Annotated in this window: 76 protein-coding genes, 1 tRNA gene and 3 pseudogenes; 32 read left to right on the forward strand and 48 right to left on the reverse strand. The window is 45.5% G+C overall.

Annotation, left to right across the window (positions count from 1 at the left end; translation table 11 throughout):
• Positions 1-163 precede the first annotated feature (163 nt).
• Complete coding sequence (locus HMPREF3034_RS10815) at positions 164-1,573, reverse strand: C1 family peptidase (protein ID WP_062435524.1); 1,410 nt, start codon at positions 1,571-1,573, stop codon at positions 164-166.
• A gap of 139 nt (positions 1,574-1,712) precedes the next feature.
• Between HMPREF3034_RS10815 and dxs the strand changes: the two genes are divergently transcribed.
• Genes dxs through HMPREF3034_RS10835 form a run of 4 tightly spaced genes read left to right on the forward strand, consistent with a single transcriptional unit; the run spans position 1,713 to position 7,442 of the window.
• On the forward strand, positions 1,713-3,635 hold the full coding sequence (dxs, locus tag HMPREF3034_RS10820; protein ID WP_062435530.1) for a 1-deoxy-D-xylulose-5-phosphate synthase: 1,923 nt from the start codon (positions 1,713-1,715) through the stop codon (positions 3,633-3,635).
• A 4-nt stretch (positions 3,636-3,639) separates the two neighbouring features.
• On the forward strand, positions 3,640-4,983 hold the full coding sequence (gene trkA / locus HMPREF3034_RS10825) for a Trk system potassium transporter TrkA (protein ID WP_062435534.1): 1,344 nt from the start codon (positions 3,640-3,642) through the stop codon (positions 4,981-4,983).
• Entirely contained in the window at positions 4,983-6,440 is a 1,458-nt protein-coding gene (locus HMPREF3034_RS10830; protein WP_036897430.1) for a TrkH family potassium uptake protein, read from the forward strand. Before trkA ends, HMPREF3034_RS10830 begins: the two co-directional genes overlap by 1 nt.
• A gap of 36 nt (positions 6,441-6,476) precedes the next feature.
• On the forward strand, positions 6,477-7,442 hold the full coding sequence (locus HMPREF3034_RS10835) for a type I phosphomannose isomerase catalytic subunit (protein WP_036897434.1): 966 nt from the start codon (positions 6,477-6,479) through the stop codon (positions 7,440-7,442).
• Positions 7,443-7,558: 116 nt separating this feature from the next.
• Here HMPREF3034_RS10835 and HMPREF3034_RS10840 read toward each other — a convergent pair whose 3' ends face one another.
• The gene (locus tag HMPREF3034_RS10840; protein WP_036897437.1) at positions 7,559-8,656 is read right to left on the reverse strand and encodes a phosphotransferase enzyme family protein; all 1,098 of its coding nucleotides are present in this window, start codon (positions 8,654-8,656) and stop codon (positions 7,559-7,561) included.
• A 162-nt stretch (positions 8,657-8,818) separates the two neighbouring features.
• Between HMPREF3034_RS10840 and HMPREF3034_RS10845 the strand changes: the two genes are divergently transcribed.
• On the forward strand, positions 8,819-9,223 hold the full coding sequence (locus tag HMPREF3034_RS10845) for a hypothetical protein (protein WP_036897440.1): 405 nt from the start codon (positions 8,819-8,821) through the stop codon (positions 9,221-9,223).
• Positions 9,224-9,243: 20 nt separating this feature from the next.
• Here the strand turns inward: HMPREF3034_RS10845 and HMPREF3034_RS10850 are convergent, their stop codons facing one another.
• From HMPREF3034_RS10850 to porQ, 5 genes are all read right to left on the reverse strand, one after another.
• On the reverse strand, positions 9,244-10,413 hold the full coding sequence (locus HMPREF3034_RS10850; RefSeq protein ID WP_062435537.1) for a mechanosensitive ion channel family protein: 1,170 nt from the start codon (positions 10,411-10,413) through the stop codon (positions 9,244-9,246).
• 15 nt (positions 10,414-10,428) lie between these two features.
• Positions 10,429-11,712 (reverse strand): D-alanyl-D-alanine carboxypeptidase/D-alanyl-D-alanine endopeptidase, encoded by a 1,284-nt coding sequence (gene dacB / locus HMPREF3034_RS10855; RefSeq protein ID WP_062435540.1) that lies wholly within the window; start codon positions 11,710-11,712, stop codon positions 10,429-10,431.
• Positions 11,696-12,103 carry a PH domain-containing protein gene (locus HMPREF3034_RS10860; protein ID WP_036897449.1) on the reverse strand — a complete coding sequence of 136 codons (408 nt, stop codon included), beginning with the start codon at positions 12,101-12,103 and terminating at the stop codon, positions 11,696-11,698. Before HMPREF3034_RS10860 ends, dacB begins: the two co-directional genes overlap by 17 nt.
• 305 nt (positions 12,104-12,408) lie before the next feature.
• Positions 12,409-13,095, reverse strand: a complete 687-nt coding sequence (cmk, locus tag HMPREF3034_RS10865; RefSeq protein WP_062435543.1) for a (d)CMP kinase — start codon at positions 13,093-13,095, stop codon at positions 12,409-12,411.
• A 47-nt stretch (positions 13,096-13,142) separates the two neighbouring features.
• On the reverse strand, positions 13,143-14,090 hold the full coding sequence (gene porQ, locus HMPREF3034_RS10870) for a type IX secretion system protein PorQ (RefSeq protein ID WP_062435546.1): 948 nt from the start codon (positions 14,088-14,090) through the stop codon (positions 13,143-13,145).
• Between the two features lie 189 nt (positions 14,091-14,279).
• Between porQ and HMPREF3034_RS10875 the strand changes: the two genes are divergently transcribed.
• From HMPREF3034_RS10875 to nhaD, 5 genes are all read left to right on the forward strand, one after another.
• Entirely contained in the window at positions 14,280-15,002 is a 723-nt protein-coding gene (locus tag HMPREF3034_RS10875; RefSeq protein WP_062435550.1) for an energy transducer TonB, read from the forward strand.
• 45 nt (positions 15,003-15,047) lie between these two features.
• A complete protein-coding gene (locus HMPREF3034_RS10880) occupies positions 15,048-16,022 on the forward strand; it encodes a polyprenyl synthetase family protein (RefSeq protein ID WP_197421768.1) in 975 nt (324 codons plus the stop codon).
• Positions 16,023-16,037: 15 nt separating this feature from the next.
• Complete coding sequence (locus tag HMPREF3034_RS10885; protein ID WP_062435554.1) at positions 16,038-16,736, forward strand: hypothetical protein; 699 nt, start codon at positions 16,038-16,040, stop codon at positions 16,734-16,736.
• A 3-nt stretch (positions 16,737-16,739) separates the two neighbouring features.
• The gene (locus HMPREF3034_RS10890) at positions 16,740-17,525 is read left to right on the forward strand and encodes a TatD family hydrolase (RefSeq protein WP_036897462.1); all 786 of its coding nucleotides are present in this window, start codon (positions 16,740-16,742) and stop codon (positions 17,523-17,525) included.
• Positions 17,526-17,616: 91 nt separating this feature from the next.
• Positions 17,617-18,969 carry a sodium:proton antiporter NhaD gene (nhaD, locus tag HMPREF3034_RS10895; protein ID WP_062435557.1) on the forward strand — a complete coding sequence of 451 codons (1,353 nt, stop codon included), beginning with the start codon at positions 17,617-17,619 and terminating at the stop codon, positions 18,967-18,969.
• Between the two features lie 16 nt (positions 18,970-18,985).
• On the opposite strand, the gene HMPREF3034_RS10900 is transcribed toward nhaD, so the two are convergent.
• The 10 genes and pseudogenes from HMPREF3034_RS10900 to HMPREF3034_RS10945 all read right to left on the reverse strand — a co-directional run bounded on the left by HMPREF3034_RS10900 (position 18,986) and on the right by HMPREF3034_RS10945 (position 33,149).
• Positions 18,986-19,570: a GNAT family N-acetyltransferase gene (locus tag HMPREF3034_RS10900; protein WP_062435560.1), complete on the reverse strand. Its 585-nt coding sequence runs from the start codon at positions 19,568-19,570 to the stop codon at positions 18,986-18,988.
• A 117-nt stretch (positions 19,571-19,687) separates the two neighbouring features.
• The gene (gene cysK / locus HMPREF3034_RS10905) at positions 19,688-20,635 is read right to left on the reverse strand and encodes a cysteine synthase A (protein ID WP_036897471.1); all 948 of its coding nucleotides are present in this window, start codon (positions 20,633-20,635) and stop codon (positions 19,688-19,690) included.
• Positions 20,636-20,753: 118 nt separating this feature from the next.
• Positions 20,754-22,049, reverse strand: coding sequence for an O-acetylhomoserine aminocarboxypropyltransferase/cysteine synthase family protein (locus HMPREF3034_RS10910; RefSeq protein ID WP_062435562.1), 1,296 nt, complete (start codon positions 22,047-22,049; stop codon positions 20,754-20,756).
• A 121-nt stretch (positions 22,050-22,170) separates the two neighbouring features.
• Positions 22,171-23,103 (reverse strand): PorV/PorQ family protein, encoded by a 933-nt coding sequence (locus HMPREF3034_RS10915; protein WP_156431122.1) that lies wholly within the window; start codon positions 23,101-23,103, stop codon positions 22,171-22,173.
• Positions 23,104-23,107: 4 nt separating this feature from the next.
• Positions 23,108-25,972, reverse strand: coding sequence for a S8 family serine peptidase (locus tag HMPREF3034_RS10920; protein WP_062435567.1), 2,865 nt, complete (start codon positions 25,970-25,972; stop codon positions 23,108-23,110).
• Positions 25,973-25,988: 16 nt separating this feature from the next.
• Complete coding sequence (locus HMPREF3034_RS10925; protein WP_062435569.1) at positions 25,989-27,605, reverse strand: DUF6850 family outer membrane beta-barrel protein; 1,617 nt, start codon at positions 27,603-27,605, stop codon at positions 25,989-25,991.
• A gap of 5 nt (positions 27,606-27,610) precedes the next feature.
• A complete protein-coding gene (locus HMPREF3034_RS10930; RefSeq protein ID WP_062435570.1) occupies positions 27,611-30,337 on the reverse strand; it encodes a TonB-dependent receptor in 2,727 nt (908 codons plus the stop codon).
• Between the two features lie 106 nt (positions 30,338-30,443).
• Complete coding sequence (locus HMPREF3034_RS10935) at positions 30,444-31,631, reverse strand: DUF4876 domain-containing protein (protein WP_062435572.1); 1,188 nt, start codon at positions 31,629-31,631, stop codon at positions 30,444-30,446.
• A 189-nt stretch (positions 31,632-31,820) separates the two neighbouring features.
• A pseudogene (locus tag HMPREF3034_RS10940) lies at positions 31,821-32,213 on the reverse strand (transposase); the annotation flags it as partial.
• Between the two features lie 15 nt (positions 32,214-32,228).
• Positions 32,229-33,149, reverse strand: a complete 921-nt coding sequence (locus HMPREF3034_RS10945; RefSeq protein ID WP_036897489.1) for a DMT family transporter — start codon at positions 33,147-33,149, stop codon at positions 32,229-32,231.
• A gap of 111 nt (positions 33,150-33,260) precedes the next feature.
• Here HMPREF3034_RS10945 and HMPREF3034_RS10950 point away from each other — a divergent pair, with 111 nt between their 5' ends.
• Both HMPREF3034_RS10950 and HMPREF3034_RS10955 read left to right on the forward strand, forming a co-directional pair.
• Positions 33,261-34,076 carry an AAA family ATPase gene (locus HMPREF3034_RS10950; protein WP_062435576.1) on the forward strand — a complete coding sequence of 272 codons (816 nt, stop codon included), beginning with the start codon at positions 33,261-33,263 and terminating at the stop codon, positions 34,074-34,076.
• A gap of 4 nt (positions 34,077-34,080) precedes the next feature.
• The gene (locus tag HMPREF3034_RS10955; RefSeq protein WP_036897493.1) at positions 34,081-35,088 is read left to right on the forward strand and encodes a DUF4435 domain-containing protein; all 1,008 of its coding nucleotides are present in this window, start codon (positions 34,081-34,083) and stop codon (positions 35,086-35,088) included.
• A gap of 110 nt (positions 35,089-35,198) precedes the next feature.
• Here HMPREF3034_RS10955 and HMPREF3034_RS10960 read toward each other — a convergent pair whose 3' ends face one another.
• Positions 35,199-36,782, reverse strand: a complete 1,584-nt coding sequence (locus tag HMPREF3034_RS10960; RefSeq protein WP_062435578.1) for a sulfatase family protein — start codon at positions 36,780-36,782, stop codon at positions 35,199-35,201.
• Between the two features lie 156 nt (positions 36,783-36,938).
• On the opposite strand from HMPREF3034_RS10960, the gene HMPREF3034_RS10965 reads away from it, so the two are divergent.
• The gene (locus HMPREF3034_RS10965) at positions 36,939-37,688 is read left to right on the forward strand and encodes a sigma-70 family RNA polymerase sigma factor (protein ID WP_036897498.1); all 750 of its coding nucleotides are present in this window, start codon (positions 36,939-36,941) and stop codon (positions 37,686-37,688) included.
• On the opposite strand, the gene HMPREF3034_RS10970 is transcribed toward HMPREF3034_RS10965, so the two are convergent.
• The 5 genes and pseudogenes from HMPREF3034_RS10970 to HMPREF3034_RS10990 all read right to left on the reverse strand — a co-directional run bounded on the left by HMPREF3034_RS10970 (position 37,676) and on the right by HMPREF3034_RS10990 (position 41,533).
• A complete protein-coding gene (locus tag HMPREF3034_RS10970; RefSeq protein WP_062435582.1) occupies positions 37,676-38,176 on the reverse strand; it encodes a GNAT family acetyltransferase in 501 nt (166 codons plus the stop codon). The two genes, HMPREF3034_RS10965 and HMPREF3034_RS10970, sit on opposite strands and share 13 nt — an antisense overlap.
• Positions 38,173-39,021 (reverse strand): patatin-like phospholipase family protein, encoded by an 849-nt coding sequence (locus HMPREF3034_RS10975; RefSeq protein WP_062435584.1) that lies wholly within the window; start codon positions 39,019-39,021, stop codon positions 38,173-38,175. Before HMPREF3034_RS10975 ends, HMPREF3034_RS10970 begins: the two co-directional genes overlap by 4 nt.
• Positions 39,022-39,136: 115 nt before the next feature.
• Entirely contained in the window at positions 39,137-39,682 is a 546-nt protein-coding gene (locus HMPREF3034_RS10980; RefSeq protein WP_036897506.1) for a glutathione peroxidase, read from the reverse strand.
• A 169-nt stretch (positions 39,683-39,851) separates the two neighbouring features.
• Positions 39,852-40,454 (reverse strand): annotated as a pseudogene (locus HMPREF3034_RS10985) (nitroreductase family protein).
• Positions 40,455-40,597: 143 nt separating this feature from the next.
• Complete coding sequence (locus HMPREF3034_RS10990) at positions 40,598-41,533, reverse strand: DMT family transporter (RefSeq protein ID WP_036897520.1); 936 nt, start codon at positions 41,531-41,533, stop codon at positions 40,598-40,600.
• 287 nt (positions 41,534-41,820) lie between these two features.
• Between HMPREF3034_RS10990 and HMPREF3034_RS13055 the strand changes: the two are divergent.
• The 4 genes and pseudogenes from HMPREF3034_RS13055 to HMPREF3034_RS11005 form a co-directional block, all read left to right on the forward strand.
• A pseudogene (locus HMPREF3034_RS13055) lies at positions 41,821-41,937 on the forward strand (DUF5009 domain-containing protein); the annotation flags it as partial.
• Positions 41,938-41,939: 2 nt separating this feature from the next.
• Positions 41,940-42,182, forward strand: a complete 243-nt coding sequence (locus HMPREF3034_RS12710; protein WP_062435588.1) for a hypothetical protein — start codon at positions 41,940-41,942, stop codon at positions 42,180-42,182.
• Between the two features lie 396 nt (positions 42,183-42,578).
• Positions 42,579-42,896 carry a type II toxin-antitoxin system RelE/ParE family toxin gene (locus HMPREF3034_RS11000; protein WP_036896895.1) on the forward strand — a complete coding sequence of 106 codons (318 nt, stop codon included), beginning with the start codon at positions 42,579-42,581 and terminating at the stop codon, positions 42,894-42,896.
• A 7-nt stretch (positions 42,897-42,903) separates the two neighbouring features.
• Positions 42,904-43,248, forward strand: a complete 345-nt coding sequence (locus HMPREF3034_RS11005) for a HigA family addiction module antitoxin (protein ID WP_036896897.1) — start codon at positions 42,904-42,906, stop codon at positions 43,246-43,248.
• 19 nt (positions 43,249-43,267) lie between these two features.
• On the opposite strand, the gene aroB is transcribed toward HMPREF3034_RS11005, so the two are convergent.
• Positions 43,268-44,332, reverse strand: a complete 1,065-nt coding sequence (gene aroB, locus HMPREF3034_RS11010; RefSeq protein ID WP_062435591.1) for a 3-dehydroquinate synthase — start codon at positions 44,330-44,332, stop codon at positions 43,268-43,270.
• Positions 44,333-44,494: 162 nt separating this feature from the next.
• Between aroB and HMPREF3034_RS11015 the strand changes: the two genes are divergently transcribed.
• Positions 44,495-47,464, forward strand: a complete 2,970-nt coding sequence (locus HMPREF3034_RS11015; protein ID WP_062435594.1) for a TonB-dependent receptor — start codon at positions 44,495-44,497, stop codon at positions 47,462-47,464.
• 54 nt (positions 47,465-47,518) lie between these two features.
• Here the strand turns inward: HMPREF3034_RS11015 and HMPREF3034_RS11020 are convergent, their stop codons facing one another.
• The 4 genes from HMPREF3034_RS11020 to HMPREF3034_RS11035 are packed head-to-tail and all read right to left on the reverse strand — an operon-like array spanning position 47,519 to position 49,752.
• On the reverse strand, positions 47,519-48,097 hold the full coding sequence (locus HMPREF3034_RS11020) for a phosphoribosylglycinamide formyltransferase (protein WP_036896904.1): 579 nt from the start codon (positions 48,095-48,097) through the stop codon (positions 47,519-47,521).
• A gap of 36 nt (positions 48,098-48,133) precedes the next feature.
• Entirely contained in the window at positions 48,134-48,556 is a 423-nt protein-coding gene (locus tag HMPREF3034_RS11025; protein WP_036896906.1) for an RNA-binding S4 domain-containing protein, read from the reverse strand.
• A gap of 2 nt (positions 48,557-48,558) precedes the next feature.
• On the reverse strand, positions 48,559-49,131 hold the full coding sequence (pth, locus tag HMPREF3034_RS11030; protein WP_036896909.1) for an aminoacyl-tRNA hydrolase: 573 nt from the start codon (positions 49,129-49,131) through the stop codon (positions 48,559-48,561).
• A 3-nt stretch (positions 49,132-49,134) separates the two neighbouring features.
• Entirely contained in the window at positions 49,135-49,752 is a 618-nt protein-coding gene (locus HMPREF3034_RS11035; protein WP_036896912.1) for a 50S ribosomal protein L25/general stress protein Ctc, read from the reverse strand.
• Positions 49,753-49,981: 229 nt separating this feature from the next.
• Here HMPREF3034_RS11035 and nusB point away from each other — a divergent pair, with 229 nt between their 5' ends.
• The 6 genes from nusB to HMPREF3034_RS11065 all read left to right on the forward strand — a co-directional run bounded on the left by nusB (position 49,982) and on the right by HMPREF3034_RS11065 (position 54,382).
• Positions 49,982-51,001 (forward strand): transcription antitermination factor NusB, encoded by a 1,020-nt coding sequence (gene nusB / locus HMPREF3034_RS11040; RefSeq protein WP_036896914.1) that lies wholly within the window; start codon positions 49,982-49,984, stop codon positions 50,999-51,001.
• Positions 51,002-51,030: 29 nt separating this feature from the next.
• Complete coding sequence (gene yajC / locus HMPREF3034_RS11045; RefSeq protein ID WP_036896917.1) at positions 51,031-51,351, forward strand: preprotein translocase subunit YajC; 321 nt, start codon at positions 51,031-51,033, stop codon at positions 51,349-51,351.
• 134 nt (positions 51,352-51,485) lie between these two features.
• On the forward strand, positions 51,486-52,343 hold the full coding sequence (locus tag HMPREF3034_RS11050; RefSeq protein WP_369796379.1) for a YbbR-like domain-containing protein: 858 nt from the start codon (positions 51,486-51,488) through the stop codon (positions 52,341-52,343).
• A 10-nt stretch (positions 52,344-52,353) separates the two neighbouring features.
• Positions 52,354-52,923, forward strand: a complete 570-nt coding sequence (gene coaE / locus HMPREF3034_RS11055; protein WP_062435600.1) for a dephospho-CoA kinase — start codon at positions 52,354-52,356, stop codon at positions 52,921-52,923.
• Positions 52,924-52,935: 12 nt separating this feature from the next.
• The gene (locus tag HMPREF3034_RS11060; RefSeq protein ID WP_036896926.1) at positions 52,936-53,388 is read left to right on the forward strand and encodes a DUF5606 family protein; all 453 of its coding nucleotides are present in this window, start codon (positions 52,936-52,938) and stop codon (positions 53,386-53,388) included.
• A gap of 121 nt (positions 53,389-53,509) precedes the next feature.
• Positions 53,510-54,382, forward strand: coding sequence for a DMT family transporter (locus HMPREF3034_RS11065; protein ID WP_062435603.1), 873 nt, complete (start codon positions 53,510-53,512; stop codon positions 54,380-54,382).
• Positions 54,383-54,595: 213 nt separating this feature from the next.
• On the opposite strand, the gene HMPREF3034_RS11070 is transcribed toward HMPREF3034_RS11065, so the two are convergent.
• A complete protein-coding gene (locus HMPREF3034_RS11070; RefSeq protein WP_036896932.1) occupies positions 54,596-55,810 on the reverse strand; it encodes a BaiN/RdsA family NAD(P)/FAD-dependent oxidoreductase in 1,215 nt (404 codons plus the stop codon).
• A gap of 122 nt (positions 55,811-55,932) precedes the next feature.
• On the opposite strand from HMPREF3034_RS11070, the gene serB reads away from it, so the two are divergent.
• From serB to pdxT, 4 genes are all read left to right on the forward strand, one after another.
• Positions 55,933-57,171 (forward strand): phosphoserine phosphatase SerB, encoded by a 1,239-nt coding sequence (gene serB, locus HMPREF3034_RS11075; RefSeq protein WP_036896935.1) that lies wholly within the window; start codon positions 55,933-55,935, stop codon positions 57,169-57,171.
• Between the two features lie 170 nt (positions 57,172-57,341).
• On the forward strand, positions 57,342-58,349 hold the full coding sequence (locus HMPREF3034_RS11080) for a hydroxymethylpyrimidine/phosphomethylpyrimidine kinase (protein ID WP_062435606.1): 1,008 nt from the start codon (positions 57,342-57,344) through the stop codon (positions 58,347-58,349).
• Positions 58,350-58,385: 36 nt separating this feature from the next.
• Positions 58,386-59,258 (forward strand): pyridoxal 5'-phosphate synthase lyase subunit PdxS, encoded by an 873-nt coding sequence (gene pdxS / locus HMPREF3034_RS11085; RefSeq protein ID WP_036896941.1) that lies wholly within the window; start codon positions 58,386-58,388, stop codon positions 59,256-59,258.
• Positions 59,258-59,830 carry a pyridoxal 5'-phosphate synthase glutaminase subunit PdxT gene (pdxT, locus tag HMPREF3034_RS11090; RefSeq protein WP_036896944.1) on the forward strand — a complete coding sequence of 191 codons (573 nt, stop codon included), beginning with the start codon at positions 59,258-59,260 and terminating at the stop codon, positions 59,828-59,830. The genes pdxS and pdxT overlap by 1 nt, the downstream gene beginning before the upstream one ends.
• Here pdxT and HMPREF3034_RS11095 read toward each other — a convergent pair.
• From HMPREF3034_RS11095 to lysS, 5 genes are all read right to left on the reverse strand, one after another.
• A complete protein-coding gene (locus tag HMPREF3034_RS11095) occupies positions 59,814-60,512 on the reverse strand; it encodes an ankyrin repeat domain-containing protein (RefSeq protein ID WP_062435609.1) in 699 nt (232 codons plus the stop codon). The two genes, pdxT and HMPREF3034_RS11095, sit on opposite strands and share 17 nt — an antisense overlap.
• 103 nt (positions 60,513-60,615) lie before the next feature.
• Entirely contained in the window at positions 60,616-61,329 is a 714-nt protein-coding gene (locus HMPREF3034_RS11100) for an HAD family hydrolase (RefSeq protein WP_036896948.1), read from the reverse strand.
• A gap of 69 nt (positions 61,330-61,398) precedes the next feature.
• On the reverse strand, positions 61,399-62,754 hold the full coding sequence (locus HMPREF3034_RS11105; RefSeq protein WP_036896949.1) for a glucose-6-phosphate isomerase: 1,356 nt from the start codon (positions 62,752-62,754) through the stop codon (positions 61,399-61,401).
• Between the two features lie 28 nt (positions 62,755-62,782).
• A complete protein-coding gene (locus HMPREF3034_RS11110) occupies positions 62,783-63,778 on the reverse strand; it encodes an NAD(P)H-dependent glycerol-3-phosphate dehydrogenase (RefSeq protein ID WP_036896951.1) in 996 nt (331 codons plus the stop codon).
• A 94-nt stretch (positions 63,779-63,872) separates the two neighbouring features.
• Positions 63,873-65,600 carry a lysine--tRNA ligase gene (lysS, locus tag HMPREF3034_RS11115; RefSeq protein WP_036896953.1) on the reverse strand — a complete coding sequence of 576 codons (1,728 nt, stop codon included), beginning with the start codon at positions 65,598-65,600 and terminating at the stop codon, positions 63,873-63,875.
• A 589-nt stretch (positions 65,601-66,189) separates the two neighbouring features.
• Between lysS and HMPREF3034_RS11120 the strand changes: the two genes are divergently transcribed.
• The gene (locus HMPREF3034_RS11120; RefSeq protein WP_156431123.1) at positions 66,190-67,089 is read left to right on the forward strand and encodes a hypothetical protein; all 900 of its coding nucleotides are present in this window, start codon (positions 66,190-66,192) and stop codon (positions 67,087-67,089) included.
• Positions 67,090-67,104: 15 nt separating this feature from the next.
• Positions 67,105-67,431, forward strand: a complete 327-nt coding sequence (locus HMPREF3034_RS11125) for a nucleoside triphosphate pyrophosphohydrolase family protein (protein WP_036896957.1) — start codon at positions 67,105-67,107, stop codon at positions 67,429-67,431.
• A 35-nt stretch (positions 67,432-67,466) separates the two neighbouring features.
• Here HMPREF3034_RS11125 and HMPREF3034_RS11130 read toward each other — a convergent pair whose 3' ends face one another.
• Genes HMPREF3034_RS11130 through HMPREF3034_RS11165 form a run of 8 tightly spaced genes read right to left on the reverse strand, consistent with a single transcriptional unit; the run spans position 67,467 to position 76,112 of the window.
• Positions 67,467-68,435 (reverse strand): AMP-binding protein, encoded by a 969-nt coding sequence (locus HMPREF3034_RS11130; RefSeq protein WP_062435616.1) that lies wholly within the window; start codon positions 68,433-68,435, stop codon positions 67,467-67,469.
• On the reverse strand, positions 68,414-69,439 hold the full coding sequence (gene menC / locus HMPREF3034_RS11135; RefSeq protein WP_036896962.1) for an o-succinylbenzoate synthase: 1,026 nt from the start codon (positions 69,437-69,439) through the stop codon (positions 68,414-68,416). Before menC ends, HMPREF3034_RS11130 begins: the two co-directional genes overlap by 22 nt.
• Positions 69,440-69,489: 50 nt before the next feature.
• Complete coding sequence (menB, locus tag HMPREF3034_RS11140) at positions 69,490-70,317, reverse strand: 1,4-dihydroxy-2-naphthoyl-CoA synthase (protein WP_062435619.1); 828 nt, start codon at positions 70,315-70,317, stop codon at positions 69,490-69,492.
• Between the two features lie 6 nt (positions 70,318-70,323).
• The gene (locus tag HMPREF3034_RS11145; RefSeq protein WP_062435620.1) at positions 70,324-72,015 is read right to left on the reverse strand and encodes a DUF4153 domain-containing protein; all 1,692 of its coding nucleotides are present in this window, start codon (positions 72,013-72,015) and stop codon (positions 70,324-70,326) included.
• Positions 72,016-72,035: 20 nt separating this feature from the next.
• Positions 72,036-73,697 carry a 2-succinyl-5-enolpyruvyl-6-hydroxy-3-cyclohexene-1-carboxylic-acid synthase gene (menD, locus tag HMPREF3034_RS11150; protein WP_062435623.1) on the reverse strand — a complete coding sequence of 554 codons (1,662 nt, stop codon included), beginning with the start codon at positions 73,695-73,697 and terminating at the stop codon, positions 72,036-72,038.
• A complete protein-coding gene (locus HMPREF3034_RS11155; protein WP_036896971.1) occupies positions 73,690-74,643 on the reverse strand; it encodes an NAD(P)H-dependent flavin oxidoreductase in 954 nt (317 codons plus the stop codon). Before HMPREF3034_RS11155 ends, menD begins: the two co-directional genes overlap by 8 nt.
• On the reverse strand, positions 74,624-75,700 hold the full coding sequence (locus HMPREF3034_RS11160; RefSeq protein ID WP_062435626.1) for an isochorismate synthase: 1,077 nt from the start codon (positions 75,698-75,700) through the stop codon (positions 74,624-74,626). Before HMPREF3034_RS11160 ends, HMPREF3034_RS11155 begins: the two co-directional genes overlap by 20 nt.
• The gene (locus HMPREF3034_RS11165; protein WP_036896975.1) at positions 75,693-76,112 is read right to left on the reverse strand and encodes a PaaI family thioesterase; all 420 of its coding nucleotides are present in this window, start codon (positions 76,110-76,112) and stop codon (positions 75,693-75,695) included. The genes HMPREF3034_RS11160 and HMPREF3034_RS11165 overlap by 8 nt, the downstream gene beginning before the upstream one ends.
• A 525-nt stretch (positions 76,113-76,637) precedes the next feature.
• Here HMPREF3034_RS11165 and HMPREF3034_RS11170 point away from each other — a divergent pair.
• Complete coding sequence (locus HMPREF3034_RS11170) at positions 76,638-77,045, forward strand: Hsp20/alpha crystallin family protein (RefSeq protein WP_036896980.1); 408 nt, start codon at positions 76,638-76,640, stop codon at positions 77,043-77,045.
• A gap of 427 nt (positions 77,046-77,472) precedes the next feature.
• Here HMPREF3034_RS11170 and HMPREF3034_RS11175 read toward each other — a convergent pair.
• A tRNA-Arg gene (locus tag HMPREF3034_RS11175) sits at positions 77,473-77,546 on the reverse strand.
• Between the two features lie 276 nt (positions 77,547-77,822).
• Here HMPREF3034_RS11175 and asnA point away from each other — a divergent pair.
• Positions 77,823-78,860: an aspartate--ammonia ligase gene (gene asnA, locus HMPREF3034_RS11180; RefSeq protein WP_062435629.1), complete on the forward strand. Its 1,038-nt coding sequence runs from the start codon at positions 77,823-77,825 to the stop codon at positions 78,858-78,860.
• Between the two features lie 73 nt (positions 78,861-78,933).
• Here the strand turns inward: asnA and HMPREF3034_RS11185 are convergent, their stop codons facing one another.
• The 5 genes from HMPREF3034_RS11185 to HMPREF3034_RS11205 form a co-directional block, all read right to left on the reverse strand.
• Positions 78,934-80,727: a DNA polymerase III subunit gamma/tau gene (locus HMPREF3034_RS11185; protein ID WP_036896984.1), complete on the reverse strand. Its 1,794-nt coding sequence runs from the start codon at positions 80,725-80,727 to the stop codon at positions 78,934-78,936.
• A gap of 115 nt (positions 80,728-80,842) precedes the next feature.
• Positions 80,843-83,062 (reverse strand): patatin-like phospholipase family protein, encoded by a 2,220-nt coding sequence (locus HMPREF3034_RS11190; RefSeq protein ID WP_062435631.1) that lies wholly within the window; start codon positions 83,060-83,062, stop codon positions 80,843-80,845.
• 22 nt (positions 83,063-83,084) lie between these two features.
• Entirely contained in the window at positions 83,085-83,567 is a 483-nt protein-coding gene (queF, locus tag HMPREF3034_RS11195; RefSeq protein ID WP_036896988.1) for a preQ(1) synthase, read from the reverse strand.
• A 17-nt stretch (positions 83,568-83,584) separates the two neighbouring features.
• The gene (locus HMPREF3034_RS11200; protein WP_036897051.1) at positions 83,585-84,307 is read right to left on the reverse strand and encodes a queuosine precursor transporter; all 723 of its coding nucleotides are present in this window, start codon (positions 84,305-84,307) and stop codon (positions 83,585-83,587) included.
• A gap of 118 nt (positions 84,308-84,425) precedes the next feature.
• Complete coding sequence (locus tag HMPREF3034_RS11205) at positions 84,426-85,361, reverse strand: calcium/sodium antiporter (protein ID WP_062435633.1); 936 nt, start codon at positions 85,359-85,361, stop codon at positions 84,426-84,428.
• Between the last annotated feature and the right edge of the window lie 148 nt (positions 85,362-85,509).

Consider the following 85,509-nt stretch of genomic DNA (forward strand, 5'->3'; position numbering starts at 1 on the left):
AAGAGAGTATATCAATTTTGACACACCCTCTAGCAGTAATCTCATTCCGGTTCTCTTCCAAGGAGAGGGAGAATATATAGAGTTGCCAGATAGCCGAGATGTTCGTTTAAAAGTATTCGTCTTGCGAGGGCAACTCTATGCTATGTCGTCAAAATAGGGCTGTTTAGTCGTTGTCGTCGGCAAACAATGGGTCTTCAGGAACAACCATGATTGGTTTTTGCTGTTCCAATTTCAAGATGTTTTCAGGGACATATTTCTTGTCGACGACAAGGCGAAACATGTACTCATTAAACCACCGGTTGGTCATGATGTAATACCCTTGTTGACCACTATCGGTTCCCCAACTGTTTTCAACCTTCCATTTCAATGGGTTACCCTGTGCATCGAGGTCTACGGCTGTGAGCGTCATGGCATGGGTACTACCGCTATCGAAGGTGCTTATACGGTCGGCCTTGTTCATTCCAAACGTCGTACCAAGCAAGCTAGCATAGTCAAAATTCTCGGTATCGAGGAATCCGCGCTTACGGTCGAGTTGCTTTCCTACATCGTAAGAAGAGTACATCTTGCGGCCATCTTTGAGCGAGGCGATAGCCATTTTGGCTATATCTTCTACCGGAAGGTTGATATATTTCCAGTTATGTCCGTCGTAAGTGTGGCGGTCTAGTTCCACTTCGTAAGTCTTATAATAGGGACGTCGCGGGTCGTTCATGGCCATGATGAACGTTCCGTTGATGGGGCTGCCTATCGTTTCTTTGTAGAATGAAAGCGGTGTATAGGTCTTGTTTTCGCCTACGGCCTTTCCATCCTTGTCGCGGAATGTGTATGTGAACTCCTTCACGGGTTCGCCCAAGGTGAGTGTCAGGATATGATATACGGTACCAAGCATCTCGGTCTTGCGAGCCTTGATGGCCGATGCCGACTTCTTCTGAGACACCATGGTGCGTAGTTCAAGGCCGAATTCGCGCAGTTTGCTGGACAGTAGCTTGCCCATACTACGTGTATTTTCGCTGGAGAATGTTTCGGGTTGTGCGCTCATCGGTACGAGTCCGTACTTCTCTACTAAGTCGGCCACACCGCAGAATGTACCACCATCGCCGATGGGTTGCTTGAAGAAGAATTGTACGCGTGGGTCGTCGATGGGCTTGTTGGCGCAGTCTATGACCCCTTGCAACATGAGATTGGATTTCTCTAATTGATCCCAGAAGAAGAGATAGTCGTGTGAAAATTCCACGATACGCTTTTGCTCATCGCGCAAAGCGAACATGCTACGCAACGTGTTTAGTCCGGAAAACATCCAACAACGGCCCGAACTCTTTTGATTGTGAATGCTCTGTTTAGGCGTCTCAACGCTAAAATGCGTATCAAACTCGCCTAAATTGGCATGGTTCTTGGCGATGTCTTCGATGTTATTAGAGGCTATCGCATTGAAGATAGCTTTGTTGATTGCAGCCGCCGGCTGCGATTTTTGAATTTGTTGCAGCATCTGTGATGAGATACCTCCATCTTTGGTTTGTGCCCCAACGGCTAGAGATGCTGCTATACACATACTCATGAGTACAGTTCTTTTGTTCATAATAGATAATGATTAATACTACAAAGTTAAATATTAAAAATGAAAATAAGGAGCAAAACAGCTAAAATGGTAGAAATAAGGCGTTGAGCTTACGAAAGTTTTTAGTATCTTTGCATAGTTAATCATACTATAAGTATTGATGGATAAAAGCAAATTCGGCCTGTTAGGCAACATTAAATATCCGCAAGATTTACGCAAGTTGACCGTAGACCAACTATCGGAGGTGTGCAAAGAACTTCGTGAAGACATAATCGAAGAGGTGAGTGTAAACCCCGGCCACTTCGCATCGAGTCTCGGTGTGGTAGAGTTGACGGTGGCTTTACACTATGTTTTTAATACGCCGGAAGACCGTATTGTGTGGGACGTAGGCCATCAAGCCTATGGACATAAGATACTGACGGGACGTAGAGATGTGTTTTGTACCAATCGAAAGTTGCATGGTGTTCGTCCGTTCCCGTCGCCACTGGAGAGCGAGTACGATACTTTCACGTGTGGACACGCCAGTAATAGCATCTCTGCAGCATTAGGTATGGCTGTGGCTGCGAAGAAAATGGGGATAGATAATCGCCATGTGGTGGCCGTGATAGGCGATGGTGCTATGAGTGGTGGACTGGCTTTCGAAGGCTTGAACAACGTCTCATCTACACCTAACGATCTCTTGATCATCCTTAATGATAACGACATGTCGATTGATCGTGCCGTGGGTGGTATGGAGAAGTATCTTTTGAATCTCGATACCAATGCAACTTATAACAAGTTACGCTTTAAGGCTAGCCAGTGGTTGAACCGCAAAGGGTATCTGAACGAGGAACGCCGAAAGGGTATTATTCGTTTGAATAATGCGCTGAAGAGTGCCCTTAGTCATCAGCAGAATATATTTGAAGGACTCAATATTCGTTATTTCGGCCCGTTCGATGGGAATGATATTCAAGAAGTAGTGCGACTATTGAGACAGTTGAAAGACATGCGAGGTCCGAAACTATTGCACTTGCATACGGTCAAAGGCAAAGGATATGAGCCAGCGGAGAAGTCGGCTACGGTGTGGCATGCCCCCGGTAAGTTCGATCCGGAGACGGGCGAACGCCTTATTAGCGACTGTGCCGACGAGCCAATGAAATATCAGGATGTCTTCGGTGAGACGCTGTTGGAGCTTGCTCGCAAGAATAATAAGGTATATGGAGTAACTCCTGCTATGCCTTCGGGATGTTCTATGAATATCCTTTCAAAAGAGATGCCCGACCGAATGTTTGACGTAGGTATAGCCGAAGGGCATGCCGTGACGTTCTCAGGAGGTATGGCGAAAGACGGATTGATACCGTTCTGCAACATTTATAGTTCGTTTGCGCAGCGTGCTTATGATAACATCATCCACGATTTGGCAATCTTGAATCTGCCGGTGGTGCTATGTTTAGACCGCGCCGGACTCGTGGGAGAAGACGGACCGACGCATCATGGTGTGTTTGATATGGCAGCTTTGCGCCCCATACCGAATTTGACCATTGCCTCACCGATGAATGAACATGAATTACGTAAGCTCATGTTTACGGCTCAGTTGCCCGATAAGGGACTGTTTGTGATACGTTATCCTAGAGGGAAAGGTGTGTTGAAAGACTGGAAATGCGAATTGGAGGAGATGCCGGTGGGTAAAGGCCGTAAACTACGCAATGGTCATCAAGTAGCCGTATTGACCATCGGTCCGATGGGAAATGATGCTGTGGAGGCTATCAATCGAGTGATGGCAGCGTATCCTAATGCCAGTATTGCCCACTACGATATGCGTTTCTTGAAACCTCTAGACGAGGATTTATTGCAAGAAGTGGCCGAACTGAAGTGCCCGATTGTGACTGTTGAAGACGGAATACGAACCGGAGGAATGGGCAGTGCAGTGATGGAATGGATGGCAGACCATGGATATACGCCTCGTATTGTGCGTCTAGGAGTTCCCGATAGCTTTGTGGAACACGGAAAAGTGGATGAATTAAAGGCATTATGCGGACTTGATATAGGCAGCATCGTAGCCGAAATTAGTGGTTTGTTGCAGCAAGAAGAAACAATAAACTAAGCGTATGAAGATAATCATTGCCGGTGCTTGTACCATTGGAACTTATTTGGCTAAGTTTCTTTCGCGTAACAATCAAGATATTATCTTGATGGATGAGGATCAGGAAAAGCTGGAGAATATCAGCTCGGATTATGATTTGATGACTTTGAACGAGTCGTGTACAAGCATCAAAGCACTCAAAGAAGCCGGTGTAAGTAGTGCTGACCTCTTTATAGCTGTGACCGATGACGAGAGTCGAAATGTGACGAGTTGTACGTTGGCCAAGGCTTTAGGCACGAAGAAAACAGTAGCAAAAGTTGATAACTACGAATATGTAGACCCTGAATTGCAAGGCTTCTTCAATGGACTTGGTATCAGTTCGATTATCTATCCCGAAATGCTGGCAGCGCAAGATATTAACAATGGGTTGAAAATGTCGTGGGTCAGACAGCGTTGGGATGTACATGGAGGTGCGCTCGTGATGCTCGGTATCAAGCTACGTGAGACATGTGAGGTGCTCAATCAGCCTTTAAAGGATATTTGTGGACCCGATGATCCATATCATGTGGTGGCTATTAAACGCGATGACGAGACGATTATTCCTAGCGGTAACGACGTGTTGAAGCTCTACGATATGGCATATTTCATGACAACCAAGCAATATATACCCTATGTGCGCAAGGTTGTGGGCAAGGAACATTACGTAGATGTGCGAGATGTAATGATTATGGGAGGCGGTCGTACGGCTGTACGTGCGGTGAAAACCATGCCCGAATACATGAACACCAAGATAATCGAGATAGACGAAGCACGCTGTGAACAATTGAACAACCTGCTTGATAACGACAGTACACTGGTGATTAATGGCGATGGAAGAGACATTCCGCTGCTACAAGATGAAGGTATCAGGAGCACACAAGCATTTGTTGCGTTGACTGGTAATGCTGAAACTAATATATTAGCTTGTCTTACTGCCAAACGAATGGGAGTACGTAAGACGGTGGCCATGGTCGAAAACATCGACTATGTACGTATGGCTGAGAGCTTGGATATAGGTACTATCATCAATAAACAGGCCATTGCGGCCAGCCACATCTACCAAATGATGCTCGATGCCAATGTGCATAATGTGCGGTTTTTGATGACTGCGAATGCCGATGTGGCCGAGTTTATCCCACAAGAGGGGGCGAAGGTGACTCGCAAACCTGTGAAAGACCTTGGCTTACCCAATGGTGTTACCATCGGAGGACTGGTTAGAAAAGGTGTAGGATTCCTTGTTTCGGGTAATACAATGATTGAGGCTGGCGACTCAGTGATGGTGTTCTGCCATAATGTAAACATGAAAAAGATAGAGAATCTATTCAATTAATGATTGATTGGAAGACTATATATAAGGTATTAGGATCGCTACTTTTCATTGAAGTAGCACTTATGCTGTGTTGCATGGGAGTGGCTTTTGGCTATCATGAAGACGACTCCATGGCCTTTTTGGTAAGTATTATTATCACCTCGTTAGCTGGTTTGATACTGAAATTCTTTGGTCGTAAATCAGACAATTCATTGTCTCGGCGAGATGCTTACCTTGTGGTGACACTGTCGTGGGTAGTCTTTAGCTTTTTCGGTACGACTCCGTTTCTGATTAGTGGATACCTTACAAGCTTTACTGATGCTTATTTTGAGTGTATGTCGGGGTTCACAACGACCGGTGCTACCATCATAGACGATGTAGAAGCACTGCCACATGGACTCCTCTTTTGGCGTTCGTTGACTCAGTGGATAGGCGGTTTGGGCATTGTTTTCTTTACAATAGCCCTCTTACCGTCGCTTGTTGGCGGGTCGGTTAAGGTTTTTGCGGCCGAAGCTACGGGGCCTATCAAGTCTAAACTTCATCCTCGTCTCTCCACCAGTGCAAAGTGGATATGGGTTATTTACCTGATTATTACAGCCGGATGTATAGCTTCTTATTATGCTTGTGGTATGGGATGGTTCGACAGTATTAACTATTCGATGACTACGACGGCTACAGGTGGCTTCGCTACACACAATGAGAGTATTGGTTTTTTCCACTCTCCGAGTTTGGAATATAGTTGTACGCTCTTTACATTCTTGTCTGGAGTGAACTTTACATTGCTCTATGCTGCCATCATGAAGTTTAAGGTTAAGCAGTTGTTTAAGAGCAGTGAGTTCCGCTTTTACCTCTTTATTGTATTGGCATTTGCAGGTTTTATCATGTTTGAATTGATGCTACACAATCATTATGATGTAGAACATGCGTTCCGGAGTGGTATCTTTCAAGTGGTGTCTTTCATTACTACGACCGGTCTTTTCAATGATGATGCAAGCAAATGGCCGCATGTTACGTGGGTGATATTGGCTGTTTGCATGTCTTTGGGAGCCTGTTCGGGGTCGACAAGTGGTGGTTTGAAGTGTATCAGAGGAACGATGTTGCTCAAGATAGTGCGCAATGAATTCCGCCAAATATTGCATCCCAATGCCGTGTTACCGATGAAAGTGGACGGTGTGAATGTACCTTTACAACCGCGAGTGACGTTACTTTCGTTTCTCACCGTGTACCTTTTGCTGTGCATCTTCATTTCGTTTTCGATGATAGTGATGGGCATTGACAATACCAATGCTATCACTATAACCCTGAGTAGTATCGGTAATGTGGGACCAACATTGGGTACCGAGATTGGTCCGACGATGTCTTGGAGCATGTTACCCGACTTGGCAAAGTGGGAGTGTTCGCTCATGATGCTTATCGGTCGATTGGAAATATTCACTGTCCTCGTCATTTTTACACCCGAATTTTGGCGTAGGAACTAATGTTTAAAGTAACTATTATATATAAGGAGTAAACATATGAAACCATTAAAGTTTAACGCATTACTGAAAACAACACTATGGGGTGGTGATAAAATCATCCCATTCAAACATCTCAACGAACATCTCGACAACGTAGGTGAGAGTTGGGAGATATCCGGAGTCAAGGATAATGAGACCATTGTAAGCGACGGTGAGTTTGCAGGAAAAAGCTTGAATGCCGTCGTTGAGACGCTGAAAGGCGAGTTGGTGGGCGAGGATAACTATCGCCGTTTTGGCAATGAGTTCCCACTCTTGATTAAATTCATAGATGCACGCGACCAATTGTCTATCCAAGTGCATCCCACTGATGAGATAGCACAGCGCCAAGGACGTGGCAATCGTGGCAAAACCGAGATGTGGTACATTATGGATAGTGCGCCCGATGCAAAGCTTCGCAGTGGTCTTAGCAAGGAGATTACCCCTGAAGAATACAAAGAAATGGTGGCTAACGATACCATCACAGATGCCCTGTGTGAGTATAATGTGAAGGAAGGGGATTGCTTCTTCTTGCCAGCTGGTCGTATCCATAGTATCGGTACAGGTTGTTTCTTAGCCGAAATTCAGCAAACTAGCGATGTAACCTATCGTATCTACGACTTCAAACGTAAGGATAAGAATGGCAATGAGCGCCAGTTACACACCAAGGAAGCGGCTGAAAGCATCGACTACCATGTAGAGCCTGATTATCGTACAGCCTATACTCCGATGAAGAATCAAGGGGTAAGTCTTGTTCATTGTCCCTATTTCAATACGGCAGTGTACGACTTGAACGAGCCCATGACATTAGATTATAGCGAGTTGGACAGCTTTGTTATTCTGATAGGAATCAAAGGTGAGGGTACTATTAAAGATGATGAAGGCAACGAACTCAGCTTTACAGAGGGCGAAAGCATCCTCGTTCCGGCTACAACGAAGACTGTCAAAGTGAGCGGAACTATCAAGTTCTTGGAGACATACGTATAATCTGTATTCTTCCGACATACATTAAAAGGAACAATCCTGCTTCTGTCGATACCGACTAGAGGCAGGATTGTTTATTTAGAGGGCATTGCGGATACCCTCATGATAGCTGAATCAACTTATTTAGTTGTCAAACCGGCAATGAAATTCTTCATCATCGGAGTCTTTTCAACTACACAATGATAGAGTTTCAATTGGTTTCGAGTGCGGTCAAGATTATGTGTCGGATACTTAATCTTGTAATAAGTATCGCCGTTGATGTAGTCGGCTAAGAAGCGAACGCACTGCATATAGGGGAAGAGAGCCACAGCATAAGGCAATAACTCGATTTCCAACGGTGTCAAGAATACGCTGGCCGATTCCAAATAACCACGTGTGAAAGCCTTGAACACTTCCTCGTCGAACGCCACGTTTTCCAAGTTTGGATCGTCCTCGGCGGTCTTGTTGGCACTTGTACGTAGGAAGTCACCGTAGTCGGAGAATACAAAACTAGGCATTACAGTGTCGAGGTCGATGACACAGAGTACGCGTCCTTCTTCGTCGAACATCATGTTGTTGACCTTTGTATCGCAGTGACAAATGCGTTTAGGCAACTTCCCTTCGCGATAAAGACGCTCTGCCTGACACATGGTATCGGCGTTAGCTTCAAGCTCGTCTACTATCTCTTGTACCTCTGCCAGTCTTCCTGCCGGGTTGGCAGCGACTGCTTCGCGCAACTGACGAATACGTAATTCCATGTTATGGAAGTCGGGTATGGTCTCACCGAGTTGTTCGGGGAGGTCGGTCAGCATACTCTCGAACTCTCCGAAAGCCTTACCAGCAAAGTAAGCATAGTCGGGTGTCACGGCTTCGAAAGTCTTTGCGCGAGGTATAAACACCATCACGCGCCAATAACGACCCTCTTCATCCTGTGTATAAGTATTGCCGTTGTCGGCTTTTACGAATGTCAATACCTTACGATCAATATCGTCTGCACCTGTTTTTTCGAGTTTTGCACGGATATGACCGGTCACCGTTTCTATGTTGTGTTGCAACAGTTCCACGTCTTGGAACACGGCATTATTGATATGCTGTAACACATAATCGGGACAATCTGCCTCCTCTGTCGTCACCTTATAGGTGTCGTTGATGAGTCCGTTGCCTAACGGAGCAATCTTTTCGACCGTTCCTTTGAGCTCAAAATGAGAAATAATCTGGTTAAGAGTTTCTTCTTTCATGATATAATATAGTTGTTTGGTTCTGTCTGTAAAGGTAGTAAGAAACTACCAAACGAGCGTCGCCATTCGCTTTCTTTTTAGTTATTTTCAGATTTTATGGACAATGTCTGAAGAGTAATTTTCTTTTTTCGTACTTTTGTAGATACGAAACCAAATACAGATATGAGAAAATACACTTTCGCACTATTAAGCTTTTTCATGGCAGCCACGGTTCTTACGACTTCTTGTAGACAGTTGCATCGAGAGGAAAATATGGGTGATACGGTAGCGGCCAGTCTGTTTGAGCCGGCCGATACGAGCATCGCTCAAGCCAAGACGGCCAAGAAGAAGGTGGTTGTCAGGGATAGTGTAGGCCTCTATTATATCGGTTTCGGTTCTACTCATGAGCTACTCCAGCTCGTCAGTTATCCTTCTCGTCGTGATACATTGGTTTTCAGTAAGGCTCGCCATTTGCGAGTTAACGGTAATGCAGACTACGACCACATTGTTCATCCCACGTTCTTTGTCCTGAAGACCGGCGATAGTATCGTCTCTCGATTGGACGAATGGAAGCCCATCCAACCCTAACCTATATATAATAGGTGTAACTATTGCATGGGATATTGCTGATAAACCTTGAGCCCAAATTCCGGTACGAGGGCATAAATGCGTTCCATAAGGTCGGCTTGGGCATGCTCGAAATCGGTCCAAACCGTCGTAGCGATAAAGAAATAAAACTCTATGGGCAAGCCCGATACTGTTGGTTCCAGTTGCCTAACCATCAATGTCATGTCCGCGTTTACCTCTTTTGATTCGCTTAACATCTTTTCCATGTATGCTCGGAAAAGTGTCAAGTTCACCACATTTTCGTCTTTCAACTGTTCTTCGGTAACTAAATGGTGCTGTCGAAGATGCTCTTTCAGCGTTTCATCTGCTATCTTGATACTGCGAAAATCGAAGAAGAGCTTGCGCTTCACACGTCTCCCGGCTCCTTCTTGCATGGTTTTCCAGTTCTGAAACGACCCATTGACAAGTGTCAATGGCGACACGGTGGTGATGCTATTGTCGAAGTTTCTCACTTTGACAGTGGTCAATGTCATTTCGTCCACCGTTCCGTCGGCACCTGCCGAAGCCACTGTAATCCATTCACCTTTATGCAACATCTCGTTGCTTGTGAGCCGAATACCGGCTACAAGTCCCTCTATCGTATCTTTAAACACCAGCATCAGGATGGCCGAAGTGGCTCCCAAACCGGCAAACAAAGTGCTCGGATTCTTGTCGAGGATAATTGCTGCCACGATAATCACGGCAATGAAGATGACAATAATCTTCAGTACGCCACAGAATGATTGCAAGTATTGGTGAGCACTACTACTATGTGCTGTGTTCAACTGTTGTACACTGGTGAGTAAAGCCGTTACCATGCGCACCGACATAATCGTGATATAGATGTCGGTGAGACGTTCCAAGATGTCTCGTACGATGGGGAATTGGTAGAAAACCATGGGCAACAGCCATCTGATGACCAATGCCGGGATGATACGACAGGCCGAACGAAGTACTCGATCATTGAATATTTGGTCGTCCCATTGTGCTGCTGTATGAGCTGTTATCTTATGAATTAGGGGGATAAGGAGGCGTCGCCCCAAATAACCGCTGCTCCATGCAAGCAAGACAGCTACGATAACGAGGGCTATGTGGCGCACGATGGGTACGGCACTGCCCGTTAGTCCAGTTAGTTGGATGAGTGACTCTACGAAGATACGAATTGTTTCCATAAGGTGGCAGGGTTTTTAATTGGGGTTACAAAGTATCGAACAAATGCGGTCTTGGAACGCTCTAGCCTTGCGATGACTTAATATTCCTTGATTCAAGATAGCGAAACAAAGCCGATGCCCATTGTAAGCTGTGCAGTAACCGGCTAAACTACTGACGCCTTTCACGGTGCCGGTCTTGGCCATGACGTTCTCTTTGGTGTACGTACCTTTCATGCGTGAGCGCAGCGTACCGTCGAGCCCGGCTATAGGTAGTGCCTTGTTCAGGTGGATAAAGATATTGTTATTTTGGAAAGCATAGCGCAACAACATCGTCTCCAGTTCGGCCGATACATAGTTATAGAGTGATAGTCCCGAACCGTCGGCAAAGTAATAGTCGGCTGGGTTGAGCCCAATCTTCGACACCAATCGCCTGATGACGTTGCGCGAACCTTTGGCTGTGGCCGGTTGTTCGCCCATGAATGCCGACAATTGGTAGAACATTGATTCGGCATAGAGGTTGTCACTCTCTTTGAGCATGCGCATCAATATCTGGTCGATAGTGTGGAATCGCGTGCAGATACAGTAGGCTCCTGCTGGTCGTTTGGCTGTTGCCACGAATGCATCTACCACAATACTGTCGGCACGTAGTTCTCTTACAAACCTGTCCATGAACTGGTCTTTGCGCGAAAGGAGCAGGGGAGTGAGGTTGGGGTTATCATCGTCCCAGCACCAACCCTCCCCGTAGATGTCTCGTGTCTTCATAGACTGGTCGGCATAGAGGTGTCCTCGGATAGTGTCTACACCCATCTTGCGCAGGCTTTCCACAAATGCTTTCAGGTCATCGGTACCGAATCGCGGGTCCAAACCGCCCACACAGTAAACGTCTCCGGTCAATGTGCGGTTCTCTATGTTGCCTGTATAGCACAGTTCGGTGCGAAAACGGTAGTCTCCACCGAGCTTGTCGATGGCCGTAATGGCCGTGATGACCTTCATTGTGCTGGCTGGCCGCATGGTTTGGCGCTCGTTATAGCGGTAGAGTACGGAGTCGGCTGTAAGGTCATATACCATCAATCCTAGTTGCGAAGTCTTCAGCATGTCGCTTTGTAGCAGTATGTCTAGATGGTGTTGTACGTATTGTGGCCACGGCAATGCTATAGAGTCTTTGTCCAAACTCGCAAAAGCAGTGGAGTCGGTGGCGCTGGATAGTTCGTCGTTTTCGGTGTTGTGGTCATCTGTCTGTGCCTGTAGGGGCAGGCAAGCAGCAAATGTTATGAAAAGCAGAAATAACTTTCCGACAGCTTTTCTATTGAATTTCGTCATGTTGTTTTAGTCTCTTGTTCAGTTCGTTTCGGAAAGTTTCCTCGTTGTCGGGTTGTAAACTGGTCAGGTGACCGTTCCCATATTCTAGCAATAAGTAGTGTGATAAGCCAAAAGCTGAAGTCATTTGTGTGACACGCACGACTTCACTCACCCTTATGGTGATGGTTTTTGAAAAACGCCCATGATTTATTTGCAACACGTCATCGACTCCCTGCATGTCGAAAATGTAGACAGTGTGGAGCAAACGTTCGGTCATCAGCACGATGGCAATGGCTGTAAGAAATCCCGGAATGGGCATTTTGAGCCAGAAAAAATAAAAAGCCAACAATGCAAAGATGATGATGGAACAGACTGAGATAGGCGTGAGACGCTGATGGAACACTCTCCTCATAATCCTCTTTGATAATGATTGTCTGCAAATTTACGAAAAAGACGGAACATATCAAAGACTTACAGACAATTTAGCACAATGCTCCTTGTACGGTATTTAGACGTAAATGCAGAAGTAATCTTGTCTACTTGTCAACTCGTAAACTTGTAAACCAGCTGTCTGCAAGGCCACAGCAATCTTGCTGTCTCGGCTAGACAGCGATGCTGAAAAGGCTAGGCAGTAATGCTGTCTCGACCTTGCAGCAGCCTCATCCCGATTTCCTTTAAAGGGGGAAGTCGGAATTTTAGAGTGAAGAATGATATTTTTTACACCTTCGATTGGTATGCTTTGAGCAGCCATGCCTGTTGTTCGGCTATGGTCATGTGGCTGTTGTCCAGTTCTATAGCGTCGTCGGCCTTGCGCAGCGGACTTACTTCGCGGTGCGAATCAATGTAGTCGCGCTCCTGAACATTACGGAGTATCTCATCGAAATCGGCAGGCATACCTTTTTGTTTCAACTCGTCGAAGCGACGTTGGGCACGTACTTTGGCCGAAGCTGTGACGAAAATCTTGAGTTCTGCATCCGGAAATACGGTGGTACCGATGTCGCGTCCGTCCATCACGATGCCTTTCTCCTGTCCCATTTTCTGCTGTTGAGCCACGAGAGCTTGGCGCACGAAGGGAATAGCTGCGATGGGACTGACGTGGCTACTCACCTCAATGGTGCGGATGTCGCGCTCTACCAGTTCACCGTTGAGATATGTATCAGGTGCACCGGTGGCTTGATTGAATTTAAAAGAGATGTTGATTTGAGGCATCAATTGTTCCAAACGTGCCGTATCGATGCTTCCGTCGGTTGCAAAAAGGTCATTGCGAAGGGCAAAAAGCGTGACGGCTCGGTACATAGCACCCGTATCTACATAGATATAACCTATCTCTTTGGCCAGATTCTTAGCCATGGTACTTTTGCCGCAAGATGAAAAACCGTCAATGGCGATGGTGATTTTATTCATTGTTTTTTATTTTATTCGATAGTTCGAGTAATTGATTGCTTGATGATTTATAAGCTGTAAGCCACGTTTATCGTGATAGAATTGCTGCTCACATGATATTTGCCATAGGCCAAATTGAGCTTGAAGCGTTCCAAATTAAGACCTGCGCCTAGACTCCAACCGGCTCCATGACTGCTTTCCTCGCGTTTGGTGTTGATGATTTTCATCTCGTTGGCACGTCTGAAATTGTAGCCGGCGCCCACCCAAATATTGTCACTGAGAAGCAATTCGGCACCCATCACGGCATGATAAAGGAGTTTGTAGTCCCAATGGTTCAGGTCTACGAGTGTGGCAGAGAGACGCAGTGGTGCGTTGAGGAATCGCTTGCTTACGCCCAATTGCACGTCGATGGGCATGTGTTCGTAGATGTTATCGTAGGCTTTCAGCTGTCCGCCAAGGTTTTTTACCACGAATGATGCCGACCAGTCGCGGTCGCTATCGTAGTAGTTGAGGCCCAAGTCTACACCCATGGCTATCGAGTTGTAGTCGCCGATGTGCGATGTAATGAACTTGGCAGCGATGCCACCAGCTATCCGATCGGTCAACATATAAGAGAAATATCCGGTCATGGCGATGTCTCGTGCGCCGAATTCACCAGTCTGGATGTTGTTCTCGTCTACCTGTTTCATCTTCCCGTAGTCGATATATTGCCCTGAAACGGCCCATGAGGCACGCTCGCCAATATTGCGATTGAAGGCAGCCGAGGACGTATTGACGCCCGACATGTAACTCATAAAATTGAAGTTGATGGTCTTATCGGTGACCGATGAAAGTAAAGCGGGATTGCTGAAAATGAACGATTCGTCGTCTTCGATGATGGAGATGTTGTCTCCACCGAGGGCAGCAGCATGTGCGCCGACGGGCAATCGGAGGAAGTTGTACCCCGTCAAGCTCTCTTGTGCAAAGGTTTGAAAGGCTGCGATGCTGAGTAAAAAAGCGAAAGCGACTCTTTTCATTGAATTTTTTCCTAATTATTTGGCAAAGGTACTGCTTTTCCAAATATAAGAAGTAACTTTGCGTTGTTTAATCAGTATTGTAACGTTGAAAGGTGGATATTATTGCCATACTGCTTAGCAAGACTACCAATAGGAAACCTAACAGCATGCGAAGTACCTCGCCCCACAGCGTTATGACGACTAGTCGCTTTGGAAGAAAAGAAATCATATAAGGCCAATTTGGAGGACAAACGTCTTACAATGTTCCTCATCGGACTCGTATTGGTGCTGTCTGTGTGCTTCGTAGCATTGGAATATACTGCCACGACAAACACGGATAGTGCCAAGAGTTTGATAGATGATGATGCCCAAGACGACTTGGAGTTGATGTCGGGCATAGACCGTCAAGATATGATTTCGGCTGTTCCGACACAGGTTTCACGTAGTGTGACCAATCGGGTGAAGCCTGTTGAACATGTGACGGAGGTTCCCGATAGGCTCAATCCTAATACGGGTGAGGCCGAACAAGATGCCAATGCAGCCGGAGCACAGGTAAAAAGCGACGAGATAGAGACTCAAACACCGCCCACGGTAGTGGCTTTGAGCCAGAACGATGAGCCAGTGAGCTTTCGAATCGTACAGCAATTGCCTGAATATCCGGGTGGCATGGTGGAGTTTATGAAGTGGTTGACGCGGAATTTGAAATATCCTGTGTCGGCTCAACAGGCTAGAATACAAGGTAAGGTGGTCGTTTCGTTCATCATCAACAAGGATGGTTCGATTGCTGATGCGCATATAGACAAATCTGTACATCCCTTGCTTGACCGCGAAGCACTGCGTGTGGTGGGAATGATGCCGAAGTGGAAGCCCGGTATTATGTATAATAAACCTTGTCGAACCATGTTTGCCATACCCATCAACTTTAACCTATAGAAATAAAAGAATACTATTCACATGAACCAAACAACTCAAGATATGATATTAACAGCAGACGAGATATTGGCAAAAGTCAATACCTATTTAGACCAATTGCCGTATGATAGAAAGCCCACAGTGCTCTACGACCCCGTGAAATATGTTCTTTCCATTGGTGGAAAGCGTATCCGTCCCACGCTCATGCTGTTGGCTTACAATCTTTATAAAGACCATCCGGAAGACATACTTTCCTCGGCTTGTGCACTGGAAACATACCATAACTATACGTTATTGCATGATGATTTGATGGATGAGGCCGAAGTTCGTCGTGGCAAAGAGACTGTTCATAAGCGTTGGAGTGCGAATGCTGCCATCCTTTCGGGCGACTCTATGCTTGTCTTGGCTTATGAACACATGCTTCAATGTGGCGAGAAGCATTTGAAAGAAGTACTTGACCTGTTCACCGAAACGGCTTTGGAGATAGGCGAGGGACAGCAGTACGATATGGATTTTGAGACTCGTAACGACGTCACAGAAGCCGAATATATTGAAATGATACGCTTGAAGACGAGCGTATTGTTGGCTTGTGCGATGAAGATAGGAGCTATTTTGGCAGATGCTTCGGCCGAAGATGCCGACAATCTATATCGCTTCGGTGAGCAAATAGGGTTGGCATTCCAGTTGCAAGACGACTTCTTGGATGTGTACGGAGACCCTGAAGTGTTCGGTAAAGCGATTGGTGGAGACATTATAAGCAATAAGAAAACTTATATGTTGATTAATGCTTTCAACAAAGCGGATGCTCGCCAGCATGCCGAACTCACTAAATGGGTGAAAGCAAAAGAGTTTGATAAGAAGGAGAAAGTGGCTGCCGTGACCCAACTCTATAATGAAATGGGTATCGATAAGTTGGCACTTGAGAAGATAGAATATTATTTTTCACAGAGCGAGAAATACTTGGAAGCCGTGAAAGTACCGGCTGAACGCAAGGCAGAATTGGCGGCTTACGCTCGTAGAATGATGAAGCGTCAAAGTTAAAACAGAGTTTGTGATATGCCCTACAGACGTTTGCCGAAAACCGATACAGCCCGCCTAAAAGCATTGAAGACCTTGTTGGACTGCAATGATATATACACTGTGCGCAATCGCTTCGTTGATTGGAAGACCATCAATGATTCACAGACGATGTACGAACTGTTGTTGACGGCCAACTCACAGTATCAGCTGTGCTTCCAAGCGCAAACTCGTCAGACGGCAAAAGTGGATAAGGTGCAACGCAAGGCTTTCATGTATCTGAGTCATTTTGTACAGGTATTGCTTATGTCAGTGGAACGTGGAGAAATAAAACGGCAACGATTGCTACTCTATGGACTGTCTGTAGATACGTCATCTCTGCCCGATATGAAGACTGGTGATAATCTTATCACATGGGGAAGTAAGGTGATTGAAGGCGAAAAAGCGCGTATCAAGGCTGGTGGACGGCCTATCTATAATCCAACGATAGGCATGGTGGCCACGCATTATGATATTTATCGTGATGTCTATGAGCGTCAACAGCAAGCTCAAGCTCGCACGCAAGAGGCACGAGAACGCTTGAAAGAGCTTCGTCCGAAGGTGGATGAAGTGCTTCTAGACTTATGGAATCAGATAGAGAAGCATTATGAGAACGAGCCACCAGAAGTGAGATATGTCGCGTGTAGGAAGTTAGGAGTAGTGTATTATTATCGTCGTCACGAGGAACATCTTTATTAATTTATGGCTTATACATTTATAGATACCCATACACATTTGGATGGTGAGGAGTTCAAAGAAGATCTTTCGGCTGTGATGCAACGTGCTCAAGCGACTGGAGTATCCAAAGTTTTCATTCCCGCAATAGACTTAAAGTCGGTCGATACGGTGTTGGCGGTGTGCCAATCGTATCCCGGTTTCGCTTATCCTATGATAGGATTGCATCCCGAAGAAGTGAAGACCGACTGGCGAGAGGTGCTCAGCGAGATGAAGAAACGCCTTTCCCAACCCCATCCTTTCATTGCTGTTGGCGAGGTGGGATTGGATTATTATTGGACTCGCGATTATGAAATGGAGCAGTTGGAATGCTTCGAAGAGCAGGTGAAATGGTCGATAGAATATCGCTTACCATTGATGATTCATTGTCGAAAGGCACAAAACGAGATGGTGAATCTGTTGAAGAAATACGACAAAGAACTGCCTGGTGGCGTGTTCCATTGCTTCACCGGCAACGCCAAAGAGGCTGAACAACTGTTACAGTTCGATAAATTCGTGCTTGGAATTGGTGGTGTGCTGACCTTTAAAAGTAGTCATCTGCGCGAAGATTTGCCTGCAATGGTGCCTTTGGATAGAATCGTTTTAGAAACCGACAGCCCTTATATGGCACCCGTTCCGCATCGTGGAGAGCGCAATGAAAGTGCTTTTGTGAAGCTTGTATTGCAACAATTGGCTATTAGTTATGGTGTTTCCGAGGAGCAGGTTGCCATCCAAACCAATGCCAATGTGAAGCGCATATTCGGCATCGAATAATCTTTTATCTATTTTTGAAGTAAAAATAAGGTTTTATTTTCTTATTTCCATGTTATTTATTAAGTTTGCAATCGAATTTTAAACAGATATCATGACAACATTAACCATTGCAATTGTCATTACGTTCGTTATAGGTTATTTCTTCATAGCCATTGAAAGCGTAGCAAAAGTAAATAAGGCTGCCATCGCATTATTGATGTTTGTAGCTTGTTGGACACTCTTTATGCTCGATCCGGGAAGTTACATTACCGGTCTTAGTGGGCAAGCATTGATAGACGCTGTAGGCACTGCTATCGAGCATCATCTAGGTAGTACGTCCACAACTCTCTTCTTTTTGATGGGTGCCATGACCATTGTAGAGATTGTAGATCAAAACGGTGGTTTTAATTTTGTGCGCGATAAACTACGCTCAAAGACCAAACGTGGGTTGCTATGGAAGATCGTTGTGATGACATTTTTCCTTTCCGCAATCCTCGATAACCTCACGACGAGCATCGTTATGATTATGATTTTGCGCAAGTTAGTGCATAACAAGAAAGACAGAATGATATATGCTTCGTTGGTTATCATCGCTGCTAACTCTGGTGGAGCGTTCTCTCCAATAGGCGATGTCACTACGATTATGCTGTGGAACAAGGGAGTTATCACTGCATTAGGGGTTATCTCGGAGGTTTTCATACCGTCCGTTGTGTCAGTGATAGTTCCTGCTTTGTTGTTACAAATTATGTTGAAAGGGCAGTTGGAAGACACTGATGTCAAGGTGAAGTCTGATTATGAGGTACTCGACTTCAATAGCTCGCAGCGCAAGATGATTTTCATCATCGGTGTAGGTGGCTTGGTATTTGTTCCCATCTTCCGTTATCTGACAGATCTCCCTCCCTTTGTGGGCATCTTGTTGGTACTCGGTGTGCTGTGGACAACAACCGAAGTATTTTATCGTAAGCTGGGTTCCGGACATGAAGGAATGCAAAAACGTGTCACCAATTTGTTGAGTCGTATTGATATGTCGACCATTTTGTTCTTCTTAGGTATCCTCATGGCCGTTGCATGTTTGGAAGAAATAGGCGTTCTAACGGCTTTGGGAAAAGGTTTGAATGTGGCATTCGATGGCAACCATTACGCTGTAACGGGTATTATAGGTGTGCTTTCAAGTATCGTAGACAATGTGCCTTTAGTGGCAGGATGTATGGGTATGTACCCTGTAACACCTACAGGTGATATGGCTATTGATGGTATCTTCTGGCAGTTGTTGGCTTACTGTGCTGGTGTTGGAGGCTCAATGCTCATCATTGGAAGTGCAGCCGGGGTCGTTGTCATGGGGTTAGAGAAAATTACTTTTGGCTGGTATATGAAGCATATCTCATGGATTGCATTCGCAGGATATATTGCTGGAATCTTCTCTTATTGGTTGCTTCGCACCTTTATTCTTGTAACTCCTATCTAAAGAATATCGCTCCGAGTTATCCTTTCGGGGATACTCGGAAAGTCAGATGTCTCATCTGATGACCTCCCCATGCTGAATCGTTAGCGTATTGGAATCCCACTCGCTTGTAAAGATGTTCTGCATGGGGATTTCCTTTGTCTACCAATAGTCCCACCAAAGGTATCTCCAAACTCTTGGCTCGGTCGATAGCGGCCTTTAATAGTAGGGTGGCTATACCTTGACCGCGATATTCTTGTCGCACACAGAGGCTGTCAATATAGAGCTCGCCAGATTCTGTCTCATCGTCCATATTACTGAAATCGCGACCAAAAGCATCTTTCGCCGCTTGTATAAAAGCCTTTCTTAACGAGTGGAGTTGTCCACCATCGTATGTAATACAAACTCCAATGATTTCCTCTTGAGCTGTAACAGCCACCAGCGCGTTGCGATAACTGTATTGACTATCGTCTCGTCGGATGAGCGAAATCATCATTTCTCTGAAATCATCGAGTGTATGTTCCGGTCCCGCAAAGTATTGACAACATTCAGTATTCATTGCTTCCATGATGAGTGGAGCTATCTGTGGTGCCATATCGGGGCTTGCTTGGTGTATCTGTATCATATTATAATAGGTGTATCAAAGTTATATCCATTTTTAGGATAAGCAAAGATACGAAAAAAAAGCGAGCCCTGTCAATAGGTACTCGCTTTTATTATAAAAGTCTCTGAATGTTTTTTCTTATAGAGGATATTCCTCGAAAGCGTAGAGAACGGTCGATAAATAGCGCTCTCCCGTGTCTGGTAACAGGGCTACGATGGTCTTACCTGCATTCTCTGGACGCTTGGCTATTTGTGCGGCAGCATAGGCAGCGGCTCCCGAAGAGATTCCTACGAGCAGACCGTCTTGCTGTGCTAGCTGTCTTCCGGTGCGGATAGCGTTGTCGTTTTCCACTTGGAACACCTCGTCAATGACTGCGGCGTTGTAGGTATCTGGGATGAAACCGGCACCTATACCTTGAATCTTATGAGGGCCGGGAGCACCTCCGCTCAGTACCGGAGAGTCTGTTGGTTCTACGGCTATCACCTTGACGTTGGGATTATGTTCCTTCAATCGCTTGCCAATACCCGATATAGTACCGCCTGTTCCCACGCCGGCTACGAATATATCCACCTTTCCGTCGGTCTGATTCCAAATCTCTTCACCCGTCGTCTCATAATGTTTCTGTGGGTTGGCAGGATTGATGAACTGGCCAAGAATTACAGCTCCCTCTATTGAATCGCGCAGTTCCTCGGCTCTCTTGATAGCTCCTTTCATACCATCCTTGCCACTGGTGAGTTCTACTTTGGCGCCGTAAGCCTTCACGAGGTTGCGACGTTCCACACTCATCGTTTCGGGCATGGTGAGGATAAGTTTGTATCCTTTCACGGCAGATACCAATGCCAAGCCCACACCGGTGTTTCCACTGGTTGGTTCGATGATGGTTGCACCGGGTTTCAAGATACCTTTCTTCTCGGCATCTTCAATCATGGCGAAGGCTATACGGTCTTTTACACTGCCGCCGGGATTGAAAGATTCTACCTTGGCAATGATGGGATTGCCGAGTCCGTTGGCTGTTGAAAACTTGTTAAGTTGTACAAGTGGAGTCTGACCGATAAGGTCAGTTATTTGTTTTACGATGTTTGACATAATGCTGTATTTTAATTGTTGTGATATTCTTATAACGTTATTTTGTCGTATTATTGTATTTTGCAGAGAGTCATTTGGAGTTTCTTTATTCGACTCTCTAGCGATTTCTTGTCTTATTTTATGCTACGTAGTCGAACGCTTCGTCCAGTGCATCAATGAGATCTTCCACATGTTCGGTACCGATACTGAGTCGGATGGTCGATGGATAGATGTGCTGTTCGTTCAATTCCTGTTCCGATAGTTGTGAATGGGTGGTTGTTGCTGGGTGGATTACGAGCGATTTCACGTCAGCCACATTGGCCAGTAGCGAGAAAATACGCAGATGGTCAATAAAAGCCCAAGCCGCTTCTTGTCCGCCCTTTATCTCGAATGTGAAGATAGAACCGCCTCCATAGGGGAATAACTTTGTATAAAGTGCGTGGTCGGGATGGCTTTCCAGCGCTGGATGGTTGACGCGTTCTACCTTCGGATGAGTTGCCAAATACTCCACAATCTTCTTTGTATTGTAGGTGTGGCGCTCCACACGAAGACTCAATGTCTCCAATCCTTGCAATAGAAGCCATGCGTTGAATGGCGAGATGGCTGCTCCGGTGTCGCGTAAGAGCACTGCCCGGATGCGAGTAACAAAAGCTGCTGCACCGGCTACGTCGGCAAATACGGCTCCATGATAGCTGGGATCAGGCTTGCCCAGTGATGGGTATTTGTCGGCATTGCTTTTCCAGTCGAATCTTCCACCGTCTACAATGACACCTCCAAGCGAACTTCCATGTCCACCGATAAATTTCGTTGCTGAGTGCACCACGATGTCGGCACCGTGCTCAAGCGGACGAATTAAGTAGGGCGTTCCGAACGTATTGTCTACGATAACCACTGTGTTATGCTTGTGAGCTATTTCGCTGATGCGGTCGATGTCGGTGACGCTGGCATTTGGATTGCCGAAAGTTTCGAGGATTATGGCTTTGGTATTCTCCCTGAAAGCGGCATCTATCTCTTCTAAGTTCGATGGGTCGACCACTGTAGCCGATACACCTTGAGTGCTCAGCGTGTGCTGAATCAAGTTGAATGTTCCGCCGTAGAGGTTGTTGGCTGCTATGATATGGTCGCCATTACGAGCTATATTTTGCAGTGAGTAAGCGATGGCTGCTGCTCCCGATGCTACTGCCAATCCTGCCACACCACCTTCGAGTGCTGCCACACGAGCCTCGAAAACTCCTTGGGTAGAATTGGTGAGACGACCATAGATGTTTCCGGCATCGCGCAAACCGAAACGGTCGGCTGCATGCTGTGCATCGTGGAACACGTAAGAAGTTGTCTGGTAGATTGGCACAGCGCGTGAGTCGGTCACGGGGTCGGCCTGTTCTTGGCCTACATGCAGTTGCAATGTCTCAAAGTGTAGTCTCTTCTCGTTGCTCATAATAGCTTCCTTTCTTTTGTTAGTTACTTTTGTATTTATCCAACACCAGGAGCTCGACTTCGGCACAAACTCCTCAAGACATGAAATACGGTGGTATAGAGAGTTTAAGAAGCGGATATTGTCAAATATTCACTCCAATCCCAACCATGTACATCTTGCCAACATTGGCCGTGATCGGTGTCTTTATGGCAGTCTCGATCGTTATCTTTCCCAATCTCGTACCTAATCCGTATGCCATATAGTTATCTTCGTCTCCCCAATGGGTACCCATTCTTAAGCTAAGATAACGGCATACGCTGTAGGCTGCGCCCATCGAGAAGGTGTAGCTGCTTTTGACGCGTCCATTGCCCACATAGGCTCCAGATTCTACAGCGACAGTAAGTTTTTGGTTGCCCCATGTTGGTAAAGAGATGTTTCCGCCTATATATACGAGTGGGGTAAGCATTTTGGTGGTGTTCTGATAGCTGTAAAAGCCAACGTCTCGGATTCCCAAGGCGGCGGTATATGCCATGTTGTGCCAATGTGAGGAGTAGGCTGCACCTGTGCTCAGCGCACAGCCATTCGTAGTCAACAATGTCCTCTCGCTCATCAGTGCCGCCGTGGCATATACGGACAGGCTGCTGTTTAGTTGCAAGGCGTATCCCATGTCGAATGAGAAGCTACGCATGCATTTCCCGTTTCCAGGCACCTGGTTCATGTCTTTATCCACGTTTTGTTCCAGCTTGCCCATGTCAAGGTATCGCATTCCTACGCATATAGCCTGTTTTTCACGTCGCCAAGTCATGGTGAGCGTGTGCCATGTGTAGTTGTTGACGTGCTCGGCATTGTCAATGTAACCAAATTGATAGTCAGCTCTCATAGACGTATCTTCCGTCATGAAAATATTGGATGGCTGTGTGTAGACGTAGCAACCGCCATCTCGCAAAGTTGTAGTCTCGCCCATACTAAGGGAGTGGGGTGATGAGGGTAGGTCTGTGATGGGAAAAGGTCGGCCTTGCGCCATCGCGTGGCATGAGACGAGGCATCCGACTACGATGAGGAGATATTTATTCATGGAGTTAGTTTTTAACGAACATTTCTTGGTAGGTCTTGCCTTGGCAGGTTATGTAGAGCGTGTATTGCCCCACCGTGAGGCTTGACACATCCATTGAATAAGTGCGCTTGTCGGCATCTAATGAAGAAGTGTCAAAAGCGTTAGCTTTAACCAGTTTACCCGCCACATTCCTTATTTCCCACTTTACATGGCCATCAATGGTATCTCCCACCTTGAGATATAACGTTCCAGTGGTCATCGTGGGAAACAAACTGTATATACCTTCGTTCCGATATACAAACACGTCGAAGGTCATCGTGCAGCTCTGTCCGTGCTTGTCAGTGGCTTTTATGTGTATTTGTCGCTGTCCCCACGTGGAGCCCATCACGTTCATACGACCATCTTTGACGGAGATATCTGTTCCCTGGTCTTCACTGTTCATTAGTTCGTATCGAACTGAGTTCACGTCTTCGTCGTCCGTTATTTCGCGTAAATCAATTTGTGTGCACTCACCCAACCGCAGTCGTATTTTCTGCGCCTGACTCTTCATCGAGGGGACTTTATCTGCCACCACCTCTATGATGAATTGATAGGAACTCTTGGCGCCAAGCTCGTCTCTTGCGCTAACAATGACTGGATAAACGCCCGGCATGTAATGTTTGGCCTCTATGCGTATATTTACCCCGGATTTAGTATGGACGATGCGCAATCTATCAACAGTACTGAAGGCCACAGTCCATTTATGGTTCTCAGGGTCTTCGATGCGCAGCGTGATGTCTTTGGTGTCATTGCCGGCTAACGTTATGCGCTCGCTTTCAATGTCTGGCGTGATTTGTGGTGGTGTATTGTTGAGCGTTGCAATGCTGTTTGGCAACACAGTCAAAGTCGATTGGTGTCCATTCCTCGCCTCTGCCAATATGCCAAAATAATATTTTGTGTTGTTATCCAAATGCGTGATGGCATATTGAAACACTTGGTTGTCTGTGGCAAATTGGGCAGGAATGTTGTACGCTTGGACATCCTTGTTGGTGTAATTGACTGTTGTAATGGGATTTTTGGAACAGTAGAGCACATATTTTTGTAATGAGCCATCAGCCCCATTGTTTTTTGATGTCCACGCCAGCCTTATTTTACCATAATCGGGTGTAGCCTGATTGACAAGGAAAAAGGGTGTTGCGGGAGTTGTGTCGTGGTCGTAATCGGTCAGTGCCACGAGTGCGTCGGCATAGCCACTGCCCATGGAGTTGCGATATGTCTCGGTTAAATACTTGTTGTAATCTATTGGGCGAACACCTGTCAATAGTCTTTCCCTAAGTTGTTTGGCGGTGAAATGCCCGTTGCCGTATTTAGAAACGATAAGTGCCGCAATGGCCGACACGTGTGGTGTGGCCATTGACGTGCCTTGCATATAGGCATAGCCTCCATTGGGATGAGCTGTGGTGGCAGGCACGGTGCTCAATATGGCAGACGTGGGCTGGCCGTCCTGCAACGGATAAAGCCCATTTACTGGTTTTGAACCACCTGGTGCCGAGATGTCGGTCCACGAACCATAGTTGGTGTACCAAGATGCACTAAAATCGGGGTTGAAAGATGATACCGACACCACGGACGATTCCGCCGAAGGCATGCTGGGGGCGGATGTGGCATCGTTACCGGCAGCAAATACCACCAATCCACCTTGCATCAATGGTTTGTCGGTCTTGTCGCCACCTGCGTAGGTGTTAAAATAATGGATGGCATCTTTAATAACTTGTGGCGTTTGTTTCATAATGCGATCGTATCCCCATGAGTTTTGGCTGATTATCGCTCCGTTATTGGCACCATATACTATTGCCGCCGCTTCGCGGTTGCGGTCTCCCGTGCCGATGGTTTCCGAGGAGTGTTTGTCAGATGGGTCGTAATTGGGATTGTTTCTGAATATCTGACAGCATATCAGTCTGACCCCCGTGTCGGGATTACCATTGCCTCCTGCTATGCCGCTGATGCCCTTTGCGTTGTTGTTGCGAGCGGCGATAATCCCCGCGACATGCGTAGCGTGTCGCGTGGGAGTAATGAGCGCAGTGTCTTCCGTAAAGTTATAACCGTACACATCGTCTATATATCCATTATTATCGTCGTCAATGCCATTGCCTGGTATTTCATTTTTGTTAATCCAAATGCTTCCTTGCAAATCTTCATGATGAATGTCTATGCCACCATCCACAACGGCAACGACCACTGACGGGTCGCCGGTTGTTTGCCGCCAAGCCGCTTCGGCATTGATGTCGGCATGTGCAATACTACTTGTGATGCGCTTTCCCGTACCGTCGGTATAATTCCCTATATTGCCATTGTTATGTAGATTCCACTGTTTGTCGTACAAGGGGTCGTTAAAATATGTGCTCTCGTTTGCTTGTGTCTGAGAGTTGTCATCGCTTGGTATGTATTCAGAGTTTTCCAAAACAGCATGGTAAGCAGGCTCGGTATAGTCTGCGATAGATTCTAATTGATTTTGGGTAGCAGCCCTTGTTCCACACGTTTTGGTGCTGTCCATGGCGACGGAGTACCATGTGTTGAGCGCGGCGGCTCGTTGCCTAGGCTCATCCTTTCCGACAAAGGGAAAGATACGATCTATCTTATTGGCTCCGACATCATGCAAATATTTATCCAGCAAGTCACTTCCTGTTGGTGTGGACAGCGTGTTTTTTGAGTTATCTATTTGCTGTATGATACATGCTTTTAGCTTGATATTAAGCCTATTAGGTATTATAGAGACATTACGCGATTCCGTTTGACTTGTCAGATCGGTGTTAGTTATCGTGTCGGTGCATGCCGTAAAGGCGACAATGGCTGTTGCTGCCAATAACTGTTGGGCAATATGAAAGCTGTATGTTATGCTGTTTGAGAACATGATACAAGTATAAGAATTAGAAGAAGTAGAACAAACTACAGTGCATTGCTGTTATTTTTCGATAGTCAGAGCGCATGTAGGACAAGGTTGTTTTGATGCCGAACCATTGCCTTCCTTTTAGGTTTCGGGCATAGCCCATACGCATCGAAAAACGTTGTGCGTTCTCTCCACGCAGCAAATAGGGTGTGTAGGCATGGGCATCGACAAACTTGTCGAAAGGAATGGGCACCGAATAATAATTTTTTATTCCCTGCCGCATGTCGAGAAGAAAGTCTGCCACAAGACTGTTTCTAGTGTTGCTCATAGCATAGCCGGTGCCAAGCGATGGAGAAAATGAGTGATTGGTTATCTTCATTCGTGGCGAAACATAACTCTCTTGGTAACCATAATAGTTAGCTGCCGCCATCATGTATACCTGATGCTTTATGGACAAAGGCAGAATGTACTTGGCACGTAGGTCTACAGACTGGCTCCGAGCTTTATATAGCTGTCCGCTTCCCACTTTTTTCGCATCATAAATGTATTGCTCTTTATTTTGTATTTGGTTTTCGTAGATATTTTCCACACCTTTTTTGATATTTTCGTTGCCCATCAATTGTATGTGCAAGGATGAGCTTTCGAACCGTCTGTCCAGTACTACTTGTTGGCTGAACCTGTGGGTGTGAAGTTCGAATAGGTTTTTGAACGAAGTCTCCTCAGTGCAGGCGTGGCGGTAATTGTATGACAGATGGGTGGCAACGGCCCATTCGTCTTCAGTTTTCCCGTCTCTTTGCCAGAGCATTTCGGTCGTAACCCCTTCTGTTTTTTGTGTCCTTCCGTATGCCAACGTGCCTTTGCTCTCCTGACGATGCCATTGCCCAAATCCATAAAACTGGAAAAAACGTATGCCATCTGACACTGTGTTGGCCGATATGGACTGCCTGTTTAGCTCGGGCGTTACTTTGATGGCGTAAAGATTTTGGCGGTGAACGTATGCCATGTTTAGTCCCAATGTTAACCAATAAGAGTAATTTGACTGCTTGGGGTTGTCCGGACGTGACTGCGCAATGCCTTCATATAGGGCATCGATGCCATAGTAGAGCCTGCCCAATCGGAAGCCGTAGCCACCTTTAAGATAATAAACTTCTTGGCGCAGCCATCCCTTGGACAGAGTGTCACCTACAAAATAGGGTTTGTAAAGTTCTGGTTGGGTGGCATAATTATATGTCACACCGTCTTTGCCACGGTATATGTAAGTCGCGTTTCCGAATATGGTACCATAATTGGTGCGGTATGTTCCTGATGCAGCAATGTCTCCATCAAAGAGTTTGCATCCATTGTACGACAGGTATTTACCCGATGTATTGACATGGTTAATGCTTGATTTGAGTATATTGACATTATTGCGACGGCAGCTTTTAAAGTAAGTGCTGCTATCGTTGAGCGATTGCATAAATTGAAAGAGCGCGGCATTCTCACGCATAAGATATACAGCGCTGTTCTCAATATCAGTATTATGAAATGGCATTGGCTCAACATAGGGGGAACTGGCCAACCTGTCTCCACTCAACAGATAGGTTAAGTTGTTCTGCGCGAAAATATTTTGAACGCTAATAGATAGCAACAAGCCGATAATGTAAATAGGTATTCTCATATTGCTTAAAAAAAGTTGACCGTGAGTTCTGCGCCAAAGAATGGTTTGTGCCAGCTTCTCGTCGTTTGATAATATGCATTTACATATTTAGGATTAATCTGTATAATATTGTTGGCGAAGAACGAAAGTTTGAACGAGCGCCCCATCTCCTTTGTCAATTTTATATTCCATAGAAGCGAGACGGGAGCCTTGTTTACGTTGTACCGAGCACCTGTAAATTCGCGTTTGAGCGATTGGAGTATTGGATTTCGTTCCAATTCTTCATAGCGAAAACGATGAATGACACCATCACAATCGAGGTAATTTGCCGGATATATATCGACATCCTTACCTAATCTGCTTTTAGTGAACCATACGGTCTGTATAAAATTGGTAAAGATGAGTTTCCATTGGGGTAGCCTTGTGTTAATCCACATGTTGGTATTGAGGCTTGATGCATATTTTTTCTCAAATCCATCGTACAGTCCCACGTAGGGATAAGGCTTGTCGTCCTGGATAGTGCCTGGCCAATACATGACAGGAACACCATCGGTATAGATGGTATGATAGTAAGCGCCATTGACCTCTATGTCTGACTTTATTGCAGTTAGGGTGGGAATGTGTATTCGGTATTCCAATCCTTTTTTGATTACTTTCGCGCTGTTTTTGGGCATTCGATTAGATAAAAAAGAGTGCATGGTCCGAGAGAGGAAGTCTTGGCGCGAGGGTTTTGTGCTAACAGGATGTTTCAATTGATAATAATAGGTATATGTCACTGGCTCGTATTGCGTGAAGTATTCGATGCCATCGCTTATCTCTTCATGAAACGCCGACAGGTTTATTTTCCATCCATGACAAGAAAAGTCGTAGCCTATTTCCCACTTTTTGTTTTTGTTTTCATGCAGATGCGGATTGGAGGGGTCGGCCATATGCGTGTCAAGTATGAGACGTCGCTTGCTCTCGTCATTGAAGTAGGCGTTCATAACCATCAAATCATGGTATACCTTATCAGGGTACAGATAGTCGGCAGAGGGCAGCTTGTTTTCAACTCCATATCCTATGCGAAACGTGTTTTGCGTATGATGAGACCCTGCTATGGTATAAGCCAATTGTATGCGAGGCTCTAACAACGGTTTGCCGTGCAGGTCATAATATTGTGGAAGATTGAGCATCATGGCCTCTCTAACGCCTATGCGCATGTTAACCTCGTTGCGTCGTGCCTGAAAACGCAATGTCATCTCTGCAAACGCAGCCTGATTGACCAATGCGGGGATGTCGCTGTTCTTGCGCGGACGTATGAAACTGCTTGTTGGAAATAGAGGACGTTGAGGGTTCATAATCGTTCCGTCTCCTAAGTTTTTGGTATAATTCAGAGAGGACCCGAGTAACAGGTTGTAGTTTAGGTGTTTGCTCCACTTACCAAATTTTTGTCCACAAAGTTGTGCGAATGTATTGATAGGACGATTGATAATTTCATAATATGTGTCGTAGGTAGATGGCAGGAAGATTCCGTCGTGCTCACCTTCGCCATAAGACTGTGGCATGGGAGTGACAGAGTGGTTGACAACATGCTTGTGATGTTCCAATTTGTTGTTGGTATAGTCTGTCGACGTCACCAATTCTATATAGTCAATCCATGGTAGTTCGAGAGCCATCTTCAGTTTGGCAGAGAAGTCAAGGCGTTGGTATAAAGTGTTATATTTCTCCTGATAAGCCTTAATCAATGCATCTGTCTTGTCGTTGTTGAATGATGTCACACAGCTTCCGCGCATGTTTAAGTCTATGGTTTTGCCCCACCACTGACGTTTGTTGTTATAATTGAGTTGTGTTGTGACGCGGTTGTACGCTCCGCGCGTGTCGGCAATATCTGCGGCAGACTGCACAATATCTGCGCCAATATATAGCGTTCCCAACTGTTCCGACAACAAAAAGCCCTTGCCAACATATGCCAATTTGTTTAAAGGGTCAAACTTAGCTCTTATCCTTAATGGGCTTTTGCCTTGCTTCAAATCTATTTTGATAGCTCCAGAGCTAAGGTTGCCTTCTTTGGCCGACGATATTCCTCGTGTTACCGTGATGCGTTCGATATGGTCTGTGGATATGGTTCGCAGGTCTATCCCGGTGTTGGCAGTCACATTGCCGTTAGGGTCAGCCATGGAAGATCCTGTCAGTCCGCTCAGCTGTATACGCATGCCATCATTTTGTATGGGCACTCCATTGATAGAAACGCCCATTCCAAAGGCCGTGGCAAGGTCTGTTCCTACCTGCCGAGAGCTGATAAGTGTGTTGTTTTGAATGTTATTGCTGCCCATCTTTCCACCTGGCAACAATACAAAAATATCATTCAAAGACGTGGGTTGTATGTATTCTAAGGCTTCTTGGTTGATTGTGGCCTCACTTCCAATTTTGCTATTATATTTGGCGGTGACAGTAAAGTCGCGTAGCGTGACACTCTGTTCGACCATCGCAACATTCAGAGACGCGGTGCCTGCCTTGACGCTTATCTCTTGTGTGGCGTAGCCCATGCATGAAATTCTGAGTCGGTAATCACCACTAAAGGCATGGTGAAAGACATACTTCCCCTGTACATCAGCCATAACGCCCTTGTCAATTTCTATAGCGTAGACGCTGGCAAAACTCACGGGTTGCATGGTCTTGGTATCGTATATTTTGCCTTGTAGGATGTTTTGTGCTAGTGAAACAGACGCGATACTTAACTGAAGCACAAGGGAAAGAAGCAATTTGTAACGCATAAAGATTAGAAACAATATATGTAAACGACACTAAGACGCATGCGTAATGCACCTTAGTGTCGTCGTTTAGTGCAGCTGATAAAGGGTTGCACGCTCTATCAGATGTCTATTTTTTGATATAGTTTTTCTGCCCATTGGCTATAACAACAAAGTCGTCAGAGCTGTTGTTGGTATCTTGCAGATAACCTTTTTCGGCCGTTTTACGTTGTACGAACAGACCTTTGAAACCGCCCATCATGCCCGGTGTGTCGTCAATCAATACGGCACCGCGATCAATGTTATTTGGCAGAGCCTTGTGAACGAGCGACTCCTTGGCACCAATCTCAACACCATCGATGATAGTATTGGTAGGAAGAATAACATAATCTTGCTTTTTGTTCGTATAAGCATTGGGGTTGTTCATTGCCACCTTGTTCTCATTGCAATATTGAGTAGCGTCTTCTTTTGTTTTTACAAGCATAATAGAGATACCTCCTCCATATCCCCATTGAAAGGCTTGAAACGTAGAAAAGTTTACAATCATATTGTCTACTTCTGGATTATCAACTGTCATGGCATATTGATGGGGAACAAAAAGCTCGAAGTTGGCTCCTGTTAAATTACGCGCTTTTGCTTTCTTTCCACCTTCGCTATGGTCTACGGCCGAGTGCGCAATGACTATACTTTGGCCGGGCTGCACGAGGTGTTCACGCCCTTTGCCGGGAATAGTGTAAAGCTGGCTGATGACAATTTTGTCCTTTTTAAGGTATTCGGCCATTTCTCCTGCTTCTGAATCATTAGGATCCGCGGCAATCGCAACACTTAGACCGTCTGCGTATAATGGTTGGTTGCTGATATTTTTAATGGTGAGATATTCTTCATAATAGTTTCGGTCGTATGCTCCATCGTTTGAGGAACAGTTGAAAAACAGTTCGTCCAAGACAAAGGTCTTAGCCAAAGTCTCAAAAATTGGTTTAACGGCAAGTTTCAGCTCTGCGTTCTTTTGGCTAAGCGTATAGTTGTCTACTGCACCATACATGGTACAGGCACCATTCTCCGCATCTTCGACTACCACTTTGTATGTACCCTGTGGCAGTGTTGTCGTGGCAATCCCTTTGTCGTTGACGGTAGCCGTAGTCATTGCTCCCGATTTTTGTTCGGTTAGTTTAACCTGAAACTTAGCGTACATGGAAGCGTCATTTACGCCTTCAATTTGTATGGATAGCGCACACAACTGATCTTGCTCATCTTCCGAACATGAATATAGCGTAATAAAGGAAAGTATGGCAATGAACATCCATAATAGCTTTTTCATTCTTAAATAATTTTAAAGGTTTGAATATGTATGACAAAATATTGCTTACAAAGATATAAGTAATAACTCTCTACTACAATACCTAATAATAGGTATTTACTAATATTACTGTCCGCTAAACATAAAAATCCTCATCCCAACTCATTGATACATAGGAGTTAGGATGCTTTCAAGTTATTGACAAGCCCCCTATTCGTTTTCTGTTACCCCTGGCGGTGATTCAGCCGCTGCTTCAAGCATTAGTTTCATGTCCGCATCCGGCATATTGAAGAAATTATTCAAGTTGAGGTATTCCATAAGTACAATGCGCACCATAGTTGCCAGCCCGGAGAAACTCCACCGCCTCTGTAATGAGCTTTGCAGAAGTGACAGTAATAGATTGGCAATGAGTGTGACCCATACTTGAATCTTTATGGCGTTGGCACTCTCCCCATAGAAGTTTCTAAGCGGGAAATCTTGCTTTATCTGTTTGAAGAGAGACTCTATCTGCCACCTCCTGCGGTATATGGCTACGATAGTCTCCATGGGCATGTCGAAGTCGTTGGTTAGCAAAGACACCAGTTTCGGTATCTTTCCCTTCTTGATGTCTGTTAATTCTTATTTTTCCTCTGTCACCGTGGCGTCTCGCTTGGATTTCGATTTCGTAACGAGCCAGACGCCAGTGAAGACGAGGATAACGGCTAAGCCTTGTGACCATTTAAATACGGCGATACCGGCCAAAACACTCACCGAAACCGATACTAACGGTTGCACATAGTTGTAGATACTCACCACCGTAGGGCGCAAAATGCGTTGTCCAATCATCGTTAGTATATAGCTAAAATACGTTCCGAAGAATACCACGAAGCCCACTTCCAACCATGTTTTTGTTGCTATGGCGTTCCAATCGGTTTGCATCACGTGATGACCGGAAAAAGGTAGAATCATGATAGCGGCCCATAAAAACATCCATTTGTTGATGGTGAATACTGAATATCGCTTGATAAGTGGGTTGAACAGGCTCAGATAGAGGGCAAAAGACAACTGTGCCCCCATACAAAGCAGGTCACCTCGGATGTCACCAACCTTGGAACTGGCTGCCGTCATGCTCGTTAAGATTAATATCAGAGCACCAATACACCCCAGTAACACACCTCCCACCTTTTTAGGAGTGATAGGCTCGTGCAGGATAACGAATGAGAGTATCATGGCAAAGATGGGCATTGAGGTGGTCATGATGCTGGCATTGCTGGGCGAAGTGATGCTTAATCCGATGGTGTAGCAGCATTGATTGCACACCAAACCGAACAATCCGGCACCTGCAAACCGCAGGATGTCGCGCAAGGGCACGTGTTCGTATGTCGTAAACAAGGATGTTATCCAAAACAAGATGGCTCCGCCCAATACACGGAAAGATACCAAATCTATTCCATCTATCCCATGTAGCATGGCATCTTTGCCTATCGGGGCCATCAATCCCCAAAATGTGCATGCGCCAAGCATGCTCAGATGGGCAATAAGTGGTTTGTTGTTTGTCATCGCTATAACTATATATTAAAAAGCGTTGCAAAAGTACGAATTTATTAGGAGCCTCTGTCGCGTGATGGAATATTTTTGCTAAATTTGTAGTAAACCAATTATGAGACTGTTATGTCTAAATACGCAGACTACATAGAGCAAATAGAAATCGAGTCATTGTGGAGTGGTGTGAAGCACGTTGTGTGGAATTTGGATCGTCGGGTGAACATCCTTAGTGGTGTGAACGGAGTGGGTAAGAGCACCATCTTGAACAAAGTGCTGAAAGGATTGAGCAGTGGAGGCGAGTTTCCCAGCCATATGCTCAAGGGCGTCAGGCTGAAAGTATCGCCCGTAGATGCCCGTTGGATACGTTATGATGCCATCCGTTCGTTCGATAGACCGCTGTTGAATCTAGACAGTGTGGCCAAGATGGAGGTGTCGCTTGCTACCGAACTCGACTGGCAACTGTTCCAATTGCAGCGTAAGTATCTCGATTATCAAGTGAACATAGGCAATCGTATCATCCAAACCTTGCAGAGCTGTGAACCCAATAGCGCTGAACAGGCGCAAGCATTCTCGGCTCCCAAAAAGCTGTTTCAAGACATGATAGACAGTCTGTATGCCGAAACGGGCAAGACCATCGTGCGTACCGAGAACGAGATACGGTTCTCACAATTGGGTGAAACACTCGTGCCTTACCAACTATCCAGTGGTGAGAAGCAGATATTGTGTATCTTGTTGACTGTCTTAGTGGAAGATAATCAGCCCTATGTACTCTTCATGGACGAGCCGGAAGTGAGTCTCCATTTCGAGTGGCAGAAGCAGTTGATAGACCTAATCCTAAAATTAAACCCCAATATACAGATTATCATGACCACTCATAGTCCTGCCGTCATCATGAACGGATGGATGGAACATGTGACCGAAGTGACCGATATAACCTTGTAAGCCTATGCCTAACCGTCTCAGTGCGAACATTAATTCGCAGTATTTTCGTGCGGCCAACCAGCTTACAGCCAAGCATGCACGCCGCAAGATTGCCGTTTATGTGGAGAGCTACGACGACATTTACTTTTGGCGCACGGTGCTTGGTGACTTCGAAGACGACACACGCTACTTTGAAATTATGCTTCCCTCGCGCGGTAGGCATTTGGAACGCGGCAAGAAGGCGGCCATCTCGAAGTTGCTAGAGGGAGTAGGGAGCGACATGATAGCGTGTGTGGACGCCGATTACGACTATCTGATGCAAGGGGCATCTCCGGCTTCTCAGCAAATGATGGAGAATCCTTACATCTTCCATACCTATGCTTATGCCATCGAAAACCTACAGTGCTATGCGCCATCGCTTCATAATGTGTGTGTGGCGGCAGTACTTAACGACCGGATGCTCTTCGATTTTGAGGCCTATTTAGCTACATATTCAGAGATTATATTCCCTCTCTTTGTTTGGAATATATGGTTTTATCGTAGTACACATTACCACGATTTCACCCTAACTGACCTCAATGCAATTATTGATATTGGTGATTTTCGCCTGCGGAATGTAGAGAGAGGATTGGACAACTTGCGGAAAAAGGTGGGGCGTAAGGCCGAAACTTTCCGCCATGCTTTCCCTGATGCCAAGGAAAGTTACCTACAGGTGAAGAACGACTTGAAGGCTTTGGGTGTCACACCACAGACCACCTATCTTTATATACAGGGGCATCACCTCTTCGATAGAGTTGTGGTTCCAATGCTCAACTCCGTTTGTCATCAGCTTTACAAGGAACGTGAAGACGAGATACGTAGGGAGGCTATCCACAACACACAGTATCGTACGGAGATAGCAGCATACGATGGGAGCACCGGAAACATAGCTGATTTATTGAAGAAGAATACGGGTTACAGGCAGTCGGAGCCTTTCAAGCGTATTCAAAGAGATATAGATGCCTATTTGGAAGGGCTTGTTTCTCACCCATAGCGTTTTACTTGGATTTACTGAAAAGCCCTCGCAGCAATGCTGCGAGGGCTTTTCAGTATTGTTGCCGAGGCTCAACAACGATGTTGCCAAGCCTCGGCAGCAATTTCATATTACTGTACTTGCTTCGGAAGAGCTACTCCTTGGTAAGCTTTGTTGCGCTCTTTACGAAGAATAGTCTGCATATCGAAGAGTGTTTCTGGGTTCTTGTTTGCCAGATTTTGTTGTTCTGATACATCGCTATGTATATTGTATAGCTGTGGCGTAGCAAGGTAACCGCTCTCAGCATCGCCTGCCCATTTGATGATAGGTTGGCCATCGCTCGCTTCGATATACTTCCAATTGTGAGTTCTGATAGACAGTGCGTGGTTGGAAGCTTGCTCTACTACCCAAGGACGACCGACGGTGTCGTCGCCTAAGAAAGTAGACATATAGTTGTGACTATCGGGAGCACTGCCTTGCGGAAGAGTTGCATTGACGAGCGATGCAAGCGAGCCCATCAAGTCGATGTGCGATAATAGTGCTGTAGAAGTCTGATTTCCTTTGATTTTTCCTTGCCAGCTGACGATGAACGGAACGGCTGTTCCACCTTCGAATGTGCTGTACTTGTTACCACGCCAAGGACCTGCTGGACGGTGACCGTTGAGCAATTCCTTCGCTTGGTCTACATATCCGTCGTCAAGAATAGGACCGTTGTCGCTTGTAAGGATGACAATGGTGTTGTCGGTAAGCCCAAGTTTGTCGAGTGTTTGCATGATTTGACCCACCGACCAGTCGAATTCTACGATGGCATCACCGCGTAATCCCATGCCACTCTTGCCGCGGAAACGGGCATTCGGGAACCGAGGAACATGCACGTCGTTGGTTGCAAAGTACATGAAGAAGGGTTCTTTCTGGTGGTTTTGAATGAAATTGATAGCGTGAGAGGTAATAGAGTCGGCAATATTTTCGTCTTTCCAAAGTGCCTTACCACCACCTTTCATATAGCCGATACGGCCGATACCATTCACGATAGACATGTCGTGACCCATGCTAGACTTCAAGTTGTAGAGCAATTCGGGATTGTCTTTGCCTGTGGGTTCGCCCGGAAAGTTTTCCTTATAACTTACGAAAATAGGTGCCGAAGGGTCGTGGTTGACCACCTTTCCGTCCTCGATGAATACGCAGGGAACGCGGTCGGCCGTGGCAGCCATGATGTAGTGATAGTCGAATCCAAGGTCGCCCAGACTCTGGGGAAGCGGCGCATTCCAGTCTTGTGTGCCTGCTTGGTCGCCCAAACCTAGGTGCCATTTGCCGATGGCAGCAGTGCTATAGCCACGGCTTTTGAACATGTCGGCAAGTGTAAATTGGCTAGGATGGATTATCATTCCGGCATTGCCGGCAGCAATATCGGTGTCGGGACGGCGCCAAGCGTATTCGCCTGTCAGCAACGAATAGCGTGAGGGAGTACTGGTAGAAGCGATAGCATGACCGTCGGTGAATCTGATTCCGCAGCCGGCGAGGCGATTGACATTAGGTGTCTTTACGTTTTTGGCACCGTAACATTCCAAGTCTCCGTAGCCCAAATCGTCGGCTACAATGAGTATAACGTTTGGACGTTGAGGGTCTACAGTTTTCTTTCCCCGGTTGTTGGCTGCATTAGCGACTTGCGCTGAAGACGCCAACAACAAGGCACATGATAAATAAGTCCTATTCATTTTTGCTGTTTAGATTATTTGGATTATTGGGTATCTGGGTACAAAGTTAATTAATAAAGTTGATAATGGAATTCTATTGGCGTGAAAAAGATTTTTGATTATATGTTTTTATTTGTGTTTGGATTCTGCTATCTTTGTAGAAAAGAACGATAGGATATGAGAAAGATAAAAACAGGCAAGCCCTTATCGGAACGTGAGGGAGAATCTTTGAACCTATATCTAGACGAGATAGGGAAAGAAAATCTACTGACTGTAGAAGAAGAACAAGAACTTTCTGAGGCTGTAAAAAGCGGTAATCGTCGGGCGCTGGATAAGTTGACGACAGCCAATCTGCGCTTTGTGGTGTCGGTGGCTAAGTATTATCAAGACCAAGGAGTGGGTATAACCGATCTTATCAGCGAAGGAAATCTGGGGCTTATTAAGGCTGCTCAGAACTTCGATGCGTCGCATGGGGTACGCTTTGTGAAGTTTGCTGAACCCTATGTGAGGCGTTCTATTGAGCGGGCTGTAAAGGAACAGTCGGGTATCTATCGTTTACCGGCAGGCGAAAATAGTCCGCAAGATGAGGCCAACAGTCATCCGTTTTCGGTTGATGCACCGCTGGTTGAAGGCAAGCAGATGAGTCTTTTGAGCGTATTGAAGGATGAATCGGCTCCTGAAGCAGACGAACATGTACTCACAGAGTCGCTACGCGAGGCGTTGGTAGAGGCTATGTCGGTGCTCGATGAGCGTGAACGTGTGGTGGTGGAAGCTTGTTTCGGTATTAATAGTACGCATCTGACGATGGCCGAAATTGGTCGTGAGATGGGGTTGAAGCGCGAACGTGTGCGCCAAATTCGCGATAAAGCAGTGCGTAAGATGCTCCGAAATTCTAGTAATAGTCAGTTGAAAAGCTATCTCAAATAACGTTTCAACTGGTAGGCCAAGCGTGGTTCTCCGTTCTCAAGATAGATGATTCCGCAATAGCTGAAACCGTATTTGAGAATGCAACGTTGCATGATGACATTATCGCGGTGGGTATCTATGCGAACGCTATCGGTCTGCGTGAAGCAGTAATCCATGATGGTGCGGAAGACACCATGTACCTGTGGCAGGCTCGCCACGCGGTGTACGACGTGATAATCGGCCGTGTTGTCGAGCCACTTTCCATCTTCTATATAAGTATAGGTGGGGTCGGGGCCGGGAATAAAAGCGAATGTTGCCACGCCAAGTTCCTTTTCGTCTTCCATGATATAGCTGTGATGATGGGTTATATCATGGATGATTTGTTCACGCGAAGGGTGGTTATCGTCCCATTGATGAAGATTTCCGCTGCTTCGCATGATCTTTCTTCCTTCATCAATCAGCGACATTATCGTTTCGAGGTCTTCTTGTTGGGCTTGTCGAATTTTCATTGTCTCCAGAAATTTTTGATTTCGTTGAGATGGGAGAGTGCTATCTCGCGTCCGTGTTCATACACCTGTTGCATCTCGTCGGGATTGTGCGAGATGTGCTCAATGGATAGTTTGGCCGTCGGACGAATCACCAATGCGTGTCCGGATTGCTCTTCACTGGCTACGTATTCCAGCTCCTGATTATACATGAGATGGCGATTGGCACATGCTTCTACGAACTTTGGATAGCGTCGATATTTCCATTTAATGAGCAGCATGAGTTTGTTGGGAGTCTTGATATAGCCTTTGGGTTGCGTTAAAACAACGATATTGCGGTCGTACCCCTTGCTTTGAAAGAATTGCAAAGGGATGGAGTCGGCTAGTCCGCCATCCAGCATTTTGCGGCCATTGAGGCTTACTATGCGTGATACCAAGGGCATGGAAGCCGACGCGCGTATCCATTCGTAGCACTCATAGCCATGTTCTTGCAGCTTACGATACTCTGCTTGGCCGGTCTCAACATCTGTACAAACAGCGTAAAAATCCATCGGGTTGGTATCGAAAGTGTGGGTATCAAAGAGGTCAAGTTGCGTTGGTAATGTGTGATAACAGAATTCTCCGCCGAAAAGATCGCCTGTTTTGAGAAATGAAGTCAAACTGCAATAGCGCTTGTCGTGGGCAAATTGCTTGTTATAACGTATACACCGACCGGGTTGTCTAGACTTGTAATTACAGCCAAAAGCTGCTCCTGCCGACACACCTACAAGTCCGTCGGGCTCTAATCCTTGTTCCATCATCACATCGATGACACCTGCCGAGAACAGTCCTCTCAAAGCACCGCCCTCTAATACCAGTCCCTTTTTCATAGAAGCAAAAGTAGTGAAAATCGCAGAATCATAAAAAATGTAAGCTGAAAAATAAAAAAGTCCCCATTCAAATGACTTTTATCACTGAATGGGGACTTGTATATGATATGCTGATTTACAGCAATTCTTCGATAGCTTTCTCTACATCTGCCATGCTATGTGTCGGTTCAAAGCGTGCAACAACTTCACCCTCTTTGTTCACGAGGAACTTGGTGAAGTTCCATTTGATGTCGCTCTTCTTGTCCCAATCAGCATCAGCTTTAGACAAAATATCCTCCAGAATGGTCTTCAACTCATGTTCATCGAAGCCTGCAAAGCCTTTCTGACTCTTCAACCATGTGTAGAGAGGAGCCTCATTGGCACCATTTACCTCAATCTTTTTGAACTGTGGGAACTTTGTACCAAAGTTTAATTGGCAGAATTGATGGATGTCTTCGTCGCTTCCGGGGGCCTGTTCGCCGAACTGATTGCATGGGAAATTCAAGATTTCCAAGCCTTTACTCTGAAGTTTAGCGTATGTTTTTTCGAGGTCTTCAAGTTGAGGTGTGAAGCCACAAGCGGTTGCTGTGTTCACTACCAACAATACTTTGCCTTTATAATCAGCCAAACTTACTTCGTTACCTTTTCTATCCAATACTTTGAAGTCGTAGATTGTAGCCATCTTTAAAATCTCCTTTATTTTATATGTTTGTGTATAATATGTAATCGTTTATTATCTTTTACGATGCAAATATACGCCGAATAAATCGTTATCGCAAACTTTTTGAGAAGATACTTCTATTGATTAACTCTAATTAACAGTTATCGTTGACGATATAAAAAGCTATTGTTTACTTCAAGACTCTTACTCTTTGCTCAATAGGAAGGAATGTTTTCTCGCCCGGTTCGCCTACTGCTGTGCCGAAAGGTATCTGTGCTCGGAGCGTCCAATTGGCTGGAATGTCGAACTCTTTGGCCACGGCTTCGTCAATCAGCGGATTATAATGCTGCACCGAAGCACCTAGACCGGCATCCTCTAAAGCTGTCCAGATGGTTAATTGGTGCATGGCATTGGTGTGTTCAGACCATATGGGGAAGTTTGGAGCGTATGCTGGGAACTGCTCTTGCAATGCTTTGACTGGCTCTTGGTCTTCATAGAACAAGACCGTGCCGTATCCGCTTTCAAATGAACCATTGATTTTTGCTTCGGTTCCTGCAAATGCTTCGGCCGGTACAATGGCACGTAGGGCGTCTTTGGTAATCTCTCAAAGGCGACGATGCTTATTGCCTAAGAGTGCGACAACGCGTGTTGTCTGGCTGTTGAAAGACGAAGGAACGTGTAAAACCGCGCGTTCGATAAGCTTCTGTATTTCTTCGTCGGAGATGGGAGACTCGTTTTTGAGGGCGTAATAGCTGCGACGACGCTCGATGGCATCCATGAAATTTCTATTCATATTCTTGTTGTTTGTGTTGAATTATATTTGATGCGATAAATATAGGGAATGTATTTTGAAGCATCACAACGATTCTATAGTATTTTTAGATTTTCGGTCTAAAAATACCATAAACATGGCATGAAGGAACAAGAAAAATGAGTTTAGATGAAGAAGAGAGACACACCGACGACTGAGATAACTGCTCCAATGACTCCACGTAGTGTGATGGGCTGATGGAACATATAATAGGTGGGCAGTAATATCATGATAGGTGTGATAGCCATGAGAGTACTAGCGATGCCGGCTGCGGTGTATTGTACCGCCAAGAGAGAAAATCCTACACCGATGAATGGTCCGGATAGTACGGCAATGAGCATCGCAACCATGCCTTTACCATTGTGCATGCTCTGTTTGAACCGTCCACCTTCGCCACGAATCAACAGCCAAATAGAGAATAGGGTGAGTCCGGCGATGCAGCGAATCATATTGGCGCTGAAAGGCAAAAAGACTTCTATGTGTGGCAAAACGTTTATCGGGACGTTGGCTGTGTAATGGTCTAGCCCAATCTTACTGAGTACTAATCCCACGCCTTGTCCTAATCCTGCGCCGATACCATATAGGATTCCTTTGGTAGGAAGAGCGATGGAGAGTCCACGTTTGTTCTGACTTCGACCAAGAATGGAGATAGCTATGCCTGCAAGGGTGACCGTCATAGCGAGCAAAGTACCCCAACTCAGCACCTGCCCTAGTGCCACCCATGCGGCAAGGGCTGTAAACATGGGGGCTAAGGTCATGAATAATTGGCCATAACGTGAGCCTATCGTGAGATAACTATTGTATAAGCACCAGTCTCCAAAGAAATATCCCACGGCTCCGGAGAGCAGCAACCATCCCCAAGTTTGGGCATTGGCGTAAATCGGGAATGGCGTTCCAAGCAGTAGCCAACATAAAAATATGGAGAAGAGGAGTGCCAATGACATACGCCAAACGTTCATGACAAAAATGCCTAATCGCTTGCTTCCTACTTCACTGGATAGGGCTGCGATGGTCCAAGAGAACGCTACTCCAATGGAAATGATTTCACCTAAATATTTCATCATGCGTCTGCAAAATTACATCTTTTATAGCTTATGATGAGAGAAAGAAAGATATTTCTTTTTATCAGTGTCTATATTTTATGGTGATATATGAGCTTTTGGCAATTGACGGAATATGTTTTTTATATGGTAAGCGTAAAAAACAGAGAATGATGACCTTAAGAATTACATCACATTTATTAACTTTGCGCCCGAAAACATCTACTAATAATCATGAAAAACCTTGTATATCCAGCTTTTTTGCAAGGCGTCATAGTGGGTTTGACAAATCATGTATTCGATAAAATATGACAAGCAAAAGACTTCTTTCTCTTGATATCTTGCGTGGCATAACGGTGGCATGCATGATATTTGTGAACAATGGAGCGGGTGGCGACCTCTTTGCTCCGTTGCGACATAGCGTTGTATGGCATGCGAAGGACAGTTTTTCGATTTTGCCCACCTGCGTATCTTTGCCGTGATGCAACGCATTGCGCTCAGTTATGCTGCCGTTAGTTCGTTTGGTCTCACCTCTTTTATATATGGAGGTATTCATTCCGTGGTGTCTAGCGGGTATTGGTCGTCGTTCATTCATTCATCGTTGTTCGTCGCGATGCATGTTGGTTTCGGTTATCCTTTGTATCGTAAGCACATCTTTATCAAGTTGTAGACAGTGCAATATAGAAGTAGTGCCCTGCGATAGCACATCATTTAGAAACTTCAAATAACTTTACTCGTTTTACTGAACAGGCTCGGCAGCATTACTGTCGAGCCTGTTCAGTATCCCTGTTCGGCCGTTGCAGCATTGTTGCCTAGGCTATGCAGGAAAGAGAGAGTGATGAGTTAGGAGTGAGAAGTGATGAGTTTGTGAATGTAAAGAGTGATGAGTTAAGAGCGAGTAGTGAGGAGTTTATGAATATAAGGTTAGAAATTAGGAGTGAGAACTGAGGGGTATTATATACTAGAGAGTTTATACATTGAGTCGAAAAAGGAAAAAGAGTTCATTTATTTGTGAATGTATTCGGAAATAATTATCTTTGTACCAAGATGCTGATAAGCAGAAAAAGTGGAAGTTTATTTTGAAAAAGACTATCTAAAAGAGTTGTACCAGCAGGGAAAAGCTACGGATAAAAAGCATTGTTTTCAGCCAGACATTATCCGTAGATATATTCGTGTGGTAGATACACTGATAGCGCAACCTAACACGATTGCCCTTATGCAATATCGTTCCTTACATTATGAGAAATTGAAAGGAGATAAGGTTGGATTGTCATCTGTAAGAGTAAACGACCAATATCGAATAGAGTTTGAGGAACATATAGTGGATGGGCAGACACTAGCCACGATATGTAATATTGTAGAATTGTCAAATCACTATAAATAGGAAGCCTATGACAGCGAAGAACGAACAGGCGATTCAGAATGTAGCTAACCGTATGGAGCCTTTCGCACCAACTCATCCCGGAGTCGTTTTGAAAGAAGAAATAGAATATCGAGGTATTTCTCAACGCAGAATTGCGAAAGAAATGGGAGTGCTCCCTACACAATTGAATGAGGTGTTGAATGGTAAACGACAACTCACAACAGAGTATGCATTGCTTTTTGAGGCTGTACTCAATATTGCAGCAGAGCCCTTGTTGGAGATGCAAGTGCGCTATAATATGATAATGGCAAAGCGTAATAAGACTTTGACAGATCGCCTTGCCAATATCAGAAAAATTGCAGCTGTGTTATAAATTTAGTATTTTATCCTCTTTATCCCTCTCTTAGGAAGTCGAGACATTCCTTGATTTCCTCGTCGGTAGCAGTTTGATTGATTTTGATATTGCCGATGTCGGAGAGGAGAGTGAAGTTGATGATGCCGGCAGAATTTTTCTTATCGTGGTGCATCAACTCTATTAATTCTGCGTAATCGTCGCACGTGATGGGAAGTATGCCGTAGTTTTCGCGAACGAAAGCTACTGTTTGGCGCATCTTATCTGTAGGGAATGATGCCTTTAGGCAGCTAAGGTAAAGTTCGCAGATGAGTCCGAAAGCTACGGCATAGCCATGTAGTATAGCCGTATGGTCGCCTTGTGTAGAACGGCGTAGCGACCAACTTTCAAAGGCATGTCCGAACGTATGTCCAAGATTGAGGGCTTTACGAATGCCATGTTCGTGCGGGTCTTGTTCGACCACACACTGTTTTACCTTTACCGAGTCGCCCACCATCTGTTTCAATTCCTGCCAATCGGGCTGATCTAAGTTGAAATGGAGCAGTTGTGCCCACATCTTATCGTTGCTGATAAGACTATGTTTAAGCATCTCGGCATAGCCCGAACGGATGTTCATGTCGTCGAGGCTCTTCAGAAAGACGGTATCTAAAATGACGAATCTACTATCGCTGAATACGCCAATCTCGTTTTTCAGTCCATTGAAATTGATACCCGTCTTGCCCCCGACCGACGCGTCGACCATGGCAAGCAGGGTAGTGGGGATGTTGATAAAGTTGATACCGCGCTTAAAGGTAGACGCGGCAAATCCGCCTAAATCGGTCACCATGCCTCCACCCACATTGATGAGGCATGAGTGGCGAGTCGCTCCGTTGCGGCCGAGTTGTTCCCATACATACGCCAACGAGTCGATGTTTTTGTGTGTATCGGTAGCCGGGATGACGATGGGACATGCATCTTTTAGACCCACGAAGTGTTGCAGTATGGGCCAGCAGGTGCGATGGGTAGTCTCATCGAATAAGATAAAGAGCTTGTCGTGCTCGCACTCAGAGATGGCAACAGCCAACTCTTGCTTCAAATGTTGCGAAATGATGATTCTCTGTTCCATAATTGTACTTACGTAGGTGATGTTTATATTCACAAATATAAATCATTCTGCGAATACAAACAAAAAAATATAGTACTTTTTATCGTTTGGGTATTAAACTTATGACAATGTTGCGCGTCTAAGAAATCAGAGAATAAATAGAAGAATAAAGAACGAACAAGTATGAAAAGAACGCTTTGGACCATGTTGTTGTTGCTGGCAACGACTGCATTGTTTGCCCAAAATAGAAATATAACGGGTACACTTACTGATAAAGATACGAAAGAACCACTCGTACAAACCACCATCCAACTGTTGCGACAGAAAGATAGTACGTTTGTGACAGGGGCTATATCCGACGATAATGGTCGGTTTTCGGTGGTAGCACCTGAGGATGGTAACTATCTCGTCAAGATTTCGAGTGTGGGCTATGTATCGGTGTTGAAACCTATCAAGATTGTTAATGGTGCCGACGTAGCATTGGGGTCGATCATCATGAAGGCCGATGCCATTATGTTAAAAGGAACAACTGTCATGGGGCATGCCACTAAAGTGGTGTCTCACGAAGACACCTTTATGTATAATGCCGCGGCCTATCGCACACCCGAAGGGTCGACAATAGAAGAACTTGTGAAGCGTTTGCCGGGTGCAGAGGTAAAGAGCGACGGTACAATAACGGTCAATGGCAAGGAAGTAAAGAAGATATTGATAGACGGAAAGGAGTTTATGACGGGCGATACGAAAACGGCCTTGAAGAATTTGCCTACCTCGATTGTAGACCGAATCAAGGCATACGATCAGAAGAGCGACCTTTCACGCGTTACAGGTATCGACGATGGCGAGGAACAGACGGTACTCGACTTTGGTCTCAAACCGGGTATGCATAAAGGCATGTTTAGTAATATTGACCTCAGTGTAGGTACGAATAGTCGTTATTCTGACAGATTGATGGGTGCCTATTTCAACGATAAATACCGCTTTATGCTCTTTGCCAATGCCAACAATACCAATGATATGGGCTTTCCCGGTGGCGGTGGAAGAGGAAACTTTGGTATGAATAGACAGGGACTGATGGCTACCAAGATGATTGGAGCCAACTTTAATTATGAGAATAAGGGTAAGTTGAAGCTCGATGCCAGCCTGCGTTGGAATCATTCGGATGGCGATGCCAATACACAAACATCCGTCCAAAACTTCATGGCAAAGTCGGGTGCTTATTCAAATACCAACAGTCAAAACTATACGCGCAGCAATAGTTGGGACGGAAGAATGCGGCTGGAATGGACGCCCGACAGCATGACCAATATCATGTTCCGTCCGTCTTTCACCTATTCTACAAACGATGGACGGTCGGTTCAAGCCTCGGCATCATACAATGTCGATCCCTATACGCTCGTTACCAATCCTCTGTCGGCCGAGTCGATAGCTCTGTTGGCTGTTGATAGCCTGATGGTTAACACGCGCAATACAAGTAGTCTGAGTTATGGTAATAATAAAAATATAAATGGGGTGTTGCAATACAATCGACGCTTGGGACATAACGGGCGTAACTTTACACTGCATGTAGCAGGTAATTACGGTTCGAGCGACTCCAAGAATCTGTCGCTTAGCGATGTCCGTCTCTATCAAGTGATGAATGCATTGGGCAATGACTCGACCTATCAAACGTATCGTTGGAATCTCGTACCGACTCGCAATTGGGGGTATAGCGCTGAATTTACCTATAGCGAACCTCTTTGGCGTGCGGTGTTCTTGCAATTCTCTTATCAATTCCAATACAAATATACGAAGAGCGATCGCTCTACTTACGACTTTAGTAGTCTTGGTGGCGGCTTCTTCGGTAATACTCCGCTGTTGTTCAGGGGATGGGATAACTACTTGAGTTTGTTGCCAAACCAGCTCGATAGTTACGAGAATAAGGATTTGAGTCGCTTCTCTGTCTATAAAAACTACATCCATGAGTTCAACTTGATGCTTCGTGTGATTCGTGCAAAGTATAAGTTGAATGTGGGTGTCATGGTACAACCGCAGAATACCAGTTACCAACAAGACTATTTAGGCATACATGTTGACACCACACGCTCAGTGGTTAACGTGACGCCAACATTTGATTTCCGCTATAAATTCAGTAATGTCAGCAATCTTAGAATCAATTATCGAGGTACTACATCGCAGCCATCTATGAGCCAGTTGTTGGATGTTACGGACGACAGCGACCCCTTGAATATCTCGAAAGGTAATCCGGGATTGAAGCCAGCATTTACCAATAACTTCCGCTTCTTTTACAATAATTTCAACGAGAAAAGCCAGCGTGCATTCATGACATTCCTGAATTACAGCAACACACGCAACAGTATTAGTAATATGGTAACGTATGATGAGAAGACCGGTGGGCGTATCGTGCAACCCCAAAATATCAATGGTAACTGGAATATGATGGGTGCTGTGATGTATAATACCCCGATAGATTCGGCCGGATTCTTCAATATGAATACGTTTACCAATGTTGGTTATAATAATTATGTGGGCTATTTGGCTGTGGACAGAACGTCGAACTCGGTCAAGAATACGACACGCTCGCTCTCTTTGGGCGAACGCTTGGAGACCACATATCGCAACGGTTGGTTGGAATTGGGGCTTGATGGTTCGCTCAATTTTACACGCAGTAAGAATCAATTGCAAAGTCTCAACAATCTCAATACGTGGCAATTTGCCTATGGAGGTTCGGTGAATGTGACGCTACCGTGGGGCATGAGTGTGTCTACAGGATTGCACGAGAACAGTCGTCGTGGTTTTAGCGATGCGTCGATGAATACCAATGAACTGGTTTGGAATGCGCAAATATCTCAAGGATTCCTCAAAGGAAAGCCGTTATCTGTTTCATTGCAGTTCTATGATATACTCAATAACCAGAGCAATCTGAGCCGTGCCATCAATGCAACGCAGCGTACCGATACATGGTATAACAGTGTGAACAGCTATGCTATGCTCCATGTAATCTATCGTTTGAATCTCTTTGGTGGTAAGGATGCACGTGTCCGTGGTCGTCGTGGAGGCCCCGATGGTCCGCGCGATGGTGGTCCCAGCCGTCGTCCCGGAGGATTTGGAGGCTTCGGGCACGATAGATTTGGTGGTGGTCCCGGCCGCTTCTAATGTCTATCAATAAGAAAAGCGATACAGCTAAGTGTCTGTATCGCTTTTCTTATATCATTCTTCCGTATGTTCGATAATAATCTTTTCGATAGCTTGTGGGAAGTGTTTTTGCTCTAATAATTGCTCTTTGGCGGCAATATCTTCGGGGGTATCGGTGGGAAGAAGAGGAATCTTGTATTGTGCCAAAATCTCTCCGCCGTCGCAGACATTGCTTACCCAGTGTATCGTCATACCTGTCTCTGTATCTCCGGCAGCCTTCACAGCCTCGTGGACGTGGTGTCCGTACATGCCTTTTCCACCGTATTTAGGCAGTAGGGCAGGGTGGAGATTGACCATTCGATGGTCGTAGGCAGAGATTAAAAACGATGGAATCATGACGAGGAATCCGGCTAATACGATGAAATCTATATGATACTTGCTTAGTAACGGCATCATGATGGCTTCATCATTGAACTTCTCTTTTGGCACTATCTCGGTGGGAATATGATACTTATGGGCACGAATAAGCGCGTAGGCATCGGCCTTGTTGCTGAGTACAAGTGCTACTCGGATGGAGGAATGTCCGCTGAAATAGCGAATGATATTCTCACAGTTGGAACCGTTTCCCGAAGCAAATATTGCTATTTGAACCATCGTCGATATATTTAATTCAATGTGTGTGGAAGCCGATTATTCTTCATCATCCCAGCCTTCATCATCATCGAAGCCGAAGATAGAGGGCTCGACGAATGAGTCGAGAGCCCGACGTTCTTTCTTAGTTGGGCGTCCTGTACCGCGTGCTCTGTCAACAAAGCCACTGATACGACTCATTTCGAGTAGCTCGTATTGCTTGGCTTCGGTTACATTCTCATATACTTGAGGTACGAGTTTGGCACCCACACGATTTTCAATGCATTGGAGTATCTTGAAGGAATAGACGATGGGAGCTTTCTTTACATTAATCGTTTCGCCTACTTTCACCATCCTGCTGGGCTTAACCGTTGTTCCGTTGACTGAAACTCGGCCGTTTTTGCAGGCATCGGCAGCGATGGAGCGTGTCTTAAAGATACGTGCTGCCCATAGCCATTTGTCTATTCTTGCAGTCTCTGCCATGATTATTTCTTTCCTAATTTATTGAATTGGTTCATTGTAATGTCTATGCCGGCGAGTGCAAAGCTTTTGATAATCTCGCAAGCTGTATCAATAGCTGGTTGTAAAGCCTTCATATCTTCATCATCATAATGTCCCAATACCCAGTCTACCTGACCGCCACGAGGGTATTCGTTGCCTATCCCCATACGTAGACGAGCATAGTTTTGTCCTATCAGTTGTTGTATATGGCCCAGTCCGTTGTGGCCTCCATTGCTTCCATTTCCTTTTAGTCGGAAAGCTCCAAGAGGCAGTGCCACGTCGTCACTGATGACAAGTAAGCGGCTTTGGTCGATATTCTCTTTGGTAAGCCAATATCTAACGGCGTTGCCACTAAGATTCATAAACGTAGTAGGCTTGAGCAGAATAATCTTTCGTCCTTTGATAGAAGTCTCGGCTACAAAGCCATATCGCTTATCTTCAAAAACAATATTGGACGCTTTAGCGAAAGCGTCCAATACCATAAATCCTGTGTTGTGTCGGGTATTCTGGTATTCGTCACCGGGATTACCCAACCCACATATCAAATATTTGTCCATTGATTATGCATCAGCATCACTAGCTGCGTTATCAGCAGAAGCTGCAGCCATGCTTGCCTGACGTGTCATCTTGATTGAACAAACGATCACTTCCTTGCTTGTAGCAATGTCGATACCCTCGAAAGAAAGATCACCTACCTTGATGCTCTTACCGATTTTCAAAGCTGTAACATCTACGTCGAGATGCTCAGGAATCTGCATATAAGGAGCTGTTACATTGATCTTACGGATAGAAAGGTTCATACGTCCACCGTCGCGAACACCTTGTGCCAAACCAACCAACTTAACAGGAATACCGATAGTGATGGGTTTCTGCTCATTAATCTCGTAGAAGTCTACGTGTAGAGGAGCATCTGTTACGGGGTGGAATTGAATCTCTTTCAATACAGCGGTGTGAATATCGCCCTCAATGTCCAACTTGATTACATAGATGTGAGGTGTGTAGATAATCTTACGGAGTTCGCTGAAAGATACTTGGAAAGCAAAAGCCTCGGGAGCACCGTTGCCATCTTTCTTCTCACCATACAAGTTACAAGGAATGAATCCTTCCTTACGGAGTTGCTTAGAAGCTTTCTTTCCAAGGTCTGTACGCTTCTTACCTGATACGTTAATCTCTTTCATAATTGTGTTACTCTAAATTAAGTTTGAATTAAATAAGATTGCCTTAATTCGCCATTACACGAGATGCGCTTTGCGAAAAAGCTTGGCAAAGTTAATACATTTCTTTCGATTGGACAAAAAAACAATTAAAAAACTCAGTTTTACAAGCCCATGTTTGCGTGTTCAAAGGATTTTAATTACATTTGCATCAATAACAACTCGAACATAAGACAACCAAAATTATTAGAGAATGATTAATCGGGAACTTATAAGAATTAAGATAGTTCAGTTAACCTACGCATACTATCAAAACGGGAACAAGAATATTGATACTGCTGAAAAAGAACTTTTTTTCAGTTTGTCCAAAGCTTATGACTTGTATAACTTCCTGCTCGAGCTCATTGTGGCTATTACGCGTGAGGAGCGACATCGTGTAGATATTGCCACACAAAGGGCTCAACGAGAGGGTACGGAAGCTCCTTCTGCTAAGTTCGCTTATAATCAATTCGCCGTGCAACTGGAAGAAAACAAGATGTTGGAAGAGTTCGTTGAAACTCAAAAGCAGACTTGGGAGGAGGATATAGAGTTTGTTCGTAAGTTCTGTAACCTCATCGAGCAGAGCGCTATCTATCAAGAATACATGGAGAGTGGGGATGATTCGTATGAGAACGACCGCGAAGTTTGGCGAAAACTATACAAAACTCTCTTTCTTGACAATGCCGAGTTGGATGCTCTCTTAGAAGAAAAGAGTTTGTATTGGAATGATGATAAAGAGGTAGTAGATACCTTCGTGTTGAAGACTATCAAGCGTTTTGACCCCAAAAACAAGAGCAAACAAGAACTCTTACCGGAATATAAAGATGAGGAAGATAAGGACTTTGCTCGCAAATTGTTCCGTGCCACAATTCTCAATGCAGCCCAATATCAGCGTTACATGAGTGATGCCAGTCGCAATTGGGACTTCTCTCGTTTGGCGTATATGGACGTTGTGATTATGCAGATAGCCATTGCCGAGATGCTCACATTCCCCAATATACCGGTGAGTGTGACCATTAACGAGTATGTAGACCTTGCAAAACTCTACAGCACTTATCGTAGCGGCGGTTATATCAATGGTATGTTGGATACCATAGCCCGCTATCTCATCAATTCAGGTCACATGTTGAAAACCATTGAAGAGCCTCGCGACAAGCGTCAGGCAGAGCATATCTCTCGCATGGAGCGTCAAAGTGAGCAGCAAGAAGAGATAGAGGAAGAAACAAAGGAGTAGAATAACAATAACTAAAAATACTAACGAAAATGAATTCAATCGTTCTAGCTGCACAAGCAGCTCAAGGAGGTGGCGGCATGGGTATGCTCGTCATGATGGTAGCAATCTTTGCTATTATGTGGTTTTTCATGATTCGTCCACAGCAGAAGAAGCAGAAGGAGACTCGCAATTTTCAAAATTCTCTGCAAGAAGGGACAGCCGTTGTCATCGGTGGTGGCATCTATGGAACCGTTAAGCGTGTAGATATTGAGAAGCATACTGTTGACGTTGAGGTTGCTCGTGGAGTGGTTCTCACTGTCGATAAGACCGGTGTTTTCGCCGATGTAACAGCTGTTACTCCCAACGCATAAACCAATTTATGTTAAAAGCCATAGGGCATATATACAAAAAGATCAGAAACTTCCTGTTCAGTTTGGTGAATAGGGAGTTTCTGGTTTTTTTGTTTTTCTTCGCATTAAGCGGTAGCTTTTGGCTTTTAACATCGTTGAACGAAACTTACGAGGCTGAGATAGCAGTGCCGGTGAGGCTTGTTGGTGTACCGCGTAATGTGATTATCACCAGCGAAATGACCGATACTATCCGTCTGACGGTTCGTGATAAAGGCTTTACCATAGCCACTTATCAACATTCAGACCGTATTCGTCCGCTTGTATTCAACTTCTCTACCTATGCCAATACAGCTACTGGTAAAGGGACGATTACTTCGACTGATTTGCAAAAGCAGCTGTATCCAATGTTGTATGGTTCCACACGAATGACCTCATTGAAGCCCGATAGGCTCTCTTACTTCTTCAATTATGGAGAGTCAAAGAAGGTTCCTGTGAGGCTGTACGGCAATGTTAAGGCCGGAAAGAGTTATTATTTGGCTCAGACACGTTTCTGGCCTGAATACGTAACAGTCTATGCCGGTCGCCATATATTGGATAGTATCCAATCGGTTTACACCGTACCTATTACGCATACCAATCTTCAAGACACCCTGATAGAGCGTGTAGCTTTGCGCCATATACAAGGGGCTAAGTGCATTCCGGCGGTTGTGAAGGTAGGCTTCTATCCCGATATTCTGACCGAAGAGACGGTATCTGTGCCGATAGAAGCAATCAATATGCCGGCCGGAAAGATATTGCGTATGTTCCCATCTCGTGTGAATGTCGTCTTTACTGTGGGGGCAAGCATGTTCCGTAGAATTGAACCGGAACAGTTCAGGGTTGTTGCCGACTACAATGATATAGCCGGTCAGTATACCGACAGATGCCCGCTTCAACTACGCGTCTATCCACATGATGTGCGTGGAGCGAAGTTGGAGATTTCCCAGATTGATTATCTCATCGAACAGCAGTAATTCTTTCATCATGAAACAGCGTCTCAAAGTTGCCATTACGGGCGGCATGGGTAGCGGTAAAAGCTATGTGTGCAAGTTGCTGGGTGAGCTGGGTATCCGAGTCTACGATTGCGATGAAGCGGCTAAACGACTCATGCGCACATCGCCGGAATTACAACATGAGTTGCAAAAACTGGTGGGAGAGGATGTCTATAAAAACGGAGTTTTGCAGAAGTCGGTATTGACTGCATACCTCATGCAGACCGATACCAACCGCGAAGCCATCAACAATGTGGTGCATCCTACTGTGGCTCGCGACTTTGAAGCGTCGGATTTTGATTGGTTGGAGAGTGCTATTCTCTTTGATAGTGGTTTCTATCGTCGCGTACATTTCGACCGTGTGGTCTGTGTTTCGGCACCGCTCGAAGTGCGTATAAGTCGCATCATGCAACGCGATAGACTTACTAGGGAGCAGGCTCTCGACTGGATTCACCGACAACTGCCGCAAGAAGAGGTGGTCGAACGCTCCGATTTCGAGATTATCAACGATGGTGTGGCAGATTTAAAACAACAAATTAATCGAATTATCAAACAATTATAATACATTATTCAAATGGAAACAATTCTTTCTATAGCAGGTAAACCGGGACTTTATCGTCTGGTATCACGTGGTAATATGAATCTTATCGTAGAGGCGCTTGATGCCACTCGCAAGCGTATGCCGGCTTTTGCCACCGACCGTGTGACAAGTCTTGGCGATATAGCCATGTACACCGATGCCGACGACGTGCCATTGTGGCAAGTACTTGAGAACTTAGGTAAGAAGGAAAACGGCAAACCTGCTTCTCTTAACTACAAGAAAGCGAAGAGCGAAGAACTGCGTAGTTTCTTCGCAGAGGTGTTGCCTAACTTCGACCAAGACCGCGTACACGACAGCGATATTAAAAAGTTGATTCAGTGGTACGATATTCTTGTGAACAATGGTATCACCAATTTTAAAGAAACTCTTGCTCCTACTGAGGGCGACAATGTAGATGAACGCAAAGACCAACAGCCTGCCGAATAAGTCGGTTGATAGCTAAACAGCATATAGAAGAGACGTCTTTGAAAGATGTCTCTTCTATTTCAATCTATATACAACAATCAATGGACAAGCGATATGTCCATTGATTCTTTGTTTTCTCCTTATGTTTAAAAATCAATTCTGGTTTCATCTTCTCGGTATCCTTATTGTTCTTATCTGGGGAACCACGTTTGTTAATTCCAAAGTATTGTTGCTTCATGGGCTTCAGGCACACGAAATATTTGTCATTCGCTTTGTGCTGGCCTATATCTGTATATGGTTTATCTCGCCTAGAAAGTTGTTGGCCGATTCTTGGCGCGACGAACTTTACTTCTTGGTGTTGGGTATGACGGGTGGTTCGTTGTATTTTATTACCGAGAATACAGCCGTCAGAATTGATTATGTCAACAATGTTTCGTTCATTGTTTGTACTGCACCGCTGCTTACTACCATCCTTGCTATTCTCTTTATCAAGGATGTGAAAGCCACGCGCCCGCTCATTACAGGCTCTATCTTGGCACTTGTAGGAGTGGCATTGGTGGTCTTCAACGGACAGTTTGTGCTGAAACTCAATCCGCTAGGCGACCTTTTAGCGTCGAGTGCTGCTCTCTGTTGGGCAATATATAGCATTCAAATGCGTAGCATCACACGTCGTTACGGTTCGGTATTCATCACTCGTAAGGTGTTTTTCTATGGTGTTCTGACGTCCATACCTATCTTTATAGTCAAGCCGTGGCATTTTCCTATGAGCGGATTTTGGGCTTATCCAGTGTGGACAAACCTTGTATTTCTCGGTATCATAGCTTCCTTTGCCTGCTTCGCTTTGTGGACAGTGGTGAATAAGCGTATTGGAGCATTGTCGGCATCCAACTATATTTATTTGAATCCTATATCTACTGTGGTGGCCAGTGCGTTGTTTCTTGACGAACCCATGACATTGATTGCCTATGTTGGGTCGGCTCTTATATTATTAGGTGTATACGTTTCTAATAAATAAACTCTTCACTCCTCACTCCTCACTCCTCACTTCTCTATGCACTGCAGTGCCTTTGCAGTATTGCTGTTCGGGCTTTTCAGCATTGCTGCAAGGCCGAGACAGTCTTATTGCCGGGCTGTTGCAGCAAAGTGAGTATGTAAGTTGATGAGGCTAAAAGTTTGTGAGTTTGAAATGAAGATTGGACGCTTTATGGTCTCATACTGTTAGATATGCCTATTCACCGATACTTCGTCCCACGGTATAACCGGTGGTCCAAGCTGCTTGAAGATTGAATCCGCCCGTCACGGCATCAATATCCAGCACCTCGCCAGCAAAGAAAAGGTGGGGACAAATCTTACTTTCTAGTGTGTTCAAGTTGACGTTGCTCAGCGCGATACCGCCACATGTGACGAACTCTTCTTTGAAAGCACCCTTGCCATTGATGTCGTAATGATCGTTGACAAGCGTCTCTACGAGTTTGTTTAATCCCTTTTTACCCATCTCGCCCCATTTCTTTTCTACGCTCAGTCCGGCTCTCTCAATGATGAATTGCCACAACCTTGAAGGCAATTGGAAGGGTGTAATGGTACTCAATTGCTTCTGTGCATGCTGGCAAGCAAGCTCGGTAAGCAGTGTTTGCACGTCGCTGTTGTTGGTGCATCCGGTCCAGTTCACTGCGATAGGTACTTGGTATTGATGTTCGGCCAAGTGTCGAGCGGCATGCGATGAGAGCTTAAGAATGGCCGGACCGCTCATTCCCCAGTGTGTAATCAGTAGTGAACCGCTCGACCGGAACTTTGTTCCCGGCATTTGGACGATGGTGTTGGTCACCACCGTTCCCATGAGTTGGCGGAGCGATTTGTCGTTTATGTTAAAGGTGAAGAGCGATGGTACGGGAGATTCTATTTGATGTCCCAAGGCCGATAGATATTCTAATCCTTTGCCACGGGGTGCTCCGCCGGTGGTAATGGCTATCCGGTCGAATGCCATTTGCTTGTCGGTAAGTGTCAAAAGCCATTGGTCATGGGGCTGTTGTATGATGCCTTTTACCTCATGACGGGGCAAAATGCGGACGCCCAGTCTATGTGCTTCGTTCACTAGACAATCAATGATGCTTTGCGAATCTTGTGATTGTGGGAACACGCAGTGGTCGTCCTGTATTACCAGTCGCACTCCATGGGCTTCGAACCATTCGTAGCTGTTGCGCTCATTAAAGCTCTTGAACAAGCGTTTCATGAGTTTGTGACCGCGCGGATAGACCTGTTTCAAGTCGGTAACACCTTCGAAAGAGTTGGTGAGATTGCAGCGTCCACCGCCCGATACGCCCACTTTGGCCAGCACTTTGTTGGCTTTCTCTAAGATGTATACATCGGTTTCGGGATGTAGACTCTTTACAGTGATGGCGGCAAAGAAGCCGGCTGCCCCTCCACCTATGATGGCTATCTTCATTGTCATTGTTCGTTTAATATAGGTTACAAATATACTATATTTTTTCAATACATCTTGTCCATTTGTTTGGCACTTCCCTTAAAAAGGGCTAACTTCGCGTTGTAATCAACCAACATACACGTATGTCTAAGGCTAATAAGCAAGAACAAATACTCGTGAGCATCACCGGACAAGACCGTCCCGGTCTCACGGCTTCAATCATGGAGATACTTTCCCGTCATGATGCCGACATCCTTGATATCGGACAAGCAGATATTCATAGCACTCTCTCGCTAGGTATTCTCATCCGATTGGGCGAGATGCAGTCGGGACAGGTGATGAAAGAACTTCTCTTTAAGGCCACTGAGCTGGGTGTGAACATAGGTTTCTCGCCCATATCCGATGATAAATATGAGGATTGGGTGGGTCGCCAAGGCAAGAATCGCTATATTCTTACTCTCATCGGGCGTAGTCTGTCGGCTACACAGATAGCCGCTTATGCCAAGATAATCGCCTCCCAAGGCCTCAATATTGATTCTATTCTGCGTCTGACAGGGCGTCCGAGCATCAAGCATACGGAGCGAAATGTGCGTGCATGTATTGAGTTCTCGTTACGTGGAACACCCGATGACCGTGCTGTTATGCAAGCCGAATTCATGAAGCTGTCGGCAGATATGGGTATCGATTTTTCTTTCCAAGAAGATACAATGTACCGTCGTATGCGTCGACTCATCTGCTTTGATATGGACTCTACGCTCATCCAAACCGAGTGTATAGATGAGTTGGCTGCCAGAGCAGGTGTGGGTGAGCAGGTACGCAAGATTACCGAGCGTGCCATGCGAGGTGAGATTGATTTCAAGGAGAGTTTTACCGAGCGTGTAGCTCTGTTGAAAGGACTTGATGCGAGTGTGATGCAGGACATTGCAGAACATCTTCCTATCACCGAAGGTACCGACCGTTTGATGTCGGTATTGAAACGTTGCGGCTATAAGATAGCCATCCTTAGCGGTGGATTTACATTCTTCGGCGAGTATCTGCAGCGTCGTTATGGTATCGACTATGTCTATGCCAACGAGTTGGAGATAGGTGATGATGGTAAGTTGACAGGCCGTTATTTGGGAGAGATTGTCGATGGACATCGCAAAGCTGAACTCTTGAAACTCATCGCACAGGTGGAAAAGGTGAATTTGGCGCAAACGATTGCGGTTGGAGATGGTGCTAACGACCTGCCTATGATTTCGGAAGCAGGACTGGGTATCGCCTTCCATGCAAAGCCACGTGTGAAAGCTAATGCCGAACAATCTATTAGTACGATTGGTCTAGATGGTATTCTCTATTTCTTAGGATTTAAGGATAGCTATCTGGGAGAGGATGGGCAGTGATTGTTTTAAGGGAGTTAAGAGGAGTTTTCGCCTTGAGCTTTGGAGCTAATGGGAATTAGAAGAACCATGAAACTGCTTTCCAATATTGTTGTAAAGTTTGCACAAATGAGAACAAAATTTCGCATGTTGACGAAATTTTAGTTCCTTTGTAATCAATAAAGCAACGCGGAATGAACAGCCATATCCAAACGATATTGACCATATCCGGTTCCGATGGTACAGGCGAATCGGGTGTACAAGCCGATATCAAGACCGTTTCGGCCTTGGGAGGGTATGCTGTTTCGGTCATCACCTCGGTCACTGTGCAGAATACGGTGGGCATTCAGAGGTTCTTTGATATACCGGTCGACGTTGTCAGTGGACAGATAGAGGCCATCATCAACGACGTGCAACCTACGGTATTTAAAATAGGTATGGTGCGCAGTGTGGAGATATTGAGGGTGTTGATAGATGCTATTGTGCGCTATCAACCGCGTCATGTCATCTACGACCCGATTGTTTTTTCATCGCGTGGTGAACGTTTGATGGGCGATGATGTGCTTGCTCAGGTGCGACAAATGCTGTTACCGCTCTGTTCACTCGTCATTGTAAAACCGCACGATGCCGCTAGTTTGGTTGGCATTCGGGGGAAACAATCGGTCGAAGAGCAAGAGATGTTGCAACGTTTAAGAGCTTTTGGCTGTCGCGAAGTACTGTTGATGGACGATCGTTCACCCATTCTGCATGGTCAGAGTAACACTCTCTCTTCTGCCATAGCTACTTTCTTGGCACAAGGAAAGACAGTGGAGCAGGCCATATCTCAAGCTCGTTCGTATATCTCGCAGCAGATTATGCGAGCTGATAATCTACAAGGTAGGAGCCCGGAGTTGTACAATGATTTCATCGATGCCGTACATTTGCATTGTCATACCAACAGCGATGTGGCTTTCTATGCTGATTGTCTGAATGTGAGTAGCCGATATTTGGCGCAAGTGACGCGTAGAATAGCCGGTAAGTCGCCCAAAGAAATCATCGATGAATGTGTGGTAGAAGTGCTTGTCAGGCAACTTTTGACAACCAATAAGACCGTTCAAGAGATTGCATACGAGTATGGTTTCTCTTCGCAAGCGCATTTCTCACGCTATTTCAAGAAGCAAAAGGGGATGACACCCAGTGCTTTTCGACAGAATAAAGAGTAAGATTAAAACTAAAATAACCACTAAAAAAGCAACAAAATGGAAACTAGACAGATGCTCAATCGCAACTTAGCCCAGATGTTAAAGGGCGGTGTTATCATGGATGTAACTACCCCCGAACAGGCTCGTGTAGCCGAACAAGCTGGTGCTTGTGCCGTTATGGCACTAGAACGTATCCCAGCTGATATTCGTGCAGCGGGTGGTGTGTCTCGCATGAGCGACCCTAAGATGATACGAGGTATCCAAGAAGCCGTATCAATTCCTGTTATGGCAAAGTGCCGTATCGGTCATTTCGCCGAGGCACAGATACTCCAAGCTATTGAAATAGACTACATCGACGAGAGTGAGGTACTCTCTCCGGCCGATGATGTTTACCATATCGACAAGACCAAATTTGATGTTCCATTCGTTTGTGGAGCCAAGAATCTGAACGAAGCATTGCGTCGTATTGCTGAAGGAGCAACCATGATACGTACTAAAGGAGAACCCGGAACGGGCGATGTTGTACAGGCTGTGCGCCATATGAGGATGATGCAGAGCGAGATGCGTCGCTTGGTTTCGATGCAAGAGGATGAGTTGTTCGAGGCTGCTAAGCAGATGCAGGCACCGCTAGAACTCGTTCGTTACGTGCATGAAAATGGTAAATTGCCCGTTGTAAACTTCGCTGCTGGTGGCGTAGCTACACCTGCCGACGCTGCTCTTATGATGCAGTTGGGTGCTGAGGGAGTGTTCGTGGGTAGCGGAATCTTCAAGAGTGGCAATCCAGAAAAGCGTGCCAAGGCTATTGTTCAAGCTGTTACCAACTTCCAAGATGCTAAAATGCTGGCAGCCCTTTCGGAAGATTTGGGCGAAGCAATGGTTGGTATCAACGAGCAAGAAATTAGCCTGTTGATGGCTGAAAGAGGCAAATAATGAAGATTGGAGTATTGGCGTTGCAAGGCGCTTTTCTTGAACATGAACAGATATTGGAACGTCTTGGAGTTGAAACTGTGGAGATACGGCAACTCAAAGACTTCCAACAACCGTTGAATGGGCTTGTGATTCCCGGTGGAGAAAGTACGGTTCAACTGAAGCTTTTGCATGATTTGGGCTTGTTCCAACCTATTCAAGAGGCGATTAATGGTGGTCTTCCGGTGTTCGGAACATGTGCCGGCTTGATTCTGTTAGCCCAACATGTGGTGGGCGAAGAGGCCGATCGACTGGCTACGATGAATATGACTGTGTGCAGGAATGCCTATGGTCGGCAGCTTGGCAGTTTCCATACGGAGCATCAGATGGAAGGTATTGAGGGCGAAGTACCCATGACTTTCATCCGCGCACCATATATAAAAGAGGTGGGAGAGGGCGTAGAAGCGTTGGCAGAAGTTGATGGTCACATCGTAGCAGCGCGTCAAGGACGACAGCTCGTCACCGCTTTTCATCCAGAATTGACTGATGATTTGCGTGTTCACCGGTATTTCTTAGACCTTATTGAGCAACGTTAGAGCGTTGTTTATAGCCATTGATGAGTGCTATTATCTGCTTCAGCTTGGGCGATTTATCACCTCGCTGTAGTCGTTCTATAGCTAGTTCTTCGATGGTTTTGGATTTTTCGTAGATGCGAACAGTAGGGTTAGCATCTGCATCGAGCAGTATCTTCATACCCTTCGGGTCGAAGTTGAGGGCTGCCAAGTGCAGCAATGTTTGCCCATACTGCTTTTCTCGCACGTTCACATTTTTGGAATTTGCCAGTTGTTTCAGCTTATCCCAATTCTTTTCTTCCAAAGCTTGCGCTAACGGTTCGGCCGTTGTGCCCTCAAATAAGGTGTAGTCACTATATTCGGGATAGCTGGGTGGGGCATCTTTTTGAGCTATATAATCGGAAACAACGAAAATTGTCGATAGTAGTAATACCACACCTATCTGTGGTAAGAAGTCTAATAGGGCGTTGTGATAGCGTTCATGAAGTAGCAGACTCAGTTTAGCAGCACCTAATAAGAGGAAGCTGTACGAATTGACTGCGATGAAAAGCAACCATCCCAAAAGCTCATTGGGTGGGTTATCAAAGATAAATATGGAGCCAAAGTAGACCAATGGAGCTGCTACTATTGGCAATAATGTAAACGTGAGATAGGCTTTTAACCATTTCGGTGCAGCATCAAATCGTTTGCTAATCTTTATTTTCATCGTCTCAAACTCTTAATCTATTATGATAATCTCTGCGTTTTTACCTTCCTCGTATGCTCATAGATATACTCTCTTTGGCAAAGATACAAAATCGTACAGCCGTTTACAAGAGGTTTTCCCAATTTTCTTTCAGCTGTGGCATGTTGTCGAATACGATGTTGGCACCCTCTTTAGCCAATGTGTCATTGGGCAGTGGACCACTGTTTACAGCCACGGTAAAGATGCCGGCAGCTACTCCTGCCCTGACGCCCATGGGCGCATTCTCTACCACGATACCCTCGTTGGGGCGCAGATTACCTGCCTTTTGTAACCCCATCAGATAAGGGTCGGGAGCCGGTTTACCGTGTTCCACATCGTAAGCTGTCACGATATGCTGCTCGTCTACAAACTCATGGAAGTCATTGAGTACGCGAGCAATAAGCGGACGTTGCCCACTTCCGGTGACGATGCCAATCTGCAATCCGTCTCGTTTCATCTTTCTCATCAGGTCGATGACTCCTTCCATGATGGGGGCGATGGGCAACAGACCAAATTGGCGAGTCTTCTCGTCGTACATCATTTGTGCCTCTGCTTCGTCAATATCCTTGCCTTGCTGCTGTTTCACGAGCATGCGGATGGTATCAATGCCGCGCATTCCCTCGGTGGCATAGGCATCCTCGGCCGTCATGTGGATACCGAATGAAGCCATAGAACGTTGCCATGCTATCGAATGGTTGGGCATAGAATCGTATAATACGCCATCCATATCGAATAGAGCCACGCGTGGTGAGAACCCTTTAGGAGCCGGTCGTAGAAGTTGAAGTTTTGTTTTTGTCATGAATATAACTTAAAAAGGGATTAGTAGCCTGTCTTGGCACTAATCCCTAATCTTTAATCTATAATTTCTTTACTCAGCTGCCAAGCGTTCTTTGATAGCTTTGCTGTCAGCTTCGTAGCCCGGTTTGTCAAGCAGTGCGAACATGTTTTTCTTGTAAGCTTCTACTCCCGGTTGGTTGAATGGGTTCACGCCTAGTACATTACCACTGATACCGCAAGCGATTTCAAAGAAGTAAATGAGCTGTCCGATGTAGTATTCGTTGAGTTCGGGAACGCTGATGCGGATGTTTGGAACGCCACCGTCGACGTGTGCCAGACGTGTTCCAAGTTCGGCCATCTTGTTTACTTCGTCCACACGCTTGCCTGCGAGGAAGTTCAAACCGTCCAAGTTTTCCTCGTCGTTGGGGAACAACAACTTCTTATTAGGTTGCTCTACGCTGATGACAGTCTCGAAGATAGAACGCTCACCTTCCTGAATCCACTGACCCATAGAGTGTAAATCGGTGGTGAAGTCGCACGATGCCGGGAAGATACCCTTGCCCTCTTTGCCTTCGCTCTCGCCGAACAACTGCTTCCACCATTCGCTGATGAAGTGGAGTTTTGGTTGGAAGTTGACCATAATCTCAATCTTCTTGCCTGCCTGACTATATAGACCGTTGCGTACGGCAGCATACTGTGCAGCCAAATTCTCGGCAAAAGGAACATCCTTACCGGTTGCTTTCTCCATGTCGGTAGCACCCTGTACCAGTGTCTTGATGTCGAAACCGGCACATGCAATAGGCAACAAACCTACCGGAGTGAGCACGGAGAAACGACCACCCACGTTATCGGGGATGATGAAACTCTTGTATCCTTCCTTGTCGGCACATGTACGTGCGGCACCACGTTTGGCATCGGTAACAGCTACAATGACATCTTTAGCCTCTTCCTTACCGCGCTGTGCCTCGCATTGTTTCTTGAGTAAGCGGAACGTAAGAGCCGTTTCGGTGGTTGTACCCGATTTAGAGATATTGATGACACCGAACTTCTTGTCGGCCAAGTATTCTGTCAGCTCGGTGAGATAGTCTTCACCTATGTTGTTTCCTGCATAGAGGATAACGGGATTTTTCTTGTCGTTGATAAGCCAAGAGAATGCATTACCCAGTGCTTCTATCACGGCGCGAGCCCCCAAATAGCTACCACCGATACCTGCAACTACCACTACGTCGCACTTAGCACGCAATGTGTCGGCCACAGCCTGTACTTCGTCGAGGAATGCAGGAGTGATGGAAGAGGGGAGATGCAGCCAACCCAAGAAATCATTTCCGGGGCATGTGCCGTTCTCAAGAGCCTCTTGAGCAGCCTTTATCTTTGGTTCAAAAGCCTCTACTGCACCTTTATCAAGGAATTGTGCAGCCTTTGTAATGTCTAAGCTGATACTTTTCATTATCGTATATGTTTTAAACTTGTTGTTACTATCTGAAGCTGTCGGTCAACAGCTTGATTTCTATTTGCGGGTTGATGCGCTCGTAGAGGATGTTGTACACAGCATCGAGGATGGGCATGTTGACGTGCATGTGACGGTTGATTTCCTTCATACACTTCGTGCCATAGTATCCTTCGGCTATCATTTCCATTTCTATCTGCGCAGTCTTTACGCTATATCCCTTGCCAATCATGGTTCCAAACGTGCGGTTACGACTGAAGTTGCTGTAGCCGGTAACGAGTAAGTCGCCGATATATACGGAGTCGTAGATACTTCGCTCGATGGGATGTATGGCCGTTAAGAATCTATTTGTCTCCTGTACTGCATTGGCCATGAGCACGGCTTGGAAGTTGTCTCCATATTTCAAACCGTTACAAATGCCTGCAGCAATGGCATATACATTCTTCAATACCGAAGCATATTCGATGCCGATGACGTCGGTACTGGTCTTGGTCTTGATGAAGTTGCTCGATAGTACTTCGGTAAACAACTGCGCCTTTTGTCTGTTTCCACAAGCCACGGTGAGATAGGAGAGACGCTCTAACGCTACTTCCTCGGCATGCGACGGTCCGCCTATGCAGGCTAAATTGTCATATGGCACGTCAAAAACCTCGTGGAAATATTCCGAGCAAACCAAATTCTCGTCGGGTACAATACCTTTGATGGCTGTGACGATAAACTTATCGCGCAGTGGAGATTTAAGTTTGCGCAGATGGTTTTTAAGATATGGAGAGGGGGTTACGAACACTAGTGTGTCGTAACTCTCTATGATTTTGTTGATATCCGATGAGAAAAATATCTCATCTACGTCGAAGTGAGCGCTCGTAAGATACGCCGGGTTGTGCCCCAGACGCTTGAAATCTTCGATACGGTCGTCGCGACGCATATACCATCCGATGTGATGTGTATGTGTGACGATGATCTTTGCAATGGCTGTAGCCCAGCTTCCACCACCTATAATCGCTATTTTACCGCAATTGAACACCCTTATTTAATTTAGAATTGATAATTGAAAAATGAGAATTATGGTATGTTGATTTGCTTATCATAATTATTCATTTTCAATTATCAACTATCAATTACAAATTGGCTTTATCAATCCACTGTTGGAACTCGTCCACCTTTGGATTCTCATAGCCTAGTTTATACTTCTTATTGACACCGCAAACGTCCATTTGGAGTTTCTGTGCTTTCACCTCTTTGATGTCGGATACCAAGTTGTAACCAGCTTTACGGAATACGGCAACCCACTCTTCGGGTACACCAAGTGCGCCCCATTCGGCAACCGAACTTTGTGGTATCTTCTTTTCAGGCTTCATCTGTGGGAAGAACAACACTTCTTGGATGTTGGTCTGACCGGTCATTAACATGACCAGTCGGTCAATACCTATGCCGATACCAGAGGTTGGTGGCATACCATATTGTAGTGCACGTAGGAAGTCTTGGTCGATAATCATGGCCTCGTCGTCGCCCTTGTCGGCCAGTGCCATTTGGGCTTTGAAGCGGTCTTCTTGGTCGAGTGGGTCGTTCAACTCAGAGTAGGCATTGGCCAACTCCTTACCATTCACCATCAACTCGAAACGCTCTGTGAGTCCCGGTTTAGAACGGTGCATCTTCGTCAGAGGCGACATCTCTACAGGATAGTCGGTGATGAAGGTGGGCTGGATGAATGTTCCTTCGCAGAACTCGCCGAAAATCTCGTCGATAAGTTTACCCTTACCCATGGTATCGTCGATTTCCATATTGAGCTTCTTGCATACTTCGCGAATCTCGTCTTCGCTCATTCCGTTGAGATCATAGCCTGTCTTCTCTTTGATGGCATCAAGGATGGGCAGACGACGATAGGGAGCCTTGAAGCTAATCGTCTTGCCGTCGATTTCGCGTTCGGGCTTGCCGTTCACAGCTATGCAAATCTTTTCTAGCAATTGCTCGGTGAAACTCATCATCCAATTGTAGTCCTTGTACTGCACGTAAAGTTCCATACAAGTGAATTCAGGATTATGGTTGCGGTCCATACCCTCATTGCGGAAGTTCTTACCGATTTCGTATACGCCCTCGAAACCGCCCACAATGAGACGTTTCAAATACAACTCGGTGGCGATACGCATGTACATATCTACGTTGAGTGCATTGAAGTGGGTGATGAATGGACGAGCCGAAGCACCTCCGGCAATCGACTGTAAGGTCGGAGTCTCAACTTCTGTATAGCCGGCTTCGTCGAGTGTGTTGCGCAGAGTACGCAATACGGTAGCACGTTGTAGGAACACATCCTTCACACCCTCGTTGACAACGAGGTCTACATAGCGCTGACGGAAACGCAATTCGGGGTCGTCGAACTTGTCGAAAGCTTCACCGTCTTTGTACTTAACGATAGGCAGTGGCTTCAAACTCTTGCTCAACAACACTAGTTCTTTGGCGTGTACAGACACCTCACCCGTCTGAGTTTTGAACACAAAACCCTTGATACCGATGATGTCACCGATGTCTAAAAGACGTTTGAAGACTTTGTTATATAAATCTTTATTCTCGTCCGGACAGATGTCGTCGCGAGTAATGTAAACCTGTATTCTTCCTTTTGAGTCTTGAAGTTCGGCAAAACTAGCCTTTCCCATTACACGGCGAGTCATCATACGACCTGCTATCACGACTTCTTTCTCTTCTCCTTCTTGGAAATCTCTGATGATGTCGGTGCTAAAAGCGTTTGTGGGATACTCGGCAGCAGGATATGGATCGATACCCATATCGCGCAGTTCCTGAAGACTTTGGCGGCGGATAATCTCCTGCTCGCTTAATTCCAATACGTTCATACTATATCTTACTAGAATATATTCTTAATCTAACACTGCAAAAGTAATAAATAATTCTGAAACTTCGGGGCTTTTCCTGCTTTTTTACATCGTTGCTCGCAACTTGTCGACTCGTACTAGTAAACGAGTCATTCCAAACTCGTTAACTCGTCTATTTGCCAATTAGTAAACATCGTCTTGTTTACCTATCAACTCGTTTACTTGTCAACTTCCCCTTAAAACTTCTCATATCTCGTTTTTAACTTCTCACTCTTCACTTGCTGCAAGGCCTAGGCAAGATTGCTGTTTCGGCTCCGCAGCATTGCTGTCCGTGCTTGGCAATATCGCTGGAAAGCCCTTGCAGTAAATGAAGTTTATAAGTTTTTGAGTTCATGAATGGGGGAGTGAGTTTGTAAGTTCATGAGTTCGTGAGTTGAAAAGTATTGGATTAGGATTGAGAGATGGGGGAATTGTCGGATTTGGTGATACTTATCAAAGTGTAAAAGTGTTTTTTTTTTGTTAAAGCTAGAAGCGTTGTCAGGATTCTTTATATCACTTTTTCTACCTTTGTAATATTATAGAGAACGTAATTAATGACTAATATTGAATCATGAAAAAGAATCTCGCAACGTGGCTATTAGCCTGCTTATGTGTCGGTATGTTAACCACTTTGTCGGCTTGTCGTGATACGATTGACGACCCGCCTGCCGACCAATTGCAACTTTCAATATCTGAACGTGAGCTGCTTCCGACTGCTGAGGTGATGACTAATGATACCGTTTATCAGTTTGATGTGCTCAAAAGTAAGGGCATGTTTAAGGTAAAGGTGAATGGGGGTAATAGTTATGTTACTCCAAGAGTGAAAGTTAATGGACAACATGTCACCATTGGGTTGTTGTCGGAATATACCGGTGTGCAGGTGACGGATGAAGCCGGACAAGAGATTTCTTTCCATATCCACTCAGCGCATGCCGACTTAAAGATGCAGAGCTACCTCTATGCAGTTTGGTATGGATGTACTTTTCGCTATCCGGATTTTAAATACGGTCTTGGCGACATGAAGGTATTATCGGGAAACGGGAATAAGGGCGTTGCTGAAGTATCATTTGATAAGAACAATGTGTTGATTGTCAAGAGCAAACGGACTGGTAGTTCTTATTTCACAGTGGCCGATGGTAGGGGCGTCACACGCTCGTTGCAAGTGGCTGTGGAAGAAGGTTACGACATGACAACAGATAGTTTGGAAGTTACGTCTACCAATCCATCAAGTCTTTGTTTCCCTATTAAATATGGCAAAGCCGGTGGTTGGAAACTTGTAAAGAGTACGATTCCCTATGTACATGACCATGTGATTTCTCCTTCAAACGAGAATGTTTTGTGCGATTACGACTTGCTGTATGTCTATATTAACTATCCTTACAAGAACAAGCAATATAAGTATTATTTGGAAAACAAGGATGGTAGCAAGGGCGTAGTAGTGGTGAATGTTGTGGAAAAGAAAGATAAGTAGTAAGAGGAATAGATAATGGAACTGAACGACTACCAAGAGGCTGCGCTCAAGACGGCCATTTATCCCGAAGATATGGGCATCGTGTATCCGGCATTAGGATTGTCGGGAGAGACAGGAGAGGTAGCAGATAAAATCAAAAAGTGTATCCGTGACAACGACGGAGTGTTCGACGAGGCTGAAAGGAAGGCTGTGGCTAAGGAGATGGGAGATGTGTTGTGGTATCTCGCGGCTTTGAGTAGAGATATTGATATTTCGCTCGAAGAGATAGCACGTATGAACTTGGAGAAAGTTATGTCGCGACAACTGCGTGGAAAGTTGCATGGTCAGGGCGACGAACGATAATTTTGTTGCTGTATAAACACAAAAAAGCCGAGTTATTAGATGCTTGCTAATAACTCGGCTTCTTTACGTGCCGGCTTGCCGGTTTCGGTTGTTGGAACATGCTCTATGGTCTTGATAACCTTGGGTTGCCAGTATTTGGGCAGCGCTTGCTGGCATATTCGAGCCACTTGCTGCATGTCTTTAGACTCTGTCAGTAGTACGATAATCTCGCCAAACTTCTCGTCCGGCCGTTTCGTAATGACGAATGGAACGTTGAGATGGGGCTTCAGTGCGGATTCAACTTCTTCTATTTGTACTTTGATACCGCCTGTATCAATCACGTTATCTCGTCGTCCAAGGATGCGGAACCGTTGTCCGTCGGGTGAAAGTTCGGCCAAGTCGTTGGTGACGAGTGGTTTGTTGCAAACCTGCGGAGCGTCTATGACGAGACAACCATCGCTGTTGAGCGATACGGTGACAGTGTCGAAAGCTTCGTACCACGTGCTGGCTTGTGGATTATTGAGGCGTCGTAAAGCGATATGCGAGAGGGTTTCGGTCATACCATAAGTACTCCATACGTGGTTGGGAAAGTCTTTGAGCGCGTTGGCAAGCCCATCGTCGATGGCTCCACCGCCTATGATTAATTGCCGTATACCGCGTAGACATTCGGCTTCTTCGGTCACTTGCAGGCTGTTGTACACTTGCATGGGTACCATCGCGGCAAAGGTTGGAGGCGTTTTAAGGCTTTTGAGAGGATGGCCAGATGGCTCGACAGTGATGAGTTTTAAATGGCGTTCGAGGCTACGTACGACTACCATTTTGCCGGCGATGTAGTCTAATGGCATGCAGAGGAGAGCAGTGTCACCAGCTTTTAAACCTAGGAAATCGCACGTAATGCGTGCACTGTTGAGCATACGCTGCTTTTCTACCCACATGGGTTTGGGTTTGCCGGTCGACCCACTGGTATGTACGAGTACCTTATCATTGTCGTTATGCCATTCGGCTAAGAATTCTTCAAGCACCATAGTTGTTCTCCTCTTATCTCTATTGGCATGTCGATGTTATTAGTAAAAAGCTGTCCTGTACCCAATCCTTGTGGCATGGTGATGTTGGAACCGTATATTTTGGCAGCTAGTTGGGCTACGCTGTTTAGTCCTATATTGCTTTCTAATGCACTTGTCATCCACGAACCGATGGCTCGTTGGCGTGCCAGTTGAATCCATTCTTCCGTTCCGCGCATGCCACCGTGTAGCGTCGGCTTCAGAATAATGTATTGTGGCCGGATGGTATCGAGCAGTTCGGCTTTCATTTCAGGTATATTCACGCCGATAAGTTCTTCATCCAGTGCGATGGGTAAGGGCGTATTGCGGCAAAGTTTAGCCATTTCTGCCCATTGATGTGGCCGAATGGGCTGTTCGATGGAGTGGATGTCGAAGCGTGATAATTGTTCTAATCGCTGCATAGCATTATCGCGTGTGAATCCACCGTTGGCGTCTACGCGTAGTTCTATTTGTTCTTTAGAGAAGTGGCGGCGGATATGTTGGATGAGTGCCAACTCTTGTTCGAAGTCTATCGCACCGATTTTGAGCTTCACACAGTGGAAACCTTGCTCCAGCTTTTGTTCAATACGGTGGTACATTTCATCGAAAGTTCCCATCCACACCAGTCCATTGATGGTGATGCCTTCTTCTCCTTTGCCAAATGGCGTGTTGAAGAAATTGAGGCTTCCACCGGCTGCTATTTGGGCGAAAGCAGTCTCTAAACCGAAGAGGATAGATGGATAAGGGCGCAACATATCAAAAGGTATGCTGCCCGTAGTTTCTACTAAGCGGCATACTTCGCGCAATGTTTTCTCGTATTCGGGGCTGGCATCGCAACTTAAATCGGGCAGTGGAGCACACTCTCCGATACCCGTCACACCGTTATGGGTAACATTGAGCAGCCAAATATCGTGGGTAGTGTATACTCCCCTTGATGTTCCTGCTGGCTGTTTGAAGTGTAGTTGTTTGTGCGTAATGGTAAGTTGCATGTGATAAAGTGGTTTTCCCTCCCCTTTTGGGGAGGGCTAAAGTGGGGCTTTTAAGGTAAAATCGGGTATTGTTCGAAGTTGGGTTTGCGCTTCTCTAGGAAGGCTTTGCCACCTTCTTGAGCTTCATCCATCGTATAATAGAGCATGGTGGCATCGCCGGCAAGTTCTTGTATGCCCGCTTGACCATCAAGTTCGGCGTTCAGTCCGGCCTTAATCATGCGCAAGGCAAGCGGACTACGCTCCATCATCAATTCTGCCCACTCCACACATTCGTCCTCCAGGCGGTCGAAAGGAACCACTTTGTTCACCATGCCCATACGCTCTGCTTCCTCGGCGGTGTACTGTTTACAGAGGAACCAAATCTCTCTTGCTTTCTTCTGACCAACCATTCTGGCTAAGTAAGAAGCTCCGAAACCGGCATCAAACGAGCCTACTTTAGGACCAGTTTGGCCGAAAATGGCATTCTCGCTGGCAATGGTGAGGTCACACATCACGTGTAAAACGTGTCCGCCACCAATGGCATAGCCGTTCACCATGGCTATGACAGGCTTCGGTAAACGACGAATTTGCATTTGTACATCGAGTACATTGAGGCGTGGAACACCATCGTTTCCCACGTAACCACCGCGTCCTTTCACGTGCATGTCGCCACCTGAGCAGAACGCTTTGTCTCCTGCGCCGGTCAAGATGACCACTCTGACTTCGCTACTCTCCCGACAATAGCTGAATGCCTGACTCATTTCCCACGTTGTTAGAGGCGTGAAGGCATTGCGATAACGTTCGCGGTTGATGGTGATTTTGGCAATATGATTGTACATTTCGAAGAGGATTTCCTTGAAATCAAACCCTTCTATCTTTTTCCATTCTCTTGTTTTCATTGTTTGTTATTTGATAAATAGTATTCCTTGGATGCTTGATATGTCTGTCACTTCGTCTTTGATATTGAAGTAAAGGTAGTTAACGAGCAGCAACATGTTATCTCCTGTAGCATGGATTTGGGCGTTCTTTTGGTTCTCGGCAGCCGCTTCCAACTCTTTTTTAGAGAAGGTAAGGTCGTATTTCTTGTCGTTAGCCTTTACTGTGGTGATGATATTGTCGCCCTCTGTCTTCTTGATAGTGCAGTTTCCGTTCGTTATATAGACAAACGATTTGTAACCGTTGGGAAGGATTGTTGGTTTCTCTATAAGGGTATCTACGTTGTAGCTATTGATATTGGCGACGTTATCTCCCTCTGTAAAGTCGTACCAGAAGAAATAAGGGATACTATTTTTATTCCACAATTCTTCTTGTTGTTCTGCTCGGTAGTTCTCTGTCAGATAGCTACCTTTATCTATCAATACTTGTTTTTCCTCTTTAGACAAGGTCTTTATAAACTTACCAAGTGCTTTTTTAGTGATGGGTAACTTCACGTTGGGTGCTTTGGTAAGTATTTGTTTCACTTGATTCTTCATGGAATGTAGCGTGATATTGGCATAACTCTGCGGGCCTACCGAACTTAGCAAGGCTATTATGACAAACGAAACAGGTATAAGAAGCATACGACGACTCCTGTTTAGAATGAGATAAAGGCACACCGCATAGCACCAAATGTTGAATGTGAGTATATAAAGGCGTGCCACCGTAATGCCATAATCGCTGAGTCGACGGCCGATACCGATGGACATTAGCATCAAAAGGGGAAGTGCTGCTACCGGCAACCAGCGTAAAAGAGACTTATCAAACTTCTTTCCTTCTTGGAATTGTGAAGGATATAGCAATGCCATAATAGCCATTGTACCCAGCATCATTGCTGTTACCAACCATGAAACCCAACCATTTGGTAATTGCCAAGCTACTAAAATCTTGATGGTATAACCGTAAAGTGTAAGGAAATAGGCAAGAAGTAGAGGCACGAGTGCGTAATGTACGATGCCTAATAATACCGAAGAGAGACCTGTAGACGACTCATTGTGCTTCTTATCTTGTTCGGGAATGAATTGTAAAAAGATAAGTGGCAGTATGAAAGTGTAACATGTAAAGATAATATCTACTCTATATAGCCAACCTATATCGAATCCGAAGAGTTGTACGAAAGCCTCTATCAGAAGTTGAATACCTGCCATAAGCACGGTAGCAGCAAGTCCTGAGATGATAAGTCCTATCAATAAGCGATATGTAAAGTTCCATAATCCGAGTTCGTTTTTCCGTTTCAAGAACGATACAATGAATATCATGACTACCAGTACAAGTACTAAAGCTATCATAGTTGTAGCTTCTATCATATCGCCCGGCATGCAGTTGGAGAGCCAAAAGACCAGTCCGAACCACCCGATATGCAGCATTACCTGTATGGCTATGTTCAGTTCACGGTTTTTTACTTCCTCGCTCCATAGCCTTAATACCAAGGCCAAGAGCATGGCTGTGATGGGATAGTAGACAAAGAGAGTGGTAGATTGAGCTGTAAAGGTGCCGTCTAGATGGTTCAGATAGCAACATCCCATGGCCGATAAGACGGCAAAGAGGATTACAATGGGAAACCGTTGGCATCCAGCCAGCAGATTTTCCTTGATAGTTTGGATGGATAGATTCTTAAACATAGTGTTATTAATCAAATGAGTTAAACGTATTTGGCAAATTCATGAGTATCTGTCTCGGCATCGGTGAATACTTCTAAGAGCGACGGACGGTCAAAGTCAGAGGTCATCCACTCCTGCATAGCCGTGCCATTCAGTTCCTCTAGGTTATGAATAGCACGATATTCGATACCGTAACTTTGGCACAATCCTTTGGCTGAAGTGCGATGGGAAGCCATTACCAGTGGCTTTTTGGCAGGGCTGTTTTGTAGTCCGGAGAACTTATTAAAGATTCCTCCGCACCCGTTATTCAGTAATAGTATTCGGAAATTTCCGTGCAGATTTTGATTCCAAAGAGCGTTGGAATCATAGAAGAAGCTTAGATCTCCAATCACGCAATAGGTGGGGAGAGTGGCTATTAATGAGAATCCGGCAGCAGTGGAGAGACTTCCCTCGATACCGTTGACGCCCCGATTGCAACTCACATATGTCTCTGTAAACATATCGACCAACCTTACCGACATACTATTGGCGGCGTGCAGATGGTACGAGTCGGCCCCAGACAATTGCTTACAGAATTCCTTGACCACGGCTACCTGCGAATATTTTGGATTTAAAAGTTTTGTTTCGTTTGCCACCTTTGCAAATACTTTCTGCCATTTGGTATGGAATTCATGATTTGGAAGGCCATCTTCGAACTTTTGTTTGCGTTCGATGGCTGCGGCTATATTGTCTAGTATATATCCCGTCCGACCCTCTATGACGCGGTATAAGTTTTGGAATGTGTCATAAATGTCTCCACTTCGACTCACTGTCCAAGTCTTGGCCGTGGTGGCACGGCGCAAGAATTGCTTCAATTTTTTGCTCACCAGTGTTCCTTCAACGTACAAGATGGCATCGGGGCTATAATCTTCTTCCTGTTCCACAATGCCCAATACCTTATCTATATGTAAGGCCGGAGCAAAGGAAAGACTTTCATATATCACCGTGATATGGTCGCGTAAACGATTCAAACAGTCTTCGAGATAAAAGGCATTGAAGCGATCCATTTGCCCAATAACAATCATGGGGCGTTGCGAATTTAGGAATTCCCTTTCCAAACTTTGGTAACATTCCATGGCTTCTGTACCTTCGTCTAGCCGGAATACCCGCTCTGTAGGTAGGCTTTCGGTACTGAAATCGAATAGCGGTTCGCTAATCGGTACGTTGATATGTACCGGTGTGCCATCGCCTTTCTTGCATGTTATCAATACCTCATTGACCAATCGATTACATAACCAATGCTCTGCTGCGTCGTGAGGTTCGGGAAGTGACACTGCCTTCTTGACGAATTTTCCCAACGCATCGGCTTGTGGGAGGGTTTGACCGTCTTGTTGGTCAATCCAAGCTAAGGGTCTGTCGGCCGATATTATGATGATAGGAACATGCTGATAGTAGGCTTCTGCCACAGCCGGTAATACGTTTAAGAGTGCTGTACCCGATGTTACACATACCACAGTTGGCTGGTTTGTATATTGGGCAATGCCCAAAGCATAGAATCCAGCCGACCTTTCGTCGGTCACGGGGAAGCACTCTATCTGTGGACAGACGTCGAGATTGTGTACGATGGGGGCATTCCTACTACCCGGACAAACCACGGCATGTCTCACACCGTGCTCTATTAACAGAGCCGTGAGTATGTTGATGTTTTCTTTGTTGCTATACATTATCTATGATTTGTTGACGTGCAACATCGTATTCCCGAATGAGTCGACTCATGATGTCGGTCACAGAATCTATCTTTTGAATCGATGTTACAATCTGTCCAATCTCCAATTCTCCGTTCTCTATGTCGCCTTCGAAGATTCCACGTTTCGATGCTGCTTTGCCTAAGAGTTCGTGTAATTCCTCAGCTGAGGCTCCACGGTCTTCTGCTTCGACAATACGTGCATACAAATCGTTGCGAACCAATCGGGTAGGAGATAGTTTTTTCAAGGCCAACATGGTGTCGCCTTCTTCTAATAAAAGGCACTTGCGTTTGAAACTATCGGCCGCAGAACTCTCTTTCGATACGGCGAAGAGCGTTCCAATCTGTACACCTTCTGCACCCAAAGCACGGGCTGCGAGCATGGCTTGTCCGCTTCCGATACCTCCAGCAGCTATCAGTGGCAACGTCGTAGCACGTCGTACTAGAGGTAATAGTGTTATGGTGGTCGATTCCTCACGACCATTATGTCCGCCAGCTTCAAATCCCTCGGCCACCACAGCGTCTACTCCTGCTTCTTCACATTTGCGTGCAAACTTGCTACTAGAGACTACATGAGCCACCTTGATGCCTGCTTCGTGTAGTCTTGAAGTGTATTTCTTAGGGCTTCCGGCCGATGTAAACACAATCTTAACTCCCTCATGAATGATGATATCCATGAGTTCTTCTATCTGCGGATACATCAGTGGTACATTGATTCCCCATGGCCTTTCGGTGGCGTCTTGCATCTTATGGATGTGTTCTAACAACTTGTCGGGGTGCATGGAACCGGCTCCCAGCAGCCCCAATCCGCCGGCATTGCTCACGGCTGAGGCTAGTCGCCAACCGCTACACCATACCATCCCACCTTGGATGATGGGATATTGAATACCGAAAAGGTCGGTAATTCTATTCTGTTGTGTTGTCATATAGTAATCCTTTCATTGTGTCCATCTTTGCTTCCGTCTCTTTCCATTCCTGTTCGCAAATGCTGTCGGCCAACAAACCGCCCCCGGCATAGAGGCGATATTGATTGTTTTGTATCTGCATACAGCGCAACGATACGTATAAATGGGTTTCTCCCTGCGTGTCTATCGGGCCTACGAAACCGCTATAATAGCCACGTGGATGCGCCTCGTGGTCAATGATGAATTGCCTGCATATATCTTTCGGAATGCCACATACGGCCGGTGTGGGGTGCAGGCTGTCCAACAATTCTCCCAGTTTCTTTGTTTGTGGTAATCTAAAGTGGAAGTTGCTGCGCAGATGCACAAGATTGGCTGCACGCGTAGTATATGGACCTTCCTCGTTGAATTCGGCTCCGTATTTTCGCAGACAATCTTCTATATAGCGTGCCACATAGCGTTGTTCCTGTATATTCTTTTGGCTCCAGCGTATCTGTTCAGCCTCTCCGGGATGAGGCGGATTGTCGAAATCCATTTGCGAAGCGTCTAGTTGCATGGTTCCGGCCAGTGCCATGGTGTGCCATTCAAGTCCGTCTCCCTTGAGCAAAATTTCCGGTGTAGCCATCAACCACATACCACTTTTAGGTGTATATACCAATACCACCATCATATGAGGATAGCGTTGGCATGCTTGGATAAATAGTTCTTCAGCCGGAAGGCTGCTTTGTAGGTTGATTTCAGAGGAGCGGGCAAGTACTATTTTTCTGAAGTTTCCATGCTCTAGTTGCTCGTGGAAACGTTCAAATATGGTTGCATATCGCTTCTTGTCCTCTTCGTTCTCCGCATTCTCTAAGTGCTTGTAGGGATTATGAGTCCCGATTGGGAACTCTATTTGCTCAACTTCGTCAGGTTGTAAGAGTAGGATTGGGTGACTCGGTGTAGGCGAGAAAGGAGCCAATACAAAACCTTTTCGCCCATTCAAGTCGGCAACCGATGATAGTTCCAACGGTTGTCCACCGTGTTGTACCACCTTTATATAATGGTGGAAGTGTGGTAGTCGGTAGAGCGCAAAACTATTCATGCTTGCGTGGCGTCATTATATAATTGGTTACCTGTACGGTCGAAATGAGGTCACCATCATCATTTGTGATGTCTATATTCCATACATGTAGTGTTCGTCCTTTGCTTTTGATGCGGGCCAATGCTGTTACGCATCCACCGTAAGCAACAGCCTTCACGTGATTTCCACTCACGTTGATACCCACACATATCTTGCCCGGACAGAGAGCCATGCTGCCTACACCGGCCAGATTTTCGGCCAATGCCAACGAAGCACCGCCACTTAGGAAACCGAAGGGTTGCTTGTTGCGATCGTCTACTTTCATGCGAGCCATTACAGTATCAGGTTCCGGGGTAGAAAAAAACTCCATTCCCAATGTTTGGGAGAGTCCCGGTTCGTTCCCTCTTATTTCTTTTGTCTTTTCAATATCCATAGTTATTATTCATTATCATCGCAAAGATACTAAAACAGAATAAGAATTCCAAATAACGAGAGTTGAAGAACTGTATACATAGTAAGTTTGACCAAGTTGGAATTTTCATGGTAATGGAATGGTGGAATATTTGATATAAGTGCTTGTGGGCTACAGAATAATACTTATCTTTGCGCTCAACAATCTATTTATCTTAATGATATGCCGATGCTAAAAGTTCAGAATCTATCATTTGCAATGCGTTTTATCCGTATTCTTTGCCTGTAAGGCAACCCTTTATAATAGCCGGATGTTGGAGCGAAGCGGAAACTTCCGGGAAGATGGAATGGAGATAAAACCTGTCTGATAAGACAGCCCTACATATCGTTGATGGTGTATATAAAAGGAAAATACGATTCAAACATAATGCCATATTGACACAGCGCGCTGTCAATATGTCTTGCTTTGCTATTTGGTATATAACTTGCACCCTGCTTTATAGATTCAATAACAAGAACAAATTAAAGTAAAGGAGATAAGATTATGATGTACAGAAATTCATGGTTACCAGTTGTTTTCAATGATTTCTTTAACAACGTAGATATGCCAAAGGCCAACGCGACAGCTCCGGCCATCAATGTGAAGGAATCAGATGTTCAGTATACAGTAGAACTCGCAGCTCCGGGCTTGCGCAAGGAAGACTTCGACGTAAATATCAATGCCGACGGCGACCTTACCATCAAGATGGAAAACAAGCGCAATGTCAAAGAAGAAAAGGAGCATTATCTACGTCGTGAGTTCTCTTACGCTAAGTATGAGCAGACGCTTATCTTGCCCGATGACGTGGATAAAGAGAAGATTTCGGCTCGCGTGAACGACGGTGTGCTGACTGTGGAATTACCCAAGGTTAAGCATGAAGAGCAGAAAATTGCTCGTCAGATTGAGATTGGATAATGGCTCCAAAGAATTTTCAATAGGTAAAGCAACTTTCCATTAATAGGGAAAGAGATGTGGTAAATAGTTATAGATTGTAGAGGCGGTGCTGTGGCATCGCCTCTTTTATTTTATTGGTAGTTTAGTCTTTCAGATAATATATCTATTCATACGATAGGAAAGGTATCCCCCTTTCCCTACAAGAGAGTTTGGGTGAGGATGCTGCAATGACTCCCCAACATTGCTGCAAAGCCCAAACAGCATTGCTGCAGAGTCGAGACAGCAAAATTGCCGAGCCTTTGCAGTAGGCTAGTTAACAAGTTGTCGAGAAGCTATGTAGACAGGTTTGAATTGTCAAATAGATTTGTTGATGGATAAAAAGGAAACAGTAGAAAATGCAACAACGAGGAATCTTCCATATTGGAGAATTCCTCGTTGAGGTTATATGTGATCCCGTTGGGATTCAAACCCAAGACCTTCAGAACCGGAATCTGACGCTCTATTCAGCTAAGCTACGGGACCTAGATGCGATAACGTTGCAAAAGTAGAGAAAAAAAATGAATTACCCAAATCCCAATACTGAAAAAGCGGAAAGGCAAAATGGATAGTATCATAACGTAAACCAAAAACGAATAAATGGCTAACATAAAACAGTAATTATGTGTTTTTGTTGATACAAAAAGATAGAAATAGAAAAGTTTTTCTGTCTTTTTGCGAAAATTGTAGTGATAATACTTGTGTTTTTGCTATACAACTCTTATCTTTGCAACGTAAAAAGAGTAGATAAAAGAAAAAGATATGGGTAAACTAATCAAACCGGAGGGGTATAAGGCATTGCTCGATATGAGACAAACCGAGCAGGGTATTAAACTCATTAAAGAGTTTTTCCAACAGAACCTAGCCACGGAACTGCGTCTGCGCCGCGTCACGGCACCGCTTTTCGTGCTCAAAGGGCTTGGTATTAATGACGACCTGAACGGTGTTGAGCGCCCGGTGGCATTCCCTGTGAAAGACTTAGGGGATGCTCAAGCAGAGGTGGTACACTCATTAGCCAAATGGAAACGGTTGGCTTTGGCCGAATACGAAATAGAACCGGGCTATGGTATCTATACGGATATGAATGCCATTCGCGCCGATGAGGAATTGGATAATTTACACTCGCTCTATGTAGACCAGTGGGATTGGGAAGCTGTCGTGACTCAAGAGCAGCGCAATGTGGCATTCTTGAAGAATGTGGTGCGCCGAATCTATGCGGCCATCTTGCGTACTGAGTATTTGGCATGTGAGACTTATTCGCAGTTAAAACCTTTCCTACCCGAAGATATTCACTTCGTACATAGCGAGGAACTGATGCAAATGTATCCTGATAAGACACCAAAAGAGCGCGAAGATGCTATCTGTGAGAAGTATGGAGCCGTGTTTATCATCGGTATTGGTGCCAAGTTGAGTAATGGAGAGAAGCACGATGGGCGTGCTCCCGACTATGACGACTGGTCTACCATGGGCGAGAATGGTATGCCGGGGTTGAATGGTGACATATTAATATGGTATCCGGTGCTAGGGCGTAGCTTTGAGTTGTCATCCATGGGTATTCGTGTTGACAAAGAAAGCTTAAAGCGTCAACTTGAAATAGAGGGTAAGGAAGACCGCGAGAAACTTTACTTCCACCATCAATTATTAACCGATCAACTGCCGTTGAGCATTGGTGGCGGTATCGGACAGAGTCGTCTTTGCATGGTGATGCTGCACAAAGCGCACATCGGAGAAATCCAAGCTAGCATTTGGCCTGAGTCAATGCGCGAGGAATGTAAGCAGGTTGGGATGCCTCTTATTTAAACTGTGAGAATATAAAACAAACGCGGACAATCTTTTGATGAGATTGTTCGCGTTTTGTATGCAGCGATATTAGCTAAGTCAATTCTAGGTCGAGTGCCACTCGTAGTTTCTCCATCGCCGGATACTTGCGCCGCACTTCGTCGTAGATTTCGCGTTTTGTCAATATCTTGGTCACCTCTTCGGCTTTGGCCAAACGTAGACTTAGGTCTATATTTCCATTGTGCAACGCCTTGGCTATCGTCACTTTGATACGTGGCTTGATATCTTGTATCTGATTCAAGAGTATCTGATTGTCTACGATAACTTCGATGTTGGGGTAGTCGGTGATGCGTGGTCGCATGTTCTTCATGCGCGAAGCCATGCCTGTCATCGATTGTGGCATGCGGTTACACATAGACAACCATTGCAATTCCAAGTCTTCTTGACTGAACTCATTGTTCTCGCCGCTGTTGGTAATTGTGACTTCTTGTTCGGCTACCTTGTCCGGACCGTTTCTCAATTCCTTAAATGTGAAGCCCAACTTGTTAAGTTTAAGGCGCGGCTTTTGGACTGTAGATGCACTTTCTGTGGCTGCATGGGGAGCTTCTGTGGGCTTTTGTGGCTCGTTATGGAGCTGTGCTGCCACTTTTGCTCTGTCTGTACGCCATGCTCCACCGGTATTCGTTCCAACCCCGGCCACCTGCGATGCCGGTTTAGGTGTGGAAGAAATTAATTTCTTAAACAGGGATTTTAATCTGTGAGGGCTACGCCCCGCGCCTGCATCTTCGTCGGCTGGCTGCGTGAGTTGAGCCACTTGAATCAGCGTAAGTTCCACCAATAGACGCTTATTACTACTTTGTCGGTAGTTGATATCGCATTGATTCATTAACTTCAAGGCGTTGTATAAGAATCGAGTAGGGCATTTGGCTGCCTGTTCTTGGTAATGTTTACGCTGTTGTTCGCTCGCTTCAAGCAGTGGAATGGTTTGGTTGTCCTTGGCCATTAGTACATTACGTACATGACTGGCTAACCCTATGATGAAGTTACCACCGTCGAATCCCTTGCTGATAACGCTGTTGAGCAGCACCATAATGTCGCTCACTTTGTTCTCAAGAGCCAAGTCTATCACCTTGAAATAGTTCTCGGTGTCGAGCACATTCAAGTCTTCGAGCACCTTGTCGTACGTCAAGTTTCCCATACAGAAGCTTGCAGCCTGATCGAAGATAGACAGTGCGTCGCGCATACCGCCATCAGCTTTCTCTGCAATAATTTCCAGTGCACGCTCTTCGTAGGTGATTCCTTCTTTCTCGGCAACCATCTTCAAGTGATTGATGGTATTGGAAACGCTCATCCGTTCGAAGTCGTATATCTGGCAACGGCTTAAGATTGTGGGTAGAATCTTGTGCTTCTCAGTTGTCGCAAGGATAAAGATGACGTGTGAAGGGGGCTCTTCCAATGTCTTTAAGAAGGCGTTGAAAGCTGCCGTGCTGAGCATGTGTACCTCGTCAATAATGAACACTTTGTAGCGTCCAACTTGCGGGGGAATGCGCGTTTGTTCCATCAAAGCCTTAATATTCTCGACCGAGTTATTACTTGCTGCGTCCAGTTCGAAGATGTTATACGAACGCTGTTCATTGAACGAACGGCAACTCTCGCATTCGTTACAAGCTTCCCCGTCCTCGCGTGGATGCTCGCAATTGATGGCTTTAGCGAAGATACGGGCACACGTAGTCTTCCCCACACCACGCGGACCACAGAATAAATAGGCGTGTGCAAGCTTACCGCTCTTTACCGCATTCTTCAATGTGGTGGTCAAAGCAGATTGACCTACCACAGAATCGAAGCTCATAGGACGGTACTTACGCGCCGAAACGATGTATTCTTCCATCTCGTTTTTAGGTTTTACAGTGTCCTGCAAAGATACCATTTTTATCTGAAAAGTCGGCAATATAGTGCGAGATTAAGATGCCGACTCTTTGAAATGATAAGGGAAAGATGCCGGTTTAAAATACAAAACCGAGGTTGATATGGAAATAGAATTGGTTGGTTTTGCTCGCGAAACCAAGGCTTGCGCCGAGTGGTCCAAGCATGCTGTTGTAGTAATATGAGGCTTGATAACCCATCATTGGACCACGGTCGAGCAATCCTCTCAACTTTTCGGCATGCTGTGCCCCTGTTATTTTCAGCATCACATAGTTGTTGTCAGCGATGCGTTGTTGTAGTTTGAGTTGCAAACCGATGAATTGGTTGTCGGTAAATTCCACATATCCCATGCCGGCAAAGGGCATTTGGCGGTCAAAGTAATGGGAGTTCCAGTCGCCACCGATGGTATTTCGTTTCACACCGGGGATGTTTGAACCGAATAACAACCGTCCGTAGAGCATGGGCTGTAGGGTTAATCGGTTGGTCAAAGGGAATGCCCAGCGCCATGAAGCATTCAATGCGCTGAAGCCAATATGCCCATTATAGTGTGCAAAATTATCGGTGTAATACCCATATCCGGCCTCCATATTGGCACCATGAGATGGGAAATACCAATTGTTTTCGGAGTTATAAGTCACATGGGCATGGTAGCTTAGGAGATGAAGATGGTGTACTGTCGAGAAATCGGAAACGATATCTTGGTTTGACAGGATGTCGTGAATGGAGTAATAGTCGAAGTGTGGACCTATGGTAACGTTGAAATTGCGAATATTAAAGTCGAATACATTTAGGTAAACGGAGTGTTGATTGTAGGTGACATTAAAGATTCTGTTTCCCCGTTCGTTCACATTGATGTCGTTATGTTGGAAGATATAGGAGAGCATCATGCGTCCCCAAGCGTATGGATGAATCGAGAAATCACCCCTTCCCATGATTCTTTTGCCGAGTCGCATGGTGAAGTCGGCAGTCATAGGAACGTTTTTGCTCTTGACGAAAAAGCCTGCATTAGCTTGCAAAGCTACGATTTCTTCGGTGTCGAAACGTACTCCTAAATTCAGTTTCGTAGCTTTCTTGGCATTTGCAACGACGTGTATGTTGTAGCTATCGCCCGCTTGTTGATAGTCCACATAGGCATCGTCGTAGTACAAGTCTATCCGCATTGTATTCACAACTTTCTCCATATAGCCCATCGAGATACTGTCGCGATGGTTTAATCTGTACTGTCGTTCAAGGTAATTACGGTCTGCTGCATCCACACCCTCAAAGGTAATACTGCCTAGTTTCATTCGTTCGGGCAGGGGAGAGGCATGTTGTAAAGGCTTGGCAGTGGGCTGATAATCAGCTGAAAGCCCCAACTTAGCCTTCAAAGCCAGCAATTCATCCCAGTGTTTTAAGGCGTCTGCTTCACCTCGTGCTATCAATGTATCGATGGCTGCGTGGGTAAAACTGGCAGCTGAATAGCCGCTGATGTTGGCCTTGATGAGCACATCGGTGTTGGCAATATTCTCATCGTACTTGTTTTTACAGTTCACAGCTACTATCTGACTGATTACAGCTGCACCGTTAGATAGGTCGTCTGCGGTCTTGGGTGAGCCTTGAACGGTTACTCCTATCACGTAGTCGGCACCCATTTCGCGAGCAATATCCACCGGATAATTGTTGCGTAGACCGCCATCAACCAGCACCATATTGCCCTTTCTGATTGGAGAAAACACTCCCGGAATAGCCATACTGGTGCGCATAGCCTCTGCCAATACACCGTGATGGAAAACGTATTCCGTGTTATCTACGATGTTGGTAGCCACGCATGCAAAAGGAATGGGAAGCTTATTGAAATCTATTGAATCACGATAAGCAGACGTTAGTTGAGCAAAAAGTTTCGATAGATTCTTCCCGCGGATAAGTCCTGAGACACTACCGGAGCGTTTTGAGAAGATCATGTCGCGTGTCAATAGATAGGTATTTTGTTTCTTTCGGTTGGCAAGTGTACTGCTGCTCACGTCTGCTTTATCCGAAAGAACGAACGTCCAGTCTTGCTTTCTTACTAGAGAATCGAGCGTATGGGCATTGTATCCCACTGCGTATAGACCACCGATGATGCTTCCCATAGATGTACCGGTAATGATGTCGACTGGAATTCCGGCTCTTTCTATCACCTTGAGAGCACCGATATGAGCCATACCTTTGGCTCCACCACCCGACAATACGACGGCTACTTTCGGGCGTTTCTCACTGATGGGTTGTCCCCATAGGGTTGTAAATACAGTTGTTAGAGCTAAAAGTAGTGTTAATCGTCGCATGGTATGGTGGTCTTAAAAGTGTTTATTCGTGAGTAGCAAAGCGTTGCTCGGCCATTTGTTCATACTTTGTTCCGGGTCTACCGTAGTTAGCATAGGGATAAATACTAATGCCACCACGCGGTGTAAAGATTCCCGTCACCTCTATATATTTAGGACTCATGAGCCTAATGAGGTCTTTCATGATGATGTTGACACAGTCTTCATGGAAGTCACCGTGGTTTCTGAAGCTGAATAGATAGAGCTTCAAACTCTTACTTTCCACCATTTTCTCAGCTGGAACATAGGATATTCGAATCTCGGCAAAGTCGGGTTGACCGGTAATTGGGCACAGTGAAGTAAATTCAGGGCAATTGAATCTCACCCAATAATCGTTCTCCGGATGCTTGTTTTGAAATGTTTCGAGTACCTCAGGAGCGTAGTCCATGCGATAGCGGGTTGCAGAACCTAGTGCCTGCAAACCCTCTTCTTCGCGTGTATCTTGTTGTTTGATTGCTTGGTTTTCCATATTTTGATCATCTCATTTTAGATATTCAACAACTTAAACACGTTGTAGTTGATACCATCATCGTAGGCGTCTTCGCCTTCATGTCGCTTGACAGCGCGTACCACACGGATGGTTAACGGCAATGCAACGACTTCGTACAGTGTCTTGAGTATCACTTGTCCAATCATCAACACGGGTAGTTCATCGGTTGGTACGATTCCTGAGAGTGCCAAGGGAAAGAAGATAATAGAGTCAACACTCTCTCCGAACACCGTACTAAGGATGGCACGAGCAGAGAAATTCTTTCCTTTTGATGAAATTTTCATGCGACTCATCACGTAAGCATTGACGAACGAACCGCACAGGAAAGCGGTAAATGAAGCGGCAGCGATGCGTGGTGCCAAGCCAAACACGGCGTGGAAGCCGGCATCATTGGTCCAATATGGAGCACCGGGAATCCAATCGCAGAGTGCACCAAGCGTCACAAAGAAGAAGTTCATGGCAAATCCTATCCATATCAACAAGCGTGCTTTGCCATAGCCCCACACCTCGCATACGCAGTCGTTAATAATGTATGAGACGGGGAAGACAATGAGTCCACCGGTCAAACTAATTGCACCTGTGGTATAACCACCCGGTAATGTGAAAGGACCTACTGCGATTTGCTTTGTTTCGAGTACGTTTGCCGCAATTAGACAAACACAAAAGAGTATGCTGAAAAGCATAAACAGCACACTCACCATGTTACGTTTCTTTTCCATTTTCTTGTTTTTTACGAGGTTTACCAAGCACTCGGTTCTTATTTAAGCGGTTGCAAAGTTAATCATTATCAGCGACGTAGGCAAGCAAAAGTCCGATAATCGTAACTTAGCACTTGCTTTATACCACTTGATAAAGCAAGTAACTCAGATAGCCGACGAACGTAGCTGTGAGGATAGCTCCTTCCCATCGGGCGATGGTATACTTGGTGAAGGAGAACAACCACAGCATAATCATTGCCACTACCATGACCGATAAGTCGGTTGTGGTGATGCCTTGAATTATCATCGGTGAGATGATGCCGGTGAGACCAAGGATGGCCAAGATATTGAACACGTTGCTCCCTAACACATTACCAATGGCAATGCCGCTTTGGCCTTTGCGTGCCGATACTACACTAGTGGCTAGTTCGGGCAGTGAAGTTCCTCCGGCAACAATCGTCAAACCTATCACTGCATCGCTTACACCTAGTGTATGTGCCACGTTGGTGGCTCCGTCTACGAAGATGTTGCTGCCAACTATCAAGCACACCAAGCCTAGAAGCAAGAATCCTATGGCTTTCCATACGTTCATGGGGTGCCGGTTTGCTTCTTTCGTAGCGCCGTTTTCACCCTTCGCCTCTTTCAGAGTCACATACATAAAGATAGCAAGTAATGCTAATAAAATACCGGCATCGATGCGTGAAATGTTACCGTCCATACACATCATCAGTAGTACTACAGCTGCCACGAGCGCAAACGGAATATCCATTTTCACCGTAGAGTGCAAAATAGTCATGGGAGTGACCATCGCAGCTACGCCCACAATGAGCAGTGAATTGAAGATATTGCTACCCACAATATTGCCCACTGCCAAATCGGGTGTGCCTTTAAGAGCTGATACAAGACTCACACAAAACTCCGGCATGGATGTTCCCATGGCCACAATTGTGAGTCCGATAACGATTTGAGGGATATTCATTCTCTCGGCTAAAGCCACGGCTCCGTCGGTCAAACGGTCGGCTCCCCACAGCACCAGTACGATGCCGGCAAGGATAAAAACGATATTCAGTATCATAATGTCGGCAAATTTAGGTAAAAAACATGATATTCTTTAAACTCCATATTATCTTTATGAGTACAAAGAGTTATCTATTTGTCAACTCAAACTCGTCTACTTGTCAACTCATTCATTAGCTTCATATCTTGTAATCTTGTCTACTTGT

This window comes from Prevotella sp. DNF00663, assembly GCF_001553265.1.
Lineage (GTDB): Bacteria > Bacteroidota > Bacteroidia > Bacteroidales > Bacteroidaceae > Prevotella.

Bases quoted from the DNA above. Each gene is read 5' to 3' on its own strand.
- HMPREF3034_RS10815 (WP_062435524.1), bottom strand. From the start codon at position 1,573: ATGAACAAAAGAACTGTACTCATGAGTATGTGTATAGCAGCATCTCTA.
- dxs (WP_062435530.1), top strand. From the start codon at position 1,713: ATGGATAAAAGCAAATTCGGCCTGTTAGGCAACATTAAATATCCGCAA.
- trkA (WP_062435534.1), top strand. From the start codon at position 3,640: ATGAAGATAATCATTGCCGGTGCTTGTACCATTGGAACTTATTTGGCT.
- HMPREF3034_RS10830 (WP_036897430.1), top strand. From the start codon at position 4,983: ATGATTGATTGGAAGACTATATATAAGGTATTAGGATCGCTACTTTTC.
- HMPREF3034_RS10835 (WP_036897434.1), top strand. From the start codon at position 6,477: ATGAAACCATTAAAGTTTAACGCATTACTGAAAACAACACTATGGGGT.
- HMPREF3034_RS10840 (WP_036897437.1), bottom strand. From the start codon at position 8,656: ATGAAAGAAGAAACTCTTAACCAGATTATTTCTCATTTTGAGCTCAAA.
- HMPREF3034_RS10845 (WP_036897440.1), top strand. From the start codon at position 8,819: ATGAGAAAATACACTTTCGCACTATTAAGCTTTTTCATGGCAGCCACG.
- HMPREF3034_RS10850 (WP_062435537.1), bottom strand. From the start codon at position 10,413: ATGGAAACAATTCGTATCTTCGTAGAGTCACTCATCCAACTAACTGGA.
- dacB (WP_062435540.1), bottom strand. From the start codon at position 11,712: ATGACGAAATTCAATAGAAAAGCTGTCGGAAAGTTATTTCTGCTTTTC.
- HMPREF3034_RS10860 (WP_036897449.1), bottom strand. From the start codon at position 12,103: ATGAGGAGAGTGTTCCATCAGCGTCTCACGCCTATCTCAGTCTGTTCC.
- cmk (WP_062435543.1), bottom strand. From the start codon at position 13,095: ATGAATAAAATCACCATCGCCATTGACGGTTTTTCATCTTGCGGCAAA.
- porQ (WP_062435546.1), bottom strand. From the start codon at position 14,090: ATGAAAAGAGTCGCTTTCGCTTTTTTACTCAGCATCGCAGCCTTTCAA.
- HMPREF3034_RS10885 (WP_062435554.1), top strand. From the start codon at position 16,038: ATGCCCTACAGACGTTTGCCGAAAACCGATACAGCCCGCCTAAAAGCA.
- HMPREF3034_RS10890 (WP_036897462.1), top strand. From the start codon at position 16,740: ATGGCTTATACATTTATAGATACCCATACACATTTGGATGGTGAGGAG.
- nhaD (WP_062435557.1), top strand. From the start codon at position 17,617: ATGACAACATTAACCATTGCAATTGTCATTACGTTCGTTATAGGTTAT.
- HMPREF3034_RS10900 (WP_062435560.1), bottom strand. From the start codon at position 19,570: ATGATACAGATACACCAAGCAAGCCCCGATATGGCACCACAGATAGCT.
- cysK (WP_036897471.1), bottom strand. From the start codon at position 20,635: ATGTCAAACATCGTAAAACAAATAACTGACCTTATCGGTCAGACTCCA.
- HMPREF3034_RS10910 (WP_062435562.1), bottom strand. From the start codon at position 22,049: ATGAGCAACGAGAAGAGACTACACTTTGAGACATTGCAACTGCATGTA.
- HMPREF3034_RS10915 (WP_156431122.1), bottom strand. From the start codon at position 23,103: ATGAATAAATATCTCCTCATCGTAGTCGGATGCCTCGTCTCATGCCAC.
- HMPREF3034_RS10920 (WP_062435567.1), bottom strand. From the start codon at position 25,972: ATGTTCTCAAACAGCATAACATACAGCTTTCATATTGCCCAACAGTTA.
- HMPREF3034_RS10925 (WP_062435569.1), bottom strand. From the start codon at position 27,605: ATGAGAATACCTATTTACATTATCGGCTTGTTGCTATCTATTAGCGTT.
- HMPREF3034_RS10930 (WP_062435570.1), bottom strand. From the start codon at position 30,337: ATGCGTTACAAATTGCTTCTTTCCCTTGTGCTTCAGTTAAGTATCGCG.
- HMPREF3034_RS10935 (WP_062435572.1), bottom strand. From the start codon at position 31,631: ATGAAAAAGCTATTATGGATGTTCATTGCCATACTTTCCTTTATTACG.
- HMPREF3034_RS10945 (WP_036897489.1), bottom strand. From the start codon at position 33,149: ATGACAAACAACAAACCACTTATTGCCCATCTGAGCATGCTTGGCGCA.
- HMPREF3034_RS10950 (WP_062435576.1), top strand. From the start codon at position 33,261: ATGTCTAAATACGCAGACTACATAGAGCAAATAGAAATCGAGTCATTG.
- HMPREF3034_RS10955 (WP_036897493.1), top strand. From the start codon at position 34,081: ATGCCTAACCGTCTCAGTGCGAACATTAATTCGCAGTATTTTCGTGCG.
- HMPREF3034_RS10960 (WP_062435578.1), bottom strand. From the start codon at position 36,782: ATGAATAGGACTTATTTATCATGTGCCTTGTTGTTGGCGTCTTCAGCG.
- HMPREF3034_RS10965 (WP_036897498.1), top strand. From the start codon at position 36,939: ATGAGAAAGATAAAAACAGGCAAGCCCTTATCGGAACGTGAGGGAGAA.
- HMPREF3034_RS10970 (WP_062435582.1), bottom strand. From the start codon at position 38,176: ATGAAAATTCGACAAGCCCAACAAGAAGACCTCGAAACGATAATGTCG.
- HMPREF3034_RS10975 (WP_062435584.1), bottom strand. From the start codon at position 39,021: ATGAAAAAGGGACTGGTATTAGAGGGCGGTGCTTTGAGAGGACTGTTC.
- HMPREF3034_RS10980 (WP_036897506.1), bottom strand. From the start codon at position 39,682: ATGGCTACAATCTACGACTTCAAAGTATTGGATAGAAAAGGTAACGAA.
- HMPREF3034_RS10990 (WP_036897520.1), bottom strand. From the start codon at position 41,533: ATGAAATATTTAGGTGAAATCATTTCCATTGGAGTAGCGTTCTCTTGG.
- HMPREF3034_RS12710 (WP_062435588.1), top strand. From the start codon at position 41,940: ATGGCATGCGAAGGACAGTTTTTCGATTTTGCCCACCTGCGTATCTTT.
- HMPREF3034_RS11005 (WP_036896897.1), top strand. From the start codon at position 42,904: ATGACAGCGAAGAACGAACAGGCGATTCAGAATGTAGCTAACCGTATG.
- aroB (WP_062435591.1), bottom strand. From the start codon at position 44,332: ATGGAACAGAGAATCATCATTTCGCAACATTTGAAGCAAGAGTTGGCT.
- HMPREF3034_RS11015 (WP_062435594.1), top strand. From the start codon at position 44,495: ATGAAAAGAACGCTTTGGACCATGTTGTTGTTGCTGGCAACGACTGCA.
- HMPREF3034_RS11020 (WP_036896904.1), bottom strand. From the start codon at position 48,097: ATGGTTCAAATAGCAATATTTGCTTCGGGAAACGGTTCCAACTGTGAG.
- HMPREF3034_RS11025 (WP_036896906.1), bottom strand. From the start codon at position 48,556: ATGGCAGAGACTGCAAGAATAGACAAATGGCTATGGGCAGCACGTATC.
- pth (WP_036896909.1), bottom strand. From the start codon at position 49,131: ATGGACAAATATTTGATATGTGGGTTGGGTAATCCCGGTGACGAATAC.
- HMPREF3034_RS11035 (WP_036896912.1), bottom strand. From the start codon at position 49,752: ATGAAAGAGATTAACGTATCAGGTAAGAAGCGTACAGACCTTGGAAAG.
- nusB (WP_036896914.1), top strand. From the start codon at position 49,982: ATGATTAATCGGGAACTTATAAGAATTAAGATAGTTCAGTTAACCTAC.
- yajC (WP_036896917.1), top strand. From the start codon at position 51,031: ATGAATTCAATCGTTCTAGCTGCACAAGCAGCTCAAGGAGGTGGCGGC.
- coaE (WP_062435600.1), top strand. From the start codon at position 52,354: ATGAAACAGCGTCTCAAAGTTGCCATTACGGGCGGCATGGGTAGCGGT.
- HMPREF3034_RS11060 (WP_036896926.1), top strand. From the start codon at position 52,936: ATGGAAACAATTCTTTCTATAGCAGGTAAACCGGGACTTTATCGTCTG.
- HMPREF3034_RS11065 (WP_062435603.1), top strand. From the start codon at position 53,510: ATGTTTAAAAATCAATTCTGGTTTCATCTTCTCGGTATCCTTATTGTT.
- HMPREF3034_RS11070 (WP_036896932.1), bottom strand. From the start codon at position 55,810: ATGAAGATAGCCATCATAGGTGGAGGGGCAGCCGGCTTCTTTGCCGCC.
- serB (WP_036896935.1), top strand. From the start codon at position 55,933: ATGTCTAAGGCTAATAAGCAAGAACAAATACTCGTGAGCATCACCGGA.
- HMPREF3034_RS11080 (WP_062435606.1), top strand. From the start codon at position 57,342: ATGAACAGCCATATCCAAACGATATTGACCATATCCGGTTCCGATGGT.
- pdxS (WP_036896941.1), top strand. From the start codon at position 58,386: ATGGAAACTAGACAGATGCTCAATCGCAACTTAGCCCAGATGTTAAAG.
- pdxT (WP_036896944.1), top strand. From the start codon at position 59,258: ATGAAGATTGGAGTATTGGCGTTGCAAGGCGCTTTTCTTGAACATGAA.
- HMPREF3034_RS11095 (WP_062435609.1), bottom strand. From the start codon at position 60,512: ATGAAAATAAAGATTAGCAAACGATTTGATGCTGCACCGAAATGGTTA.
- HMPREF3034_RS11100 (WP_036896948.1), bottom strand. From the start codon at position 61,329: ATGACAAAAACAAAACTTCAACTTCTACGACCGGCTCCTAAAGGGTTC.
- HMPREF3034_RS11105 (WP_036896949.1), bottom strand. From the start codon at position 62,754: ATGAAAAGTATCAGCTTAGACATTACAAAGGCTGCACAATTCCTTGAT.
- lysS (WP_036896953.1), bottom strand. From the start codon at position 65,600: ATGAACGTATTGGAATTAAGCGAGCAGGAGATTATCCGCCGCCAAAGT.
- HMPREF3034_RS11120 (WP_156431123.1), top strand. From the start codon at position 66,190: ATGAAAAAGAATCTCGCAACGTGGCTATTAGCCTGCTTATGTGTCGGT.
- HMPREF3034_RS11125 (WP_036896957.1), top strand. From the start codon at position 67,105: ATGGAACTGAACGACTACCAAGAGGCTGCGCTCAAGACGGCCATTTAT.
- HMPREF3034_RS11130 (WP_062435616.1), bottom strand. From the start codon at position 68,435: ATGGTGCTTGAAGAATTCTTAGCCGAATGGCATAACGACAATGATAAG.
- menC (WP_036896962.1), bottom strand. From the start codon at position 69,439: ATGCAACTTACCATTACGCACAAACAACTACACTTCAAACAGCCAGCA.
- menB (WP_062435619.1), bottom strand. From the start codon at position 70,317: ATGAAAACAAGAGAATGGAAAAAGATAGAAGGGTTTGATTTCAAGGAA.
- HMPREF3034_RS11145 (WP_062435620.1), bottom strand. From the start codon at position 72,015: ATGTTTAAGAATCTATCCATCCAAACTATCAAGGAAAATCTGCTGGCT.
- menD (WP_062435623.1), bottom strand. From the start codon at position 73,697: ATGTATAGCAACAAAGAAAACATCAACATACTCACGGCTCTGTTAATA.
- HMPREF3034_RS11155 (WP_036896971.1), bottom strand. From the start codon at position 74,643: ATGACAACACAACAGAATAGAATTACCGACCTTTTCGGTATTCAATAT.
- HMPREF3034_RS11160 (WP_062435626.1), bottom strand. From the start codon at position 75,700: ATGAATAGTTTTGCGCTCTACCGACTACCACACTTCCACCATTATATA.
- HMPREF3034_RS11165 (WP_036896975.1), bottom strand. From the start codon at position 76,112: ATGGATATTGAAAAGACAAAAGAAATAAGAGGGAACGAACCGGGACTC.
- HMPREF3034_RS11170 (WP_036896980.1), top strand. From the start codon at position 76,638: ATGTACAGAAATTCATGGTTACCAGTTGTTTTCAATGATTTCTTTAAC.
- asnA (WP_062435629.1), top strand. From the start codon at position 77,823: ATGGGTAAACTAATCAAACCGGAGGGGTATAAGGCATTGCTCGATATG.
- HMPREF3034_RS11185 (WP_036896984.1), bottom strand. From the start codon at position 80,727: ATGGAAGAATACATCGTTTCGGCGCGTAAGTACCGTCCTATGAGCTTC.
- HMPREF3034_RS11190 (WP_062435631.1), bottom strand. From the start codon at position 83,062: ATGCGACGATTAACACTACTTTTAGCTCTAACAACTGTATTTACAACC.
- queF (WP_036896988.1), bottom strand. From the start codon at position 83,567: ATGGAAAACCAAGCAATCAAACAACAAGATACACGCGAAGAAGAGGGT.
- HMPREF3034_RS11200 (WP_036897051.1), bottom strand. From the start codon at position 84,307: ATGGAAAAGAAACGTAACATGGTGAGTGTGCTGTTTATGCTTTTCAGC.
- HMPREF3034_RS11205 (WP_062435633.1), bottom strand. From the start codon at position 85,361: ATGATACTGAATATCGTTTTTATCCTTGCCGGCATCGTACTGGTGCTG.